Genomic DNA, 115,343 nt, shown 5'->3' with positions numbered 1-115,343 from the left:
GATTTTTGAGAATACCGCAACAGCTTTTTCATTAAAAACGGATTCCGAATTGGAGCGGGCCTATTTTTTGTTTAAGATGATCGCTAATGAACCTCTGGTAAAAATGGGTACGTTAATGACCAATTTTGCCATAAAGGCCCGATTGCCGGTAGAAGGATTGATAAGGGCTACGGTCTTTGATCATTTTTGTGGAGGGGTAAATGAAAGAGATTGTTTGCCGGTAGTAGATCGTATGTGGGAAAAAGGAGTGTGTTCCGTATTGGATTATTCGGTCGAGGGAAAAGATGAAGAAGATCCTTTTGACAATGCCACCGATATTATTTTAAAAATCCTGGATTTTGTAAAGGAAAAAGATGCGATACCGTTTGCCGTGTTTAAACCCACAGGTTTTGGGCGATTAGCCCTTTACCAGAAAATAGGCGAAGGAAAAAAACTTTCAGAAAAGGAGCAGGTGGAGTGGCAAAGGGTAGTGGCCCGTTTTGATAGGGTATGCAAAAAAGCACATGATTTGGACGTTTCCTTATTGATCGATGGCGAAGAGAGTTGGATGCAGGATGCCGCGGACAATTTGGTAGAGGATATGATGCAAAAATACAACACAAAGAAAGCGATAGTGTTCAATACGTTACAGATGTATCGTTGGGATAGGTTGCCCTATCTCAAGAAGCTTCACGAACGTGCCGTGAATAATGGTTTTAAAATTGGTATAAAGGTGGTGCGGGGTGCTTATATGGAAAAGGAAAATGAGCGAGCGAAAGCGTTGGGGTATCCAACACCTATCTGCAAATCCAAGGCAGCCACAGATATTAATTTTGATGCGGCCGTAGCGTATATGATAGAACATTTGGACGTGATATCCCTGTTTTCAGGCACCCATAACGAGGAGAGTTGCTATAAATTGATGGAATTGATGGATCAAAAAGGAATGGAAAAAAACAACGCGAATATTTGGTTTGGACAATTATACGGGATGAGCGATCATATTTCTTTCAATTTGGCGGCCAACGGTTATAACGTTGCCAAATATTTACCTTTTGGCCCTGTTCGGGACGTTATGCCTTACCTCATTAGAAGGGCCGAGGAAAACACATCGGTCGCCGGACAAACAAGCAGGGAACTTGGGTTGTTGAAGGAAGAAAGGATACGACGAAAAATGTAACGGTTTAAACATGGGAACCGTTTATTGTTGAACGGAATAAGTTACTTTTTCCAGAATGGCTTTTTCAGGGCAGTTTTTAACCTGTACCACTGCCTCTTTGTTTTGTAAAGTTCCCGTTATGATATACGTTTTACAGGGCCTGGATTTCGTATCGCTTTTGCTGAAATCAACATCGCCCTTCGTTAAAAAAAGTTTGATATCCACTGTGTCCAAAGTCTTGTTGGTCAATAATCCTTGAACATCCTCGGCATAGAAAAATGGTTTGGAACGAATATCCTTTAAGGTACGGCAATTGGGTAGATAACAAAAAGAGACACCGGTTTCATCCGATTTCTTTTTCAAAAAAAAAGCCAGGAAAACGATCCCTATGGATAATCCGAACAAATAAAAACCCAATCGTTTTAAAAAGGCCATGTACACCGGTTTTTCACAAAGTGCAAAATTAGAACTTTAATACTTAATGGGAAAGTTGCGATCGGATAACTTGATTTTTAAAAAATAAGAAAATTGATATCGCTGTATTGCATATCGAACCATTCCCCAATGGACTTATTGGTTAGCACGCCATGGTACATATAGAGTCCGTTTCTCAGCCCCTTATCAAAACGGAGCGAATTTTCCAATCCGCCATCCTCACCGATTTTTAGCAGATAGGGTGTAAAAATATTACTGATGGAAATGGATGATGTTTTTGGATATCTGGATGGGATGTTCGGCACCCCGTAGTGGACGACCCCGTATTTTTCTATGGTGGGGTTATTGTGGTCCGTAATTTCACTGGTTTCAAAACAACCGCCGGTATCTATGCTCACATCAATGATTACCGCTCCTTTTTTCATATGTTCCACCATGGTACTGGTCACTACCACCGGAGACCGGTCCTTGCCCCGGGTAGCCCCTATGGCGGCATCACATCTTTTTAGGGCCTTGAGCAGGTTTTTGGGCTGTATGGTAGAGGTATAGACCGTTTGTTTTAAGTTAGTCTGGATATTCCGCAGTTTGGTAATGGAGTTATCGAACACTTTAACATTGGCACCTAATCCAATGGCCGATCTGGCCGCAAATTCCCCTACCGTACCTGCACCTATAATTACGACCTCGACCGGGGGTACACCACTAATGTTTCCGAACATCAACCCATTTCCCTTATTACTGGCGGCCATAAGTTCCGCTGCGACCAATACGGAAGAAATTCCCGCTATTTCACTCAATGAGCGTACAGCAGGGTATTTTCCGTCCTCGTCCCTAATATATTCAAAGGCGATGGCGGTAATCCGTTTTTTGGCCAACTCCTCAAAATAACCCTTACCCTTTGTCTTTATCTGCAAGGCCGAAATAACCGTAGTCTGTGGATTGATCATGGAAATTTCGGAAAGGGTGGGCGGCTCTACTTTTAAGAGCAAGGGGCATGAAAATACTTTTTTAGTGTCTTTAGTGATCTCTCCCCCCGCATGGGTATAATCCATATCGGAAAAATGGGCACCTTCACCTGCACCGGATTCTATAAGTACGCGATGGCCGTTGGCGGTTATGGCATTTACGGCATCTGGAGTAAGGCAGATACGTTTTTCCTGATATTGGTTTTCTTTGGGCAGACCAATAAAAAGCTCCCCTTTTTGTTTTAGGACTTCCAGGGTCTCTTCCTGGGGGAGTAATTGTTGCTTGCTAAAGGGAGAAGACGGTTGATCCATAGTTGGTTGTATAGACCAGATTATACGGTCTTCCCAAATGTACAATTTTTAACTAAAATGATCAAGTTTAGACCGGTGGGAAGAAAAAGGGAAATTAAAACTTAAAGTGCAACCAATCTTGTAAACGATGTTGCAATTGCTTTAAACTGCTTTCTATATTGCCCGTGGAGAGCCTTCTGTTGATTTCCTCCGAGAGCGTTTCTGTTCGTATGGTATCCTCTTTATTTAAATCGGCATCGGCATCTTTGTTCTTATCCTCAGGAACGGTGTTTTGTTCCAGTTTTTCTTTAAGTTCCGATAATTCGGCATCCATGGCCTCTATATCTATACCATGAACATGCTTGTCATATAACTTTACCCGTATAAAATAGACTAAAGGAATTACAACCATACATACAGGCAGTAACCAAAGAATATTTTCAGTATCTACATACTTATCATCCGAATAAACTACTTCGAATAGCTGAAAAGCATACATTGTAATTGGAATCAGAATAGCGTGGTACCACCAATGTTTACATGTGAAAAACCATATGAATAATAGATATAATGGAATGATTTTACCTAATAAAAACCATATATAGGTACTCACATCTACAAAACCATTGCTATCCATGATAAATCCCAAGAATTCAAAATCTTCCTCGGTATTTCTTGGGAAATATTCATGCGCCTTGAAAATAAAGGGGGAAATAACAATAAAAAAAACCATAAAAGAATCGATAACTATTCTCTTTTTGGCCTTTCTACTTTTTTCAATTTTCAAATCGCTCATCAATGTTATTTTACCTGTATAACATTATGGTAACGAAAAAAAGGGCAATTTATTGATTGCCCTTTTATTTTTTTGATAATTTTAATTTATTACCTATCTCCTTCCTGGAATCCTAATCTTGGTTTTATCGACTCCTAATTGCTGACTATCTTGATCAATAGTAATTACAGGAGCGACAGTTGCAAGAAGAAAAATTCCTAAAGCAATAGAAGCTAAAAATGTTCTTTTGTTTTTCATTTTCAATAGGGGTTTTAGTTAAAAATTATTTATCTCAAAACAAACGTAAGAAATAATCTACAGACAAAGCACATTTAAACGTTAAAATTATGCACTTTATCGTAAAAAAAATACATTTCATCGATTTCTTGGTATTTCATCGAAAAAATACAATAAAATATCGGTACAAACGATATGCTTAAAAATTAACAGGAAAAGGCTTTAAAATGAAATTCTTCGTGTTTGGGCATCTATAATTTCCAATTGGAGAAAAGTTGTATTTGCGGGAAGTAAATTGGGGATTTTTTCGGGCCATTCCATAAAAACCCATACATCGGAATTTAAATAATCTTCCAGGCCCATATCCAGGGCCTCCATTTCATCGTTCAATCTGTAAAAGTCAAAATGATAGGCCAAAAGTTCCCCCTTTTGGGAAACATATTCGTTTACAATACCAAAAGTGGGACTATTGGCTTCTTCCGCACCCCCTAAATTTTTTACCAGGGATTTTATCAGGGTAGTTTTACCGGCACCCATAGGTCCTTTAAAGACCAAAATTTTAGTATTTGTATTTTCAATGATTTTTTTGGCAATTTGATTTATTTCTTTGTGTATGTAGATTATTTTCGGCATTTTGTTTAAATTACAAAATTATCAATTACCTAATTATATGAAAGAGTTTTTGTCACGAATATTTTGGCAAGATTTTGTTTTGTCCATTTTAATCCTGCTTTCCCCCTTGCTATTTTATTTATATCTCTTTTTTGATGAAAACCTCAGTTATTTTTTTATTTTAAATTATAAGCACTATCATGGCTTTATTGACAATCAAATTTTTGCATGGTATTTTTTAATTAAACTTTTAGGTATAGTCCTATGTTCTTTTTGGTTTTTTAATTTTCCAAGAAAAATCAAATATTTTGTTTTAATACCAATATTTTTCTGGACAAACAGTTTGATACTGGTGTTATTTGAAAATAGCGATTTAAAAAATTTATATTCTATATTTTCAGCTGTACTGACAATTTTAATTCTTTTGTCAATAAATGCATACAAAGTAAAGAAAGGTATGTCCATACCGCCAAAATCCCTGAATTTCTATAACAATAGAAGTATTTTATTTAAATCTATAGATTCTAAAATATTCAACAATAAAGTTTTGAGTAAAGATTTGAGGCATCTAATTCATCTTAAGGATTATATAGATTCATTATTGGATGAAGATAAAAAAGCAAATTCTACTATTTTATTTCCTAAATGGCTCGATTTTATGACTGTAATTGGATTATTAATATTCCCATTTTTATATTTTGGTCATTCTTTAATTCCTGACAATCTCTTAAAAACATCCATTTTGGGAATTGTTTTAAAACCTTTTGGTTTTTATGATATCGATGATTTTATTTGGTTTTTATCACAAAAGATATGTCTACTAATCCCAACGATTTTATGGTTTTTAAATTCAATACAATGGTGGAGATACGCAATTTTTTCACCAATAATAATTTTTTCCTTCCAGATTTGGGAAATTTTTCAGAGTAATGATTTTGTAGATGAAGTTTCTTTAAGCAGTTCCATTCCTTTTATATCAATAATATTAATTGTTCTTTTGATAATTTCAAAATTAAGATTTAAAAAAATTAGAATTTTGAGCTTATATCAACAAATATGTTCACAGATTGAGAAGTTGATTGTCCAAGAAACCAAAAATTCAAATTTTAACCTTGGCAAGGTTAAGGTTTTAGGGAATAAAACAAATTTACAAAGCTTAATAAATTATAAAAATGAAGTTGAAATGAAAATCGCTGAATTAGAACAATATAATTAATTTCAATATAAATAAAACAACAATCAAAAAGTTTATTTATAAGGAAATAAACACCTAATATTTCAATGGGAGTATGGGTTGATCAGCTAATCTCTTTTTGTTTTTTTTCTATTTCGGCAGTAACTTCTTTGAGCAAACGCTTTAATTCCTGTTCCTGGCGTTCTCTGATTTTTTTTTCAATTAACTGCTCTATCTCCGACTGTTTTGACTTTGGCAACGAATCATAATCCAGAATCAACTCTTTCCCATCTTTTTTTAACATACTGCCCACACCGGTAATAAGCCATTCTACATTTAGTTCGGGATAGACCTTAAGGATATTTTCAATGACATCACTACCTACAGAAGCATTGTTCTTTTTCATTCGTAGGGTATAGCCATTTGCGGCTCCTATGGAAATATCAAATTGCCGGGCACTTACGCCGGCATATTTAACAAATTGTATTATACGGTCAATAGTCTTTAGCATAATTAAATAAATCCTTGGCCAATAGTATAAATCTCTATTGTATAAAGGTACAACTTCGCGCATTAATAAAAAAAATCCTGTTTCTTCTCTTTTTATTAACGAGTAATTATAGAGTGACCCAAGTGATAAGGTCATTCGTTATTCATATTTAAAAGGACATTCAACCTTTCTATTGTATATCGTTCAGATAGTTTTACATTATTAAAAAATGTAGTGGGGGTTATGGTTATCATTGTTTTTTCTGACCAGATATAATTATTTTCTAAAATACTCAGGACCAGTTCATTTGTTTCCAAAACATATTTTTTAATAAATGAATTGTGATTACGGGTCTCGTACCATTCTTTCAATATTTCCTTAAAATTATTTTTGCTAGTAATAAATTGATTGATCAATAAACAGGAAGCAAAAAACTTAGCATCGTCTTTTACATAAGGGTTGCCGACAAAACGAATAATTACAGTGGCAAAATCAGGGTGTTCATCAAGCAATTTTAGAATAAATTTATATTCCCTTCCGCAGGCTGGGCAAAAGGGATTCATGGCTACTACTAGTTTATTGGGCGCATTGGGGTTTCCCAATAGAATATCATTGGATCGTATATCCATTTCAAAAAATGTTCCTTTCAGCTGTAAGAACTGAAATACCTCCAGGTTGTTTGTTATGCGCAGATAAGAATAAAGCAATCCTTTATAATTGGACGAGCGGATCAATATTCTTTTTAGAAATAACCAAATTACCGCAGGTGTCAAAAGGCATAGGACAAAGATCAGAAGACCATCACCTCTATATGGCAGAGTATCATTATTACGAACAAAAGCGATCATTCCTAAAATAGCCTCCGCCCAAAGAGCAAAAATAATGGCGAGACAAAGACTGCACCATTTTTTTATTTTAAATGCCTGGTAAACCAACGAGAATATCGTGTAAGGCAATCCCATTAAGCTAAGTAGGCCCAGACATACTAAAATGGTACGCGCTATTTCTCCGGATAATGGAACAACAAATGATAAAGCCAAAAATGTTCCCATAAAGTATAAAAACCCTAAGTCTGTCATGGACAGCCAATCAAATATTTTAGCGGCGGGAGAATTAAGTACATCATTGCAATTTATCTTTTTACCGGTCTTACAAAAACGGTACTCCGTATCCTTATTAATTTCCTTCGTCACAAGAAGTATGGATACTACCAGCCCCAATACTTTTAACAATAACAATAAAGATAAAATTCCCGGGCCTGCACAATAACCGAGTATTGCCATTACTGGAACAAATGCAGTTATCAAGATTGGGGCCCTTGACCAAAGCAATCTCTCACGGTGCTTCTTTTTTTTATAATTTTTCTCTTCAATTTTTGCGTTTGTATCAACTAAGACTACAAGGGGACTCCACAATTTTTTAAAATTGATCATGGAATTTTCCCGATAGCCATTTGATGGATGAAAATAATGTATGGTACTATCGGTTACGGAGGTTACCAAAACAATCTCTTCAGAATTTGTATGTGCCAAAAAAGGAGTATCCAACTGTTTTAATTGTTCTGCCGTAATTTTTACGGCCTTGTTATCAATACCCAAATCGGATAAGGTATTGGTAATTGAAAACATGGAAGGATAGGAAGGGTGCTGTAACAATTTATCATCTATAGTACTGTAAGTAATTTTCCAGTTCATTACTTTAACCAGTTCAAATAATACGATGGATATGGGTTCTTTCTTTGATTTGAACATAACTAGGATAGTTGGCTTTGAACAAGTTTATAATAATGCCCTTCTTTTGCCAACAGAGCATGGTGTGTACCCTCTTCAACAATTACTCCCTTGTGCAACACTATTATTTTATTGGCATACTTAACGGTACTTAGGCGATGGGCTATAACAACTACGGTCTTATTTTTGGTGGCGGAAGTAAGATTTTTGATAATGGCCGATTCATTTTCTGCATCCAGGGCGTTGGTAGCTTCATCAAAAAAGATGAAAGAAGGGTTCTTGTATAATGCCCTTGCGATCAATAAACGCTGCTTTTGCCCCTGACTTAGCCCCGTTCCTTCACTACCTATTTTTGTTTCGTATTGTAGTGGCAATGATTCGATCCAATCTTTAATATTGGCCGTTTGTACCGAATGGAGCAGTCGTTCTATATTTATACGATCATAGGTCTTTAAGGAAATATTGTTCGCAATGGTATCGCCGAATATATAATTGTCCTGCATGACAACGCCACATTGCTCTCGCCAATGGTAATCCGAAATAAACTTTAGATTTATATCGCCGATCAATAAGGCACCATTAGTTGGAGTGTATAATTTTAGAAGTAGCTTTAATAATGTAGTCTTGCCACTACCGCTAGATCCTACAATGGCCGTAGTTTTATTATGGGGAATATCCAGATTTACATTGTTCAGTACTTTAGGGGAATGTGGTCCCTCATATTGAAATGAAACATTTTGTAACCTTATCCCACTTTTTTGAGGAATAGCAGTATGGACAGCACTTTTGTCCCGTTCTTTATTGACTACTTCGCTTAGGCGCTCAAGACTGATTTTAGCATCCTGATAAGAATGTGTGAGCCCTAAAAATGAAGCTAAAGGCGCCTGTATTTGACCCATTATGAATTGTACGGACATCATCATGCCCAAGGTCATATTTCCGTCTATAACGGAAGTGGCAACAATGATACTGATCACTATGCCGGCCACAGTGTTTATAATGGTGGCACCTGATGATTGAAATTGCCCCCAGAGTAGAACTTTTTTACTTAATTTATAGCTTTTTGACTGTACACGTTCCCATTCCCATCTTTTTTCCTTTTCAATATTATTGAGGATAATTTCCCGTGAACCATAAAAAAGCTGTAAAATTTTATTTTCGCTATCGGCGGCAATTTTAAAGCCTTCATGGTCAAACTCCCTTCTTTTGGGTAGAAACAATAAGATCCAACCGATATAAAGACTGTTCCCCAATAAAAAGATCAATAATAACTTATAGTTATAGTAGGCCAATATAGAAGTATAGATAATAAAATTGAATATGGACACGATGACCGAAAACAATGACTGGTTCAAAAAACTTTCGATTCTGGAATTATCCCCTATACGTTTTGTAATATCACCTACGGTCTTAAGTTCAAAAAAGGTAAAGGGCATGGTCATAAGTTTGGCCACGTAACCGATGACAAACGAAAGACTGATACGAATGCTCAAATGCAGGGAAATCCATGATTGTATGAATGAAATAACAGTGGAACCAATGGTCAGCATCAACTGCGCTATCAATACCAAATAGATAAAATTGATATTTCTGCCCAAAATGCCGATATCGACTACTGATTGGGTTATAAAAGGGGTCAATAGGCTCACTAAACTCGAAAAAATAATGGCAAAGCATATCTGGACCAATAGATTTTTATGTGGTAAAAAATATTTGAAAAAATGACCAAAGGTGGCTTTTTCCTCTTCTTCCTGGTCATAGAACTTGGGGGTAGGTTCTAAAAGAAGGGCAATACCTTCCGAACCATTATCGCCCCAATACTTTTTAAGATCGGAATGGAGCAGTTTTAAGCTTCCCTTATCGGGGTCGGCTATATAAGCATATTTCCCATCCGTTTTATAGAGTACTATAAAATGGATTCCTTCCCATGGTAAAATACAAGGTAACGGAACTTTCTTTATTAGTGTTTCCATATCTACCCGTGTTCCCAAGGATTTAAGGCCTATGGTCTCCGCAGCATGACTAATTCCCATTAAAGAGACCCCTTCCCGGGTTATGTAGCTCAGTTCACGTAACCTGTCCAAGGTAATTTCCTTTCCATAATGTTTGGCCACCATGCGCAAACAGGTAGGACCACAGTCCATTTTATCAAATTGTTTGTATAATTTAAACTTTGGCATGCAAGAAGCTGGTTGTTAATTCTTGAACAGATTTTCAAATTGATAAAAGATGCGCTGTATAACCGTTTGGTCTTTGGTAATTATATCCGCCTGTGCAGTAAGCATTTGTTTGAAAACGATTTTATTTTCATAATTGGTCATAAGCCCCTTGGGCAGTTCAATAATGATACTATATAGATTTTCGACAGGTATTTCGGAAATACGGATGACCTTACCTTCTATGGTACCGTATTCGTGATAGGGGTAGGCATCCAGTTTTAAAATCACCTTATTTCCATTTTTTACTTTTCCGGCATTTTCTACGGGAAACATGCCTACGGCCTGTAATTTTTGCTTTTGAAAAGGTAGAATCGTCAAAATACGTTCTCCCGCAGTTAAGAAATCTCCCTCATTGATTTCGTTAAAAAAAGAGAGTTTACCATTGATTTGGGCGATAATCAAATATTGGGATTCCCAGAGTTTCAATTGACTTTTCAATTCGTTCAACGCTTTTTGATAGTTACTCTTCAATTGCTGTTCGTATTCCGTTTTTTGAAGTTTTAATTCCATTACCTCACGCTCCAGATTGGCAATGGACATACGTTCTGCATTCAGACTTTTATGGTCATTGGCAAAGCTCATTTCCTTTTGCAGCAGGTTTTGTTTTATTTGCTCGAATTCGGAAGTGGAAATCACCCCTTTATCAAAAAGGGTTTGATAACGTTCAAACTCCCTGTGTTTGGAATCAAAATCCTTTGCACTGCTGTTAAGGTATTTTTTGGAATAGCGAAGTCCCTTGGTATTTCCCGATAAAATACCATTTAGGCTATTGAACCGTTTTTCAAAAGGTTGTTCCAAGTTGTAGTTTTTAATGTTTAAGACGGCTAGCGCATAACTATTATATACAGCTTGAAGGTTCCCAAGACTATCCAGCCAAACACTACCGGAATGCATAAGGCTATCGGGAGCCTTATTGGCCAGGCTTTTGTTTAATTGCAGTACTTGATGGTAAGATGTCGTACTTTCCAAAAGTAAAATAGGTTCGCCTTTATAGACGGTATCATTTTCGGAAACAAGGAATTTTTGAAGAACGGGAGCATTTACTTTAGCAATAACATCAACAGGAGGTCTTGGTGTTGTGATATTTACTTTACCGATAATAAAATCGGGATATTTGACCAACCAGGCTGCCAGCAAAAACAAGAACAAGAAAAATAACAGGGCACCGATGCCATATCGGATAAGCCAATTGGGCTTTTTATCTATAATTTCATTAATATGCGGGCTAGGATCGGTAAACCTGGTTTCCAAGAAATAATATATTTAGTTTTTTTGGCAATATATGAATATTTTCTATTTATAAAGATTATTTTCTATATTCGTGATTATTAACCTTTAATTTTTTAATTATGAATACACAAAAACTAAGTTTACATGAATTTGAAGCAGTTGGCAAGATTGAACTGTTGAAAACGAAAGGAGGTTTGGCAGATGGTGCACCAATTCCCTTGCCTAAAAAATACAACAATAGGGGTGCTAGTGGAAGTGGAGGAATTGATAATTGCCCAAGATGTGATTCACGAAGATGTAATGGGTCAAGCCATTCTAACACAAATGTTCAAAGCGGCACATATGCTGCAACAGGTTCTGGAATATTTTCGGCGGGTACGGGAGGCAATCCACTTGCCGCCATAGGAGCATTTGTAGTTGGTTCACTGAGCGATTTTTTCTTAGATAATCAAATAGGGGACTATTATGGTAATTATTCTACTCAGGGAACCGGATCTAAAGTGGATATATGGGCTGATGCATATGGTTATAATACAAATCCAAATACATTTGGTGGCATGCATAATAATGCATGTGGTGGCAGAAATTGATCTTTATGATATTTTTACCCTTAGCTTGTGCGCTTTTATATAGGGCGCATAAGCTTTATTAAGTAAAAGATTTATGGAAATTAGATTAATAGCAAAACAATATGCCAAATCCTTATTTATTTATGGAATAATGGCAGGATTTACGATTGTATTTTGGAATTACACAGGTAGCGGGAAAATAAGTTTGGAGGAAAAAGTGTTTATAGTACTTGCCATTTGGCTAACATCTTCCATATCATCGGTTTATATACAAATTGAATCTCTTAAAAGAATCAAGAATTCCAAGTTATTGACGAAAGAAGATTTTAAGATGTGCCAAACAAAATTGTTGAAGAAAAGTATTCCCATAGAGAACGCACTTCAAGTATTGAGGTCAAACAAAGTTACCGAAAAATGGAATTTTAAAATTATAGATTCAGAAATATATGGTAAATCAAAAATGTGGATAGGTTTGTGTGGAGAGAACTTAAAAATTGGATTTTTTGTAAATCAAATAACCATTCAAAGCAGGCCGGTTTTAAGAACGACTATCTTTGATAATGGAAAAAATTTAAGAAACGTTAAAGCGATAAAAAAAATTCTTGCAAATATTTCAATTGAAGATTAATTGTTTTGAATTCATCTTGACTTTTTCAAATCCGCTGATTCCTAACCTAGATATAGTTCTGTATGAAAACCTATCTAGGCTCCAAAACTACAAAAGGAATGATCATTTCTTCCAAGGATACGCCGCCATGTTGATAAGTGTTCCGATAGTAGCTCACATAATGGTTATAATTATTGGGGTAGGCAAAGAACAGGTCGTTCTTGGCAAAAATATAGGAACTGCTCATATTGATACTGGGCAGGTGAACGCTTTTGGGATCTTTGGCCGCCAAAACATCATTATCCTCATAAGTAAGGCTCCTTCCTGTTTTATACCGTAGGTTTAGACTGGTATCGCGATCACCGATGACCTTAGAGGGCGATTTTACATTAATGGTACCATGATCGGTGGTAATAATGAGTTTCATGTCCAAAGATTGTGCCTGTTGGATTATTTCCAATAAAGGAGAGTTTTTAAACCAGCTTTGTGTTAAAGATCTGTAGGCCTTGTCATTGGATGCCAATTCCTTGATTACTTCCATCTCCGTTTTGGAATGGGAAAGCATATCCACAAAATTATAAACGATTGCGGTAAGGTCATTGTCCTTTTGCGATTTGAAATTTTGCGAAAGCTGTTTCCCCTGTTTCAGGCTACTGATTTTATGGTATTGCCACGTAATATCCAACCCCAATCGTTGTATCTGTTCCCCCAGGAATTTATCCTCAAAAAGGTTCTTACCCCCCTCGTCCGTATCGTTTTTCCACCAGTCCGGATATTTTTTTTCCATATCCAAAGGGGTCAGGCCGGAAAATATGGCGTTACGTGCATATTGGGTGGCCGTTGGCAAAATGCTATAATAAGATCGTTCTTTGCGCTTATGATAAAAAGAACCGACAATATCCTCAAAAGCGTACCATTGATCATAACGTAAATTGTCCACCACGATCAACAATGTTTTTTTGTTTTTTATTTCAGGTGCGATCCATTCCTTGAACAGCGTATGGGACATTACCGGGGCATCATAATCCGTAAACCATGCGGGATAATTCTTGTCCACAAACTTTCCAAACTGCTGATTGGCCTCTGTTTTTTGCGATTCCAATATTTCGAACATACCATTATCCTCGATTTCTTCCAATTGAAGCTCCCAATAGATCAATTTTTTATAGAGCTCGCTCCAGGCTTCATACGAATTGACCATGGAAAGATCCATGGCGATCTTTCGAAATTCCTGTTGGTAATTACTCGTAGTCTTTTCAGAAATGAGTCTGGAATGGTCCAGATTCTTTTTAAGGGATAGTAAAATCTGGTTGGGGTTAACGGGTTTTATCAGGTAATCCGCTATTTTGGAACCAATGGCTTCCTCCATGATAAACTCCTCTTCACTTTTCGTGATCATGACCACAGGCAACGACGCATCCAAAAGTTTGATTTCGTTCAAGGTCTCCAATCCCGAGATACCCGGCATGTTTTCATCCAAAAAAACAATGTTAACCTGTATATTGGCCAGTTCATCCAGGGCTTCCTGACCACTTTGACAGGTAATGACCTCATAATTTTTTCCCTCCAGAAATAAAATGTGCGGTTTTAGCAGATCTATCTCATCATCTACCCATAATATCCTGATTTTATTCATATTGCCGAAACATTATTTGAGGTGTATTTAAAATAAGCTATAGGACCTATGCAAGCCCTGCCACTTTTTGAAAAAGGTCTTGTTACATTTGCATAACTTTGAATCATTATTCTTAAAATTCCATTTTGCCTTGGCCACTTCCAACAAACTAAAAATATTCAATGATCCAATTTACGGATTTATTAGAATCCCCAACACGCAGATTTTTGATCTTATAGGCCATCCTTATTTTCAGCGGTTAAGAAGAATCTCGCAAATGGGGCTCTCCTATCTGGTCTATCCGGGTGCACACCACACCAGGTTTCACCATGCCCTGGGGAGTATGTTTTTAATGCAAAAAACTATACAAGTGCTTAACTTTAAGGGGGTTGGGTTGAAGAAAGAGGAAGAAGACGGTTTGTTGGCCGCCATACTTTTACATGATATTGGCCATGGGCCGTTCTCCCATGCTATGGAACATAGCATTGTCAACGGTATAGACCACGAATACATTTCTTTGAAATTTATGGAAGAACTCAACCGAATTTTTAACGGAAGTTTAACCGTTGCCCTGGCTATTTTTTCTGGAAAACACCCGAAGAAATTTCTAAATCAACTTGTTTCCAGCCAATTGGATATGGATCGGCTCGATTATCTTAAAAGAGATAGTTTTTACACGGGTGTGGCAGAGGGAAACACCAATGCCGAAAGGCTTATTACCATGCTCAATGTAGTGGACGGAAATTTGGTGGTGGAAGAAAAGGGAATCTATTCCGTTGAAAAATTCTTATTGGCCAGACGCTTTATGTATTGGCAGGTCTATTTGCATAAGACCGGGGTAGTGGCGGAGCAATTATTGATAAACATCCTTAAAAGGGCCCGTTTCCTGATCGGTCAAAAGATCCATGTAATGGCCAGTCCGTCTTTGCTGTACTTTTTGGAAAACAATATCCGAAAAGAGGGTTTTGATAAAAGCACATTGGACATTTTCTCCAAATTGGATGATATAGATGTAATGTCCGCTATTAAGGCGTGGCAAGATCACAAGGATTTTGTCCTTTCCAAACTGTGCGAAATGATCATTGACAGGAAATTGTTGCATATCAAAATTAAAAAAGGCCCCGTTTCGGCCACAAAGATTTCGGAGAAGATAGATATGGTGCGGCACAATTATAATATCGATAAAGAGGAAGCGGCATACTTTGTCTTTAACGGTCAAATAGAGAACAAGGCCTATAACCAAGAATCCCAAAATATCAATATCCTTAAAAAGAACGGAAAGATCGTTGATGTGGCAAAGCTTACGGACCATCTTAATTTAAGTGCACTCTCCAAAACGGTCACCAAACATTATATCTGTTACCCAAAAGAAGCTGTTTAACTATTTTTCTTACTTTTGTGCCCATGGTATTTACAGCAGGTCAGATTGCAGGTATTTTAGAAGGTGAAGTACAGGGAAATCCCGAGATAGCCGTTCATAAACTTGCGAAAATAGAGGAGGGGGAAAAGGGTTCTTTGACCTTTCTTGCCAATCCCAAATACACGTCGTTCATATACAAGACCAAGGCTTCGATTACGATCGTCAATAAGGATTTTGTGCCCGAACAGGATTTAACGACCACATTGATAAAGGTAGAAGATGCCTATAAGTCTTTTTCCCAATTATTGGAGTATTACAATCAGGTAAAAAACAATAAAACGGGAATAGAAGAACCGGTCTTTAAATCCGGTTCCGCCAAATACGGAGAAGGCCTATATTTAGGTGCATTTTCCTATTTAGGGAACGATGTAAAGATCGGTAACAACGTAAAAATTTACCCCAACGTTTATATTGGGGACAATGTGGACATTGGAAATAACGTAACCATTTTTTCGGGTGCCAAAATATACTCGGAGAGTAGTATCGGAAATAACTGTACGATCCATAGCGGTGTAATTATCGGTGCGGACGGGTTTGGTTTTACGCCAAATGAAAAAGGGGAATTCAGTAAAGTACCGCAGACGGGAAACGTGATCATAGAAGATAATGTGGATGTAGGTGCCGGTACGACCATAGATCGGGCAACCTTGGGGTCTACCATACTTAGGAAAGGGGTGAAGTTGGACAATCAAATACAAATCGCCCATAACGTGGAAATAGGAGAACATACCGCAATAGCTGCGCAAACGGGGATTGCAGGTTCCACAAAAATCGGGAAGCACTGTATGATCGGAGGGCAAGTAGGGATCGTGGGCCATATAACCATTGGGGATTATGTGAAGATCCAGGCGCAATCCGGTATCGGAAGAAATGTAAAGGACAATGAAGTATTACAGGGTTCCCCTGCACTCAACTATGGCGATTATAACAAATCCTATGTCCATTTTAAGAATTTGCCAAAAATAATCAGTAGAATCGATAGCTTGGAAAATAAAGATCGATGATGAAGACAACAGAAAAACAACGCACCATTGCCAAAGAGGTTTCCCTGACCGGCGTGGGACTGCATACCGGGGAAAATGTAACCATTAAATTTTTACCGGCACCGGAAAACCATGGCTACGCATTCAAAAGAGTAGATTTGGAAGGCGGGCCGATCATAGAAGCTGATGCCAATTATGTAGTGAACACACAGCGGGGTACAAATTTGGAAAAGCGTGGTGTAAAAATACATACCTCGGAACACGTATTGGCGGCTTTGGTAGGTCTGGAGATAGACAATGCCCTGATCGAACTGGATTCACCCGAACCACCCATTATGGACGGCTCCTCAAAATTTTTCGTAGAGGCTTTGGAGAAAGCGGGAATCGTGGAACAGGAAGCCCATAGGGAGGTTTACGTGATAAAGGATGTTATTTCCTATAAGGACGAAGATACAGGTAGTGAAATTACCGTTATTCCATCCGAAGAGTACCAAGTAACTACTATGGTGGATTTCGGGACCAAAGTATTGGGGACCCAAAATGCCACACTGGAACATCTTTCCGATTTTAAGATGGAAATTGCGGACGCACGTACATTTAGCTTCCTGCATGAATTGGAGATGCTATTGGAAAACGGACTTATAAAAGGAGGGGACCTTAACAATGCCATAGTCTATGTGGATAAGGAAATATCCGAGGCCACCATGAAAAAACTGGAAAAAGCCTTTAACAAGGAAAAGCTGTCCGTTAAGCCAAACGGTATTTTGGACAATCTAACCCTACACCAGCCCAATGAGGCGGCACGACATAAATTACTGGATGTAATCGGGGATTTGGCCTTGGCCCGCGTAAGAATAAAGGGAAAAGTAATTGCCACAAAACCGGGACATTTTGTAAATACCCAATTTGCAAAAAAACTCGCTAAGATCGTTAAGCTGGAAAAAAGGAACAATGTTCCAAAATATGATTTGCACCAGGCCCCTTTAATGGATGTTACCCAGATTATGAACATGCTCCCCCATAGACCCCCATTTTTATTGGTCGATAAAATATTGGAGCTGTCGGATTCCCACGTGGTCGGGGTGAAGAATGTAACCATGAACGAGCCTTTTTTTGTAGGTCATTTTCCCGGAGCCCCGGTAATGCCAGGTGTTCTGCAGGTAGAAGCTATGGCTCAGACAGGAGGGATATTGGTGCTGAGTACGGTTCCCGATCCGGAAAATTATTTGACCTTCTTCATGAAAATGGATAACGTGAAGTTCAAGAGGCAAGTCCTTCCCGGGGATACCTTAATTTTTAAATGCGATTTAATTTCTCCCATCAGAAGAGGAATCTGCCATATGCAGGCATATGCCTATGCAAATGACAAATTGGTATCGGAAGCCGAATTAATGGCTCAAATTGTTAAAACAAAACCAGAAAAATAGTATGAACCAACCTCTTGCCTATGTTCATCCGGGAGCTAAAATCGCAAAGAATGTCGTAATAGAGCCCTTTACTACTATACATAATAACGTTACCATTGGCGATGGCACTTGGATAGGTTCCAATGTCACCATTATGGAAGGTGCCAGAATAGGGAAAAATTGCAATATTTTTCCGGGAGCCGTTATTTCCGCCCCGCCCCAAGATTTAAAATATGAGGGTGAAGAAACCACGGTGGTTATAGGGAACAATACTACGATCCGGGAATGTGCTACAATCCATAAAGGAACCTCGGACAGAATGAAAACGGTTATCGGTAAGAATTGCCTGATCATGGCATATTGCCATGTGGCGCATGATTGTCTGGTGGGAAACAATTGTATTTTTTCCAATAACTCTACACTGGCAGGGCACGTAACCATTGGTGATAATGTTATTCTTGCAGGTCTGGTCGCCGTACATCAGTTTGTATCCATAGGCCAACATGCCTTTGTAACTGGAGGTTCTTTGGTACGAAAAGACGTACCCCCGTTTGTAAAAGCCGCCAGGGAACCGCTTTCCTACGTAGGTATCAATTCGGTAGGTTTAAGGAGAAGGGGGTTTATTTCCGAAAAAATAAGGGAAATACAAAACATCTATCGTATTCTGTATCAGAAAAATTATAACAATACCCAGGCGGTACAGATCATAGAGGCCGAAATGGAGGCCACCCCGGAACGTGATGAAATCCTTCAGTTTATAAGGGATTCACAACGAGGGATCATGAAAGGGTATTTTAGCACAAATTAACGGAGCTGTTCCAAACGTCGTCCGTAATCCTTAATTTCGCTTTAAAATCATAAAAAAACAACTGATCAACAATGGCATCTACATCAGACATTAGAAAAGGTTTATGTATTCGTTATAACAACGATATTTATAAGATTATCGAGTTCTTACATGTTAAACCCGGCAAAGGCCCCGCTTTCGTGAGGACCAAATTAAAAAGTGTCTCTACAGGTAAAGTATTGGACAATACGTTTTCTGCGGGCCATAAAATTGAGGATGTAAGGGTTGAAACCCGCTCGTATCAATACTTATATGCAGAAGGGGAGACCTATCATTTTATGAATACCGATGATTACAATCAAATTACCTTAGAGGAAAACACCCTGGATGCCCCGGGTCTGTTAAAAGAAGGCGAAGTGGTCAAGATTATGTTCAATACAGAGGACAGCCTACCACTTTCGGTAGATATGCCCGCCAGTGTCATTTTAGAAGTGACCTATACCGAACCCGGTGTAAAAGGCAATACGGCGACCAATGCCACCAAACCTGCGAAAGTGGAGACCGGAGCGGAGATAAACGTACCTTTGTTCATTAACGAGGGTGATAAGGTTAAGATAGATACCGCCAGTGGCTCGTATATGGAACGTGTAAAAGAATAGCAACAATTTTACCGGTTTGACCGGATCTGTAATATTTTTGAAATCAGTGTCCGGAAAAATTAAAGACGTATAAATTCACACACTTTTAAATCACTAAACTTCTTTCTTGAAATTCCCAACTACATTTACGCTACGGCAGATTTCGGATATCATTAAGACCGATTATGTGGGCGATCCAAATTTTCCGGTATTGGGAATGAATGAAATCCATGTTGTGAAGGAAGGGGATATCGTTTTTGTGGACCATCCTAAATACTACGGGAAGGCATTAGATTCCAAGGCGACCATCATACTCATCAATAAAAAAGTAGACTGCCCCAAAGGCAAGGCTTTATTGATTTCCGATGACCCGTTTCGGGATTTTAATATCCTCAGTGATTATTTTAGGCCATTTAAACCTTCGGATGCCACGATATCGCCTTCGGCCAAAATAGGTGAAGGTACCATTATACAGCCCAATGTATTTATTGGAAATAATGTGGTCATAGGAGATAATTGTATCATACATGCCAACGTCTCCATTTATGACAATTGTATTTTGGGTGATGGGGTAACGATCCATTCCGGAACGGTTTTGGGAGCGGATGCTTTTTATTATAAGAACAGACCGGAGGGTTTTGATAAGTTGTTGTCGGGTGGCCGGGTGGTTCTTGGAAATAATGTGGATATAGGTGCGTTGTGTACTATTGATAGGGGGGTTACGGGCGATACCACCATTGGGGAAGGCAGTAAATTGGACAATCAGGTACAGGTAGGCCATGATACCGTAATCGGAAAAAAATGTTTGATCGCCTCCCAAACAGGCATTGCAGGTTGTGTGGTCATAGAGGATGAGGTTACCCTTTGGGGCCAGGTAGGTATTATTAGTGGTATAACCATAGGGAAGAAGGCCGTTGTCTTAGCACAATCCGGTATTGGAAAATCATTGGAAGGCGGCAAGAGTTATTTGGGCAGTCCGGCGGAAGAGGCCAGGATAAAAATACGCCAAATGGCCTACTTAAAGGAAATCCCGTCCATTCTGAAAAAAAACGGGAATAAATAAGAAGCGTAATGCTTTAGAATTCCTTCCCAAACGTATATTTTTGTGCGATAAAATTAAAAACGAATAGTAAAATGAGCGTTTTAGTAAATAAGGATTCCAAAATTATAGTTCAGGGTTTCACAGGAAGTGAAGGTACTTTTCATGCCGAACAGATGATCGAATATGGTACCAATATCGTAGGTGGTGTTACACCCGGTAAAGGAGGTCAGGAACATTTGGGAAAACCTGTTTTTAATACGGTCGCCGAAGCTGTTGAAAAAGCAGGTGCGGATACGACGATTATTTTTGTTCCGCCCGCATTTGCCGCAGATGCCATTATGGAAGCTGCTAACGCCGGGATAAAAGTCATTATTACGATTACCGAAGGTATTCCCGTAGCGGATATGGTAAAAGCTTCCGATTATATAAAAGGAAAGGATTGTAGGTTGGTCGGTCCCAATTGCCCAGGAGTCATCACGCCCGGAGAGGCAAAAGTGGGTATTATGCCCGGCTTTGTTTTCAAAGAAGGGAATGTGGGCATCGTGTCCAAATCGGGAACATTGACCTATGAAGCTGCCGATCAAGTAGTTCGCCAAGGTCTAGGTATTACCACAGCTATTGGTATCGGGGGAGACCCGATTATTGGCACGACCACAAAAGAAGCAGTCGAGCTATTGATCAATGATCCCGAAACGGAATGTGTAGTAATGATCGGGGAAATCGGAGGTCAATTAGAGGCGGATGCCGCCCAATGGTACAAAGAAAGTGGTAGCAAAAAACCTATAGTAGGTTTTATTGCCGGTGAGACCGCACCGGCGGGTAGGACCATGGGGCATGCCGGAGCTATTGTGGGAGGTAGCGATGATACCGCTCAGGCCAAGAAAAGAATTATGAGGGAATGTGGGATCAATGTGGTGGATTCCCCTGCGGAGATAGGTTTAAAAGTAAGGGAAGTAATGGCCTAAAGACTGTTAAATAGCTATTGAATCCCGTTTGTCCTGAATATATTTAAGGATTCATCGGGATTTTTTTTCACCAATATCTTAAACAAGACTTATATTTGATACCCCAACCAATTGAAAGATATATGAAATTATTAGAAGGAAAAAACGTAATTATCACGGGAGCAAGCCGAGGAATAGGAACAGGTATTGCACGCATATTTGCGGATCATGGGGCAAACATTGCTTTCACCTATAGTTCAAGTGAAGTGCCGGCCTTGGCCTTGGAAAAAGAATTGGAGGACAAAGGCATAAAAGCAAAGGCCTATAAAAGTAATGCGGCAAGTTTTGAAGAGGCGGAATTGTTGGTGAAGAACGTTTTGAACGATTTTGACGGTGTAATCGACGTATTGATAAATAATGCGGGCATTACCAAGGACAATTTATTGATGCGTATGTCCGAGGCCGATTTTGATGCGGTTATCGATATCAATTTGAAATCCGTTTTCAATATGACCAAGGCCGTTCAAAGAACTTTGTTAAAACAACGGAAAGGTTCCATTATAAATATGAGCAGTGTAGTAGGGGTCAAAGGAAATGCCGGACAAGCCAACTATGCGGCCTCAAAAGCAGGAATGATAGGCTTTACAAAGTCCGTGGCATTGGAATTGGGATCGCGGAATATTAGGTGCAATGCCATTGCGCCCGGATTTATCGAAACGGAAATGACGGATAAATTGGATGAAAAAACAGTTCAGGGCTGGAGAGATGCTATTCCGTTAAAACGTGGTGGCACAACGGAAGATATTGCCAATGCCTGTTTGTATCTGGCTTCCGACCTTTCTACCTACGTTACGGGGCATGTCCTTAATGTAAATGGAGGCATGCATACGTAATTACGGATATTACGTTAAATTCATCCTATCCGGAGATTGGATCAAAAGGTAATATCGACCCACAGTTTTAATGATATTTCCAAAAACGATTTTGGCGATAATTCCGAGCGCATAACTTAAAAAGGGAGACTATTTTTGATGGGGATTAAAACAATTTCACTCATTATTTTGGCGGCGGTAATAGCCCTTTTTATTGTTCTTCTACAATATCATTTTAAAGTTCAAAACAGGTCACGACAAAATCTTATCCTGTCCTTTCTTCGGTTTTTAGGAATTTTTGGAGTTTTACTATTGATCGTAAATCCAAAATTCAAAAAGACCATATATACCATTGAAAAAACCAATTTAGCCGTATTGGTGGATAATTCGTCTTCCATGGGGGAAAACGGGGAACGGGTACAGGAGGTACTATCCACATTAACGGCCAACGGGGAAATTAAAAATAGATTTAATATAGATACGTACCGATTTGGGGACGAGTTGGTTCCTTTGGATAGTCTTTCGTTTACGGAAAAGCAGACCAACATTGATAAGTCCATTCGGATATTGGAAAATATTTATTCCAAAGAAAATACGGCCGTTATATTGTTATCGGACGGGAATCAGACTATTGGAAGGGATTATTCTTTTACCGTTCCCAGAAACAACCTTACCGTTTATCCAATTACGGTGGGCGATACCACGGTTTATGAAGATTTAAATATAGGCCCTGTCAATACCAATACATATGCATTTTTAAGAAATAAATTTCCTTTGGAAACTTTTGTAACCTATCAGGGCAACGGTTCCGTTTCGGCAAATGTTTCAATACACGTAAACGGCAAATCGGTATATACGCGATCCATTAAACTGTCCGAAGCACACAACCTCCAAAACATCCATACCACAATTGAGGCAAATTCGGTCGGGTTTAAAAATATAGAAGTAACCGTAACGGAATTACCTACGGAAAAGAACACGTTTAATAATGCCAGGAAAACCGTTGTTGAAGTTATCGATGAAAAAACCAAAATTGGCCTGATTTCAACTATGGTCCATCCGGATTTGGGTGCCTTAAAAAAATCGATAGAAAGCAATGAGCAGCGAGTCGTAAAAATTCTAAAGCCCAATGCAGGTCGGCGAGAATTGGAGGATATCGATTTGTTTATCATATACCAGCCCATAGTTTCCTTTAAAAATATTTTTGATTATTTGAAAAAAGCACGATCCGACTATTTTTTGATTACCGGTATAAATACCGATTTCGGGTTCCTTAATAGTGTTCAATCGGATTTTAATATAGAAGATGGTTATCCCCAGCAAGAGGTTATCGGATCGCTTTATAATGGATTTACCAAATTTGATATTTCCGATTTTGATCTGATCGATTTTCCTCCCCTTGCCAGCAATGCCGGCCCCATAACCTTTAATTTGAAAAACGATCCCCTGTTGGGTACGGAAATCAAGGGACTGGACATAAATACACCCTTACTCACCATTTTTGCCGATGATGCTGTGAGAAAGGCATTGTTATTGGGTGAAGATATCTGGAAATGGAGAATACAATCCTATAGGAATAATGGGGATTTTTCGAATTTTGATGCATGGATGGGGAAACTCGTTCGCTATTTGGGCAGTAGCAAGAGTAAGAACAGATTAAAGGTTAATTACAGCAGGAATTATGCGGGGAGCAATGAGGCTATAATAACGGCCACTTATTTTGACGAGACCTATATTTTTGACCCCAATGCCCGGATATCCATTTCGGTAAAGGAAAATGATGAGGGTAAAACCATCAATTTGCCCATGGTATTGAAAAATGGTTTTTTTGAAGTTGACCTGACCCATTTACTTCCGGGAAACTACTCCTTTACGGTTGCTATTGAAAATAAAGATCATTCGGAATCGGGGCGTTTTACCATTTCGGATTTTGATATGGAACAACAATTCGTTTCCAGTGATTTTGAAAGAATGGAGCAACTGGCGGGCAACACCTCGGGCAAACATTATTTCATGCCACAATTTAAAAATTTATTAGACGAACTTGTTTCCAATAATGCCTATATCCCAACGCAAAAAGGCACTGAAAATATCGTATCTTTAATCGATTTTAAAATCCTATTGGCCATAATTGCAATTGCTTTTGCAATGGAATGGTTCATTAGAAAATATAACGGATTAATATAAAAACAGCGTACCATGGATAAATTACCTAAGATTGCATTACCGGCAATTTTCATTTTTATTTTACTTGTTATTTTAATTTCTAAATCGGCGGTTACCATAGGTTCCGGTGAAGCGGGGGTACTGTACAGGACCTTTGGAGGTGGTGTTGTTACAGATGAACCACCCTTAGGTGAGGGGTTTCATATTGTGGCACCGTGGAACAAGGTCTATATATATGAGGTAAGGCAGCAGGAGGTTTTTGAGAAGATGAACGTGCTATCCAGCAATGGTCTGGATATTAAATTGGATGCTTCTGCCTGGTTTCAACCAAAATATGCCGAACTCGGAAAGTTGCATCAAGAAAAAGGGGAGGATTATGTACAACGGGTGTTATTGCCTACCATTCGTTCTGCGGCGCGATCCGTAGTAGGAAGGTATACGCCGGAGCAGCTATATTCCAGTAAAAGAGATGCTATACAGGCCGAAATTTTTGAAGAAACAAAGAAAATTGTAGATGACGAATATATTCAACTCAATGAAATTTTAGTGAGGGACGTAACACTGCCACCCACTATCAAAGATGCGATCGAACGGAAATTGAAACAAGAACAGGAATCCCTAGAATATGAGTTCCGATTGATAACCGCAGAAAAAGAAGCCGAAAGACAGCGGATCCAGGCACAGGGAAAGGCCGATGCAAATAAAATTTTAAGTGCATCATTAACGGATAAGATCCTTCAGGATAAAGGTATAGACGCTACCTTAAAAATGTCCGAATCACCAAATTCAAAAGTTATAGTAATCGGGGGTGGGGATGCCGGACTTCCCTTGATTTTAGGAAATAACTAAAAAAACCAATTTGTGATTTTTCAAACATATCCTTTTATAGCAGAAAATTAAATTTTACTTTTGTTTCATAATGAAAAACAACAATACACATCATCATTTTTATACTTGCTCTCAAGCGAGGTAAAGATGTATTGTAGTATTACAAGATATTTAAAACCCGTTTGAGCAATCAAACGGGTTTTGTTTTTAATCCTTTTTGATCGTTCGGACATAAAAAACAAAAAATGACAAAAATTAGAATTGCCATTCAGAAATCGGGGCGTTTAAACCAGGATTCCCTTCAAATGTTAAAAGATTGCGGAGTTTCCATAGATAATGGAAAAGACCAGTTAAAAGCATCGTCAAGGAATTTTCCTATGGAGGTCTTTTACTTGAGAAATGGAGATATACCCCAGTATTTAAAGGATGGCGTAGTGGACATTGCCATTATTGGGGAAAATGTACTCATAGAAAAGGGAGGAGATATAACCATAGCCGAAAAACTAGGGTTTTCTAAGTGCAAAGTTTCGCTGGCCGTTCCAAAATCTACGGCATATAACTCTGTAAAGGACTTTGAAGGAAAGCGTATTGCCACCTCCTATCCGAATACGGTTCAAAAATATCTGAGTGAAAAAGGAGTAACGGCCGATCTGCACATTATCAATGGTTCCGTTGAAATTGCCCCGAATATTGGATTGGCGGATGCTATTTGTGATATTGTTTCCAGTGGAAGTACCTTGTTTAAAAATAATTTGGAGGAAGTAGAGGTGATGTTAAAAAGCGAGGCGGTATTGGCCGTATCACCAAAAATTACGCAAGAACGAAAAGACTTGCTTCAAAAGTTACAGTTTAGGATTCAGTCCGTATTAAGGGCCAGGCAATCAAAATACGTGCTTCTGAACGCCCCTAATACTAATTTGGATGAAATTTTGACCTTGTTGCCGGGAATGCGCAGTCCAACGGTACTGCCATTGGCCGAAGAGGGGTGGAGTTCTGTACATACCGTTATAAACAAGGATAAATTCTGGGAGGTAATAGACGAATTAAAACAGGCCGGTGCCGAAGGTATTCTGGTTTGCCCAATAGAAAAAATGGTATTGTAAGTCTGAAATGCGAAATTGAAAAGAAATCCTCCCTTGGGAATCTCGACGACCATTAAGATTATAAGTGTTTTTCAAAAATGGTTTAATTAAAGATAGGTAATGCAAAAAATAGATAATCCAGATAGAAAAGATTGGAAGGACGTTTTAAAGCGACCCACCCAGACGGTATCCGATATTGAAGCTACCGTCAATACCATTTTTGAGGAAGTAAAGGTAAATGGAGACCTTGCATTAAAAAAGTACACCCAAAAGTTCGATGGTATTAATTTGGAAGATTTTTTAGTCACTGCTTCGGAAATAGAAGAGGCAAATACTTTGGTTTCAGAAGAACTTAAAAGTGCCATTCAATTGGCAAAATCAAATATTGAAACCTTTCATAGTGCTCAAAAAACGGATAGGGTAACGGTAGAGACTTCAAAAGGAGTGCAATGTTGGCAGGAAAAAAGACCGATCCAAAAAATAGGGTTGTATATTCCTGGTGGTACGGCACCTTTATTTTCTACGATATTGATGTTGGCGGTTCCGGCCGCCATTGCCGGTTGTAAGGAAATTGTGCTGTGTTCCCCACCGGATAGCGAAGGGAGAATAAACCCCGCCATTCTTTATACGGCCAATTTATGTGGCGTTACCCGAATTTTCAAAGTAGGAGGGATACAGGCCATTGCCGGGATGACTTTTGGTACGGAGCGTATTCCACAGGTATATAAGATTTTCGGCCCTGGAAACCAGTTTGTAACCGTAGCCAAACAAATTGCCACAAAGCACGGCGTAGCTATTGACATGCCCGCCGGACCAAGTGAATTATTGGTAGTTGCGGACGATACGGCCAATACCGCCTTTGTAGCTTCGGATTTATTGAGTCAGGCAGAACATGGTACGGACAGTCAGGTGATTTTGGTCTCTACCTCCAGGCAGCTGATCCATGCCGTGGAAAAAGAGGTGGAGGTTCAGCTTAATGCATTGCCCAGAAAAGACATTGCTGAAAAAGCTATGGCAAACAGCAAACTAATAAGGGTAAAAGATGATGTAATGGCCATTGACCTGATCAATGCATACGGTCCGGAACACTATATTGTCTGTGTGGAAAATGAAGATTTCTACATTGAGAATATCTGCAATGCGGGTTCTGTCTTTATTGGGAACTATACCCCCGAAAGTGCCGGGGACTATGCCTCGGGAACCAATCACACTTTGCCTACAAATGGGTACGCCAAACAATACAGTGGTGTTAACCTGGACAGTTTTATGAAGAGTATGACCTTTCAGAAATTGTCCAAAGAAGGAATAATGAATATAGGCAATGCCATTGAGGTCATGGCGGAAGCCGAAGGTTTACAGGCCCATAAAAATGCCGTAACACTGCGGTTAAATAGTTTGGAATGAATTTTAACTTACAAAATATTATTCGGGAAAATGTAAAGGAACTACGCCCATATTCATCGGCGCGGGACGAGTACGTATCCGATGGTTCTCAAATGGTGTTTTTGGATGCTAATGAAAATCCGTTCGAGAATGGTGTAAACCGTTACCCAGATCCGCAACAGCGCAGTTTAAAATCGGTGTTGGCCCAACAAAGAGGAATAAGCCAGGAGCAGCTATTACTGGGAAACGGGAGCGATGAAGTTTTGGACCTGCTTTTTCGGGCATTTTGCGAACCGGCAACCGATAACATCATTACATTACCGCCAACCTATGGTATGTATCAGGTGCTGTCCGGCATAAACACGATTAAAAATAAGGAGGTCTTATTAACGCCCGATTTTGAACCGGATGTTGGGCAAATTCTTGAAATAGCGGATAAAAACAGTAAAATACTCTTCCTGTGTTCGCCCAATAACCCTACCGGAAATAGCTTTTCTCCGGATAGGATAACCCGGCTATTGGAGAATTTTAATGGATTGGTGGTAATTGACGAGGCCTATACAGATTTTTCAAAAGACAAAAGCTGGGTTTCAAAATTATCGTCCTATCCAAATCTTATTGTTACGCAAACCTTGTCCAAAGCCTATGGTATGGCAGGTATTCGTTTGGGAATTTGTATGGCTTCGGCAGAAATTATTTCGGTATTGAACAAAATAAAACCTCCATACAATGTAAATGAGTTAACACAACAAAAGGCATTGGAGCGTGTATTGGACGTAGAAAATGTACAACTGGAGGTAGCACGGATACTTACTGAACGCAAATTATTGGAAAAAGCGTTAAAGGAAATTCCCTTTATAAAGGTCATTTACAAATCGGATGCCAATTTTATTTTAGTTAAAGTGGACGATGCCGATGTAAGATACGATCAGTTGTTGGAAAAGGGAGTGGTAATCCGAAATAGGACGACCCAACCACTTTGTGGCAACACCTTGCGTTTTACGGTGGGAACACCGAAAGAGAATAAAATATTGATCAATGCTTTAAGTGAATTATAGAATGAGCAATAAGATAAACCTATCAAATCAGGACTTTTCCCCATCGAAAAAATTAGAGGACCTTAAAAAAGTGTTGTTTATAGATCGGGACGGAACCCTTATAAAGGAAACGATCGATGAACAAATAGATGCTTTTGAAAAAATGATTTTCTACCCAAAGGCCTTTACATTTTTAGGGAAAATTGCCAAAGAACTGGATTATGAACTGGTAATGATCACCAACCAGGATGGCCTGGGCACGGATAGTTTTCCCGAGGATACATTTTGGCCTGTCCATAATTTTATCTTGAAATCTTTTGAGAACGAGGGTGTTGTTTTTGACAAGGTCTTTCTAGACCGCACTTTCCCGCATGAAAATGCCGATACACGTAAACCCGGCACAGGTTTGTTAACGGCCTATTTTTCCGATGAATATGATTTAGGGAATTCCTTTGTGATCGGAGATCGCCTTACGGATATCGAGCTGGCCAAAAACTTGGGTGCCAAGGGTATTTTTATCAATGACGATACAAACCTGGGTACCGGGGAAATCACGGTTAAACGATCATCTTTGGATCCGGTTATCGCATTGGAAAGCAATGATTGGGAAAAAATCTACGAGTTCCTGAAATTAAAGGACAGGTCTGCCGAAATCCACAGAAAAACAAACGAAACGGATATCCGCATCATGTTGAACCTGGATGGCACCGGTAAGAGTAATATCCACACAGGATTGGCTTTTTTTGACCATATGCTGGACCAATTGGCCCGCCACGGCCAAATGGACCTGGAAATTAAGGTAGATGGGGATCTAGAAGTAGACGAACACCACACCATAGAAGATACGGCCATTGCCTTAGGTGAGATTTTTTACAAAACCCTGGGGAATAAGCTAGGGATAGAACGTTATGGTTTCTGCTTGCCCATGGATGATTGTCTGGCACAAGTGGCCATAGATTTTGGAGGTCGGAACTGGTTGGTCTGGGATGCCGATTTCCAGCGTGAAAAAGTAGGGGATATGCCCACGGAAATGTTTCTTCACTTTTTTAAATCGTTTAGTGATGGTGCAAAAGCGAATCTAAATATTAAAGCGGAAGGAACCAATGAGCATCATAAGATCGAGGCCATTTTCAAAGCTTTTGCCAAATCCATTAAAGTGGCCGTAAAACGGGATGTGGAAAAGATGGTGCTGCCGAGTACAAAGGGCGTATTATAAATCCTATTTTAACCCTGCCAGAGGGAAAGGAAAATAATAAATGAAATGATAGATCAAGATAAAACCAATATCGGTATGCGTAAGAACCCTCCCATTTCTGGAGAGCTAAAGGGGGCCGATGTTGTTATTATAGATTACGGTGCAGGAAATATCCAAAGCATTAAATTTGCGATCCAACGCTTGGGATATCGGGCAGAATTAAGTCATAATGTTGCAGAGATCCTTTCTGCCGATAAAGTTATTTTTCCCGGTGTTGGCGAGGCAAGCAGTGCCATGAAAAAACTAAGGGAAAGTGGGTTGGATAAGGTAATCCCTACCTTAAAACAGCCTGTTTTGGGCATTTGTTTGGGCATGCAGCTTATGTGCAATGCAACGGAAGAGGGGAATACCAAAGGTCTCGGTATTTTTGATGTGGACGTGGTCCGGTTTTCCAATGCCGTTAAAGTGCCCCAAATAGGGTGGAACAAAATCGAAAACTTAAGATCCGATTTGTTTCAAAATCTTTCCGAAGGTTATATCTATTTGGTTCACAGTTATTATGCACCCAGGTGTAACAATACTATTGCGACCTGTACCTATGGTATGGAATACAGTGCCGCATTGCAAAAAGACAATTTTTATGGTACGCAATTCCATCCCGAAAAGAGCAGCACTGTGGGTGAACGGATATTAAAAAACTTTTTGAATTTATAAATACGAAATATCCGATTTTACATTTCTAAACTTTGAACATGAGAATAATCCCGGCAATAGATATTATAGAAGGTAAATGTGTACGGCTTTCCAAGGGAGATTACGACACCAAAAAAATATATAACGAGAACCCATTGGAGGTTGCCATGGAATTTCAGGACCATGGTATTCAATATTTACATTTGGTGGATTTGGACGGTGCCAAATCCAAGCACATCGTAAATCATAAAGTATTGGAACAAATCGCTTCCAGGACCAATTTAAAAATCGATTTTGGTGGGGGTTTGAAGACCGATGAGGATTTGCGTATTGCTTTTGAAAGCGGAGCCGAACAAATTACGGGAGGCAGTATTGCGGTAAAGGACAGGAATATCTTTAAAGGGTGGATCAAAACCTACGGTACGGATAAGATTATCCTGGGTGCGGATGCCCTGGAGGAAAAAGTAGCGATTTCCGGTTGGCAGGAGGAGTCCAAGGAAGAATTGATCCCGTTTATACAGGATTATCAACAGCATGGAATCCAATATGTAATCTGTACGGATATTAGTAAAGATGGTATGTTACAGGGACCTTCCTTTGATTTGTATAAAAAAATAATAGCCAATGCGGATCCATCATTAAAACTAATTGCCTCTGGCGGAATTTCAACTTTTGACGAGCTTCCCAAATTGAAGGAGATAGGCTGTGAAGGAACTATTATCGGAAAGGCCATTTATGAAAATAAAATCAGCTTAAAACAATTGGAAAATTATATGTTATCCCAATGAATTTAGAGACAGGATTAGTTGAAGAATTTGTTTCAAACACAATCTATAGGTTAGATGAGAATACCCGAATGATTTCAATTTCCCTTGAAAATTTAACGGATGAGGATATATGGAAACGACCCAATGAATCATCCAATAGTATGGGCAATTTAATACTTCATTTATGTGGTAACATAACACAATATGTGATTTCCTCTTTGGGCGAAACAGAAGATACAAGAGAACGGGAAATTGAATTCAATACCCGGTTCGGATTTACAAAGGCAGATTTGCTTGAGAAACTGGTCCATACCGTTGAAAAAGCAAAATTGACCATTAAAAGGACATCAAAGGAACAGTGGTTAAAAAAAAGAATGGTACAGGGGTTCCATTTTTCGGGAATTGGTGTAGCCTTGCATGCCGTGGAGCATTATTCCTATCATACAGGTCAGATCGCATTCTGGACGAAACAATTAAAAAATAAGGATTTGGAATTTTATAAAGGAATGGACCTGAATATTAAAAACGAATGAAAACACACAAAATAAACAATGAAACCTTGGGTTTCATATCCCTGATCTTATACGTGAGAATATGTTAGCAAAAAGAATAATACCCTGTTTGGACATTAAGGATGGCCGTACCGTTAAAGGCGTGAATTTTGTGGATTTACGGGATGCCGGAGACCCTGTGGAATTAGCGGAAATCTATAGCAGGGAAGGAGCGGACGAACTGGTTTTTTTAGATATCTCGGCAACCGAGCAGAAACGTAAGACCTTGGCGGATCTGGTATACCGGGTTGCGGAAAAAGTAAATATTCCCTTTACCGTAGGAGGGGGGATCTCTTCTGTTGAGGATGTGGATATCCTGCTCAAGAACGGGGCGGATAAGGTATCCATAAATTCTTCAGCTGTTAAAAATCCACAATTGATCAATGACCTGGTGGCCAAATTTGGTTCACAATGTATTGTTGTAGCTATAGATGCCAAACAAGTACATGGAGAATGGATCGTTCATTTGGTAGGGGGCAAGGTACCTACGGAGCGAAAACTGTTTGAATGGGCCAAAGAAGTCGAGGAAAGGGGCGCAGGGGAAATTCTGTTTACCTCAATGGACCATGATGGTACAAAGGAAGGTTTTGCCAATAAAGCGTTGGCCAAACTTTCAACCGATTTGAATATTCCCATAATAGCTTCGGGAGGTGCCGGAAACATGCAACATTTTGAGGATACCTTTGCCAATGGAAAGTCCGATGCAGCCCTGGCGGCAAGTGTTTTCCATTTTAAGGAAATAGAGATCAAGGATTTAAAACATAAATTAAAGACGAATGGAATACCGGTGCGATTATAAGCTATTGCTTCGCCAAGCGGGTGTCCGATCTAAATGAAATGGTGTTTAAAATTTTTAATATGGGAACGAGGTAGTTGCACAAGTTCTCAATTTTATAATTATCGTATTAACAACTAATTGCTAAAATTTAAAGGTGTGAAAATAGATTTTAATAAAAATAAGGACGGATTGATACCGGCGGTAATCCAGGACGCTACCACTAAAAATGTCCTGATGTTGGGATATATGAACCGGGAGGCTTTGGAAAAAACACAAGAAACCCAAAAAGTCACCTTTTACAGCCGAAGTAAAGAACGTTTGTGGACCAAAGGGGAGGAGAGCGGGAACTTCCTGAATCTTGTTGCTATCAAAAACGATTGTGATAACGACACACTTTTAATTTCCGTAAACCCTGTTGGACCCACTTGCCATACCGGGAGCGATACTTGCTGGAACGATGAGAACACTTCCAATTTTGGATTCCTGTCACAATTGGAATCGGTTATTGAACAGCGTAGAACGGCCGCGGATAGCAACACCTCTTATATTGCGTCCCTTTTTGAAAAAGGCATTAATAAAATTGCCCAAAAAGTAGGGGAAGAGGCCGTGGAAACGGTTATTGAGGCCAAAGATGATAATGATGGGCTTTTCTTGGACGAGAGTGCCGATCTGCTGTTCCATTACCTCATATTGCTTCAGGCCAAAGGATTTACCTTAAAGGATATTGAGGCAGTTTTAAGGGAACGGCACAAATAATTACAGGCTGATCAACCGGGAATCACCGGATAGTTTTTCTTTTAATACCCTCGCATTGCCTCTATAACTTAAGGAGCTGTCACCTGTTGCCCTTATTTTGATGGATTCCGTTACGGTCAAAAAAGCATCGCTATCCCCTCTTAGGTCAATGTCCAAATTTTCAACGGATAAATCAAAATCCCTAAAGTCGCTGTCCCCGTGCACATCCGCAATAACATTTGTTGCGGTACCATAAACAACCATATCGGAATCCCCCCTTAATTCAACATCCAGATTGTCCACTTCCAATGGGCCTTCAAAATCGGAATCCCCGAAAAGGGCTATCCTGGCATTTCTGGCAATTAAAACATCGTCAAGTACAATATTCACATCACCTGCCGCTCTAAAATCTGCAATTGTAGCCGTGGTGATATAAATATTCATTATTGCATTTCCACGGACATTAATATTATTTTCAAGTTTGATAACAAGCCTGTCCCCATCTTTTTTGACGACTATTTTTTCCTGTAGGTCGGCATTTGCCTCTACAAGAATGGATTCTTCGGTCTCCGAAAAATTGACCACAACATTAAAATCATCAAAGACCTTTAATGAGTTATACCCGGATAAGTTGTATTCCACAGTGGTCACTTCCCCGGACACCCGTATGGTTTCCTTTTCACATGAGGTAAAGATTACCGAAAGTAAAAATATAAATATGACTGATTTCGTTTTCATTTTGATCGTTTTTTTGATTGAACTATATTGTTTTATAGAATTAGTTTATAGGAACCCATTGAAAACTTATAGGATGCCATTCTTCTTCATGGCCACCTGTATAAGAGGAAAAGCAGTTTTCTTTTTTAAGGAACACTTGATCGTCCTTTTTGAAGACATAATTTGTTTTTATAAAATTGTGATGCATGATCAATGGTTTTGGTCGATTTCCGTTCTTAAATGTTCTTTTTATATCGATTCTTGCCCATATTGAAAATACCGACTTTGATACCCAGACCTCCTGAAAACCCGTCAATATGTCTTAAATCGCTCGGAGGGGTCAAATCAATTTTACTGGAGAATCGGTATTTTATCCCTGCTTCCAATTGCAGGTACCGCGATATATTAAAAAGCAGACTCGCCCCGGGCTCTACTACAAAAATGACATCCAGTTCATCTTCGGTTATGTATTCATCGTCAAAATCATGATCGACAAAACCCACCGCTCCGGCACCAACAAGTAACGGAAAAGACAGGTTTATCCTGGATTTACTGAAAAATATAGGTTCCATATGCAATCCGCCATAAACCCCTATCAGATCTTCGGTCAAAAACGAGGATCTATTAAAGACATCCTGTTGCGAATACAGGAATTTACCGGCAAAGCCCACCTCAAACTGCCTATTGGCCACATAAGCTATCTTAAGTCCTCCTATGTAGGTATTCTTACCGTTGATTTCACCAAATTCAGTGGTCAGCCCCAGATATACACCATGGACTACATTATTGCGGTCATTGAATTCAACATAATTTTCATTGTCCATTGCCTTATCCTGCTGGGCATGAACAAAAGAAATGGTCATAAGCAGGGATAAAAATGAGTTTGTGATCGGATTTTTCATTTGATAGTTGTTTTGATTGATATATTAATAGACAACCTGTTTGTGAAATGGTTGCACAGTATCCTCGATTTTTTGAGTTTTGTTCTTTAATAGAGCTCTTTTAAAAGAATCACTCCTTTTTTACCGGTAATGGATACCTTTCCGGTGCTGTTATTTCCATATACGGCCGTGATTTCCCTGATTCTTTTTCCCTCGTTGATCATATTGCTCTCAACATTTTTAAAAGATTTGGGGAGCCTTACCAGACCTTGTTCCAAAGTGGCCTTTAATCTGAGCGGTATATTTGCAATATTCAAACTTACTTTTGAGGATTCTTGTTGAATTGCAATGTCCGTATTAGGATCAAGTATTTTGGATACCCTGAAATCCGTGACCTTCATGGAAAGATCGATGTCTTTTTTTAATCGATTCAATTCCATGGTGCTAAACTTCAGCGTACCATATAGGGTTCCTACCTCTTCGAGGATTACTTCGTCTTTGTTGGAATATATTTCCAGAGATGCAGCACTATTTATGGTCACATAACTGCCGTTACTGTTTATTCTTAAATTTTTTGAGTCTACCATGTTCAGGCTTCCGTTTTTTAAACGAACAGTGCCGTAATCTATGGATTGTCCTCTAAGTTTTCCATAATTGACATCAATATCCGCCCTGCTCAGGTCTTTGTTGATCCAAATATCCCCATGTTCGACATTGGCCCGTAATCTTCCTTCCCAATCCTCTATAATTACATCACCGAACTTATTGGTTATCTTTAATTGGGCCCGTATCGGCATATAAACCGTATAATCTATCTCCACATTATTTCTATCGGGATCAAAGGGATTCGCTTTGTTGAAATATTTGGTGAAGAAATTATCGTTCTTTTCAGCTATTTTAAACGCGATGTCCACAAAATTATCGGAACCGGTTATTTTTGGATCGATTCTCTTTATTAGGTCCTCCGCATTGGCCTTTTTTTTATGGGTTACGCTAATAGCTATAGAAATTGATATCTCCTCTTTATCCCAACCGTATATGTTGATGTCTCCATATTTATTTTCTAAGTGTAGTTCTCCTGAATCTGTCATCGGGTAGCTTTCCGTTAGCTGCTTGAACACTTTTTCCTGCGCCACGATCATGTGCCCTAAAAAAATCGCTATAACGGGTAACAGCAGTTTTTTACAATATGTATCCATAATCATCATTTTGTATTTTAGAATCATTGATTTGTTTCAATAAATTCTCTATGAGTTCTATTCGTTTTTTATAATTGGCTATAATGGCCTCCAGTATAATTTCATTATCCAGGTTGTTGTGCATTTCCAGTCGCAATTGTCCATATTCATGATCCAACTCGTCCATGAAGGATAAAAAATCCGTTTTATCCGCTTCTGTAAGCTCCAAATGGTTCTCCACCAATTTTACCTGATAGGAGATCAAGTTCCTGTAGTGCATATCTATGTCCAATAATTCTTTGGAAGCATATTGAGTTCCTCGGTCTATATTGGCATTAAAAAAAGATAACCCTATTATGCCGGCAATGCCAAGAATGAGTATAATACTGGCCGCTATTTTTAATATGGGCGATTTCCATAACGGAATTACCTTGAAACGTTCATCCTTTAACTTTGAAGTGATCTGGAGCCACATTTTTTTCCGATTCGCTTTGTGTTCATCGAACAGGCCACTGTTTTCCCTAATATGCTTTTCAAAATTGTCCATTACAATGTTTTTATAATTCCGACGAGTTTTTTCTTTGCCCGGTGATATTGAGACTTTGATGTTGACGGGGAGATGTCCAATATCTCTCCAATTTCATTATGGTCATAACCCTCTATCAAATAGAGATTGATAATTTGTTTATAGCCGTGCGGTAATTTGTCGATGCCGGCTTTCACATTTTTAATGGCAACGGCTTCTACCTTCTCGTTTACCTCTTCTTTTAGCTGAAATTCATGGGTGTCCATAGGAACAACAGGTATTCGTTTAGCCTTGAGGTGATTGATGCTTTTATTAATAACGATACGTTTTAACCAGGCTCCGAACGTACTTTCATATTTGAATGCGGACAGGTTTTTAAACGCATCCACAAAACTGTCCTGCACAATGTCTTCCGCATCCTCCTTATTGCCCAACATGCGTATACCAACGTTGTACATGGCATCTACATAGAGTGTGTACAACCGGTATTGCGAGTTTCTGTGGCCGGTTTTGCACTTTTCCACAAGTGTTTTATGCGTAAAACGAATATCGGTTTTCAATGGATCCAGGTTGTTTAACCACCTTAACTATTTCAATGCTACTCTAAAGACAAAAGCATATTGCAAAGGTTGCACCAATGGGGAGTTTTTTGCGAAAATAAGTAAACAGATCAGAAAAGTTATTACTTGGTGAGCGATCCAAGAATAAAGGAATCGGGTATGATCCGTGCCTGTTCCGTATAAACCATGATGCCTAAACGAACACTATGTATTCTGACCATAATAGCAATTATATATGGTTTGTTTTTGAACATTATGATCCTTTAAGTTTTCTTAAAAAGGAAGGGTGGTTCTCTTAAATGTCTTATTTTTATAATATGGCTATGCAAATAAGAAAAGGATTTCGTTTTGTCCCTTACGAAGCCCCCGAACAAACTCCTTTTGAACGGCTTTTTGAAATTTTTCAGGAACTCATTACCCATACATCAGGTGATTTTGACGAGGCCATAGATTGGTTGCGGGAATTGGATGTGGAATATGAGCTTACGGACGAGAATTACACCATAGACGATTTTATAGAAGAGTTAAAGGCCAAAGGATATATACGTGAAGAATTTGAAGACGGTGGCGGAGAAATGGACAAAGAGGGTGATGAAGGGGGTAGTTCCGGGAATGGGACTATTTCCATAACGGCGAAAATGGAACGCATTATTCGCCAGCGTGCATTAGATCAAATTTTCGGTAAGCTCAAACGAAGTGGGGCAGGAAATCATAAGACAGGTAAGTCCGGGCAGGGGGACGAGCATACGGGCGATTTTAGGGAGTATCGGTACGGTGATGGTCTGGAACATATTTCCATGACGGAGAGCCTTAAAAATGCACAGGTGAACCATGGTATCGGCAATTTTTCGCTGAGCGAGGAGGATTTGGTGGTAGAGGATACCCAATATAAGGCCCAAATGAGTACCGTTCTCATGATCGATATCAGCCATAGCATGATCCTATATGGTGAAGATAGGATAACACCTGCCAAAAAAGTGGCCATGGCATTATCCGAATTGATCACTACCAGATATCCTAAGGACACCTTGGACATTTTAGTATTTGGGAACGATGCCTGGCCTATATCCATTAAAGAACTGCCTTATCTAAAAGTAGGCCCTTATCATACCAACACCGTCGCAGGATTGCAATTGGCCATGGATATGCTTCGTAGAAAACGTAATACCAACAAACAAATTTTTATGATTACCGACGGAAAACCGAGCTGTTTACGGCTTCCGGACGGTACTTATTATAAAAATAGCGTTGGTCTGGACGACCATATTGTGGAAAAATGTTACAATATGGCCCGGCAGGCCAGAAAACTCCATATTCCGATCACCACCTTTATGATCGCACAAGACCCCTATTTAATGCAGTTTATAAGGTACTTTACGGAAGCCAATAAAGGGAAGGCATTTTTTACCGGGCTCAAGGGACTGGGCGAAATGATATTTGAGGATTATGAATCTAATCGAAGAAAAAAGTTAAAGTAAAATACGAAGTTGAAATCTAATTGAACGAATACAATAACAGACTAGGTAAGGTGTTAGAACCAAGAAGAAAAACAATTCAGCTAAATAGCATGTCCCTTTCCTTTTGAATCCATAAAAAAATATGAAATTAAACCATAAAGAAATAACTACGCTCGGTGAACTTAAAAAATCGGGATATCAGACCAAAAGTATCCGGGATGAACTGCGCAATAACCTCAGGGAAAAAATAAAGCGGGGAGAGGAGACCTTTGGAGGTGTCTGGGGGTATGAAAATTCCGTGATTCCAGAATTGGAACGGGCCATTCTTTCCAGGCATAATATTAATCTATTGGGACTGCGGGGCCAGGCGAAAACAAGACTGGCGAGATTGATGGTGGACCTGTTGGACGAGTGGATACCCATTGTTGAAGGTTCGGAAATCAATGATGATCCCTTGCACCCCATATCTCGTTTTGCCCGGGAATCGATAGCGGAAAAAGGGGATAAAACCCCGATAAACTGGTTGCACAGGAGCGAACGTTTTTATGAAAAGTTAGCTACGCCAGATGTTACCGTTGCAGACTTAATAGGAGATGTAGACCCTATTAAAGCGGCCAATTTAAAGCTTTCTTATGCCGATGACCGCGTCATCCATTTTGGAATGATTCCCAGGGCCAATCGCTGTATTTTCGTAATCAATGAACTGCCGGACCTACAGGCCCGGATCCAGGTTTCGCTTTTCAATATTTTGGAGGAGGGCGATATTCAGATTCGCGGCTTTAAGTTACGTCTGCCCTTGGATATCCAATTTGTATTTACCGCGAACCCCGAAGATTATACCAACAGGGGAAGTATTGTAACCCCGCTAAAAGATCGGATCGGGTCTCAAATATTGACTCATTATCCCGAAAATATAGAAACGGCCCGAAAAATAACGGAGCAGGAATCCAATCTGGACACGAGGCAATCCAATACCGTGTACGTACCGGATATGGCCAAAAGTCTATTGGAGCAAATTAGTTTTGAAGCGCGCAATAGCGAGTATGTAGATGCTAAAAGTGGTGTAAGCGCAAGAACCAGCATCACGGCTTTTGAAAACCTGTTGAGTACGGCCGAACGTCGTGCCCTGTTGGTAGGTGCCGATAAAACAATGGTGCGTTTAAGTGATTTCCTTGGTGTAATACCTGCCATAACCGGAAAGATAGAATTGGTGTATGAAGGAGAGCAGGAGGGAGCGGATGGTGTTGCCGCCATTTTGATAGATAATGCCGTTAAAACCTTGTTTTCCACATATTTCCCAAAAATAAATAAGCTGGAACGAAAGAATGAGGAAACCCCTTATGACGGGTTGTTACAATGGTTTTTTCAGGGAGAGGGTTTTGAACTTTTGGACGATTTTACCGAAGAGGAATACAAACGGACCTTGAATAATGTACCCGAATTAAATGAACTTATAAAGAAATACCAACCGGATTTCCCCAAGGAAGACAGTTATTTTCTTAAAGAACTTTTACTTTGGGGGCTGGTGGCATATAAAAAATTGAGTAAAAACAGGTTTAGCGAAGGATATCGGCTCAAAGACCTTTATGGGGGATATATTAGCGGATTGTAATCATAGGATCGTTATTAGGCTCTGGAAATTCCAGCGGGCCTCTATGAAACAAAATTATCCTTCCCTCGACTGCTTAATAGGCTTCCTCATGGCAACGATTTTTTTCCGTTACCCTATATTTGATAGGCGGGTAAGTTAAAAGTAAAGGAGCTTCCTTCCCTAGGTTTGCTTAAAACGGTAATCGTGGTATCGTGCAAATCCATGATTTTTTTTACGATGGCCAATCCCAGGCCATAACCCTGTTGTTTTTTGGCACTTTTGTCCACTTGTTTATAGCGGTCAAAAATAAAAGGTTGTTCATTTACTGGGATTCCCGTACCGGTATCCGTAATGTTAATTACTATATTTTTACCTTTTTTAAGTAAACCGAGCGTAACCTTTCCATTAGGTTCTGTGTACTTAATGGCATTTTCGATTAAATTTTGTAAGGCCCTTTCAACTAAGCTCACATCGGCAAAGACCATACAGTTTTCCTCAGGATTGTCTAGTTGAAGGTCTATTTTCTTATGATCAGCCAAGACCTTGAATTTGGCAATAAGGTCGTGGGACAGCTCTGTAATGGAAAAGGGTTCTTTTATAGGGGTTACCTGTTCTGCTTCTAATTTTGAATAATCGAATAACTGATTGATCAAGTTGGATAGCTTATCGATATTATCGTGCGTTATTTGCAGATATTCCTGTTTTTGTTCTTCGGTAAGTGAATCTCGTTTGATCTGAAGTGTTTCTACATATCCCTTTAAAATGGCCAATGGTGTTCTTAAATCGTGGGATACATTGGCAATAAGCTCACGGCGAAGTGTATCTACGGATTTCATTTTATCCATATTCCCGACAATCGTATCGGCCATATCATTGAATGAATGGGCAAAAACTTCAATGTCCGACTCATTGGGATTTTCGATCCGCACATCCAAATCCCCCTCTTGAAACCTTCTTACCGTATTTATGATCAACCTGAGGTTTTTAGTTAGGAACCAAATGCTCAACATCCCAATAATAGCGGCAAACAACATGGTTAAAAGTGTCGTACCAATGCCCAGCTTGGTAAAATACTGCCCCAATAAATTATCACTGATAAGTTCAAATTCCTTACCGGCCAATATAATATAGATAAATCCTTCTTTCCCGTTTATATTGAAAGGAGCGGCCGAGAATATTTTTTTCTCACCAGGGTTCAAAGGGTCGTCCCCGGTAATATATTCGGTTCCTTTGGATCTGATAAATGAATTTATGGGTTCCAGATCCACGCGTCTAGCAGGTTCATTTTCTTTTTGTTCCAATACTACGGAATATTGAATCTCTCCAATATTGTTCAGCAAATAGACTTCGATACTCCGGTTAACCGCCATCATATCGTGCATTAAATCACCAAAAAGTTCCTTATTAACACTATCATCTTCCAAAAAGGGGGAAGTGTTCTGAAACTTTTCCTGTATAACGTGTTCGGCAACTTTGGCATTTACCTGCTGGGTTATGGCCTGATTATGCTTATTGGTCAGATATCCCGTAATAAAAATATAGGATGCACCCATTAAAATTACAAGAAGTACAAAGGCGGCCCATAGTTTTTTAACCAATCTTGGGGTCAGGGTTTTTTCTTTGATGCTCATCTTGTTTTGTCTTCATTAAATTTATAACCTACGCCCCAAGTCGTTAAGATATAACTTGGATTGGCCATGTCCGATTCTATTTTGGCCCTCAATCTATTAATGTGGGAATTAACGGTATGCTCATAACCTTCAAAATTATAGCCCCAAATCATGTTCAACAGTTCGGTTCGTGTATAGTTTCTTCCGGGATTGGAAGCCATTAGTACCAATAACTCAAATTCCTTGGGGGACAATTCCACTTTTTTATCTTCCAACAATACTTTTCTTTTATCAATATCTATCTGGAGCCCCTCGGCAGAAATTGCCGAAGAATCTTTTTCCTCTAAAGTCTTGGACGAAGTCCTGCGCATAACCGCTTTTATTCGTGCCAATAGTTCTCGAATGCTAAAGGGCTTGGTTATGTAATCGTCCGCTCCTATTTCCAGGCCCAGGACCCTATCTATTTCTTCGGATTTTGCGGTAAGCATAATTACGGGGGTATTCTTTTCGGACCGTAATCTTTTACATATTTCAACACCGTCTAAAGTGGGGAGTGTTAGATCCAAAAGAATCAGGTCATAGTCATTCTCCAAGGCTAGTTTAAGCCCTAGGGCACCATCCAATGCTTTGACCGGTCTATAACTTAAATCGGTCAAATGTATTTCCAGAAGTTTTAGAATTTCCGGATCGTCCTCAATAATTAGAATTTCTTTCATAATGGAATAAAACAAAGCACGTTAAAAAGTATCACATAAAGATCACGATAACAATAGGTTGAACATGAAATATGAATGTAATGAATACCTAATAAAGGTCAACGTTTTATAGACTTCCTTACAAAATTTAAAGTTGTGCCAATCTTAATCTTAAGTTAGAAGTAGTATTATATGATGATCGCTCCAAAAATAATTCTGGATTTAAGTAAGAAGGGATACTAATTCCAATTGTCCACATGTTGGTTCATATCATCGAACAGATAGGTGCCTACTATTTGTTTTCTAAAACTAAATGCCAGTAAGGTCAAGCCCAGTAGGAAAATGTGCAATATCATAATAAGGATTCCGAAAGGCAGGAAGGTTTGTGGCAAAAGGTAATCCTCATAATCCCCGTAAGACAGTAACATAAGCGCTACATCTACTAATTTGTATAAATAGACCAATAATATAATATAAAGGGAATACTCAAGATTTCTCATGGGAGGGTCACTCAATTCACCTTCTTTTATTTTGAACCACATAGCATACAAGAAAACAAAATGAACTACAGATAACAATGGAAAAATATAGTTGTCTATTCTTAAAAAGTAGAATTTGTTGGTATAAAGGCCGTAAAAACTAAAAACATCCAATACGATCAGTACAGTTATGGATATGATCAGTGTTCGTTTCCACGGAAAGATTCTTTTGATAAAATTCATTATAAATAGGCTTCTTGGTAGTCTTGGGGAACTACAATATAAATGAGTTCGATAAAGAACGATAACAAAACACCTTTTATTTTAAAAAAATCGATGAACAACATTTTATGTTGGTCAATCTCTTTGATCCGATGTGAAAATATAATAAATAAGTGATGAAAGATATTGGCCGAAGAAGGGGGCAATTGTCCCTTCTTCGGTCAGTACAATTAAAATAATGGAGATTACGAAAGCCAATTTTTAGCAGTGGCTTTCCTTGAAAAGAAAACAAGGAATAAGCTGATCAGTATTACAAAAATAGGCATGGCCATCCTGTCGGAACCTAAGACTTCAAAGGTATTGCTCAAAAAGAACATGTAAGTGTTATGGCCCAATACCCCGATCAATGAAACAATAAATAAGGGGGTAGCCCATTTTTTTCTTAACAACAGTGCAATACATCCTAAGGCACCGGCCCATACGGCAATTGCAAAAGCACCGGTTGCCCAGGCCGGTTGCGACTCGTACAACAGCCGTTCCGCCTGATCCATCTTTTCGAGGCTTTCGATACTCATATAGGCTTGTTGCAAATAGGCCATTACACCGGCCATATTCCAAAGAAGTGCCAAAGCACTAACGATCCAAAACCAGATCGGTGGTTTGTTAAGTGAATTTGTCATAGTTAAATGGTTTAAGTTATTTTGCAGATCAATGTACAAAAAAGAAATGATCGATCATCCCGAAAGGACAATAACTTACTTGTTATCAACAGAATGGCCCTGCATATAATATTAAAAAGATGGAACGCAAGCGTTTTTATTACTTGATTAGATTACAGTTTTTAGGGTTTAGGTATAGCGGTTGGCAAAAACAACCAGGGCAGCGCACTATAGAAGGAATGTTGCAAAAAACTTTAAAGTTTGTGTTGCCCGACAAGAAATTCAAAATATTGGCCTCCGGAAGAACGGATGCAAAAGTATCCGCCTTAAATGCGGTGTTTGAATTGTTTTTAGATGACGAACCCCTAACGGATCCTATAGAGTTCCTAAAAACATTCAATACGAATTTACCTCCTGATATTAGGGCTTTGGAAATAAAAACTACGACAAAGGATTTTAATGTTATTCAAGATAGCAAGATCAAGGAATATATATATCTTTTTTCCTTTGGGGAAAAGAATCATCCTTTTTCCGCACCCTTTCTAACCCATAGTATTGCGGATTTGGATCTGGACAGTATGCTCACGGCCGCAAAATTTTATGAAGGGGAACATGATTTTTCCAGTTACACGGCAAGGATCAAACCAAACACCAAGATACTAAGGGGTATTGAAAAATGTGAAATCGTGGAAAACACACTACTTACTGCCAATTTCTTTCCGGAAAAAAGCTACGCACTGATTGTTCGGGGCGAAGGTTTTATGCGCTATCAAATACGGATGATCATGGGGGCACTTTTTCAATTGGGCAAAGGAGAGCTTTCTATGGACGATATTAAAAAATCACTCCAACCCAATACGGATATTGTACTTACCTCCGTTGCCCCGGCTTCGGGTCTCATCCTTAACCGGGTACATTTTAAATAAATCTTTAGAAGCGGGTGTTTTGTTTACGGGATAATTTTTCAATCGAACAAATCCGAGGATAAATAACGATCTCCGCGGTCACAAACCACGGACACGATGACGCCTTTGTCCAGTTCGTTTGCCAACCGGAGCGCCACTGTTGCCGCACCCCCACTGCTCATTCCGGCAAAAATGCCTTCTTTCTTTGCCAACCTCCTGGCCATAGTGGAAGCTTCCTTTTCGCTAACTTCCATAATACGATCCACTTTACTGGCATCGAATATTTTAGGTAAATAGGCTCGGGGCCATTTTCGTATGCCGGGAATCCTGGAGTTGTCCGTAGGCTGTACACCAACAATTTGTACGTTCGTATCCTTTTCTTTTAGATAGGTAGAGGTTCCCATTATAGTGCCCGTGGTTCCCATGGAGGAAACAAAATGAGTGATGGTACCTTTCGTATCCTTCCAAATTTCGGGTCCCGTGGTATGGTAATGTGCCTTCCAATTGTCGGCATTGGCAAACTGGTTCAACATAATGCATCCGTCGTTCAGCACTTTATTCTCGGCATAGTCCCTTGCCCCTTCAATGCCCACACCGGAAGGGGTAAGCGTAACTTTGGCCCCATAGGCCCGCATGGTCTGTACACGTTCTTTCGTAGAATTTTCGGGCATTACCAGTTCTATGTCCAAGCCATAAATACCAGCTATCATGGCCAATGCGATACCCGTATTGCCACTTGTAGCCTCTATCAGCTTGTCCGTTGTTTTTATGCTTCCCTTGTCCAGACCGCTCTTTATCATATTAAGGGCCGCCCGATCTTTGACGCTTCCGCCGGGATTGTGCCCTTCCATTTTGAACAATACACTCACATTGGGGTTTGTATTCAATACACGGGAGGCTATAAGTGGGGTATTCCCGATCAATTCCAAAATGGATCTAGACATTTGGCGCGGTTTTAATTTTAATTTCAGGGGAATGAAAAACGGTGGAATGTGGAGGCACGGAAGAAGTTAACCATGCATTACCACCAATAACGCTGTGGGCACCAATAACCGTTTCACCACCTAAAATAGTGGCATTGGCATAAATGGTAACATTGTCCTCAATAGTAGGGTGCCTTTTGGTCCGCTGTAAATCCTTGGCTACGTAAAGACCGCCCAAAGTAACCCCCTGGTATATTTTCACGTCATTTTTTATAATGGCGGTCTCCCCTATAACGATACCCGTACCGTGATCTATATGGAACGCCCGGCCGATTTTAGCACCGGGGTTGATATCCACGCCTGTCTGTCTGTGTGCGTACTCGGTCATCAATCTTGGAACCAAGGGAAAACCAGCATCGTACAACTCATGGGCAAGCCTGTAAATGGCGATAGCATAAAAACCGGGATACGCCATGTACACTTCCTCGATGGATAAGGATGCGGGATCGCAATTTACGGTCGCTTCGGCATCCAGATTTAAACGTTCCAATACCTCGGGAAGCTTTTCCACATAATTCTCCCAAACTTTTTTGCAGGGTCTTTCACTTTCCCAACAGGCCAAACCGACTAAAACATCAAATTGGTTCTCCAATTTTTTTAGGTTGTCGGAAACCGGGGTTTCCATATCAAAAAGTGTATAAAAAAGTACGTTGGTGAAATTCTCTACCTGCTCCTTTAAGCGGAACCTAAGATTGGGCTGCTTTTTGTGCTGGTTGATTTTATCTATTATTGATCGGTGATCCATTACAATTGATTAGATTTCCAAAATTAACCAATAAATCCTATAGACTTTTAGACAAATGGTTAACTTTAGCTTAAAATAACAACTGTTAGGCTATATGATACACCCTATTATCACCAAAGAGGTATTTCAATTTTTAAACCAACTCAAAGAAAATAATAACCGCGAATGGTTCACGGAGAACAAAAAACAATTTAAGGTCCATGAAGGGGAGGTAAAAGTTTTTTTTAACGGATTATTGGAAGTTCTGAAAACCCATGATGAAATCGAAAAGCTAAAAGTATTCAGAATTTATAGGGATGTCCGATTTTCAAAAGATAAAACACCTTATAAATATAATTTTTCGGCTTCGTTTTCCAGAGCGGGAAACCATAGAAGGGGCGGGTATTATTTGCATATACAGCCCGAAGGTAGTTTTATTGCGACCGGATTCTGGAACCCGAACAAGGAAGACCTGTTCCGAATACGGAAAGAATGGGAGCAGGATGCGGATGAACTAAAGGAAATTATGACACAGAAGGACTTGAAATCTGTTTGGGGCACTATGATAGGGGATGAGGTCAAGACCGCTCCCAAAGGCTTTGACAAAACACACAAGAACATTGATCTGATCCGAAAAAAGCAATTTATTTTTGTACGGAATTTTTCGGATAAGGAAGTTTTGGACGAAAGCTTTATAATGGAGGTAAACAGGTCTTTTAAGGTAATCAGGCCTTATTTTGATCTAATGAGCAATATCCTTACCACAAATTTGAACGGAGAGTCCTTACTGGACTAATGCCATTCTTTCAAAATATTGAAGTTGATCTTGGATTCTTTTAATAACAAGGTTCATCATTCTTTTGTTCAATGCGGAGGAATTTTGAATATACCGTTCATATTCTTCAACGGTAAATTGCCCAATGATCATGCCTTTGAGCGCATTCCTGAATTTAATATCCTTCTGTATGGCGTTGGTAATATACTCCGATCGTTTTTCCAAAGTCAATTCATAAAAAGCATTTTTGGCCTTAACGATATAGTTTTGGAAAGAGGCCAATAAAAGATCGTTTTGCAATTTAATGATCGGGCGGAGGGTCTTATTCTGAAAATGCTCCTCCATACTCATATTGGGCACTATTCTGGCAGACGGAATTTCGGGACGAATCTGGAGCAACTGCTGGGACCTATCGTTCATTATACAAGGTTTGTATAAAGGTAATGAATATGCACATTGCCCTTTTTTAAGCCATAATTAGTTTTTAACGGGTTATGAACAGTGGTTTTAGACGGTTAAATAATTTTTTATAGCGACCCCAGCTTGTATGAAGACTAGGTATAGAACTCGTTCAAACTTTTTCAAAGGGCCAAAAAATGGTCCTTTTGTTCCTTGACCTTGTCATTTTTTCCTTTCGTAGCGGATATCATGATTTTTTAGTGGCGCTCCATTTTGCGGATGAAAACTTTTGCGCAAATCCGCGTCCAAGGTCTTATCAAACCCAAATTGTATAAGAATGATGTTCTTGCCGCGATGTTCAGATGGTTCAAAAGAATATTTTAAAAAATCCATACAGGTATTTTGTATAACATTTCTAATAGTTTTGCCTAACCTGTTATACAAAATACCTGTATGACTCATTTTATATAATCTCTTATACTATAAGGGATAGCGAATAATTCTTATTTTTGGAAAAACGGACATAAATACAGAGTTATTTATGTGTTGGCAATAATTTAAAAATCAAGTTCTGAAAGAGCACTTATACCATATAGAAACTGAAGACAACGAAAAAATCGCACTCTGGAAGTTAAGCCCTAAAACTAATTCTGAAAGGCATATTTTTTTAACTCACGGAACTTTCTCAAACCGAAAAATATGCTCTGGAATTGCCTCTCATTTGACCGAACAAGGCTTTACCTGTTGGTTAATGGAATGGCGAAATCACGGAGAAAGTTCTAAAAGCAAAAAGAAATTTGATTTTGAAACCATTGCAAAATATGACACCAAATCAACATTTGAATTTCTTTTCAATGACCAAAATATTGAAAATATAGATTGTTTAGCTCATAGTGGTGGCGGAATTGCTCTAACTATGCTTTTAATTAAAGACAAAAGCTATCACTCAAGAATTAACAGTATTACATTATTTGGAGTGCAAGCTTTCGGAGCAGGAACTGAATTTAATAATCGAATGAAAATTTTAGCGAGTAAATATTTGACAGCTTTGTTAGGAGTTGTTCCTGCTAAAACTGCTGGTTCAACTGAACACAGCGAAAGTTATTACACGATGAAACAATGGTTTGATTGGAATTTAAAACATAATTTCATTGGAGAAAACGGATTTGACTATTTGAGTAAAATGAATGAAATAAAAATTCCGATTTTATCAATATGCGCAAGTGGAGATAATTTTATTGCACCAAAAACTGGTTGCGAAAAATATCTAAATGCATTTGAAAATTCGCAAAACCATTTGATTTATCTATCAGAAGAAAATGGAAATCTTGAAAATTATAATCATAGTAGAATATTAAAATCACAAAATTCAAGAAAAGAAATCTGGCCAATTGTGACTGAATGGATTAATAAAAAAACTATTGCCAACAATGTATAACCGCAATTACGGCGGATTCGACTACGTCCGAATCCACTCGGAATTGCTAACGTCTGTGTCAAACCAAAAATTAACACATATTAACCCGTAACTGACGGTTATACGAGACCGTTGCCCACAATTAAAGAGCAACTTTCGCTTAATGAACTTTCATAAAAAACAAATTAGAAAATGGATAATAGTATTGGCGTTGGAATTCTTGTAGGATTAACTTTTGCTTCCACAGTTTTTATATTAAAGTCTGATTATTTTACAAAGCCTCAAAAAATGGTTTTAGGAATATTATTTGTTTTTCCACCAGCACAATGGGTTTTGGCTATTATTTTAGGGATTTGGAATAAAAACAACAACATTTCGATTGGATTTAATATTGACAAAACTAAAAACAGCATCAAAGACCTTGAAAATTTCAAAAAACAAGGAATTTTAACAGAAGAAGAATTTGAGTTAAAAACTAACCAACTTATAGCAAAAAAGCAAAACGAGTTTTTTGAAAAATCAGACGAATATAAGTCCTTAAAGAAATTAAGAAATGAAAACATATTGACTGAACAAGAATTTCGAGAAAAAGCGGAATTACTAAAAACAAAAATATTAACTGAAGTAGAAGAATCGGACTCAAAAGAACCAGAGGAATTGACAAAAATACCAACTCAAAAAAAGGAGTTTAAAATTGCAACTGGTCGAATTGACAAAACTGAATTTAGAAAGAAATTTATTTATTTAGTGATTTTATTCGTTATTAGCATTGCCATTTCATTTTTGCCATATTTCGACTTATTATTGCTATTATCTTGGACATTGACAATATTTTTATTTGGTTATTCAATTTACTTAATAAAACCTGCCGCAAGACGGTTGCAGGATATAGAAATCAACAGTTTATGGAGTTTACTGTTTATTTACCCACTATTCGGTTTGATTTTCGGAATTTACTTGAGTTTAAAAGATGGAAAAAACATAGAAAAAGGTATTGAATAAAATAATAATTTAAAAAATAACTGTGGGCAACAATGGCTATAATTCATTGCGGTTGAATTCCTAATCGGAATTCACCGCAATTTTGTTATCTTTTGGCTACGGCGGAAAGAATCCTGCGGATTTTTCCGCAACGAAATCATAGCCGAGACCGTTGTACGCAAGCTAAAAACAAGTGAGAAATTTTTTAATCTTAACGATAATAGCAACTATAGCAATTTCTTCCTGTGGTCAAGAAAACAAGTCATCAAATGACAGAATCACTACTGAAATCGGAACACTAGAATCGTTAGAGACCAACGAAGAGCAAAGGTCTCAAGATGAAAATCATAGAAAATTCTTAGATGATGAGTACAGATATAATGATACTAATGGTAAAAGAATAACTATACAAAATAGCTTACCAAAAGGTGGACTAGAATATAATGGCCCAAACGGAGAAAAATATGTTTATGCTGTTTTTTGGACTCGGATAATTAATGAAACCAATAACCCTTTTGAATTATCAATTGAGATTCCATCTTCCGGATTCGCACATGGATTAACTTTTGATAACTATTTTAAAGTTTTTGTTTCAAAAAAAGAAATGAACATTGATAAATTATCATTACTAAATTATGGTTTGGGAAGTCTAAATGATATTCTGGATAATAATCTTCAAAAACCTTCTTCATTGCAAAAAACAATAATGCCAAATAACACAGACTCTTTTTATGTCATAACTCTATTCAACAAAGGATTAGGAGGAACTGTACGTGCAGGTTTGAATGTAAAGGACGGTAAACTTTTTTATAAATTAAACAATACAGTAATTCCCGCAGGACAGGTCAATATCAAAAATTTACAACTAGAAAATAAGTAAAAAGCCAGCGTACAACAAAACCTATAAACAATACGGGTTTCGGGTTTAATCGCAGGGTTTGCGTATTTTTATAAAGTCCGCAAAATCTTTAGGATTTTGCTTTTTAGCGGGACAAAGAAAAAAAGAAAACCAAAAGATTTTGCTATGTGCTTGGCGGAAATCAAACGCTAGTTTGCCCCCGTACTGTTCATAGCCGAAACCGTTATACGCTATAATGACCAAACTGAAATGAAAAACAAAATACTCTTACTAACAACCACTCTTTTATTATTATCTGGAGCTGTTTTTTCGCAAGAAAAATTTATTGAGGTAATGGTTAAAGACACCATTACTTTAAAACCAATATCCTATGAATTTGAGGTTTCAAGTGGACTTAAATTTAGATACGATTATGAAAACCCAAACTCAGAAAGTGAGTTTTCGGGAAAACTCAGAAAAGAAGAGGACAGAATAACTGACAACCTAAAAAAATGGGGATACGAATTTAGGCTAAGTGGTAATCCAGAGGCTAGTTTTACAATGGACCCAACGGACAAAAGAAACTTCATTGTCAAAATCAAAGATTCAATTCAAAAAGAGGAATTTAAAAACCGGATGAAAACGGAGGGAATAAACTTCTACATGTCGAACATAAAGTATGAGGATAGGGAATCGAAAACTGAGGAAATCTATAAAAGGTTGTTAAGAAAGGCCAGAGAAAGGGCTGAACTAATTGCTGAATTGAGTGGAAAAAAAGTTGGGGATATAATTGAGATTTCGGAATCAAAATCTGAGTTCAGTATAATTTCTAGTTTTATTGAAAATTTTGCTTACTCTAGGTCATATGGAGGTTCTTCCACATCTTTTAAGTTTAATGCTGGAGTCTTGGAAAAGAGCATACTTGTAAAATACGAGGCGGAATAAATAAATTACAGCGTACAACACGGTGTATAATTAATTGCGGTCGGATTTCCCAAAATGGAAATCCTTGCAATTAACTATCTTCGGTAGAGGCGGACATTTTCCGTTGGAAAAGTCCGCAACTAATCATACACAAGACCGTTAGCAAAAATATTAAATGACCCGCGAAAGGTAATATTCACTATTAATCCATAATAAATATACGAACTTGTTACTATGGCAATTGCGGTTCTTAAATTGGAATGATTCTTGTTTCAATCATTTTATGAGAGAATTTATAGCATTGTTTATCATCTTTTTTGGTTTATTAAGTTTTGGTCAGGAAAATCAAATTTCTAAATCTAATCGAGAAAATTTTAAAAATGATCAAGCATTCGATTCCACTTTCCAAAATAGAATCAATGAAGAGGATTTAATAGGAGTTTGGTATACAACAGCAATAGCCCATTCTAAATATAGATCAAATCCCTACCCTAGATTTAAAGACAGATATTCTTTTAAAAAAGACTTTTCCATTGTATTTGTTAAGAATAAGAAAATAACTTCTGGTACTTGGAGTCTTTCGGCTAATAATATACTTACCATTACAACTATCTCCGGTAAAATAGTTTATCAAATAAGAGCTTTTAAGAATGGGACATTGACACTATCCTCTTCCAACAATTATATTACACTCAAGAAAAATTAATAATTAAAATATTATCTTGCTTTTCCTAGTTGTAAACACCCCTACTTTACCTAAATATTGTAAGCAATAAAACTGAACGGAGTAGAATGTAAAATGAAACTGCCAAAGTTAATGCAGTCGGAATTGTAAAACTGTTCGCAAACGGAATTGAATCGCCTAAAACGCAATCTTGGTGGAAAATACTTTTGCTAACAAAACCTATAAACAATAAGGGTTTCGGGCTTAATCGAAAGGCTTGTGCATATTTATAAGTCGCAAAATCTTTGGGATTTTGCTTTGGACAGAAAAAAGAAAAACAAAACAATAAGCTTTAGCTACGTCGGCAGATGGAAACGAAAAGTTCCCTTGCCTCCGCACTACGCTTAGCCCAACCGTTACCATGCATTTGAGAAAAAACTCATGGAATTGAATAACAAAAGAAAATTATGACTGTAATACCCAAACTCTCATCATCATTAGGACAAAAAGGAAATGATGCAAATATTGCTTTAGCTAAGGAGATTGCAGAAATTGAAAATAAAAATGCAATTAAGGAACTTGTTGAGAATCTGAAAAACATGGATAAAAAAATTCAAGCTGATTGTATAAAAACCCTTTATGAAACTGCCTATATAAAACCTAACCTGATTTCGGATTACTATGCAGAATTTTTGGAGTTGTTATCTAGTAAAAACAATAGATTAGTTTGGGGAGGAATGATAGCTCTGGGAACAATTTCGGATATAAAAAGCAAGGAGATATTTGAATCAATAGAACTGATTTCTAGCACTGTAAATAAAGGCTCTGTAATAACGGTTGATGCAGGAGTTGAAATATATACAAAGCTCAATAAATATTCGGAGTTTCAAGACAAAGTTGAGAACTTGTCGACTGACCAACTGTGGAAATGTCCAGTTAAACAATTGCCTAAATACATGGAAAAATCAACCATATCGATAAACGAGAAAAACAAAGAAATTTATCAAAAAATAATAAATGAGCGAATGTCAGAATGTGAAAAGGAGTCGCAAATAAAACGACTTGATAAGGTATCGAAACTGATAGAAAAAATATAAAAACGCATGGTAACAATGTATAACCGCAATTACGGCGTCCTCGATAGCTATCGGGACGACTACGTCCGAATCCACACGGAATTGCTAAAGGTCAGTGCTAAACCGAAAATAAAGGCATATTAACCCGTAACTGACGGTTATACGAGACCGTTAGGCTTTATTTGAAAGAAGAATATGACTATACCGAAATTTCTTTTTCATTATTATGAATTTGATAATGGACCATTTCGAAATATAACTGAATATGGACTTGAAGAGGCGGAAAGTGTCCAAAGTCAAATATCAGAAGGATTTAATAGCAAAAGACCAAAAAACTATATTGATTTAAGGTTTTCTCTTGAAAACAGAATTAAAGAACAATTTATCTTAAAAGGTGGAAAGCCGAATAGAAATGACCCTTTCTATTTTACTTTAGGAGAATGTAATTGGGCAAAATCTTGGTATGTAAATCCTGGTGTGATAAAAATACCTCTAACTGATTTCAAACCTGACCAAATTAGTTTTACATATCCTGACAGTATGATTTCATTTCAATTTTATGACGAACCAAAACTTGCAACATATCGAAAGAATTGTAACGGACAAGTTTTCTTATTGAGTGAAATAAACAATCTGATTGGTGAGTATGGACTGCCAACTGAGGAAAAATCACAAACACAGGAAAGTTCAAAGTATGATAAATATGTAGAAGCCCAAGTGTGGGATGATGAAATAATAAATGAATATAAAAACAAAGCTTAACAATGTATTACCGCAATTACGGCGTCCTCGATAGCTATCGGGACGACTACGTCCGAATCCACACGGAATTGCTAAAGTCAGTTCTAAACTGAAAAACAGTAGCTTAAAACCCACAACTGACGGTTATACGAGACCGTTGTGCAATATGCTGAACAAATCTAGACTGGAACGCAGTAGAAAATGATAAAACCTGTAAAAAATTGGAATAAATCTAAAACGGAATTTGACGCTGAAATAACCGTCGTAGGACTGATTCAAAAATATATTGACACATATTCACTTAAAAAAATCGATTCGGAACATTTTGATATTTTGTTCAAACTTGCATTTCTGTGTTTGTTAGGACATGCAAGTGAAGTAAAAAACTTTCGAAAACAATTCGGACTAAAAAAGGGCCTCATTAGGACTTTGATGAAGAGAACGTGGTAATCACATTGCACAACAATGCCTAAAATTCATTGCTTGCGGATTTCCTAAACGGAAATCACGCGCAAAAAGCTATCTTTAGGTTCGGCTGGATTGTCCTTCGGACAAATCACAGCAACGAACCTTAGCCCAACCGTTGTAACACATTTAAAAAAACCATTGCGAATGATTGAAAAGTACCGAAATCGATTAAAAGAAATAATTGAAATGTCATTTCGGACATTGGAAATGAAACTTGCAAATGGCGGAATAATTTCAAAAAATGAAGCCTCTTTCCAACTTGAGTTAGGATACATTTTAAAAGTCTTTGGACAGCTTTATGAATTTCATCCGAACGAGAAATTTAATCTCGAAATGGAAAATTATGTAAAGTTAAAATCGACAAGTATTAAGAGTAACAGTAAAAATGCGAGAGTAGATATTTTAATGACTTTTGGAACTGAAAAGGAGTTTGCGACTGGAGCAATTGAATTAAAGTTCTTCAAAAAGAAAAACCACAGAGAACCAAATAATAGATATGACATTTTCAAAGACATTTCGAATTTAGAAGCGTATAAAGAAAATGGAATTGACTTGAATTATCTTTTTATTTCGACAGACCATAATCATTATGTAAATCAATCGAAATATTCAGCAGACACTAAAGATTTTGACATCCGAAAAGGTTCGAAATATAAATCAGGTCAAGTTTTGGAATATCGGACAGCTAAACCATATGGACCACCAATCACATTGAAAGGAAATTATGAGTTTGATTGGAGCGAACCAACTGACAACATCTACTTTACCAAAATAGAAATTTAAAAGTAACTGAATGAAAAAAAACGTGTTACAACAATGTAAAACCGCAATTACGGCGTCCTCGATAGCTATCGGGACGACTACGTCCGAATCCACTCGGAATTGCTAAGGCTTGCGACCCAACCGAAAAACCAATAACTTCAGTCCCATAACTGCGGTTATACGAGACCGTTATCTTCAATAGCTCAAAAAAAATATTCTAGCGGAACTAAACCGAAACCGGAAAGATTTGGGAGTCAAATTTTTAGTATTACAAAGTGTTAAGGAACAGAATTCTGAGCAAGTTTTCGTAGATGGACTTTACTCAAACGGAACTATAGCTAATGGACTTTTAGCTTGTTTGGAGAATACATCACTTTGGCATAAATCGACTCGGGTCTTCTTTATCTAAATCGTTTTCATCATTTTTGTCCGTTGATTCTGTATCTTCTTGGTTTAATTCATCAGTTAATTCATCTTCAATAATTGGAACTTGTTTGGATATTTCTACAGGTAAAGATTCGTCATTTATTAACATCGGGCTAAGGTGTTCATACTTTTTAAAAATAATTCCCATAAAAATTATTGTTGCAGCTTCTACAATTGAATAAATGAATTGATTATCTATAATTTGAAAATTTGTTAATAACCCGACAATTCCCAAAATCGCAACAGTTAAACCAATCGTCAAAAATAAATGCTCATTATTCGTCTTAATTTTTCGCAATTTATTTCCTAAAAAAATAAGAACTAATCCTAATGCAAGCGACAGACCTATTAACAGCACAAAATTCATTAACATTTTAAAGATGGAGCCGAATATTGAAGACGGTTCAACTATTAACTCTGCTGCTTCTCTGAATAACATTGTTACCATTGAAAATATGATATAAAGTTGCAAAATACCAATAGCTATAAACAATCTGACTGTCCAAGTTAATAGTTTGTCAGCACTATTATTTTTTAAATGTGTATTCAGGAGCTTTTTTAAGATGTAGAACATATAAGTAATAACAGCTAAGGAAGCGAAACCAATTGTTGAGGAGATTAAATCGGTTTCCACAAAAAATGAATTTATATTGACTGCCATTGCCAAATTATAAATCATCAGAACAGTTCCGGCGGAGAATGCAACAATTTTTGCGGTTTCCAAATTTTTCATACTATTAAAATATTTTATTTTTAACGAAATCAACTGTTCATTATTGTTATTATTAGTGTTTTCTTTTCAGAACAATATCGACTAAAAAAGTTAAGAAACGAGCCTGACACGGTGGAGAAAAAACGGAGACGAAAAGGGACGTGCTTACTCTAACGTATCGCTACATAAGATAACAAAGAACTGAGTTAAAAAACAAGTTCTTTTAAGTTGATCCGGACACATAGTTTTCATCATAGGGCATCCCTGATTTTGCAATGGCAAATGCTTGTTTTAAAAGTTTGTTGGACACAGCGATCAATGCCAGTTTTTTGCTCTTCCCCTTTGCTGTTATCCGTTCATATATTTCCCTACAGGCCTTGTTATGTCTACAGGCCGAAAAGGCACACAGGAACAATAGGTTCCTAAGTTTTCTGTTCCCGACCTTACTTATCCCGCTCCTTCCCCTTACACTGCTTCCGGAACATCTTATTGTTGGCGCGATACCCGCATAATCGCACAGTTGGCCTGCATTATCGAACTTGGTAAAGCCATCGGTCGGAACAATCAACAAAGCAACGGTCTTATCGCCCAGTCCCGGTATGCTCTTTAAATTGGTCAATTGCTCTTGCCGGGTCTCTTTGACCGAGCAGGGCAATCGCTCATTGAGCGAACACAACTCTCGGTCCAAAACCTTTAACGTGCGTTTCAATGAACGGTAGGCCGCTTTTGAAGGTATGCCCAGTACTTTCTCACCGTGGAGCTTGTTCTTTATTTGGGTGCGCTGCTTTAAATAAATATCCATTAAGGCCAGTAATTGTAGACTCTCGGCCTGTTAAAGCTCCTTTGCCATCATAAAGCGGAACTTCATTGACACAGGCATAATCCCGTATGGCCCTGGCATCGCTCTTACCGGTCTTTACCTTGGACAGTTTCATTTGCCTGAACCGCTTTACCGACAAAGGGTTTACAACGGAAACCTTGATACCTGAACCATAAAGGAACTGTGCCAATAAATAATGATAATACCCTATAGCTTCCATGACCACCAGACCTTCTTCGCCCAACAACTTAAGGTATTGCTTAAAACCTTTGGGTGCATTAACAAACTGATGGTGGTCACCATTAGGGCCCATCACATCAAATACATCCTTGCTGATATCCACTCCATGGATTTTGCTATCTTTATTCATATCGAAACGTTTTGGAAAGGACGCTCCATCTAAGCTTCAACAACTTGAAATCGAGATCAAAGGTCTCACGGAACCGAACGAATTCTTGGATGGAAAAGAGAGGGGGCCATCAATGTTGACGGAATCATTACTTCCTATGGCTATATTGACCTTATCCCTCTCTTTTGTTCTTTCGGATTAGTACATCAATTTAAAGAGATTCAAACTTAAGATGGCTATAATTCATTGTGGCCTTGAGCCTCGCCAAAGTAAAAGTATAAATCAACGATTGATTTCTAAGCGGAATAATCCTGACTTGCCAGCGCGCCCGCTGCTTCGCAGATGCCGTCACAACGAAATCATACACTAGACGTTAGGCTTTATTTGAAAGAAAAATGATAGCATTTCTTCAAAGGTATTTAAAGATAAAATTTTTATAGTAAGGATTCCTTACTATATTTGTATCGCAATAATGCATCAATTTTAAAATAATTAAAAAATGAGTAAATCAATTTTCTATCACGCAGGTTGTCCAGTTTGTGTAAGTGCGGAACACGACATTATTAATTTAGTAGGTGTTGATAATGTTGAAGTCGTAAACATTGGCGAAGACCGGAAGAGAGTTTCAGAAGCGGAAAAAGCGGGAGTAAAGTCTGTCCCGGCTTTAGTTACACCAAATGGAAATACATTACATATCAACTTTGGTGCTTCAATGGCAGATCTAAAAGGTTAATTTTTAAAATACATAGTTAGGAATCCTAATGTAAAAGAATTCCTGACTTCTTAAAACAAAGACAATGAAATCAATACTATTATTACTTTCGGCAACAATGCTTTTAAGCACTACCAAATCTTGTGCTCAAGAAAGCGAATATAAAAATGACAACTTCAAGATTAATGAAGTTAGCGTAGCACACGAACCTAATTTGGGCATTACTATTTGGGAAATATCCGTAGATGGAACAGCAGGAAAAACAACACCTATAAAAGTTGGTCAACTTGATGGCGCACCAGTTTTGGGATATGTTTTCCCAACAAGCTTAAAACCTACTGATGTTGGCTTTAGTCAAACAGACGGAATTGTTGCACTTGCTCTAACATCGCACCCCGATTTTGATGATACCCCACTTTGGGATGAGAATAATGACCAAATATTTGATAACGATGGAATTATTTGGCACCCACATTGGGTAATACTTCACGAAGATAAAAGAGTTGATGGAGGACTTTCCGTTAAACAATTTAAGAAAGCTGATGATACGGTTGTTTTACCACCAACAAATCCAGGAATGCCAATGTACATGGATTCGCCAGGCTATCCCGTCACAACTAAAAACAACACTATAAGGGTAGTCGTGCCAGATTATCGCATGAATAATAGAACGGACTTTAGTTATGACGGTGTAACTGCTTTTATGAAAGTAAACACAAGTAATGAAAATTTACCTATGCTAGGAGTTTATGAAGTTTTTAGTGTGGCAAGCGGAGATTTGTCGTTACCATATAAAATAAAAAAATAAAAGTTATGAAAGTTTCAGTTTGGGATACCTATGTGAAAAAAGCAGATGGAAAGGTTATGCATTTCGACATTCTAGTTCCCAGTAGTTTAAACAATGAACAATCTGTATTTAATTTTGGTAATGATTACCTTAAAAACAAATCACTTAAAACCAATCAATTAACATCGAATGAATGTCATCTTTGTCACGTTGAACAGGCAACGGAAGAAATGATTTTATCGATTGAGAAAAAAGGCTATTTTATTATTGAAATGGAAAATTGCGGTTAATTTAATTAGGATTACTAACTTTGCTTGTCGAACCAATTTTGACAGGCTTTTTTATGAAGGAAAGTACATTTGACCCAACACAGCAACAAAAAGATGTTTCGAGTAAAATCGTTGCAGGATTGGAACGTGTTTCAGAAGTATTTAAAATCTTGTTGTGGGAAAAAGCTAAATTGGTTGGATTAAGTCCGATCCAGATTCAGATACTTATTTTCATAGCTTACCATAAACGGAACTTGTGTAACGTCAGTCACCTTGCAAAAGAGTTTAATGTGACCAAACCGACTGTAAGTGATGCCGTTCGGATCTTGGATAAGAAAAATCTAATAATTAAAAAGTTTTCATCATCTGATAATCGCAGTTATTCAATCGCATTATCCGATTTGGGAAATGAAATCGTTTTTCAAACGAATGATTTCTCAAATCCGTTAAAAAAACAGATCAACAGCTTTTCACAATCCGAATTAAATAGCTTATTTGATACTTTAAGTCAATTGATTTACAAATTAAATTACAATGGAATTTTAAGTGTTCAAAGAACTTGTTATGGATGTAAGTTCTATAAAAAAAATGGAAATGTTGATTATTGTAATTTACTTCAAAAAAACTTATCCAGGCAAGAAATTCGATTGGACTGTCCAGAATATGAAGAAAAAGCCAGTGGCCAACAAAATGGTGTATAACTAATTGCGGGCGGACATTTTCCGTTGGAAAAGTCAGTACTAATTACACACTGTAACCTCCAAAAAACGAACTGAAATTAGAAGTGACTTCCTCCTGTTATACCGGACAGTTCGGACTTCTCCAAAGGAATGGTGGAATCAGAAGTTTCGATTCTTGTGTCAGGGATTTTTTTAGATTAATTCGACATCTTTTTTTGAATATTATCCTTAGATTTAAGCTATGAAATTTGGTAGTGTAGACAACCCTCAATTAATAGATTTTACTATACCTCTCAATCATCCCGATACTGAAATCTTGTTGAGAAAACAACAGAATGACAACCCGGTTCAGGTTTATGTAGGATGTGCCAAATGGAACAGACAGGATTTAAAGAACTTTTATCCAAGAGGCACTAAGGTTCAACTTTATAATGGTAAAAAATGTAGTTATTTGAAAACAATTTCGTTGAATTACCATGCTAGCAATATATGTACGAAAGTCAGTTGACCATGCCAATCAGAAATCATTAAGAGAACAAGAACTACTAGGCATTGAACTTGCCGAAAGATTAGAAACGGAATTCAATATATACAATGAGGGAATTGTTTCTGGTGCGGATATTTCCGCAGATAGACCAATGTACAAAAAACTCATATCTGATATAGTGGATGGTAAACTAACAGGAGTATTTATTTGGGAAACTTCAAGAGCTGCCAGAAACACCAAAAGTTGGTTGAAACTGGCCGATTACCTAAAGGACAACAATGTAATACTATATGATAACGGTAGTCCTATAGATTTATCTGACCCCCAACAATATATGTTCTATACCCAGAAGGCCGCTTTTGATGAATTTTATAGTAAGGTAACTTCTCAAAAAATAAAGACAGTACTCAAACGGAACGCTGAAAACGGATTGGTACAGGGTAAACCACCTATTAGGATACAGAAAAGGGGAGGATGGTAAAATAGAGATTGACCCAGAACAGGCCAAGCTTATCAAAAGGATATATGAATCCTCCTTAAAAGGAAAAGGAAGCAAGGTTATTGCCAATGAACTTTCTGAAGAAGGAGTTCCCACGCAAAGGAACAAGCAGTTTTGGGCTGGGAATACAATACTGGACATCATCAAAAATCCATATTATAAAGGTGTCAGAACCCAATCAGGCGTGGAGTACAAAGTACCTGCGATATTCGATGAGGCCTACTGGCAAAAGGTAAATGACAACATAAAGAATAACCGAATATTTTCTGGAACCAAAGTTGTGCATAAGTACCTTTTGAACAAAGGACTTGTTTGCTGTGGTGTGTGTGGTAAAAACTATTATGGACGAAAACAGAGGAATAGCAAATATGCCTACTATTTATGTGCTAGTAGAAAAAGTAGATTGGAGGATTGCCATAACAGGGCTTTGAATTTAGAAGTTTTTGAAAGATTTGTTTGGGACAACTTTTTTAGAAATGGAGAAATGTATCAACGGGTTACGGAGGCATTTAAACATGGGGGAAGCGAAAAAAGACTGGCCGAAACCAATACTGAAATCCAGAAGAACGAAAAGGAAATAAATGCAATCAAAAGAAAGATATCCAATAACTACCAAAACTTCATAGAAGAAATCGTGGACAAGGAAAACTATTTACGGGCAAAAAATAGTTTAGAGGCCAAGCTTCAGCATGAAATGGAAGTACAAGAAGCTTTGAAGAAAGAACAGATTTTGTTACAGAACGAAGAAAGATTCTTGTCAGAGATAAGAAAGGATATCCCAATGCCAGAATCATGGAAGCCTAAGAATGGAAACAATCCCTATTTTGAAGATTGGATGCAAAGGACTTGGGACAAAACCTTAAAAGGTGGCCTCAATCTTGCTAACAAAGGTATTATTGATGATGAAATGCCCCTCTCCGAAAAGAAGCAACTAATACAGAAATATATCCAAAAACTAAATGTAACCTTCCACCATGCCCAAAAGTACTTTTTGATAGAAGTGCAATTCAATATACCGATTCCAAACGAAACCTATATGCTCAATAATAATCAGGATTTGGCAGCGAATTTGGACAATAAATTAATTTTTCCAACAAAGGAATTGATTGATTACAGTCCACATCCAAGTGGACAGAATACGCTGAAAAGATACAAGGTATTTAAAAAGAAGCTTGAAAAAGAGGTAGGGGAGTTTGAATATACCCTGAAGGACATTTTGGGATAGTATTTATCTTTTAGTCGATTCATTTGACAGCTCCCTTGTTGATTCGGTAGCCAAATGATTCAACAATCTTTACTTTGGATTGATTTTGTTTGGCCTATTCTAACAATATTGGAATAAGGGCGCACTTGATTTTAGAAATACAATACTTTGATTCAATGATTACATGGGTTGGCGGGGGTTTACTGGTAATCAAAAAGGTGTAGACATAATGGTATATATAAGAGTTGTATTGAAATCTGTACAAATATCAGAAGACACACGCCTATACAATACAATTTGGCTTTATCCCTTAAAAGGAGTGGACATAATATATGAGTGAAATTTAGGGTAAATAAGGAAAGGGCTGTGCGGGTCCTATTACTTTACTTATGGGCTATTGCGGTAATTTAAAATCAATTTAAACAGTACTGTAAAGGATGGGAATTTTAACATTTAGCCAAAAAATATTTAACACAAGAAACGTCAAATTAACACTATTTGGCAACAGGGTAAAAAACTCGCATAAACCCTAAAAACATTGATGGTAACAAATATTTTAATATACTTGATTGACATTGTCAACAGCTATATATTTGTAATAAATTAATGTAGAAAAAACCCCACCGTTAGGCAGGGCTAAAGATTGTAATCTTTATTATTTAGCGATTTCAAAGTTACAAATTCTTTCCCATAAAGCCATAGGTGTACCAACACAAACCGTATGGCTGACCTTTACAAGCAGGTATCAGTACCTATTGACCTATACAATGCCGTTACCGAACTTGGACTATCCAAGATACAGACCAATAAGGCGTTTCGTTTCCTTGACTTGTTGATTACCGACAGTCAAAGAAGGTTCGGACTGCCCTATTGTTACGTATCGTTCAGCTATGGCCTGTTCCTCACCGTTTTCAATAGCAAGTACCAAAACTTTCTAAAGCCACTTTTACATTCTGGGATTGTTAAGTGCGATGAGGTTTTTAGCTCCGACGGACAGAAGCCCCATTACTACAAGGTGCACAAGGATTTATCTGTTGGAGAGGGGCAGGTAACGGTACAGGTCAAATACAAGGGCCTTGAATACAACAATGATACGGAGGTGGTACAAAATGCCCTATCCTTTATTAAAAGTCTATATATCCCTTATGGTGAGCTTAAACAAGCTTTGTTACAAAAGCTTTATGATGTCATCCACACGAATTACAAGGCAAACCATGCAATCAAAGAAAGTGCTGTTAGGGTCTTCGATGGTAAAAAGCACTACTATATCAATACCCAGAAAGCGATTGCCAAAGCGACCAAGTTAGGGGTCACGCTATTTGAAGATGATGGTAGGTACTTCATCATGGACAAGGGCGAGTACCTGAAAATCAAGACCGCCAATATCAAGAGAAGTTATGTCGCCTCTATCGAAAACCTACGGGATGGTAACTATTATGCTTCAAGAAACCACACCAATAACAGGTTAGACCATAACCTTACCAACATGGCTACGGTTCTTAGGTATGTCATTGCCGAAGCCAACAACCTGGTACAGGTCGATGCCGTGAACAGCCAGTACGCAATCCTTGCCAATCAAATGAAGAAAGAAGGTATAAAGGGACAATTTATCGAAGATGCCATTGGCGGACGGTTATACGAAAATGTTGTTGAAGGTCTGAACTTACCCGACAGGAATACAGGTAAAAATGGGTTGATGAAGGTTGTATTTGCCCCTATCTATACCCCCAACACCCTGAAATCTGGATTGGAAAAGATGTACCCCGAACTTATCAGGTATTCAGACAAGATAAAGCAGATGAAGGGGTATAACCAACTCGCCGTGATGCTCCAGCAGCATGAATCCGCCCTATATGTGGACAGTATTTCAGCAGAGTTACAGAAAATGGGCATTAGCTGCACAACGATACATGACAGTATCCTTTGTCGTGAAAATGACAGACAGTTTGTACAGGATTTCATTAAGCAGAAAATGAAGGAACAGGACTTCGAGTGCCAATTAAAAGCAAGCTGATGAACAGCACTAGGGAACTGTTCACTTTTATAAGGATATTAATGAAAAAGCAGATGGAGATGATGAGAGGAACGAAATCGTTTACGATGAAATCAACTGCTTTATACGGAGACACCCAGAAAAAAGAGCATTTATTGAAAACTATATGAAAAAAACAATCAAATGAAAGAACTGAATCAAACTTACCAAAAAGGTACAAAGACCTACACCCAAATCCACTCCTCCGTCCAAGCATACATTTATGAGGTAACGGATTCAGAGACCGACCATATCTATTATGAGGTATTTGAAAAAAGGTACAATAGGCGTTTTGATTGTATCAGCTATCCGACAGACAAGGCCTTTGGTAAATGGGCTTGGTGCATTTCAAGGGGAAAAGACCAAAAATTGGCCCTTGAAGCTGCAATAAACAGATTCAAGTTATTAAGTGGACGGAAAGAAGCGGCCTAGCATCCTTTTTGAGATTGCAATGGAAGATTTCAGCCATTTTCTATTTGATTCGGTCTAATCTCATTCCAAAAGTTTAAAAAGTATCTCATAACGTTTTTTGCATCAGTTGTTAAATTTTACCTGATTAGTATAAAAAATTGATTTACAGTTACTTCCTAAACAATGCATTTTATCAAAACTTTAATAGTTCTGAGTTTGCAAAATTTTGCTAGTTATTAATAAAATATTTTTCCTACTTTCAGTGAAAAATAAATCAAATGAGAAAAGTGTTGCTTACCATAGTACTTGCAGTTAGTTTTTTTTGCCATTCACAGAATCAATATCCAGAAAGTCAATCTCCAAACAATATGGCTTCAGGTGTATATTATCAAGTAGGCCCTGGGTCAAATAATGCGTTGGGGTGGACTTATAATTATGGAACCAAACTATCTGTAATAGGCGATTCAAGTTCTAGGACTTTTGAGATAACCACTTCAGGTTATCCGTATGGTTATTTGAAACTGAGACAATGGGATGCAAACAATAATGTATGGACAGGTTGGAGAGATATTTTGACCGCAAATCAAAATGGTTACGTTGGGGTTGGAATAGCAAATCCTTCTTCAAATTTCGAAGTTTATAAATATGATGGTTCTTCACATGCTAGAATTTATACAAACCAGCATAGCGGTACCGCAAAACTGGAAATAGCAGGAGGAGTAGCAAGTTTTGGAGCTTCCTATTCTGGGTGGAGTTTATATCATTCTAATAATCATACCGCTAAAGACTTGTATTTTAGATATGGCCAGTCTGGTGACCCCAACTTCGTTTTCACGAATGAAGGAACAATGGGGATAGGCACGACTTCTCCAGACTCCAAACTAGCAGTAAACGGAAACATCCACACCCAGGAAGTAAAAGTTGATATGCAAGGCTGGCCAGATTATGTATTTGAAAAAGAGTACCATCTCCCAACTTTAAAAGAAGTCGAAGCCCATATAGAAGAAAAAGGACATTTGCAAAACATCCCAAGTGCCAAGGAAGTGGAGGAAAATGGAATCAAACTGGGTGAGATGAACTCCAAACTGCTCCAAAAAATTGAAGAGCTTATGCTCTATACCATTCAACAGCAAAAGGAGATTGAAGAGTTGAAAACTGAAATCTCTGAATTAAAGGAAACAAAAGAGTAAGTTTTAATATGCGTTTAATAGCTCTTTTTCTGGCCTTATCATTTTGTCAGGCACAAGATTCAAACCTGCTAATGCAACAGTTGTTAGGTAGTTGGAACATTTGCTCGGATTCTCAAATTGACAATCCTCCTACATTTCTGAATTGTACATACACTATCAATTTCGACAAATCTGGAAAATTTGAAATCATTGAGCTGAACAAGGGGAATCTAGTTGCAAAAGGATTATCAGAATTAACGTACTACTCTGAAGTAAATAAAAAAAAGTTGTATAGGCTAAATCTGAACAAGGATGGAAATAAGGGATTGGATTTAGAGAATTTTCCCAGTACCAGTGTAATACTTTTTTCGGCTAATAGAATAATTTTTTTAACCGATGATGGCAAAGATTTGGCATCGCCTTACTTTTTAAAAAAAAACAGATGACAAATAAATACTTCTACCTTCTTTTTTTATGCATCATACCATCTTTGTTGACAGCCCAAAAATTTTGTGGCTTTGATGAATATCATGAAGCTGTAACTGAAAGATATGGTAGTACAATAGATAGCTTTGAATCTCAGTTTAGGAACTTTTCTAAATCAAATAAGGCAATTGCGGGGAAAACCACATACAATACGGTGACCATTCCAGTAGTATTCCACGTGGTTCATAATGGAGAACCTATCGGGCAAGGGGCTAACGTATCTGGAGGAAAGATATATGAACAATTGGCAATTCTAAACAATAACTTTAATGCGGTTGCATCGGGAAGTAAAGTAGGTTTTGGTTCCCCTACAAACCCTAAGTTTCAGTTTTGTTTGGCCAAGACAGATCCGTTTGGACAATCCTCGACTGGTATTACACGCACCTATGGAAGTGATTTCTATACAATCAATACCATTGACCCAAGAGATGAGGATAGATTAATAAAATCGATTAATTGGAACCCACAGATATATCTGAATGTCTACATAACAGACCTTAGACCAGTTGGTGATTCCAGCAATTTATATGCTATTGCTGGGTATTCTAGTTTTCCCGTTGTACCAGACATTTTGCAAGGCACAACCACAACACAGCAAAACATCTTGAGACAGCTTATCGATGGCATTGTACTTAATCATAGATATGTTGGAGCTCAGGCAGGTAGACCATCTGATACGGATGGCCATGTCTTAGCTCATGAGGTTGGACATTGGCTTGGATTATTCCATGTTTTTAATACATCGGAATGTGATTTGTCATCTATCAATATTCCAGATTGTACAAAATATGGAGACAAGGTGTGTGACACCCCTATTTTGGAAGAAGCATCCTTGGGAAACACCCTTTTTCCAGATGAAGAAGTTTTAGATTGTTTAGGAGACCTAGCATCAGCAGAGAACTTCATGGATTATAATACTTCATTGGATTTTTTTACGGAAGAACAGGTTGACATAATGCATCAAAAAGCATCCTTTTATAGAAGCTTGATTTACAATCAGACTTATTTGAATGCTGACTGTACCGTAAATATTGGCGGAACTGGAGGTTCTGGAGGTTCTGGAGGATTTGGCGAGTCTGGTAGTTGCAATGGGGCAGGTTCTGATAGTTACGCTTTCAAAATTAAAAGCGATGTTGAGGATAGTGGTTTTGGGAAAGTTTTGAGTTTGGACTATGACGAGCTTGTCATCTCGAATCCAATAGCGCAAAAGTTAAATTTCTTCAACATAGATGGCTGTTCAATTTCATCAAATGGCGAGCTGGAAATGCCGAATATCGCAATTGAAAATGTTCTACTTAAAGATGGTTTTCTTTTTGTTTCAACGAATGTTTCGATATTTATTTTCGAGAAAAATCAAAATCAAACTTGGACTCAAATTCAACAAATTTCTGGGGATAACAAGTTTGGAATAAACATGGCTTACAGGGATAATACATTGGTAATTACCAGTGAAAGATACTTGTATATATATGAGTATAACGGATTTAATTTTTCTCATATCGATGATTTCTATGTGGTAAGCACGCAAGATTACATAGATATCAATGCGCTTCAATTTAACGGTGAAATCATTGCAGTTGAAAGTGGAGACAATAGACTGTCAAGACAGGTATATTTTTATGCCAAGAATACATCTGGAAATTTTGAAGCGGTCAACTCTAATTTAACAATAATTGCAGAAACGATTGTTTTGACAGAGGCTCCTGAAAACTTGTTGTATACATATAGATGGACGCTTGCTAATAGCAATAATCAACATGTAACAACTTATGACCTTAATTCACTTGCTCAGGGAGGAAGCAATATTGTCAAACTAAACGAGGTTCTTGATTTTAATCTTTTCGATGGAAATAGTAATTGGAACGACCCTTTGTCGTTCCATGTATATAATGAATATTTATTGATGTTGAGCAATACAGGAACATCCTTTCATAAAAGGGAAACCCCAAATTATGATTTGGTAACTGTATATGATGGTAATAATAACTCATATCTACAACCTAACCCCCATGCAGCAGCTACCAGTCTCTCTAAAAGTTCCGATTTGAGCGGAAACTTATTGGTCGTCGGCAACTCGTATTGTGGAGAGGTTTATATATATGCATTAAGCAATTTCTTAAACTATTCGAATTCCGATTTATCACTATGTTCTCATCCGACTACGGATTATTTGGAAGGGAAATCAATTTCGGTTGGGGGTAATTCCTGCAACGTTGACATTGATGAGAGATTGGATTTAAAAGCAAAAGAGACGATAACAATTGGGCCAAACACCCATATTAAGAATGGTGCCATTTTTTCCGCTAAAACATCCTCTGAACCTAATTGTAATTTAAGTGGGGGGCTGTTGATTGATACAGGGTCTTCTTCAAAAGCAGACAGTGGCTATGATGAACCTTTTATACATAACCCGATACAAATTAGGGTGAAAACTGAAACTCGGAAGAAAGATGACGATATCTATCTTAAAGGTCTTACAATTCATCCAAATCCAACAAGAGGCATCCTCAAAATTATATCATCGAAGGATAATCTGGTACTTTCTGCAACGATTTACGGATTGAATAATACCCGACTGCTTAGTTATGAGAATAAGGAAAGATTATCTTCTTCCGAACTGGATTTATCGACTTTCCCTGTTGGAATTTTCATCCTCAACTTAACAATGGAAGATGGTAGTATTGTTAGCAAGAAAGTGATAAAGGAATAAGAATGTATATGGTCTTTATTTTAGGTAATTACATGTTCTGGGTTTGATTGGGAGTTTTTACGATTGTATTTAAATTCTATCATTTTCGTTTCAAACTTATATTAAAGACCACATTCACCTGCTGGTATTATTGTTTGACAGCCTATTTGGATTCTGAGGTATGCAATACGTGATTTAAGCCACTTTCTCATTTATCTAGTGTCAATGAATGGAATTTTCAAGAAAGTTCGTATTTTGATTTATTGCATCAATTCTATGTTTTTAAGAAGTAATTGCCGATTTGACCTTTTGAACCGTACCCAAACTTACCCCACATAGTTTTGCCGTATTCCGTAAAGATTGCTTTTTGAGGGTCTTTACCACTTTTGGGTACTTTGCCAAAAAATCTTCCTTGGATTCCACGGAGCCACGCACACGACCTTTATAATTTCCCTTAACCTTTGCAATGGCAATACCCTCCCTTTGTCGTTCCAACATGGTTTCCCGTTCCATTTCGGATATGTTGGCCAGTACCGATACTATCAGCTTAAAAGCTTGGTTCGGTTTCCCGTTCACCAAAGATTCAATATCAAGATTATCAACCTTTACGATTACTTTTTTCTGTTCAAAGTGTTTTAGGGTATTGAGTATGTCCAACAGGTTGCGCCCAAGTCTATCAATGGATTTTACGGAGATATAATCTATTTGTTCGTCGGACAGTAGTTCGTTTCCCTTTTCCCGCTCTGCAAACGGAATTGTACCGCTACAAACATCAACAAACAATCTTTCATCTGGATTTTGGACTACTAATTGTCGTTCCAATTTTTGGTCTGGGGTACTTACCCTAACGTATCTTGCTTTCATTTAAACTGCTTTATATAAAGATACGAAATGTATCAATTTTAGAAGGGGCTCCAATAGTACATCTTAACGACTATATGTACGTCCAATCGAATAGTCAGAACTGCACCACGGATAGGCCACGGCCTAAAAACATAACACCTAAATTTTAATTAAGAATTTTGTGCGGTTAATTGTGTGAGGAAGCAGAATGAATAAATTGGATTTGAATTTTCTCTGAATACCAAACCCTAAATTATAAAAAACCATATTTTTAAGGGTAGGGGTAGGAAAAAAGATTAAGTCTCAAAAAAGGTATTGCGGTACAGTCCAAACACACACGGGAACTCATTTAATTTTAGAAATCCCATTTGACCTACAAAATAGTATACGTGCGTATTGGGATTAAAAACTCTTTAAAGCCATTTTTGGTCCATTTTTACCGTTTTGGGCAAATCGGGGGTTATAAGGCAATTTTGACCACTTTTCATGTTATTTTCCAATTTTGGCAAAACCTACAAAATACCTACCCTTAGTAAATAAAATATTTGATAGAATTTGGGTCATAATTTTCTTAATATCAATACTTTGAATCATAAAAATTTTAATGGTAGAAAAAGTGATATTTGACAACATCTCATGTTTTACAGGATGTAAAAAAGGATGAAATTGGGGGTTTGGAGGGGGATGTTCACACATTCGCTCTTTTTTTGTTATAATTCAGTCTTTTTTATTGGATTGACTCAATTAATCCAACTGGAAATTCCATGATACTTCAACAATCTTTCAGATGGACAATTTTCAATACAGATTCCGCTACTATTGATAACAAAATCATGATTCCCTCCAATAGAAACCTTTGCTTTTCCTTTTTTAAAAGGTTTGGCCGTAACAAAAACCTGTTTAAATACCAATTCTCCTCTTGAATTGGCGTAACCCTTCATTAAATCTTGATTTTGCACTGTCAAATAACCTTCCCCATAACCCAGAATATTGTAATAATTGGCAAATTGCTTTATTTGCTTACCATTTGTATTGAAAATGAAATTGTTGGACGTTTTAAACAGGAACTTATCCTTTCTTTCGTTTGGATTCAACAATTGCACATATCGCTTAAAACCTTTCTGCTGGTTTAAAAATGATTTGGGGTTGTTTAGGTCACGAACAAAATACCTGTTTTCTACTTCCAAGTCCCCGACAACAATTCTGTTGTTGAACACTACTATTCCTTGGCTATAAGAATAAATTTCATCTTGCTTGTCAAGCACTAGGGTTCCGTTTAAATCAAAGATTGCTTTGGATTTTCCCATAGCGACCAAAAAGTACTTTGAATCATATACTTCTAAAATCCCATCTGTGACCATTGGCACAATTTCATGGCCGTTGACATCAAATACTCCACAGGATTTCCTATTCTTGGAGTAGGTCGAGCAAGCTTGAATAAAATTCTCGTCTAGTATTACTATATTTTCGTATTTGGTATCGAGAATTGAATTGCCATTAACATCTACAACACCTTTAAGGTTGCTATCCTTGATAATTTGCAGGCCATACTTATAATCAATCTGCTTTTGTTCTTTACAGGCCATTAAAGCAATCATGACGAAAAGAATAATTACTAACTTTTTCAAAACACTTTTATCTAATGCTCGCCAAACCCCTAATGCGAAATTGAAAAACAAAGAAGGCATGGGATTTATACTCAAATTCAATAGTGGGGGCTCTGGTAAGCCCAACAGTATAAATAAGAGAAACCCACGCCTATGGCGTGAGCATCAACTCTCTTACCCTGTACTGTTTTTTGAAATTTACCAGATTTCCACTAACAGAATAAAAAGCAATGCTTCTTTTTGATATGTCTGATAGCTAAATTAACTATTAGAATTGAGAACATCTCAAATCGATTCATTAATGTTGAATATCAATTGATTTGTATCATCACTAGTTATGGCTGGTTTTCATACCTTTATTCTAAAAGTTTTAACCAACATTAGTATTGACTTATGAAGTTTGGAAAGGTTGAAAATCCTGAATTGATTGATTTTACATTACCTGAAGACCATCCTGATACGGAAATTGTATTAAATAATACCAAGTCCAATAAACCTCTCCAAGTTTACGTCGGGTGTGCAAAATGGAACAAAAAAGACCTTAAAAATTTCTATCCGAAAAATTTACCAACATATAGGGGAACTAAAGATGAACTGGCCTATTATTCCACACAGTTCAACTGCATAGAGCTGAACGCTACGTTTTACCGTATCTTTTCTGTTGAAACCTATCAAAAATGGTATGAAAAGACCCCGGCCAATTTTAAGTTTTTCCCAAAAATAATACAAAATGTAAGCCACTTGAGAAGATTAAACGATCAGGCTTACCCCATTTTAGAGGAATACCTGAACGTTACGGCACATCTTAAAGAAAAGTTGGGTACGGTGTTTTTGCAAATGCATAATAACTTTAGTCCCAAAGATTGGGACCGGGTGGTGAACTTTGTCCAAAAATGGCCCAAAGAATTTAGGTTGTCCATGGAGTTTAGACATACAGATTGGTTCAATGATAAAAAGGTAGCCCAGGAACTTTATCACCTTTTGGAAGAAAACGGAATTGCGAATACCCTGGTGGATACCGCCGGGCGCAGGGATATTATGCATATGCGGTTGACCAATGACGAGGCGTTTATACGATACGTGGGGGCCAACCATGAGAGCGATTATTCCCGATTGGACGATTGGGTGGTAAGACTAATAAAATGGAAAGCACAAGGACTTAAAAAAGTCAACTTTTTTGTGCATCAGAATATGGAGTTGGAATCCCCTTTATTATCGGCCTATTTTATTAAAAAGTTAAATGAAAAGCTCAATTGTAGCTTGACCGTTCCGAAAACATTGACACCACCAAACATGTTATTTTAAATACAACATACAGTTAGTTGATTTTTAATTGGTTAACATGTTTTGTCTAAACTTTTAAATAAAGTGAATTCAACTATTGGAGGTTGCGGCACCCATCTTGCCCGGCCGTGGTGCGTTACTAACGAATAATCTCCTCGGCGGGGGATTATTTCGATCATTTCCATTTTTAATAAACCCGGGTATCATACAATAATTGTGTAAAATTATGATACCCGTAAAGTTACTGATGTTTATATCTTTAGAAGTGTCCATTACCATCGTAATTTAAAGTATGGATATGGTTTTCTAGGGCAACTTCTTTCATATTTTCCAGCTTATTTCACTAGTACAAATAAACTTACTGTATTGGATATCTTGTTGAATAACGGGATATATCATAAACCCCATACCTACAAATAGAGACCGTTCACAACAAAAAAGGAAGGCTAGAAAACATTTAATTGCCGAAAGAACAGGAATGTGGGAATTTTAAATTTATTGGAGAATAATGTAAAAACCATAAAAACGGAATTTTAACCTATGCCCATTTCGAAAACCAAAGACCTACTTGATCAATTGTTTCAATTGGAATCGTCATTGAACAAGTTTTCCTATGAGGAATTAAATACAAAGGAAGCCGTGGCCTTGAAACGTTCTTTCGATAATTTTAAGAACGATTTGGAAAATCGAATTTTTCAACCTGAAGACAGTAGCCTCCCCGAAGATACAAGCCTTCATACCAAAGAAAGGGAAAACACTGGGGAACGCTTTATGGACAATGAATTTATTGCCCATGTGAGTCATGAAATACGAACGCCGTTGAATGGCATTATTGGTTTTGCCAACCTTCTTAAGGAAGAAAAGCTGGATAAAAGCCAATTAAAGAAGGTAGATGCCATACGATCCGCTTCATTCACTTTAATGGAAATCATTAATGAGATATTGGAATATTCCAAACTTACCTCAGGTATGGAAAATTTCAACTCCGTAGATTTCAACTTTCATGGATTGATCAAAGATGTGATGTTCTTATGTAAGACCTTGATAGTTGATAAGAATATAGACCTTAAGGTACACCTTGACCCCAAAATCCCAAAAATACTGTGTGGTGACCCATCCAAACTTTCCCAAGTCCTACTCAACCTTTTGGGAAATGCGATAAAATTTGTTGAAAAAGGTCACGTAAAACTTGCTGTTGAGATCAAGGAACAAGAGAAAAACAGCTATGTTTTACGGTTTTCTGTCGAAGACACGGGAATAGGTATTCCCAAAGCGGAGCTCAACAACGTTTTTGAACGCTATAGACAGGTGGAACGCACCACTTCTTTAAAATATGGTGGCACAGGATTGGGACTTAGCATTGTCAAGGAAATTATTGAAAAACAAAAAGGTGAAATTACCGTAAAAAGCAAGGAAGGAATCGGCACCACTTTTGAATTCTTGATTCCATATGTAAAAGGAACATCGCAGCATATCCCCAAAAAAGACCTGAACAAATGTAATATACAAAAGGGCAGGCAATTATTGGAAGGTACGGGCATATTGGTTTTTGAGGATAATGTGCTTAACCAACATTTAATTAGCGAACAATTGAATAAATGGGGGTGCAGGGTCTATGTTACGGACAATGGGAAAAAAGGCATTGACATGTTAAAAACACTTGATATTGATCTTGTATTGATGGATTTGAAAATGCCGGGAATGAGCGGGTTTGAAGTTTCGAGGAAAATCCGATCCATTCGGGACAAAAGTATCGGCCAAATCCCAATAATTGCCTTAAGTGCGGATTTTAGCTCGCAAGATCAAAAACAATGTATTTCTTCTGGAATAAACGATTTTATACTAAAGCCCTATACTTTGGACGAGCTGTTGCTCAAAGTACTCAAGACCAAAAAAGAAAAAAGATTGCCCAAGGGCAGTGCACACTTATTACGGCAAAAGACAATTGCACCCATACAGGAAGAAACCATAGACTTGGATGCCGTTTTAAAAGATTGTTTTGGAAAAGTAGATATGTTGACCGAACTGATCAGGCTCTTTAAACAAAATGTACTGGAATTTGTTGGGAGGACAAAAGTACATCTGGCAAATAACGATTTGAAGGAAATTTCATTGGCCGCCCATAAATTAAAGGCCGGTCTCACTATGATGAAAGCAGGGCACTTACGTAATATTATTGTTCAGATCGAAGAAAAATGCAAACAGAACGAACGTCAAGAAGTAACCGATTTATTTGAGCTGTTTCTAAAGGAATATCCCAAAAACGAAGCAGCCATAGACAGTGCCTTGATTAAATTAAAAAAAGAATAAATGTCAAAAAAGCGAATATTACTGGCCGATGATGATGAGCTTTTGGCTTCATTGTTGAACTTTAGATTGAAAAAAGGAGGATACGAAGTCCATTATTCCGCCAATGGAAAAGAAGTAAAGGAATACCTATCGCATTCCATGCCGGATATCATCATCTCCGATATTATGATGCCTTATTTTTCGGGAATTGAATTGATAGATCACGTGAGGAACCATCTTTCTTCCCAGACACCGATTATCATAATATCCTCTGCCGGAAACGAAGAAAACGTGTTGAGTGCTTTTGAAATGGGTGCCAATGATTTTATATCCAAACCCGTAAGTCCGTCGGAACTGCTGGTACGGGTAGCTAGAGAAATTAACAAAACCTGAGCCAGTTTGTCCTTAAGTCCCCCGACATACATACTGACTACCTTAATAAGTGCACCAAATATCCATACGGATTTACTTTGGGGCCTTACCTATCTTTTTATCGGATTGGTAGTGGTCTATTTTGGTTCGGTTTTTTTCTTAAGAAATAAGATTTCACGGGATGGGGAAAAGATAAAGGAGAAGAAAAAAGAACTTTCGCCCATAATCAGCGAATTCTTGTTCTATGATGAAAGTGGAAACAAGAAAGAAAAGATAAATTATATCGATTTAAAGATTCAAATACGGGAATTGATAAAGAACAGATTTGATCGAAAAGTCTTGACGGATATTCTTATGGACCTGCGCAAAGATGTCTCCGGGCAGACCCGCAAAGAGGTTTTTCGTATCTATCAAGATTTAGAACTGCATAAAGATGCCTATGAAAAATTAAAAAGCTGGCGATGGGAAGTGGTCTCAAAAGGACTTTTCGAACTGACCCAAATGGACGTTAAGGACTCCTTTAGGTTAATTACCCGGTTTATAAACGATAAACGCCCTACCATTCGTAAACAGGCAGAAATAGCCGTTGTTATGTTAAAAGAAGAGGGGATTACCTACTTTCTGGACCATACCCGATTTAAAATTTCGGAATGGCAACAATTGAAACTTTTGGATGTAGTAAGAAACAAGGAAAACTTTTTACCTCCTCCGTTTCGGTTGTGGTTGACCTCCAAGAACAACCATGTAGTGCTTTTTTCACTTCGCCTGATAAAATATTACAATCAAAATGATTCTAGAGCATCGCTCATAGAACTGGTAAAACATAGGAACGACCATATAAAAAAGGAAGCAATGGTCTGTTTAAGGGATTTTAATATAAAAGAATCCGTACAGACCTTAAAAATGGTCTTTCCAAAATGTGGCACGGATGTTAAAATGTACATTCTGGATGCCCTTGCCCAATTGGGAAGTGAGGCGGATATGGACTTCCTGAAGTGTGTAGAACAAAAAGAACCTGTATTTACGGTACGGAACAAAGCCATTAGTGCTATGAATACTATATGTCCGGAAGTTGTTCTACCAACCCAGGATATTGATCCGTTGGAGACCGTTATAAACAATGAAAAATTACGGGAGGAGAGTAAAGAGGAACAGTCAATAATTATAGAAAATCCGGCCGAAGCACCTCCGATCATAAATAAAAAAAATACAACAGAGCCAGAAGGTGAAGAAACTATAGCGTTTGATATTAATAATTTGGAAGTGTTTAGCGAAGAATTAAATCCCGATCCCGAAAAAAAACCTGAAGAGGATAAAAACCCTGAAATATGTCCGGAAGAACTTTCCTTTCTTCCCGTGGTAACGGAAATTGTTGAGGAACCGTCACTTCCTGAACTCAAGGAAATAAAAGAACCTCATAAAAAAGTCGATAAAGAGGAGTCCTCCTCAATATTGGATTATGGCTTTTTACCCATAGTCGTAGCAGAAGGGGAATCCCGTAATTCCATAAATGAACCCGTTAAAGAATTGAATGTTATCTATGATGAAGTATTGGATGTTTTATCATTACCGGTGCATGGAGAAGAGGTAAAAGGGGAAAATCAAGAAATTAAAACGGAAGCATCCGAAATTTCTGCAACGAACGACCCGGAACCAATGTTTTCCGATCAAATCCCCATTACATCATTGCTCAACATAGAAATAGACCATGAGGTGATAATACCATACGATGAATCGGAACAAATAGATTGGTCCATGGCCTTTGAAAAGGAAATAGAGGAACATACCGATATCCTTGCAGATCTATCCCTTACTACAAATGATCTTACCATCGATTTCCCAATTGCGGATAACTTTATAAATGAAGAATCATTTATACCGGAACCATTGTTTTACGAAGATGCCATTCTGGAAAAAATGGTTCAATTGGAAAATATCGAGGAACTGGGAGATTGCAGGGAAATACCTTATTTAAAGGCACTTTTGGTAAGTGAAAAATCAGAAGTGATTAGGGTCAGGATCGGGGATCTTATCCAAAAATTTTCCAACAACAATTCAATTCCCCATTTCAAGGTTGATCCATTGCATTCATCGAATAGCGTTTTCAATGAACTCATTGAAAAAAGTGATTTGGAAGCCAAATTGATTCTCATCCATGAAATAGCCGAGGTAGGGGACGAAAAAGAACTTCCCTTATTGCGATCTTTAGCAGAGGATAAAGAAAAGCTAGTAAGCAAGCAAGCGAGAATAGCTTTGAAAACATTGAAAAAAAGAATACTCCTAGATGAGGAGGAAAAACGATCAAATCCAGATAGAAAGGAAAACGACCCCATAATTTCCAATGTTCTGGATGCCAAAGAAGATTTGTTCGATCTTAATTTTGTTCCTGAAAAGGGAATGGGCCAAAGCCACACTTCCGGAACGAGAACTTCCATGATGACCATGGGAAATACCTTATTTGACCACTTATGTTCCATGTCTTCCAAATTTTATAACAAGATCAATGGATAGCGGTATTTTTGATATCATATTAGAATACATAAACATTGTTTTTTTGATGTTTACGGTCGTGCTATTTACCATGTTCACGGCCATGGGTTATCTATCCACCAGAAATTCTATCCATTACAGAAACAAAAATAGCTTTGGGGACATGTCCAAACTTATGGCTTCTCCCTTGGCTCCGAGCATTACTATTATTGCCCCTGCCTATAATGAAGGTCTGACTATTGTAGAGAACATCCGGTCGTTAATGTCCTTGCGTTATGTGAATTATGAAGTAATGGTCGTAAACGATGGCAGTAAGGACGATACGTTACAAAAAATGATAGAAGCCTATGACCTGGTTAAAGTAGAACAGGAAATTGATCCCAATTGGAAATCCAAGCCCATACGCGGAATTTATAAATCGCCCCATAAGGCTTTTTCAAAGTTAACGGTAATAGATAAGGAAAATGGAGGGAAGTCCGATGCCCTGAACACAGGTATGGCTCTATCTACCAACCAATATGTAGGCTGCATAGATGTGGATTGTCTCTTATTGCCAGATGCCCTTTTGCATGTGGTAAAATCTTTTTATCAACGTTCCGAAAAAAGGGTCATAGCCGTTGGAGGGGTCATCCGTGTAGCAAATTCCTGTATCATCCAGGGCGGGCAACTGGAAGAAATACGATTGCCGACGAATTGGTTGGCACGGTTTCAATTATTGGAATATACACGTTCTTTTATTTTGGGAAGAATGGCCTGGGGAAGAATAGATAGTTTATTGATCATCTCCGGAGCCTTTGGATTCTTTGATAGGGAAATTGCATTGGCCGTTGATGGTTATGATACCAATACAGTAGGGGAGGATATGGAAATCGTCTTTAAGATGAGACGTTATATGCATGAAAGAAAACTGCCTTATACCGTGGAATATATTCCCGATCCCCTTTGTTGGACCGAGGTGCCCGAGGACACCAAGATTCTCGTGAACCAGAGGGATCGCTGGGCCCGGGGAAATTTGGAAACCTTGTTCAAGCATAAGGACATGTTCTTTAATCCTAAATTCGGGCGATTGGGCATGCTAAGTTACCCCTATTGGTTCTTTTATGAATGGTTGGCACCCCTATTGGAGTTTTTTGGTTTTTTCACCATCATTCTTTTTTACTGGTTGGGCATTCTCAATTGGGACTTTTTTATAGCGATTACGGCCACGGTCTATGTTTTTTCCATTATGTTTTCTTTTTATGCCATTCTGTGGGATGTGTATTCGTACAATGAATATAAAAAGACCAAGGACATCCTTATTTTGATGTTATGTGCCATTATAGAACCCCTGACCTTTCATCCTATCGTGGTATGGTCTGCCGTTAGGGGCAATTATAAAAAACTGTTCAAGATAAAATCCGGTTGGGGGTCACAGGTAAGAAAAGGATTTGCCAAAGCAAGTTAAGATGCATGTTGTTCACAACATATCAAAAAATCAACAGGAAAAGACCTTAAAGGACTTTATTCCCTTGGCGGTTACTTTTTTTATCGGCCTTGTTTTATTGTCCGTTTATCAGAACATTGCACTATATGTTGCGGGAGTATTGGACAGTGTTATCAATAAAAGTTTTTTCATTTTATTGGTCCATCAATTAGGTTTTGCCTCGGTATGCGCCCTTTTCACGGCTTTTCTTTTTAATTTTTTGGAAGCCCGAAAACCAAAATTGGGATATCATACCGCAAAAGGTATGTTCATGGTCCTATTAATCGCAGAAGGAGTTTTAATGACCTACTATGTTCAGAATTATGAGACTTTAGGGGCCAATTTGTTCGGGCTGGTCAAATCTGCCGGGATAAGGTTTTCATTTTTTCAGGCCTTGGGTGTTTCGACTATTACGTTGTGTATATGTCATTATACAAGTAGGTACGTTTCCTCTTTTTATACTATAATCAGCAGGATGTATCCTATTACCCTAATCTTGTTCAGTATGTTTTTGGCTACACTGTATTCCGAGAAGAAACAAGTGAACGAAAGCAAGACACAACACCTGTTGGAGCGGATCGCTAAAAATGTGTTTCAGTCCGATGTTTATGAGGACGATGAAGAATTTCCATTAGTAACATCTTACGACCAACCGACAGAACTCCACAAATACCTCGAATTAACAGAGCGCCTTCCAGATATAAAAATTATTATTGTAAATGGTCTGGGAAGCGATTTTATGGGAAATCAAAAACCGTACGGCCTGTTCATGCCCCATTTGGATCAATTAAAAAATGAATCCCTTTATTGGAGTAACTTTTTAAGCAATACCGGGGAAAGTCATGCAGCCTTGCCTACTGTTATAGGATCCTTGCCTTTTGGCCAGAACGGTTTTACAAATTTGGAAAACTTCAACTATAGAAATACCCTGTTCAGCATATTAAAACATAATGGGTACAGTACTACATTCGGTTTTGGAGGCAATACAGGGCTTTACGCTATAGACAGGTTCCTTAAAGAGGAGAAAGTAACGACTATTTTAGATAAAACCGCTTTTGGCAGTGCATATGAACAACAAGAAGAAGATGCGGCCGGAATTTCATTGGGATATCCGGACAAAGCATTGTTCAAGCGTTATAATGCGGAAAACTTATCCGCTAATACACCCCGTTTGGATGTTCTTTGCACGTTGAGCACCGGTGAACCCTATCTCATTCCCCAAACGGACAACTATGTTCAAAAGGTTAAAAAGCAAATGGAAGATTCTGGATTACCGGAAAAAACAAAGAGGATCATTGCCAAAAATGAAAAACTCTTTGCCAGTTTTATATATGCTGATGAGGCTTTGGGAGAATTTATGGTTTCGGAAAAAAAGAAGAAAGGGTATGGGAATACGATCTATATCATCACAGGAAGCCATTACACTTCGGGTCTGCCACAAGAAAACCCACTGGCCAGATATAGGGTGCCGTTATTGATCCACAGCCCCTTATTGAAAACCAATAAAGAAATTACCATAATGGCCTCCCATGCGGATATAACACCTTCTTTACTGTCTGTTTTGCAGAGAACCTATAATTTAAAGATACCCGATGAAGTGGCTTGGATGGGGGGCGATCTGTTCCGCGGAAAAAATATCGTATCAAAGAAAAAAATCCCACTATTAAGAGGTTCACATAATATAAGGGATTATATAAGGGGGGATTATTTTTTATCGGACGGGGATGTATTTGTGCTGGATAAAAACCTCAAGCTACAAGAAGCCGTTAATGAAAAGGAAATTAACACGATCAAGAAAGATTTCAGGTTCTTTAAATCCGTAAACAAGTACGTTACGGAAAACAACAAAATTATTCCGGAACGTATCTCATTGGTAGCCAATACTAAAAAAGAGTTCAATAAGGAGGAGATGATCTGGATTCAAAGCGTTTTTAACGGGAAAGATTTTGATAAGGCCTATAAAACGGCCAAAAATCTAGCGATAAACAAAGAATGGGAACGAGCCTTATTGCTGTGCGATTACATTTTAAGTGAAATACCCAGACATGCCGATGCCGAAATACTTATGGGAAGGTTGTATGCGTGGCAGGAACAATATGAGATGTCCATTACCGTTTTAAAAAAGGTCATATACAAATACCCCAAATATGATGATGGTTATTGCGCTATAATGGATACTTATTTCTGGTCCGGGCAAAATGGAAAAGTCTATGAAATAGAAAAATTAGTACGATCACATAAAGTTAAAAGTATGATGTTATCCGAAAAAATCCAGAGATCCATTCAACTGGTGCAACAGGAAAAACTTAAGGAAACATCTCAAAAAATAAAAAATGCTACCGTTCAAATTTTAGAAAGCATGCAACAATGAAAAGAATCGTATTTCTACTTACAATAATACATTTTCTTGGCATTTATACAATAATGGCCCAGGACGCTACCTATTCGGGAAATCCCGATGCATCGTTCCTTACGGCGCGGGAATTGGCATTCTCCGGCCAAAGGGATATGGCACGGGATACATTAAAAAGTATTCTCACCAAATATCCGGATTACATAGATGTTAGATGCCTTATGGCCAAAACCTACAGTTGGGACAATGATCATGATGAGGCAAGATTGCAGTTTAACCGTATTACAAGTAGGGAAAAGAAAAATAAAGAGGTTTGGGTAGCGGCCATAAAAAATGAACAATATGCTAAAAACTACACCATTGCCCTGGGGCTGACCAACAAGGCCCTGTTGTATCTAGAAGATGACGGAGAGTTGCTTGGGCTACATGCGCAAATACTAAAACAGATCGAAGCGCAGCAGTTACTACAAAATATACTTAAAGAAACAAAAAAAGAGGATAAAAGCGATCAATCCATTACACTTTACACCCAGGGAGAATTTTTTGATGAAGGCTTGGATGCCATGTATTATGGAGCGTTGGAATACAAAAAAAAGACGAAATGGGGTGTCTTGATCCCCAGGCTCAATTTCAACAGACGCTTTAATAACGATGGTATCCAAGCTGAGATGGATGCTTACCCCAGATTTTCAAAAACCCTAAGCGGTTATTTCAATTACGGGTTTTCCGGCTCCAAAATCTTTCCAAGGCACAGAATAGGAGGGGAGGTCTTGAAAGAATTGCCCAAAGCCTTGGAAGTTTCCCTCGGATTTAGACATTTATCTTTTGAAAATGACAATGCCACCATCCTTACCGGAACTTTTGGACTATACCGGGGAAACTACTACGCAGTTCTAAGACCTTACGTAGTACCGGATGCTAGGGAAGGCGTAGGTGTTTCGGGAAATCTGCTGATAAGAAAATACCTGAGGGACGGCAATAATTTCATGGGGCTGAATTTGGTCTATGGTTTTGATACGGAATTGAATCAATTTATTGTAGATGGCGCATTGCTCGCAGAGACATTGTTATATCTGGAATCCCAAAAACTGCGATTTGAATATCAATTCAGTAATTCCAAAAGCAACAATATCTACAAAACCAATTTAGGGGTCAACCGTCAAGAGTTGGCATTTAGTTCGGGGAAATTCTTTTGGTCCGTTACCGCGGGCATAGCCTATGAGCTAAAGTTTTAAGCCCGTTTCCATATAAAATGGGGATATATTGAAACCGACTGAGAGTTGACCCAGAGGAATTCTGTTCGTTTTAAAGACCTATTATTGACTTAGGTGCTTATCAAACTTAGGCTTCCGTAATTCTGTAATCTTTATGGCAATGCATTATATATAGGTCCGGTCATCTTACGTTGTGTTTATCTTTTTATTCCGGCAAAATACCCGGCTTTACCTATATTATGGCCTATGTTGACAACAACAATACTGTGCTTCACCACAATTAATTGCCTAAAAAATACGTTATATCTATTTTTAGGACATGAACATGAGTACCCAAATCTAAAATAACCATTTAATCCCAACAAATGCTCTACGATACCTACGGTGAGGAATATTTGATATTCCTACAAGAATTAAACGAAATTTTAAGTATTAATGAATTGGTGGAATTGGACTATATGTAAGTTCACGACCTTTTCTCTACAACCCCCAAAAACCTACGATTATGGCTTTACAGCATCAGGATAACAATTCCTATCAGAATTTCATTCAGGATTTAAACGATATTCTTGTTGATTACGATATCAGCAAATTAAACTATTCTTAGTGTTAGTGTGTTAATAAGTAAAAACGCCCGTCTTAAAAAAACGGGCGTTTTGTTTTAATGGGTTGTTATTCTCAGCCCAAATACGTTTTCAATAATTTACTTCTCGAATTATGGCGTAGTTTGCGAATTGCCTTTTCCCGTATTTGTCGAACACGTTCTCTGGTCAGATCAAAGGTTTGACCTATTTCTGCCAAGGTCATTGATTGATGGTCGCCAATACCATAATACAACTTTACAACGTCCGCTTCCCGAGGGGACAGGGTTTCCAAAGCTCTATTGATTTCCGTATTAAGTGACTGATGCAAAAGCTTGTTATCCGGTTTGGGCGATTCCCCGGAACGCAACACATCGTATAAATTGGAATCCTCCCCTTCACGTAAGGGGGCATCCATGGATACATGTCTCCCGGAATTTTTCAAGGATTGTTTTACCTCTGTCACCGTCATTTCCAATTCCTTGGCAATTTCCTCTGCGGAAGGAGGTCGTTCGTGGGTCTGTTCCAAATAAGAGAAAGTCCTTTTTATCTTGTTAATAGAACCAATTTTGTTCAGCGGAAGCCTTACGACCCTGGATTGTTCGGCCAAGGCTTGCAAAATGGACTGTCTGATCCACCACACGGCATAGGAGATAAATTTAAACCCCCGGGTTTCATCAAAACGTTTGGCCGCTTTAACAAGGCCCAGATTGCCCTCATTGATCAAATCGGGCAGTTTTAATCCTTGATTCTGGTATTGTTTGGCCACGGAGACTACAAAACGCAGATTGGCCGTGGTCAGTTTCTCGAGGGCTACCTGATCCCCCTGCTTTATTTTTTGTGCTAATTCTACTTCTTCATTTGCAGTTATTAAATCGATTTTACTGATATCCTGCAAGTACTTATCCAATGATTTCGATTCCCGATTGGTGACCTGCTTGATAATCTTTAGTTGCCTCATGTATGTGAATGGATTTTAGGATTCGTACAAGTCTTCATTATAACTTTTTTTTATGTCTTTTCCAAAGGGTAAAAGACTTACTTATACATATTTTATGAGCTTTTAAGAAAAGTTTAGCGTATTTCCATCGTTCATTGCGTAAAGCGTATTTTTGATATTGAACTCATCTTGACTTTTTGTGTTTGACCGAAAATGAGGGGAAATTTGACCACATGAAGCACTTTTTGAAAATTATAGCATCGCTACAAGTGAAAAAAGTAATGAAATATGGGTGAATTTCAGTCATTTTTTAGGAAATAGAAAAAGTCAAGATGAGTTCATTACAAATCGATTATGAGCAAAAGGGCGCTAAAGGGTTATCTGAAAAAATTATCAAAGGAAGATCTGGAAGAACAGGTCGTAGATCTATATCATCGTTTTCAGGTAGTGAAGACCTATTATGATTTTGTCTTTAATCCTAAAGAAGAAAAACTGGTGCAGGAAGCGAAAGCCAAAATTTCCAATGAATACTTTCCGTTAAAACGCAAAAAGCCAAAAGCCAGGCGATCAGTGGCTCAAAAATATGTGAAGCATTTTAAGACCTTGGGCATGGATCCGTTTTTGATCGCGGATGTCATGTGTTTTAATTTGGAAATTGCACAGACTTTCTCCGCAGAACGAAATGTACCCGACGCCTTCTATAAAAGCATGCTCAATTCCTTTACGGAAATGGTACGACACGTCATACAAAACGGGATTTCACCGGATTTTAAGGCACGTATCACAAAGATTCATCAAACCATTGAAGAACAACAATGGCTTTATGAAGATGAATTTTATAAGGTTATGGACCTGTTGGATTAAAGACCTCTCTATAATCGGAAATCATCATATTTACGAATACGTGTCATTATAGATATGCTGAATTCCTTGGCCTTTTCAGACTACATGGGGAGTCGTTTGAGAAACGATAAAATAATCCAGAAAATATCCACACAATTAAAACCGTTGAGAGAAAAAAGGGCTTGCCAAGAAGATGATTACAACGATACACTATATCCAAAAGATTCAAAACAGCTGAACGACCATATTAACCAAAATCGTATTTTAGGCGGACACTAATGATCTAAAATATATTTTTATACAATATTTGTAGGTAGCATTTCATATGATAATTATATTTAGTCTTTGAGAATAATACTGAGATTCTAAGCAATAATAAGGTGTTTGTTTTCTTATCGATATCTATTTCTGATGAAAATTGATGTATTACAAACTTTAACAATCTACCGTATATATGCATGCGTATTTATTTCCTGGTCAGGGCACTCAATTTCCCGGTATGGGAAAAGAGCTGTTTGAAAGATTTAAATTGGCCCAAGAATATTTTAAAAGAGGTAATGATATTTTAGGGTTTTCAATTACAGATGTAATGTTTGAAGGATCTGCTGAAAATTTGAAACAAACAAAGTTTTCTCAACCTGCAATTTTTTTACATTCATTTATTCTTGTAAAAACCCTTGGTAATGATTTTAAACCTGATATGGTCGCCGGGCATTCTTTGGGTGAAATATCGGCTTTGGCCGCTATTGGTTCTTTAGATTTTGAGTCGGCCTTAAAACTTATATCCAAACGTGCTTCTGCTATGCAAAAAGTCTGCGAAACAGAAAACACGGGTATGGCCGTTGTGATTGGCTTATATGATGTCATCGTTAAAGACATCTGTAGTCATATAGACGGAGTTGTTGTGCCTGCCAATTATAATGCGTTACATCAAGTTGTTATTTCAGGTGAAAAGAAAGCTCTCAAGGAAGCTTGCGATAAATTAAGGCCAGGTGCCAAGGGAGTTGTAAATTTACCTGTAAGTGGTGCATTTCATTCTCCCTTTATGGAGCCGATAGTTGAAGAATTCAGCGCAGCAATAGAGGAAACGGAATTCAAAAAGCCGATTTGCCCTATTTATCAAAATATTGCAGGTCGCCCGAGTAGTAATATAGACTTGATCAAGAAAAATTTGATCGATCAATTGACGCATCCCGTAATGTGGAGGCATACCATTTTACACATGATAGAGGATGGAGCTACTGAATTTACGGAAATTGGCCCTGGAAATTTCTTAAGGGGGCCTGTTCGTCAAATCAATAAAAATATGAATACCTACGGAATATTGTAAACGACAAAAACACTTTTCAAATTCCTTTTACCAATAAGGAATTTCTTGAAACCAACTATCCTAGGGGCAGAGCCATAAAGGTATTTCACCTCCGATAGTTATCGGGATTATTTTAATCCAAAAGGTTAAAAACCAAAACTCTGCTATTTAGGTTCCCGTTCTACCGGGAATGACAATTTCAACGGAAACCCGGAGGCAAAGCCTTTAGGATTTCTCTTTGATTAAAATACATATCGGGACAGTCTTTATGGATTTTGTATCGATTTCAAAATTTATATTTCCATGTAGCTTAAAAATCCCCTAATTTTATAAGGTTTTTGTGTTTTCAACCTAATTAAAAATGATATTCACTTTTTGAAACCGATAAAAGACATCTCGGAAAAGGTCCTATATGATTATCAGGAAGAGGACTTGAATACTATTTTCAAGTACTTGGAGGCCCATCCGGATAATTCTAACCTGCTTTATCAATTACCTACAGGAGGGGGAAAAACGGTGGTTTTCTCGGAAATAGCCAAACGCTACATCCAAAAGACACGGAAAAAGGTAGTTGTACTTACCCATCGGATAGAATTGAGTTTACAGACTTCAAAAATGTTACATGGTTTTGGGGTCAACAACAAAATAATCAACAGCGAGGTAAAGGAGCTTCAAGATCAGAATGAGTTTATGTGTTTTGTGGCCATGGTAGAAACCTTGAACAATAGGCTGCAAGAGGAAAAAGTAGAGATAAAGAACATTGGTCTGGTCATCATAGATGAAGCCCATTATAATTCTTTCCGAAAACTTTTCAAGTATTTTGAAGAAGCTACTATTTTGGGCGTAACGGCCACTCCGTTAAGTTCCAATATCAAACTTCCCATGAAGGATAACTATAAAAAGCTGATTATAGGGGAGTCCATAAATTCTTTAATACAAAAGAAGTTTTTGGCCAAGGCCAATATGTATAATTATGATGTAAGCCTGCAAAGCCTAAAACTGGGCATTAACGGGGATTATACCGTAAAATCTTCAGATGAGCTCTATAGCAATCACAGCATGCTGGGGAAATTGGTGTCCGCCTACAATGATATTGCAAAAGGCACCAAAACATTGATTTTCAATAACGGGATCAATACATCCCGATACGTTTATGAAACCTTTAAAAAAGCGGGATATAATATTCGCCATTTAGACAATAAGAATACGGCTTCGGAACGAAAGGAAATCTTGCATTGGTTTTCCGAAACCCCAGATGCCATATTGACTTCCGTTAGCATTCTAACTACGGGATTTGATGAACCTTCAGTAGAGACCATCATCCTGAACAGGGCCACACGATCGCTTACCCTTTATTTTCAGATGATCGGGCGTGGTTCTCGATATTTACCTCATAAAGAAGAGTTTACGGTAGTGGATATGGGAAACAATATTGCACGATTTGGTTTGTGGAACGCTCCCATAGATTGGCAGGAAATCTTTCATTTTCCCGATTTTTTCTTGGAAAACATCAAGAACGATGAGGAGATAGAGCGGGAATTCGTGTATGAAATGCCCAAAGAATTGCGTGCACAGTTTGCTAAATCCCAATGCATAGAATTCAACATTAAGGAAGAATATAAAAAGGTCTTCGCCCAAGGACAGAAATCCAAACTCGTGTTGGAAAAAAGTATAGAACAACACGCCAAAATCTGCGTAGAAAATGCCGAAGATGTGTTTGATGCCCGTATTCTGGCCAAACAGTTAAAAGAGGAAATTGCCTATAGGGTGCGACAATATTCTTATTGTATTATGAACAATACCAAAAACTACAAGGAATGGTTGGAGGAAGATTATGAACGAAAATTACGTTCCAAAATTTCTCAAAAATTTGCCACTAAAATGTAATTTTCGGATTGGTGTGAACAGTACCCCATAAATAGCGACAAAATTAAATGTCCCAAAAAAAATTGCTTGTCATCGGATTAACATGGCCGGAACCAAACTCCACGGCGGCGGGCCATCGGATGATGCAATTGTTAGAGGCTTTTATGGAAGCCGGTTATCATATTACCTTTTCTTCCGCAGCTTTGGAGACGGAATTTTCGGTAGACCTGACCCTTTTGGGAATTCAAAAACAAACCATACAATTGAATAGTTCCACTTTTGATGTTTTTATCACCGATCTGCATCCTGATGTGGTTTTGTTCGACCGTTTCCTGACCGAGGAGCAATTTGGATGGCGTATAGCGCAATATGTGCCAAATGCGTTACGAATTTTGGATACCGAGGATTTACATTCCCTACGTTATGTTCGGGAGCATGCTTTTAAAAATGGGGTATCCTTTACCCCGGAAACCTGGTTACGGAATGATAGGACCAAAAGGGAAATGGCCAGTATCTACCGAAGCGATCTATCCCTCATTATTTCGAGCTTTGAGATGGAATTGTTGCAAAGCGAAATTAAAATAGATAAAAGCCTTCTATTCCATTTGCCTTTTATGGTAGGGGAACTCCCGGCAATTCCAGATTGGTCTACTTATGGGGAAAGAGATGATTTTATCTTTATCGGCGGGGGAAAACACGCCCCCAATGTAGATGCCATAAAATACTTAAAAACTGAGATTTGGCCTTTGATCAGAAAGCAACTGCCCAGGACAAACCTATATATTTATGGGGCTTATTTGCCACAACAAATTGTGGAATTGCACGGACCGGCTGAAGGGTTTTACATTAAGGGCAGAATCAAAGACCTAAAAACAGTGATGCAAAAGGCAAGGGTTTGCCTTGCCCCATTGCGTTACGGAGCGGGAATTAAAGGAAAATTGTTACAAGCCATGCAATTTGGCACACCCAGTGTTACCACGACTATTGGAGCAGAAGGAATGCACGACCGTTTATCCTGGAACGGAAGTATTGTAGATGACCCTAAAGAATTTGCACAAGCGGCGGTACAGCTCTATTCGGATAAAACGTCTTGGGAAATGGCCCAAAAGGCCGGTGTCCCCTTAATAAATACCATATATTCCAAAATCCGGTTAAAAAAGGGGTTGCTGAACCGAATAAATCAGCTCCAAAATAACCTTCAAGAACATCGTATCCAAAACTTTACTGGAAGTATGCTACAGCACCAAACACTTCTTAGCACAAAATATATGGGGAAATGGATTGCCGAGAAAAATAAGAAGGGATAGTTTTCATTGACCTAAACATAGTGTTTTAATCAAAAAGAATCCCTTGGAGATGGCCTTAAGGATAATTGATTTCAAAAACCTTTACTAAATTATACCTGTCTTAATAACGTTCAAAATACCATTAAAAAACATAAAAATCTCCCTTGTTAAAAAGGGAGATCGTAGGTAAATAGATCGGTATAGCGTATTACTCGATAATTGTCATTTCGTTTAATGTAAATTCTTCAACGGCACCGTCCGTGGCCGCCATATAATCGGCCAAATGTGTATTGCCCATATGCTTTTGCCATAAGTCACGGCTTTCCCAATTTTCATAAAACAAAAACAGGTTTTCATTTTCATTGTCCTGATGCAGGTCATAGTTTATGCAACCTTCCTCAGCTCTTGTAATCGCTATTAATTTTAAAAGTTCGTTTTTCACTAATTCCCTTTTTTCGGTTTTTGCCAAAATCCTGGCAACAATTGTCAATTGTTTATTTTCCATGGTATTTACATTAATTTATTGAGGTTTCTTGTTTTGAAATGAGATAAAATAGTTTTCCTTATTTTGATGGTAAAATTCGTCTATTGCAAGCTTTGCGCAAAAAAATCGATTATAATTAAAAGAAAAAAATGTTGTGATCCTTGAGCTATAGTATCTGGTTGGACAAATTTGGAAAGGTACTGTCCGAACCCCTATCTTTATCCTTTAATTTTAGCGTTCCAATTATGAAATCACCCAACTGGCAGACCGCCATAGCGTTTGAAGACATTACCTATAAAAAATACAATGGCGTGGCCCGTATTGCCTTTAACAGGCCAAATGTACGCAATGCGTTCAGACCTAAAACCACCTCTGAACTTTATAAGGCTTTTTATGATGCACAGGAAGACACTTCCATTGGAGTGGTACTTCTTTCCGCCGAAGGCCCATCTACCAAAGATGGCGTTTATTCCTTTTGCAGTGGCGGCGATCAAAAAGCCCGCGGGCATCAAGGTTATGTAGGCGAGGATGGTATGCACCGCTTGAATATTCTGGAAGTACAACGGCTTATTCGCTTTATGCCTAAGGTGGTTATTGCCGTGGTACCGGGTTGGGCGGTAGGAGGGGGGCATAGCCTGCATGTAGTATGCGATATGACCCTGGCCAGTAAAGAACATGCCATCTTTAAACAGACCGATGCCGATGTTACCAGCTTTGATGGAGGATACGGCTCGGCCTACCTCGCTAAAATGGTAGGGCAGAAAAAGGCCCGTGAAATCTTTTTTCTAGGCAGAAATTACTCGGCACAAGAAGCCTATGAAATGGGTATGGTAAATGCCGTGATTCCCCATGATGAACTGGAAGCTACCGCATATCAATGGGCACAGGAAGTATTGGCCAAATCACCTACATCCATTAAAATGCTGAAATTTGCCATGAACCTTACCGATGATGGCATGGTAGGGCAGCAAGTGTTTGCAGGAGAAGCTACCCGACTAGCTTATATGACGGACGAAGCCAAAGAGGGACGCAATGCATTTTTAGAAAAACGCAAACCTGACTTCGGGAAGAATAATTGGATACCATAATCCGGTCGGTTTAATTATCCTGAATGTTCCCATATTGGAACCACGTGTCGAGTTTGTTAAGTTGTCATTTTTGTTACAAACTAAAAAGAGCCCTGTTTTGAGAAACAGGACTCTTTTACGAGAACACTATATGAAAATGAAAAAATTAACTATCGATTTTTATTATATAATAAATGTAACATGAAGCCTTGGAAAAACATAACTATTGTTGTCATATGGCCCTTTCTTGTTGTAAAAGCCCATCACAGTGTAGTATGTTAAGAAGAATCCCTTTAATTTAAGGGGTTAATAAAGGTCCGATTCTGGTACTAAGGTAAAAATAGATACATTTGAACGTGTTTGTTCTCCATCAGATCGCATACACCGTTGGATCAAATCGTTCAATAATGGCCTCATGAAAAATTTCCCACTTCTGATTATCTTAATATCGCTATGCATTGCATGTAAGAACGCGAAGGTCATCATAGATGATCCCATAAATTTTAATGATCAGCGAAAAAACTTAACGTTGGCATATCTAAAAAACCGATATGGCATAGAAAAGGACGATCCCACAATCGATCCAAGGATGATCGTACTACATTGGACCGTCATTCCCACGTATAAAAAATCATTTGAAGCCTTTGACAATCCTACTTTGCCGGATTGGCGACCGGATATAAAAAATATAAGCGGGCTCAATGTCTCTTCCCAGTTTATGGTGGACCAGAACGGTACTATTTACCGCTTATTACCGGAAACCATCATGGCAAGGCATGTAATCGGTTTAAACCATTGCGCAATAGGCATAGAAAATGTGGGTGGCACCAAAAACCTGCCATTGACCAAAGCACAGTTAAAATCCAATATCTGGTTGGTACGATATTTAAAGGAAAAATATGAAATTAACTACCTTATAGGTCATTACGAGTACACGCTTTTTGAAAATCATCCGCTATGGCTGGAGAAAGATGATGGTTATAGGACCAAGAAAACAGATCCGGGAACAGATTTTATGAAACGGGTAAGAAAGGCGGTCAAAGATTTAAATTTTAAAGCATTACCCAAAAATTAAATGTCGTTGTGGTTTCCTTAGAGTGACACGCAGATGATGTTAAAGCAAAATATAGAAATATCGGATAAAATTAATTTCAACCTATGAAATATTACCTACTGATTCTCATTCTTATTAATTCCCTTTTTTCAATTGCCCAAGAGAAAGAGATAACGGCACAACTGTTTAATAGCTATGAAACATATAAAGAGACTACGCTCCATAAAAGAAGGATAAAGCATGTAGACATACAACCGTTGATAGTCGGGTTGAGCTCCAAAGTAGGATTTACGGTATCTAAAGTAGGAAAGTCCATAGAGAGCCGGGATTTATCGCTCATAAGCATTGGACAGGGGCCTGTCAACGTATTTCTATGGTCTCAAATGCATGGTGATGAACCTACCGCTACGCAGGCTATTTTTGATATTCTTAATTTTCTGGGCAGTCCGGACTTTCAAACCGAAAAAACGGAATTATTGTCCCAAGTGACCTTACATTTTCTGCCCATGCTCAACCCGGACGGTGCAGAGCGTTTTCAAAGAAGGAACGTGTTGGGTGTGGACATTAACAGGGATGCCCTGCGGTTACAATCCCCGGAATCCAAAACCTTAAAGCGGGTCAGGGACAGTCTAAAAGCGGATTTTGGTTTTAACCTGCACGACCAGAGCAGGTATTATAATGCGGAACGGACTAAAAAACCGGCAACCATTTCGTATTTGGCACCGGCCTACAACTATGAAAAGGAGATTAATACCATTAGGGGAAATGCCATGAGGATTATCGTTTTCATGAACAATATCATCCAAAAATATGCCCCGGGACAGGTAGGGCGGTATAATGACGATTTTGAACCCAGGGCCTTTGGGGATAATATCCAAAAATGGGGTACAAGTACTATTTTGATCGAATCTGGCGGATACCTAAAGGATACGGAAAAACAGGAAATCAGAAAACTGAATTATGTTTCCATTCTCTCCGCTATATACACCATAGCCCATGAAAACTATAAAGAAATCCTGCTTTTGGATTATGAAAAGATTCCCGAAAATGACAGAAAGCTGTTTGACCTAAAAATAACGGAAGCCACATACGAACTCTTGGGCAAGACCTATAAAATTGATATCGGTATAAATCAGCTTGAGGTAGATTATAAGGACCATCAAAAATTCTGGTACAGCAGTCGTATTATAGATCAGGGAGATCTTTCCACATATTATGGTTACGAAACATTGGAAATGAAGGGATTCAACATAAAACCTGCAAAAATATATCCTGAGAACATGATGTCCATAAAAGATGTGAAGTCCGTGGATTTTAGGGCTATTTTAAAATCGGGCTATGGCTATATACGGGTTGAAAACCTACCTATGGAAATTATAAATTCACCATTTCCCGTACATCTTATAGGTAAAGATCATAAAGTGCCGGAATTTCATATAGAACCGGGTATAAATCCGACCTTCTTTTTAGAAAAAGATGGGCAATTACATTATGCCGTAATCAACGGTTTTCCAATGGATCTAAATCAATCGGATATTTCCATCCCTAATGCTATGATCTATAGATAACACCATATCAATATCCAAACTGTATGGTCATGTTGGGGCCATGTTTTAACAGCACGACCAACATTGCCAGCAATATGGATACGATTGCGGAGAATAAAAGCAGTACAATGCTCTTATATACTTTGGAAAAAGGCCCTATAGCGCTATTTTGAATAATTTCGTTGAGTACATCCATGATTTCTTTTTTTAATGTCAAATAGCATCTAGTTCTTAGGATGTGTTGCAATCGGTATTCATTGGGGTCGTTATCTATAAAACAACAACCGGGCCAAAAACCCTACTTTAGGGATAAGTTGTTGGGTAATCCCAATAAAAAAAGGGAAGCTCAGGCTTCCCTTTTTTTATATTATATTTCTCCGGTTTTTAGAGGCTTGCCGTATCCAAAAGTGCAAAAAACTTATCCAAATTAGGAAGGATAACAATTTTGGTTCTTCTGTTCTTGGCCATATTCTCCTTAGAATCGTTTTCCACCAAAGGCAGGTAACTACTTCTACCGGCCGCTATAAGCTGGGTGGGGTCTACATCATACTTTTGCTGTAATTCACGAACAATTGACGTGGCTCTCTTTACACTCAGGTCCCAGTTATCTGAAACCATTGGGGTGCTAATTGTCCTGGAATCCGTATGGCCTTCTACCATAACCTCCATACTGGGTTCTGATCGAATGACCTCGGCCAATTTATTTAAAACCCTATCGGCCTTATTACTTATTCTATAACTTGCCGTATTAAACAATAATTCATCGGAAATATTGATCATGACTACGGTTTTATCAATGCTTACCTCCACATCTTCGTCATCTTCGGAAATAGATTGTTTTAATTTATAGGAAACGGCCAAGTTCATAGAATCCTGTAAGGTCTTGGCCTCTGCCAATTTAGCTGCATCAACTTTTTTCAAAGTCCTGCGCATATTGGCTTTAGTATTGTTGCTCATTACTGTAATATCGTCCACGGTAGTGTATTGACTATCGTTTATTTCTTTCAACGAATTAATTTTGGAGTTGTACTCCGCAACTCTAGCCTCTATCTTGGCCATCTTACTTTCCAATTCTTCTTTTTCTACCTGGGTTTTGGTCAGGGCACTTTGTGTTTTTGACAAATTGTTTTCCAAGGCTACGTATTTCTTCTTAGAAACACAGGAGGTTAAAAGTGCCAAAGAAAGAATTCCAATTATTGATAATTTTTTCATCGTGATTATTCTTTAAAGTTAATATTAGTGTTATTGCCTTTATTTACGGCCGAAATTGATAAACGGATGTTTCTGACATTTCGGCATACTAATATTGAACAGGATAAAATCTCCATAAGAATATGATATTCAGCTATTTGTTTTTTGAAGAAAAGGAATAAAAAAAGGAGCGTTTAAACGCTCCTTTTCAATAGCTTTTATAAAAAAATCCTATTCGCAGCCGCCTGTGAATCCTTTCGCACTGAATTTTGTTTGTACGGCTCCCTGTCTGGAACCGGAGTTCACCGCTATGGCCAAATTATTATCACCACTTCCGTCTCTTTTTGGACTGCAATATTCAAAAAGATAAAAACTGTTGGCACGTTCGGAAATTTTATCGGAGATATTCCGGAACCTTTGTTCCAATTCTTCCTTGTTCTGTGCAAAAACGCTAAATGTTTTCCCTATTTCCTCTAAGACCTGAGTATCTATCTCACTCCCCAATCCAATGCTAAAGAAGGAAATATTGGCATTGGCATCCTTTACTTTTTTCAACGCTTCTTCTTCCGTAAAACGTGATGCCTGATCAGTACCATCGGTAAATATGACCACGGATGCCGCACCGATATTTCCGCCAGAAGTACTTTCTTTTACCAGATCTGAAGCGACATCGGTAGATTTGATGACCGCACCATATAAATCGGTAGAAGGGTCTGCACTAATATCGTTCGTAATACCATTAATGGCTGAGATCAATTCCTCTTTGGAAGGGGTCAGTTGGTGCAATAGATGTAATTCATTTTCACCATCGAACCAATAAATCGCCATTTGAAAAGATTCCTGATTTGTTTCAGGCATTACATTGTCCACAAAACTAGTGGATGCTACCTTGAGTTCCTCCAAACTACTATCCAGAACGCTGTTGCTTAGGTCCAGTACCAATAACGTATTATTGGTGAAGATTTGGGAATTGGGAGATATGCGTGCCTGTGATTCCGAAGTAGAAATGGTATTAAAGCAATCATCGTTCCTTCCCTGTTCATAAATGGTAAATTGATCTGCCGTTAATCCGGGAACGGGATTTCCGTCGGTATCCGATACTTTAAAGAAAACAGATACTTTTCCGGGCAAGGTGGTGAACTGTTCTTGAATGGAAAGGACCAACTCCCCTTCTTCCAGCCCCAGACAACTATCAACGGGCTTTCCTTTCCCTAGGCCGTCGCCAAGATTCAAATCAAAATTTACGTCATCATCCGCATTCCCACAGGAAACGAATAAAGAGAGGATAAAAAGGGTGCCATAGATTTTCAGGCAATGTTTCATGATCATACGTTTTTGGATTCAACAAGCAGAACGGACAAACCTCCTCTTAAGTATTGGTATCGAAAAAAAATATGTTAAACATTGTTAAAGAAACCATGTTCCCCCTAAAAAGCAGGCTGAAATAGGTATTTTCAATTAAAATAAACTTCTACCGATCAAAATAGAAGTAGAGCGATGACACACGAATTAAAGCGAATTTTCCATGCATATTCCACCAATAAAAAGTTAGGGCTACAATCCGTTTTGGCTTCTGTGGTGGCATTGGACGGCTCTTCTTATAGGAGGCCGGGAGTATGTATGTTGATCAGGGAAGACGGTAAAATGACCGGGGCCGTAAGTGGCGGTTGTGTGGAAAAAGAAGTGATAAGGCAAGCTAAAAGTGTTTTTAGTTCAAAGAAGCCGAAAATGATGCTATACGATGGTAGATACCGATTGGGGTGTGAAGGTATCCTTTATATTTTAATAGAACCCTTTGATCCAAATGAAGAGTTGCTTTTGGCGTTTGATAAGGTAATTTCCAATAGGTCCATTTTTTCTATTCGTTCCTGTTATAAAAAGGAATATGGTGAATTTAATGGTCTGGGGTCCCAATTTTTATTGAACGGAACGCGTTTTGGGCTTTATTCCGATCCAAAAAATATCGGGGGATTGGAAATTTTTCAACAAGAACTTAAGCCCTGTTTAAAATTGGTTGTTATTGGCGGAGAGCATGATGCCGTGCAACTTTCCAAACTGGCCTTGGGGATGGGATGGGAGGTCACGGTCTGTACGGTGCCTCAGGAAGAAAAGAACATTGAGGACTTTCCAGGTATCCATGAGTTGTGGAATATGGATCCCTCGGATTTCCCTTCGGCCAAAATTGATGATCAAACCGCAATAATTTTAATGACCCATAGTTATGTAAAGGATTTGAAATACCTTCTTGCACTTAAGGATACGAACCCTAGCTATTTTGGACTTTTGGGCCCCTCAAGAAGGCGTGAAAAGCTGTTTGATGAGTTTATGAATTTATATCCCGATACGGATTTTGACTTTTTTGAACATATTCATGGTCCGGCGGGTTTGAACATTGGAGCTGAGGCCCCCGAAGAAATTGCCATAGCCATACTTGCCGAAATATTGACCGTCATTAGAAATCAAGAACCCATGCAGTTAAAATATAAACAACAGGGTATTCATAATTGACAATGGAAAAAAACATAGCTATTTTAATTATGGCCGCCGGACGATCCAGTCGGATGCAAGGCATAAAACAATTATTGCCATGGAGAGATTCCAATCTCTTATTACATGCCATAGCCACTGCTAAAACCAGTAACGCTACCGGTGTTTATATTGTTTTGGGAGCCAATGCGGAAAAGATCGCCCAAAGATGTAAACTGGAAAAATTTGGGGTTCAGACCATAAAAAACATCGAATGGAAAAATGGATTGGGAAGCAGCATCGCTTTAGGAACCGATCATATAACCCAACAATCCGTTATATATGATGGTATTTTGGTCATGTTGGCAGACCAGCCTTTATTGACCAGTAACTATTACGATCAAATGATCGCTAAGTTTCGATCGGGGAAATTTAAAATTATAGCTACAAAATATAACGATAGGGCAGGGGTTCCGGCCATTTTTCATAGTTCCCTTTTTCCGCAATTGAAAAATTTGTCCGGTGATACGGGAGCAAAGGGTATACTGAGACAACATTATGATGTTATGCACAGTATAGATGCTGGGGATATGAACCAGGATATAGATACCAAAGAAACATATAGTAAACTTTATAAAAAGTACAATTGAATATCTTATGAATTACAAGGTCATCCCAAAAACACACTGCTTGTTCTTTTCTGCTATTGTTTTATGGTCGAACGCTATTTTGGCCCAAGAAATGAGTTTTGAGGAATACAATCCAAAATCAACATTGGTCGTTCCCGGTAAAGAAGTCAAACGGGCAAAATTCCCTTTTGTTGATGTGCATAGCCATCAAAGAGACATGTCCGTCTCCAGGCTCAATACCCTTGTAAAGGATATGGATGCCCTTAATGAAGCCGTAATGGTCAATCTTAGTGGTGGTTCCGGTGCCGCTCTAAGGACCAAACTGGAAAACATTAAAAAAAGTCATGCCAATCGTTTTGTTGTTTTTGCCAATGTGGATTTCAACGGGGTCGGCAAAACCGATTGGGGAGAAAAAGCGGCCACCCAATTGGAACAGGATATAAAAAATGGGGCCAAAGGGTTAAAAATTTATAAAAGCCTTGGCCTCCACTATAAAGATAGTAACGGTAAGAGATTGGCTATAGATGATCCGAGATTGGATATTATTTGGAAAAAATGTGCCGAAATGGGCATACCCGTATTGATCCATGCCGCGGATCCCAAATCATTTTGGGATGACATGGACAGTACTAATGAACGTTGGTTGGAACTTAAAACGCACCCCAGAAGAAAACGCTCGGCCACTGATCCGGCCCCGTGGGAACAAATTATCCAGGAACAACATAGGATGTTCAAAAAACATCCCAATACAAAATTTATAAATGCCCATATGGGTTGGTATGCCAACAATTTGGGACAATTAGGAAAACTATTGGATGAAATACCCAATATGAACGTGGGGATTGCCGCGGTAATCGCCGAACTGGGAAGACAGCCGCAAAATGCAAGAGCGTTCTTTATTAAATATCAGGATAGGGTGCTTTTTGGAAAGGATAATTGGAAACCTAGGGAGTTTCCTACCTATTTCAGGGTATTGGAAAGTAATGATGAGTATTTTCCCTATTATAAAAAATATCATGCCTTTTGGGCCATGTATGGCCTAAACCTTCCGGACGAAGTCCTGAAAAAATTATATTATAAAAATGCGATCAAGCTTATTCCAGGTCTGGATAAGCGTCTTTTTGAACAATGATCAGGGTTACTCTTCGATTTTTTGGATGCTGGAAACCCTCACAATATTTTCCACGTCCTGAAAAATTCCACAGGATATTTGCTTCTTGATCAATGAAGGCGTTTTACGCTTTTTGGTAAGCATCTCTATTTCCTTGTTTAAAAACTGCATGTTATTTTTGTTTAAACAACGATTGAAAACTTTATTTGTTATCCAGTATTCGTATATCTTTTAAACTAAATCATTGTAGATCAAACCCATTAATCCCTATTCCATTAATTTCTTCCGAATATAGTTTAGAATAAGCATCCAATTCATTTTGAGTAGGAGTGAGGCTGTAGGAACGTTATCGTCTTCAATGGCCGAAATAATGGCATCATGCTGATTATCGGACTTGTTATAAAAAGAATCGTCGGACATAAAGGCCCGTTCATAAAAAAATACCCGAGTCCTTAAGTCGTTCAATATTTGAAGCGTCAATATATTATTATAGCCCATGGTCAAAAGTCTATGAAATTCCAAATCCGCTCTAATACGGGCAAGTGCGTTCGGAGCATTTTCAAAAACGTCCTGTTGTTCTTTAAGTACCCTAATCGCCCTTTCATCAAACTCTGAATTTTCAATCGCCATGACCTCCAAACTGGCCACAAGACCATATAGATCCTCGGCCTCCTTAACGTCCAACTCAGAAATTATAAAACCCCTATTGGGTATCGCCTTAATGATATGGGCCTGTTGCAGTTGTGTCAAAGCCTCCCGAATAGGTGTAACGCTTACCTTTAGCTCCCGGGATAACGCAGCTAGATTAATGGTTTTGCCAATTTGTAATTCCCCATTGACCATTTGTTGCAATAAATATTCCCGAACCTGATCTCTTAAATTTATTTTGGATAACATTTTTTAAAGATACTATATCGTATATGATTTAACGTAAAATCCAATAGTTCTTGTATCAAATTTTAAGTAATAATGCTATATAATTGTCATATCACACTAAATGGCCCTATTTCACGTTCATATGCCTACACCCACAAACAATAACATATGAATACTATAATGCTTAAATTAAAAAGGCTAGGAATGGTGGCGATCGTTCCCATGATCACTTTTAGTTGTAGTGATGATCAGGAATTATCCCAGAATGAAATTCTAACGCAAACCGAAGTCAGGACCATTTTGGAAACGGACGATGTGTCCGGTGTAGCGGATACCGTCCTGTCCGAACTTTATATGGGAAATACCGCTTCTGGTAAATCCACAAAAAGTAATGATTGCTATACGGCCGAATATTCGGATACCGGTTACACGGTTACTTTTAACAATTGTGTCCTTAATGGTACCGAAGATGTAAACGGAACATTGACCGTAACATATAACATTGAAAATGAATCGGCATCTTTTACCGCAACATTCGTTGATTTTTATGTTGGGACCATTAAAATAAATGACACACGAACGTATAGTGTAAGTGGAAATTCAGATGAAAATTCCATTTCCTTTTCGGTCGTTAGTGATATGGTATTTATTATGGAAGACGAATCCACAATATCCGAAAACGGAACAAAAACCTTTGGGGTGGCCGTTGGCGATAGTTTGGAGTCCATTACTTTTTCAATAGACGGTAACTGGACTTTGATCATTGGTGCCGACACCTATAAGATTAATGTAACCGATACTTTGGAAGGCAACCTTGGTTGTGCCTACCTTACTACGGGAAGTATGACCGTTGATAAAAATGGATTGAACGTAATTGTGGATTTTGGAGATGGTACTTGTGATACCGTAGGCACACTTACTTATCCCAATGGTGTTGAGGAAGAGATTTCCCTTAAAGATTGAAAAAAACCAGTTAAAGTCCCACATTAAAAAAAAGGATATGACCTATAATCATATCCTTTTTTTGCTAATTCAAATACAATAGCCCTTATGATGTTCGTTTTTTGATTGATGATGATCGATGAATTTTAAACGAGTTCCGGATTAATGGGTGTGGTTCCGTACCTCTGCCCATTGTACCCTTTTACTGTTCCTAAAATTGGAAAAGAAAGAATGTCTTCTGGATTCCGTGGGTGTCTGTCTGATAAAAGTTCTCATGATATTCGTTTTTTTATTGATTAATGAATTTTTATACGTTGTTTATATCTAAGAGACGATGGAGTGATGATTTTGTTACAGTACTATGCAATATAAGGTACTATTTTTAACACTATTTAAGAATTATTTTTTTTAATTCATTTATAATCAATTATTTATATAAAGGATTGTTTTTTAAATTTTTAATATCAAGCAGCTAGAAAGGCTATTGGAAGATTTTTCAATAAAGGGTACAAGGAACTCCACACTTTTTTCAAATGTATGTGTGCAGGGAAGGTCAATACCTGTTCACCTTCCTTTTCATCGAAAACGTTCCTCCCAACAGCACATCTGAAACAGCCATTTTATGAAATCAATCCCATTTCATTTGTTATTCAAAATATCAATATAATCTGATACAAAAACAAAAACATCCTTAAAGGTGTGTGGTTCGGGCATTTCGTATCCGTTTATAAAAAAGGCAGGAGTCTGCGAAACAAACATATTTTGACTCCATTGAATTGACTTTTTGATAAGTTCATCCACCTCTGACCTAAAGTTCATCGAATGATCGTATTTGCGTTGCCATTGATCAATATCAGGATCCGTGAACCAATCTGTAATTATATTTTTTACGATTGGATTATCTTGATTATGACCATTTTTCCAGACTAGCTCTTCGTAGACGTTCAATATTTTAGAAATGACCACATACTCTTTTTTTGTCACATCAAAACTTTCCATGGTGAACCGAATCCGCACTCCAATATCTTCGGGATGTTTGTCCAAAATCTTGTGCAACTCATGGTGTGCTTTAGCGCAAGAAGGACAATAAGGATTACTGACAATTAGAAATTGTAATACTCCATTGGGATTACCATAGTAGATTTCTTTTTCCCAAAGGGAATCGTCCACTTTTTTGTGCAGTGGCAAAAGTGCATCGAACCATTTGGGATCCTCTCGCCATTTCCTTATCCGTATACTTTGGTGGATAGATAGGTTCGCTATGGCCAACAACGGTTTTACGGGTAACCAGAACGATGCCAACAATATGCCTGTACCAAAGACCAAAAAGTGTTTCGGCGATAGGTTGGAAATCATGTCGGGCAAAACCGATGGAACATCAAAATGAATAATCAGATTGATCATTTGCAACCACAATATGAAAATTGTGGCCAAGCATAGTTTGCACCATGAACCTAGGTGCCATTGGTAAAAAATTGAGACCAGGGTAAAAACGACCGCCAATGATTGTATGGTTAAAAGCAACGATAATTTTTCAACAGTCCCATGACCTCCCGCTAGAAAAGGATACAGGATCATACTTCCAAAAAAAATGGCGGCCACATCTCCTAGCCCGATACCACCACCAAAATGTCCTAGTTTGGAACCTAGCACTTTTTTACATCCAGATTCCCCGACTTTACAGAACATATCTGAAATATCGGTTGTCGTACCCATGCTGTAGGCTATAATTGCCCCGCAAATAAAAAGCCCGACAACAGACAATAGAAAATGAAGGAACAGGGCAAGTTCAAATTGCAGAACCTGCTGAAGAACAAAGACAATGGACAATATAGAGACGGTTGCCCATAAAACTAGCTTTTCAAGTTTTTCCTTTTTGAAGTAACGATCGTGCTCTTCATGGATTATCTTTCCATTTTCGTCCAACAGTAAAACAATGCCCGTCCATTTTTTATAAAACCCTTCTTTAGACGTCATATCACGTTTGTTTTTGATTACCCGAAAATCTTGCCCGTCCTCGGGAGTGAACATATGGGCCAAAAAAGGAAAATCCAGTGCTGTCCATTGTTCTTTGTTTTCTAGTTGTATGGCCTGGTTTTCAATTCTAAAATCGTCCAAGGTATCTGTAATGCTTTTGAGCGAAGGATAATTTAAATGTGATTCAAGTCGTTCCTTGAGATAACGCTTACTGACTTTAATTCCTGAAAATTTTAAAAAATTATGGATGGTATTGTAAAGTTCCATGGATTATAATTGATTTAAAAAATGAAGAAAGATAAATAAGTATTGCAAAATACATATATATATTATTTATTGTAAGAATTTATTTAATAAACTAAAATTGAATGATCTTTTAGAATGGAGGGCTAAAACCATAAAACCCTTTGGGCATTAAGGCAGGTCGGTTTTCTCCCGAATACCATTGGATGCCATGGGTATTGAGTTACCTTTTATTGGATTTAAACTGGAATTGGGATATATCCAATACCCTATTGGTTGATAAGTTATACAATACCTATAGTAACCCTAAGTTACAATTTGGTAGATTTCGGTATTTGGGAAATAGACCATGAAGGTCTGGACGGGATTATACTCAAGCAACTTAAGGACACCAAGCCGTCTTGTAATTATTGATAGATTTGACAAAGTTTTTTGATGAAGAATTATTCACTTAAAATTCAGAATATCAACGACTTATTTTCGATATCCTCAAGCGTATGGCATTTTCTAATATGATTTTCATTATATGAGCGGATTACTTGTAATGTAAATAACAAAATGATTTCATCTTGTTAAATAATCTTATTAATATTGTAGGATTATACGTAAAATTTTTAATTTACTATAAATCAGAGTATTGTTTACATTTTCAAAGAGTTCCTGATCTTGTTAAACTATAAGCGTATTCAGATATGTCGCCAATTTGAACTATTGATAATCTTGGAAGAAACCAATCATAATTACAAAAATGCCTAAAGTTTCTTTGGGTTCAAAACGATATTCTTTCGCGAAGAATGGACATAAGCCTTGGGTGTCCATAAATGTCCAAGGATAATTTAATATCACATAATATATTTAACAATGAAAAAATTTAATCTAGGACGAGAATTGTCTAAAAACGAACAAAAAAATGTAACAGGAGGAGCAACAGTTCTTTGTTTTCGCGGTGCAAATTTTCCATGGGGTGGTGAATGGACTCAAACCGAAATTGAAAGCTGTAGTGGGGGTGCCGGACAAGCTTATTGCCAGTCAATTGGCGCCAATATCTTTGCAGGTTGTAATTAGTGTCAAATCTTTTAAAGATATGATACAGCTTAGCTATAATGGTTGCATTTAATAGACAAATTAAATGAAGCTTGTCTAAGCAAGGATCCCAAAATTATTTTTTGGGATCCTTCTCGTAACAGAACATACAGTTTTCAGTCAAAGAATTTTTCTAGGCTATATAATATAAAAAAGTACATTATCCATTCAAGGTCGAACAGAAAATGGGTTGTAAGGCAAGAAACATCAATAATTTATCCTTGGCTTGCCCTATTTCGTTTTTCTTTCTAAAAAGAATATGATTTACGAATTTTGGCCAATCACTTAAAATCTTTTTTTTGAAAAAAAACTTTCCATTTTACAAGCAACCTGATTCCAAAGACTGTGGCCCTACTTGTTTACGAATTATCGCCAAACACTATGGAAAATTAATCTCACTAAAAGAAATTCGAGAACTTTCCGAAACCACTAGAGAGGGAAGTAACCTTTTGAAATTAAGCGAAGCGGCTGAAGCCGTCGGGTTTAAATCTTTGGGTTTTAAAACAAATTATGACAAACTGAAAGAGGCACCTTTGCCCATTATCGTGCATTGGAACAAGAACCATTTTGTTGTCGTATACAAAATAAAGAACGATGTTGTATATATATCGGATCCGGCCCACGGACTCATCAGTTATACCAAAGCAGAGTTTATACAGAGATGGATAGGGAATAATGCCGATGAACAGACCAAGGAAGGCATTGCACTCCTATTGGAGATTACCCCAAAGTTCAAACAACAAAAATGGGAGAATACGGATAAAAAATCATTTCTTTTTTTATATCAATATCTTTTCAAGTATAAAGGATTGGTACTCCAATTGTGTATCGGTCTTTTGGTGGGCAGTCTGTTACAGCTTATTTTTCCCTTTCTTACACAAAGTATCGTGGATGTCGGCATACAGAACCAAGACATTAATTTTATATATCTGATCTTGTTGGCACAAATCATGTTATTTGTTGGCCGTACCAGTGTAGAAGTATTCAGGGCTTGGATATTGCTGCATTTGAGTACCCGTATCAATATCTCTTTGGTCTCTGATTTTTTCATTAAACTCATGAATCTGCCCATATCATTTTTTGACACCCGTATGACCGGGGATATTATGCAACGGATCAATGATCATAGTAGAATAGAGACCTTGCTTACCGGAAGTACGTTGAGTACCCTTTTTTCATTGACCAACCTTGTTGTATTTGGGGCTGTATTGATTTATTATAACCTTTCCATCTTTTTTATATTCGCTATTGGAAGTATCGTCTATGTCATTTGGATACTGTTCTTTCTCAAAAAGCGGAAAGATTTGGATCATAAGCGTTTTTCCCAATTGAGCCAAGAACAAAGCACGGTCATTGAACTCATTAGCGGAATGCAGGAAATCAAGATGCACAATGCCGAAAAGCAAAAAAGATGGGGGTGGGAATTTGTACAGGCCCGACTGTTCAAGGTCAATATGAAGAACCTCGCTTTGGAACAGACCCAAGAGGTAGGTTCCTCCTTTGTCAATGAAGCCAAGAACATATTTATCACCTTTACTTCTGCGGTTTTGGTCATTGAAGGTTCCCTTACTTTGGGTATGATGCTGTCCATCCAATATATTATTGGTCAATTAAATACACCCATTATACAATTGGTGGGATTCATCCGAACGGCACAAGACGCCAAGATCAGTATGGAACGTTTGGGAGAAATACATGATAAAGAAGATGAAGAGGATGTGGAAAAACAGTATGTATCCAACATCAAATTTGACAAAGATATTGTCATAAAAGATTTGTCATACAGATATATCGGCAATGATGAAAATGTGATCAAGGGCCTTAATTTACATATTCCTGCGAATCGGACCACGGCCATAGTTGGTGCCAGTGGAAGTGGCAAGACCACTTTGATGAAATTACTGCTCAAGTTCTATGAGCCTAATAAAGGAAGTATTATGTACGGAGAGCATCATTTGAACACGATTTCACATAAAATTTGGAGGGGCAATTGTGGGGTTGTGATGCAAGAAGGCTATGTGTTCAATGATACAATAGCCCATAATATTGCGATAGGTGAAGATACCATAGATCAAGAACGGCTCATAACAGCATCAAGAATGGCCAATATCTATGATTTTATCCAATCACTTCCTTTGGGATACAATACCAAAATTGGGAACGAGGGAATAGGTATGAGCACAGGCCAAAAGCAACGTCTGTACATTGCCAGGGCCATATACAAACAACCCAAACTATTGTTCTTTGATGAGGCCACCTCGGCATTGGATGCCAAGAACGAACGCACCATTATGGAAAATCTGAACGCCCTGTTCGAAGGGAAAACGGCCATTATCATTGCACACAGGTTAAGTACCGTCAAAAATGCAGATCAGATTTTGGTGATGGACGAAGGAATCATAAAAGAAAATGGCACTCACAAAGAATTGTTGCAAATAAAGGGAATCTATTACAGTTTGGTGAAGAACCAATTGGAACTTGAAAAATTAAAGGATACTGTCAATGCCTGAGAACAATAATACAAATCGACTCAATCTACGATCGGAAGAGGTACAGGAAATTCTCACCAATCCCCCTGCATGGATCGTTCGTTGGGGTATTACTCTAATTTTTGCATTCACCTGTATTTTGTTGACACTCTCTTTTATCATCAAATATCCTGATTTTGTAGGTGCAAAAGTATTGGTGACTACCAAAAGTCCCACTGAAAAGGTAGTGGCGCGATATTCTGGCCGTTTACAATATTTGGACATAGTTAACCGGGATACGGTGCATTTGCGACAACAGTTGGCCATTATCGAAAATACGGCCGACTTTAATGATGTATATTTTTTGAAAAGCATTATGGATTCTTTGGCCTTTACTACAGAAAATCTTGTATTTCCTATCGAGAGAACTTCCGATTTGTCATTGGGTGATATAGAACCAGCTTACATTAATTTTGAAAAGAGCTATGTGGACTATTTCTTGCTTAAGGATTTAGACCCCTATTCTAACCAGCTCAGGGGGAACGAACGTTCATTGGATGAGATCAAACTTCGCTTAGTAAATCAAATCAAACAAAAAGAACTGTTGGAAAAGGAATTTGGATTGAAGCAATCCGATTTCAATAGGCATAAACAACTATACGAAAAGGGGGTGATCTCGCAGCAAGAATTTGAGAACAAAGAAGGAGAACTATTACAAATACAAAAGAACATAGGCACCATGGCCATTTCCATTTCGCAAATGCGCGAGGCCATCTCATCTGCCGACCAAGCCCTAAGAAGCACACGAATTAATGAACATGAGGACAATACACGGTTTTTGAAAAACTTGTCCCAAACATACAATACACTTAAAAAGGCAATACGGGATTGGGAGCATACCTATGTTCTTTCCTCATCCATTGAGGGTGTGGCCAGTTTTCAAGAGGTTTGGGGGCTTAACCAATATGTTTCTTCCGGAGATATAGTCTTTTCCATTTTGCCGTTGGACACCTCCGATTTAATGGGCAAATTGACCATTTCTTCCCAAAATGCCGGCAAGGTAACCATAGGTCAAAAGGTATTGGTAAAACTGGATAATTATCCCTATCAACAATATGGTATGCTGATAGGAGAAGTGCTCAATATTTCAATCTCACCCGATGTCCAGGGAAACTATGTCGTCTATATAGATCTTCCCAAAGGGACCATTACCTCTTACGGTCAAAAGCTGGATTTCGAACAAGAACTTTTGGGCAATGCAGAAATTATTACCGAGGATCTTAGTATAGCACAACGAATGTTCTACAAATTCAAGGATATTTTTAAATATTAATTTTTTGACCAAAAGGGCTAGTAACTCTTACCGTTATATTCATTGCACTTTTCTTCTTTTTCTTGTTGTTTGGATACAGCTTGCCCATCTGCTCATCCAAATCAACGGTTTGCATACGATCATCGATGGGATACTAGATAAAAAGGGTAGGAGAGGCCCTGAAATTTATACAGATATGACCGAATCGTTTTTTAAGAACCGAATCGCAATTTGAAAGATCAAAACCAACCGCTATAATATAAAGATCATAATGTTTTCAAATATTCCAATAAGGCCGTTCTTTCATTATCCGTTAGCACATCGCCAAAGGTATGTCCACCATTACCATAGCCTTTCAAGGTAGTATTGTACGTATTTTTATCCGCTTGTCCCGTTTCTACGGTATAGTTCCATCCCAATTTGGTCCGATCATAGTCCGTATTATCAAAAGTCCTTTTCCAATATTTTGGTCGTTCGCTACTTTTAAGGACATCCGCAACAGTAGGAACGGAACCGTTATGAAAATAAGGTGCCGTAGCCCAAATACCGTCCAATGGGGGCGCAATGTACCCGCCTTCGGGCATAAGTTCCAAAGGGTTGTCAAAGGTGCCGAACCAGCCATTATTGAACCAATCCAGAAAATAACTGTTTAATCCCGAAGGGGTATTATAGTGATCGGAAAGTTCGGCATCTGTTCCTATACTTTCCAGGGCCACTAAAAAATTAGGATAGGTACCATCACTCCCTCCATACGTTCCATGACATTCCGTACAGGTATTTTCAAAAAGGACTTTTCCCTCTTGGGCAAGGGTTTCATTTATTTCATAGGGATATTCCGGTGCTTCCAGACCGTAGATATATGCCAAAACATCTTCCATATGGGCATCGACCTCTTCGGCCTTATCCGAATCCTGTAAAGTCAATAAACTGGATCCTATAAACGATTTGCAAAAGTCCATTCGCCCCATGGCCGTATAGAACATGGCATTTTTCTTTTTTAAAAGCCACCAGGCCGGTACATCGGCCGGTATAACCTCATCGGACAACTCAATGAGCGGTTCGTCCTGCCATTCCAAAGTGTTCTTATCCCGATGTGAAATCAAAACCTCCGTAATTTTATTGGCCGGATTGACTCCTCTGCTCAAGGTCATGGTTTTTGGGCCTATGGCGGTAATACTCTTTGCAAATTGTACATAAGCTTCCGCTTCCGGACTATCGGAACCATAAATAGAATTAATGGCAGCGGTCAATAAAGGAACATTGTCCGCCCTATTGTTCGTATAATCCCCATCATGTTGGCCCAATCCGATAATATATTCATTATTTATGCTCGCCGAATGACAGTTTAAGCAATTGGGAGCAACTATCCGAACTCCATTCGGAGCGGTAATGGCCGTATTATCATAAGAAATTATGGCATTGTCCCCCGTTCTGTCCAAAAGGTTCGAATTATCCTGCCCATTGCCAAATACCCATGCATCATAAGGTACCCCGGAGCTCATATAGTCCCCATTAAAAAGATACTCCTTTCCGGAAGTTGCATCGCCGGAACGTTGTATAGATCCCGGTATTTTGGTGACCTTGATAATTACTGGATCCGGTTCTTCAATAACTTCGGGCTTGTCCATGTCCAAAATCTCTTCCCTTACATCATTGCTAGAACAGGAAATAATGATCATGGATGCGACCAGCGAAAAACAAATAGAGCCAACTTTCATTTCATCTTTGAAAAACATAACATATAAAAGTAGGCAAAGTAAAAGAAAGCCTTTATTCTATAAGATAGAACGCTATTATGATCGATTAATGACCCATTATCTGTTCGTTGATAAAATCCTGCCTCAAAATTAAAATACATCCGTTATCTTTGTATTAGTTTAAAGAAGGGGATTTTTTGTTATGCTTCTTATAACCATTGTTTTTTCATGATATGATCATAATGGTTTGAATTGATGATTTTTGTATTTTCTTTTCTTCTAAACGTTCACTTTAAAACCCATTAAAATACGAATGGCGAGATCACAACAGACCTTTAATAAGACCGAGAAAGAAAAAAAACGCCTCAAAAAAAGAGAGGAAAAACAAAAAAAGAAGGACGCTAGAAAGGCTGCCGCCAAGGAGAATGGTCCCACGGGAATCCAATTTGCTTATGTAGACCATAATGGCCATTTGGTAGATACACCACCGGACCCGGATATGAAAGTGGAAATAGAAGCGGAAGATATTGTATTGGGAATTCCTAAAAAGGAAGAAGGGGAAGTAGAGGAGTTTGATCCAATAAGAAATGGTAAGGTTTCCTTTTTTGATACTTCCAAGGGGTTTGGATTTATTTTAGATACCGAAAACCAGGAAAAATATTTTGTTCATGTAAGCGGCCTTATCGATGAAATTGCGGAAAATGACAAGGTTTCCTTTGAACTGGAAAAAGGCATGAAAGGGATGAACGCGGTAAGGGTGAAAAAAATATAAGCTTAGGTTGCCCTGGATATGTTGTTAGAGGTCAAATTATCCCAGAGATATACTTTGTGAAAATACTATCCGAGTTTTGGACTATTCTATTTTTAAATCGATTTTCCGAACGATACCCGGGGCCATATGGTTCAAATAAATATTCCCTACCCGCACACGTATTAATCTAAGGGTTGGAAATCCTACGGCAGCGGTCATTTTTCTAACCTGTCTGAATTTCCCTTCGGTCAATATAATTTTTACCCAGGTAGAATTTCTATGTGTATCTATACGCAAGCGGCTATCGGGTTCCGGAAGTATTGGAATAGTACCTAAACGGAAAGCCCGACAAGGTTTGGTCACATATCTTTTTCCGAATACTCCTATCTCCACACCGTTTTTGATCCGTGTAATGGCTTCACTGGTAACCTCGCCGTCCAATTGTGCCCAATATTCTTTTTCAATACCTGAGGTATTGATATGGTTACATAATTTGCCATCTGTTGTCATCAATAACAAACCTTCCGATTTTTCATCCAAACGGCCTATGGGCATTGTTCCCGAGGGAAAATCATGCAATTCGCTCAAAAATCTTTTTTTGCGCAACTGACGTTCTTCCCCTGAACTCAATTGGCTCAGCATACCAAAAGGTTTGTACAATTTAAAATGGGAATGTGCCATTTTTTAAAATCTAGTGAACCAATACGGTTTCATTGGTCGGAAAGTTACTCTTTTTATCCAATTCATTCTGTAGAACTTAATGAAGGCCGTACCTTTGCCAGCTTTGAAAAAAGATATCATGACAGAGACCGTTTTTGAACTTCAGGACAAAAAGACCGATAAGGAATTATACGACTACCAACAGGGGGCCATCCAAAATATTTTTGAAAAATTCGATAATGAACGAGAGGATTATCACCTGTTGTATCAGTTACCTACCGGGGGAGGTAAAACGGTCATCTTTTCGGAAATCGTCCGGCAATATTTAAAAAACCATAACAAAAAGGTGCTTGTTATGACGCATCGTATAGAACTGTGCAACCAAACTTCCAAGATGTTGACAAGTTTTGGCGTGGTGAACAAAGTGGTCGATAGCAAGGCCAATTTGGACGATCAGGAACAATATAGTTGTTTCGTGGCCATGGTAGAGACACTGAACAATAGACTTAATGACGATAAACTCGACATTTCGGATGTTGGTCTCGTTATTGTGGATGAGGCTCATTATAACTCATTTACCAAATTGTTCAAGTTCTTCGAAAAGTCGTTCATCCTCGGTGTAACGGCAACGCCCTTAAGCTCCAATAAGGATTTACCGATGAAAGATAATTATGATGAGCTTATTCCCGGGGAATCCATTGAAAACTTAATACAGAACGAGTTTCTGGCCCGGGTAGATTATCATCATTATGATATGGGGCTTACCTCATTGGAAATAGGTTCCAACGGGGACTATACCGTTAAGTCCTCTACGGACCTATATACTAGCCCGGCCATGCTCAATAAGTTATTGGAGGCTTATAAAAAACATGCGCAGGAGAAAAAGACCCTGATTTTCAATAATGGTATCGAAACCTCGATCCAGGTATATCATACATTTAGGGCGGCGGGTCTGCCGATCATGCATTTAGACAATACCGCCACCAAAAAACAACGGCTGCAAATATTAAAGTGGTTTAAGGAAACGCCGAATGCCATTTTGACTTCCGTGAGTATTTTGACCACGGGTTTTGATGAGCCCACCATAGATACGATCATTCTCAATAGGGCGACAAAATCATTGACCCTGTATTACCAGATGATCGGCCGGGGTTCTAGGGTCTTGAACAATAAATCCAAATTTACGGTAGTGGATCTGGGCAATAATATCTACCGTTTTGGGCCATGGGGCGCCGATTTGGATTGGCAGTCCATTTTTAGGTCCCCTAATTTTTACATTGATCGTATTCAAGATGATGAAAGTATTGAAAGTACTTTTAGGCATGAACTGTCCGAAGAGGTCAAGTCCGAATTTTCAAAGTCCAATGAAACGTATTTTGATGTAAAGGAAACCTATGAAGAAGCTACGTTCAACGGTGAGTCCTCTAAAACCGTCTTGGAAAAATCCATTGCGCAACACGCCTATATCTGTATTGAAAATAGCGAAGATGTCTATGATGCCATTGCATTGGCAAAATTGCTGAAAGAGGATATTGACAATCGCATTCATATGTATGCCAAATGCATTAGTAAAAGCACACATAATTTTCTAAGTTGGTTAAAATTGGATTACCAAAAGAAGTTAAATGCCTATCTGCGTGAAAATTTTGATGAGGTCTTTGAAAAGATCCATGGGTATCCACCGGAGGATTGATAATACTCTTTTTTGGCATTTAAATTTCCTATGGGCTTGCCCATATCATTTTTCAAACTATAAAGGATCCCCTATCAATGATTCATGGTTTACCATACGGTCGTCGGTATTCGCATAAACTCGAAAAGGGGGGATAGAAGGAACTGAACTCGTTTAAACTTTTTGGATTATAGCGAACCCACCTACCGGCCGGGCATGAATCTGGGGTTTTGCCCCTGCCGAAGGTATTTTTAAATTACATCTGTCTACTACTGTCAGGCAGGGAGCAAATGCTATAGGAGGAAATAGAAAACAGGAATATTATTGCCTAGAGCAGGGGGTAATGCCCAGAGTCTCGTTCAAAGTATTTCGTACAGCACCTTTTATTTTAATAAAAACTTAAAAAATTATTTGTAATCTTGGTAATCGGTTACATTCAGGTACAAATTCATTATTCACTTAAAATCGTCCAATGAAATTAAGGTCAATATTTCACTCATCCATTTTACTATTCGGGCTTTGTCTGTCCATGCTTTCCTGTAAGGACAACAAAGAAAATAGTACCGCTACTAAGATTGAATACCGGGAACGGGCATCGGTTTTACCCATAGAGCAACTTAAACTTCCGGAAGGGTTCAAGATAGAAGTCTATGCGGATAGTATTGATGGTGCACGTTCCATGGCCATGGGGGATGATGGTACGCTGTTCGTGGGTACCCGCAATGACAAAACGATCTATGCCATACAGGACCGGGATGGGGATTATAGGGCAGATCGGACTATTTTGTTGGATACAACTATGGAAGTCCCTAATGGAATTGCCTATAGAAACGGGGATCTTTATGTGGCGGAGGTAGATCGGCTACTTAAATATGCGGATATCGAATCCAATCTGGATAGTTTGCCCGTACCGGAGATTATCTATGATGATTATCCGGATAAATTTCACCATGGCTGGAAATATATTGCCTTTGGCCCGGATGGGAAGTTGTATGTGCCGGTGGGTGCTCCATGCAATATCTGTGATTCCACAGTGGTAGATGAGCGTTTTGCCAGTATCACCAGAATGGATCCCGATGGAAGCAATCGGGAAATCTATGCTAGGGGCGTTCGGAATACCGTTGGGTTTACCTGGCATCCTGAGACTCGGGAAATGTGGTTTACGGATAATGGGCGTGATATGCTGGGGGACGATATTCCGCCATGCGAACTCAACCGTATTACAGAGGCAGGACAGCATTTTGGCTATCCTTTCTGTCATGGCGGTACGGTAAAAGATCCCGAATTCGGGGACCAATACCCTTGTTCGGATTTTACGGCTCCCGCACAAACGTTAGGAGCACATGTAGCGCCCTTAGGGGTTCAATTTGCTACTGGGGCCATGTTTCCCAAAGCATATAGGGGACATGCCTTTATTGCGGAACACGGTTCTTGGAACCGTTCCAAAAAATCAGGTTATAGAATAACCTTGGTCAAATTGGAAAATAATAAGGCCATTGGCTATGAAACCTTTATAGAGGGTTGGTTGGATGATGAAACACAAGAAGCATTTGGCAGACCCGTGGATTTGTTGTTCTTAAAAGATGGATCCATGCTCATATCCGATGATTTTGGGGATGCTATCTACAGGGTTTCTTACAATGGCGTTTAAACGGGAAAATATATATCCTTGGGCACCTTAGATTGATCGCATATCAATTTTAAAAACTGTTTAGATGATGTGGTGCCGGCCTCATTTTGCACTACATTTTTATGATTTTTTTTTTGAAAGACTTCTTCTCAAAAAGCAATCGATTATTTATTTTCTATAAATACGCACTATTGTAAGAAAAAGTGTGTGAAATAACATAAAAACCTCAGTAATTCTAAGGTTTGTCTATAATAAACTTTAATAACCCGTTGTGCATTTTGATTGAGATATAAAAAGTTGTGCAAACTGCTCAATGGCAGTAAATTGTAATAACGACAAAACAATTAAGATGCACAACTTTGATGAAATTTACGAAAGAATACTGG

At 38.1% G+C, this 115,343-nt stretch carries 105 protein-coding genes and 1 pseudogene (1 of these 106 running past the window's edge); 69 read left to right on the top strand and 37 right to left on the bottom strand.

Annotated elements, in window-relative coordinates:
- Positions 1 to 1,159: the 3' portion of a proline dehydrogenase family protein gene (locus ACKWB9_RS05330; RefSeq protein ID WP_414001964.1), read on the top strand. Its footprint begins 8 nt before the window's first position; only the last 1,159 of its 1,167 coding nucleotides appear in the window; the start codon falls outside the window, past its left edge; the stop codon is at positions 1,157 to 1,159.
- 21 nt (positions 1,160 to 1,180) lie between these two features.
- On the opposite strand, the gene ACKWB9_RS05325 is transcribed toward ACKWB9_RS05330, so the two are convergent.
- The 5 genes from ACKWB9_RS05325 to tsaE form a co-directional block, all read right to left on the bottom strand.
- Positions 1,181 to 1,573: a DUF4258 domain-containing protein gene (locus tag ACKWB9_RS05325; protein ID WP_414001963.1), complete on the bottom strand. Its 393-nt coding sequence runs from the start codon at positions 1,571 to 1,573 to the stop codon at positions 1,181 to 1,183.
- A gap of 77 nt (positions 1,574 to 1,650) precedes the next feature.
- Complete coding sequence (locus ACKWB9_RS05320; protein WP_414001962.1) at positions 1,651 to 2,850, bottom strand: alanine dehydrogenase; 1,200 nt, start codon at positions 2,848 to 2,850, stop codon at positions 1,651 to 1,653.
- 94 nt (positions 2,851 to 2,944) lie between these two features.
- Positions 2,945 to 3,625 carry a hypothetical protein gene (locus ACKWB9_RS05315; RefSeq protein WP_414001961.1) on the bottom strand — a complete coding sequence of 227 codons (681 nt, stop codon included), beginning with the start codon at positions 3,623 to 3,625 and terminating at the stop codon, positions 2,945 to 2,947.
- Positions 3,626 to 3,718: 93 nt separating this feature from the next.
- Positions 3,719 to 3,862, bottom strand: a complete 144-nt coding sequence (locus ACKWB9_RS05310; protein ID WP_414001960.1) for a hypothetical protein — start codon at positions 3,860 to 3,862, stop codon at positions 3,719 to 3,721.
- 201 nt (positions 3,863 to 4,063) lie between these two features.
- Complete coding sequence (gene tsaE / locus ACKWB9_RS05305; protein ID WP_414001959.1) at positions 4,064 to 4,474, bottom strand: tRNA (adenosine(37)-N6)-threonylcarbamoyltransferase complex ATPase subunit type 1 TsaE; 411 nt, start codon at positions 4,472 to 4,474, stop codon at positions 4,064 to 4,066.
- 37 nt (positions 4,475 to 4,511) lie between these two features.
- Between tsaE and ACKWB9_RS05300 the strand changes: the two genes are divergently transcribed.
- Complete coding sequence (locus ACKWB9_RS05300) at positions 4,512 to 5,669, top strand: hypothetical protein (protein ID WP_414001958.1); 1,158 nt, start codon at positions 4,512 to 4,514, stop codon at positions 5,667 to 5,669.
- A gap of 82 nt (positions 5,670 to 5,751) precedes the next feature.
- Here ACKWB9_RS05300 and ACKWB9_RS05295 read toward each other — a convergent pair whose 3' ends face one another.
- The 4 genes from ACKWB9_RS05295 to ACKWB9_RS05280 form a co-directional block, all read right to left on the bottom strand.
- Positions 5,752 to 6,138, bottom strand: a complete 387-nt coding sequence (locus tag ACKWB9_RS05295) for a hypothetical protein (RefSeq protein ID WP_414001957.1) — start codon at positions 6,136 to 6,138, stop codon at positions 5,752 to 5,754.
- A 131-nt stretch (positions 6,139 to 6,269) separates the two neighbouring features.
- Positions 6,270 to 7,868, bottom strand: coding sequence for a vitamin K epoxide reductase family protein (locus ACKWB9_RS05290; protein WP_414001956.1), 1,599 nt, complete (start codon positions 7,866 to 7,868; stop codon positions 6,270 to 6,272).
- A 2-nt stretch (positions 7,869 to 7,870) separates the two neighbouring features.
- Positions 7,871 to 10,027 (bottom strand): peptidase domain-containing ABC transporter, encoded by a 2,157-nt coding sequence (locus ACKWB9_RS05285; protein ID WP_414001955.1) that lies wholly within the window; start codon positions 10,025 to 10,027, stop codon positions 7,871 to 7,873.
- A 15-nt stretch (positions 10,028 to 10,042) separates the two neighbouring features.
- The gene (locus ACKWB9_RS05280) at positions 10,043 to 11,317 is read right to left on the bottom strand and encodes an HlyD family secretion protein (protein WP_414001954.1); all 1,275 of its coding nucleotides are present in this window, start codon (positions 11,315 to 11,317) and stop codon (positions 10,043 to 10,045) included.
- Positions 11,318 to 11,415: 98 nt separating this feature from the next.
- Here ACKWB9_RS05280 and ACKWB9_RS05275 point away from each other — a divergent pair, with 98 nt between their 5' ends.
- Entirely contained in the window at positions 11,416 to 11,886 is a 471-nt protein-coding gene (locus ACKWB9_RS05275) for a hypothetical protein (RefSeq protein WP_414001953.1), read from the top strand.
- A gap of 73 nt (positions 11,887 to 11,959) precedes the next feature.
- Positions 11,960 to 12,493 (top strand): hypothetical protein, encoded by a 534-nt coding sequence (locus ACKWB9_RS05270; RefSeq protein ID WP_414001952.1) that lies wholly within the window; start codon positions 11,960 to 11,962, stop codon positions 12,491 to 12,493.
- 70 nt (positions 12,494 to 12,563) lie between these two features.
- On the opposite strand, the gene porX is transcribed toward ACKWB9_RS05270, so the two are convergent.
- Positions 12,564 to 14,108 carry a T9SS response regulator signal transducer PorX gene (porX, locus tag ACKWB9_RS05265; protein ID WP_414001951.1) on the bottom strand — a complete coding sequence of 515 codons (1,545 nt, stop codon included), beginning with the start codon at positions 14,106 to 14,108 and terminating at the stop codon, positions 12,564 to 12,566.
- Between the two features lie 130 nt (positions 14,109 to 14,238).
- Here porX and ACKWB9_RS05260 point away from each other — a divergent pair, with 130 nt between their 5' ends.
- From ACKWB9_RS05260 to hisIE, 19 genes are all read left to right on the top strand, one after another.
- A complete protein-coding gene (locus ACKWB9_RS05260) occupies positions 14,239 to 15,468 on the top strand; it encodes an HD domain-containing protein (protein WP_414002213.1) in 1,230 nt (409 codons plus the stop codon).
- Positions 15,469 to 15,491: 23 nt separating this feature from the next.
- Positions 15,492 to 16,511, top strand: coding sequence for a UDP-3-O-(3-hydroxymyristoyl)glucosamine N-acyltransferase (lpxD, locus tag ACKWB9_RS05255; RefSeq protein WP_414001950.1), 1,020 nt, complete (start codon positions 15,492 to 15,494; stop codon positions 16,509 to 16,511).
- On the top strand, positions 16,508 to 17,917 hold the full coding sequence (locus ACKWB9_RS05250) for a bifunctional UDP-3-O-[3-hydroxymyristoyl] N-acetylglucosamine deacetylase/3-hydroxyacyl-ACP dehydratase (RefSeq protein ID WP_414001949.1): 1,410 nt from the start codon (positions 16,508 to 16,510) through the stop codon (positions 17,915 to 17,917). Before lpxD ends, ACKWB9_RS05250 begins: the two co-directional genes overlap by 4 nt.
- 1 nt (position 17,918) lies before the next feature.
- Positions 17,919 to 18,704 (top strand): acyl-ACP--UDP-N-acetylglucosamine O-acyltransferase, encoded by a 786-nt coding sequence (lpxA, locus tag ACKWB9_RS05245; RefSeq protein ID WP_414001948.1) that lies wholly within the window; start codon positions 17,919 to 17,921, stop codon positions 18,702 to 18,704.
- A 71-nt stretch (positions 18,705 to 18,775) separates the two neighbouring features.
- Positions 18,776 to 19,342, top strand: a complete 567-nt coding sequence (gene efp / locus ACKWB9_RS05240; RefSeq protein WP_414001947.1) for an elongation factor P — start codon at positions 18,776 to 18,778, stop codon at positions 19,340 to 19,342.
- Between the two features lie 106 nt (positions 19,343 to 19,448).
- The gene (locus ACKWB9_RS05235; RefSeq protein ID WP_414001946.1) at positions 19,449 to 20,384 is read left to right on the top strand and encodes a UDP-3-O-(3-hydroxymyristoyl)glucosamine N-acyltransferase; all 936 of its coding nucleotides are present in this window, start codon (positions 19,449 to 19,451) and stop codon (positions 20,382 to 20,384) included.
- Positions 20,385 to 20,455: 71 nt separating this feature from the next.
- Positions 20,456 to 21,328, top strand: a complete 873-nt coding sequence (gene sucD / locus ACKWB9_RS05230; protein WP_414001945.1) for a succinate--CoA ligase subunit alpha — start codon at positions 20,456 to 20,458, stop codon at positions 21,326 to 21,328.
- 122 nt (positions 21,329 to 21,450) lie between these two features.
- Positions 21,451 to 22,200 (top strand): 3-oxoacyl-[acyl-carrier-protein] reductase, encoded by a 750-nt coding sequence (gene fabG, locus ACKWB9_RS05225; protein WP_414001944.1) that lies wholly within the window; start codon positions 21,451 to 21,453, stop codon positions 22,198 to 22,200.
- 138 nt (positions 22,201 to 22,338) lie between these two features.
- Positions 22,339 to 24,366 (top strand): vWA domain-containing protein, encoded by a 2,028-nt coding sequence (locus ACKWB9_RS05220; RefSeq protein ID WP_414001943.1) that lies wholly within the window; start codon positions 22,339 to 22,341, stop codon positions 24,364 to 24,366.
- Positions 24,367 to 24,378: 12 nt separating this feature from the next.
- Entirely contained in the window at positions 24,379 to 25,194 is an 816-nt protein-coding gene (locus ACKWB9_RS05215) for a prohibitin family protein (protein ID WP_414001942.1), read from the top strand.
- A 224-nt stretch (positions 25,195 to 25,418) separates the two neighbouring features.
- Entirely contained in the window at positions 25,419 to 26,276 is an 858-nt protein-coding gene (gene hisG, locus ACKWB9_RS05210; protein ID WP_414001941.1) for an ATP phosphoribosyltransferase, read from the top strand.
- Between the two features lie 99 nt (positions 26,277 to 26,375).
- Positions 26,376 to 27,659: a histidinol dehydrogenase gene (gene hisD, locus ACKWB9_RS05205; RefSeq protein WP_414001940.1), complete on the top strand. Its 1,284-nt coding sequence runs from the start codon at positions 26,376 to 26,378 to the stop codon at positions 27,657 to 27,659.
- The gene (gene hisC / locus ACKWB9_RS05200) at positions 27,656 to 28,696 is read left to right on the top strand and encodes a histidinol-phosphate transaminase (protein ID WP_414001939.1); all 1,041 of its coding nucleotides are present in this window, start codon (positions 27,656 to 27,658) and stop codon (positions 28,694 to 28,696) included. The genes hisD and hisC overlap by 4 nt, the downstream gene beginning before the upstream one ends.
- Position 28,697: 1 nt before the next feature.
- The gene (gene hisB, locus ACKWB9_RS05195; protein WP_414001938.1) at positions 28,698 to 29,891 is read left to right on the top strand and encodes a bifunctional histidinol-phosphatase/imidazoleglycerol-phosphate dehydratase HisB; all 1,194 of its coding nucleotides are present in this window, start codon (positions 28,698 to 28,700) and stop codon (positions 29,889 to 29,891) included.
- A gap of 75 nt (positions 29,892 to 29,966) precedes the next feature.
- Complete coding sequence (gene hisH / locus ACKWB9_RS05190; RefSeq protein WP_414002212.1) at positions 29,967 to 30,584, top strand: imidazole glycerol phosphate synthase subunit HisH; 618 nt, start codon at positions 29,967 to 29,969, stop codon at positions 30,582 to 30,584.
- A gap of 38 nt (positions 30,585 to 30,622) precedes the next feature.
- Positions 30,623 to 31,351 (top strand): 1-(5-phosphoribosyl)-5-[(5-phosphoribosylamino)methylideneamino]imidazole-4-carboxamide isomerase, encoded by a 729-nt coding sequence (gene hisA / locus ACKWB9_RS05185; protein WP_414001937.1) that lies wholly within the window; start codon positions 30,623 to 30,625, stop codon positions 31,349 to 31,351.
- Positions 31,348 to 31,863: a DinB family protein gene (locus tag ACKWB9_RS05180; protein ID WP_414001936.1), complete on the top strand. Its 516-nt coding sequence runs from the start codon at positions 31,348 to 31,350 to the stop codon at positions 31,861 to 31,863. Before hisA ends, ACKWB9_RS05180 begins: the two co-directional genes overlap by 4 nt.
- Before the next feature lie 61 nt (positions 31,864 to 31,924).
- A complete protein-coding gene (gene hisF / locus ACKWB9_RS05175) occupies positions 31,925 to 32,680 on the top strand; it encodes an imidazole glycerol phosphate synthase subunit HisF (protein WP_414001935.1) in 756 nt (251 codons plus the stop codon).
- A gap of 135 nt (positions 32,681 to 32,815) precedes the next feature.
- The gene (gene hisIE, locus ACKWB9_RS05170; RefSeq protein WP_414001934.1) at positions 32,816 to 33,415 is read left to right on the top strand and encodes a bifunctional phosphoribosyl-AMP cyclohydrolase/phosphoribosyl-ATP diphosphatase HisIE; all 600 of its coding nucleotides are present in this window, start codon (positions 32,816 to 32,818) and stop codon (positions 33,413 to 33,415) included.
- Here the strand turns inward: hisIE and ACKWB9_RS05165 are convergent, their stop codons facing one another.
- The 5 genes from ACKWB9_RS05165 to ACKWB9_RS05145 form a co-directional block, all read right to left on the bottom strand.
- Entirely contained in the window at positions 33,416 to 34,132 is a 717-nt protein-coding gene (locus ACKWB9_RS05165) for a head GIN domain-containing protein (protein ID WP_414001933.1), read from the bottom strand.
- A gap of 215 nt (positions 34,133 to 34,347) precedes the next feature.
- Positions 34,348 to 35,013: a hypothetical protein gene (locus tag ACKWB9_RS05160; RefSeq protein WP_414001932.1), complete on the bottom strand. Its 666-nt coding sequence runs from the start codon at positions 35,011 to 35,013 to the stop codon at positions 34,348 to 34,350.
- Positions 35,014 to 35,099: 86 nt separating this feature from the next.
- Positions 35,100 to 36,191: a hypothetical protein gene (locus ACKWB9_RS05155; protein WP_414001931.1), complete on the bottom strand. Its 1,092-nt coding sequence runs from the start codon at positions 36,189 to 36,191 to the stop codon at positions 35,100 to 35,102.
- Entirely contained in the window at positions 36,175 to 36,717 is a 543-nt protein-coding gene (locus ACKWB9_RS05150) for a hypothetical protein (protein WP_414001930.1), read from the bottom strand. The genes ACKWB9_RS05155 and ACKWB9_RS05150 overlap by 17 nt, the downstream gene beginning before the upstream one ends.
- On the bottom strand, positions 36,717 to 37,220 hold the full coding sequence (locus ACKWB9_RS05145) for an RNA polymerase sigma factor (RefSeq protein ID WP_414001929.1): 504 nt from the start codon (positions 37,218 to 37,220) through the stop codon (positions 36,717 to 36,719). Before ACKWB9_RS05145 ends, ACKWB9_RS05150 begins: the two co-directional genes overlap by 1 nt.
- Before the next feature lie 353 nt (positions 37,221 to 37,573).
- On the opposite strand from ACKWB9_RS05145, the gene ACKWB9_RS05140 reads away from it, so the two are divergent.
- Both ACKWB9_RS05140 and ACKWB9_RS05135 read left to right on the top strand, forming a co-directional pair.
- The gene (locus ACKWB9_RS05140; RefSeq protein WP_414001927.1) at positions 37,574 to 38,734 is read left to right on the top strand and encodes a vWA domain-containing protein; all 1,161 of its coding nucleotides are present in this window, start codon (positions 37,574 to 37,576) and stop codon (positions 38,732 to 38,734) included.
- Between the two features lie 121 nt (positions 38,735 to 38,855).
- On the top strand, positions 38,856 to 40,325 hold the full coding sequence (locus tag ACKWB9_RS05135) for a MoxR family ATPase (protein ID WP_414001926.1): 1,470 nt from the start codon (positions 38,856 to 38,858) through the stop codon (positions 40,323 to 40,325).
- A gap of 113 nt (positions 40,326 to 40,438) precedes the next feature.
- On the opposite strand, the gene ACKWB9_RS05130 is transcribed toward ACKWB9_RS05135, so the two are convergent.
- The 4 genes from ACKWB9_RS05130 to ACKWB9_RS05115 form a co-directional block, all read right to left on the bottom strand.
- Positions 40,439 to 41,935 carry a sensor histidine kinase gene (locus ACKWB9_RS05130; RefSeq protein WP_414001925.1) on the bottom strand — a complete coding sequence of 499 codons (1,497 nt, stop codon included), beginning with the start codon at positions 41,933 to 41,935 and terminating at the stop codon, positions 40,439 to 40,441.
- Entirely contained in the window at positions 41,932 to 42,630 is a 699-nt protein-coding gene (locus ACKWB9_RS05125; RefSeq protein WP_414001924.1) for a response regulator, read from the bottom strand. The genes ACKWB9_RS05130 and ACKWB9_RS05125 overlap by 4 nt, the downstream gene beginning before the upstream one ends.
- A gap of 218 nt (positions 42,631 to 42,848) precedes the next feature.
- Entirely contained in the window at positions 42,849 to 43,331 is a 483-nt protein-coding gene (locus ACKWB9_RS05120) for a hypothetical protein (RefSeq protein ID WP_414001923.1), read from the bottom strand.
- A 224-nt stretch (positions 43,332 to 43,555) separates the two neighbouring features.
- Positions 43,556 to 43,990, bottom strand: a complete 435-nt coding sequence (locus ACKWB9_RS05115; RefSeq protein ID WP_414001922.1) for a hypothetical protein — start codon at positions 43,988 to 43,990, stop codon at positions 43,556 to 43,558.
- Between the two features lie 119 nt (positions 43,991 to 44,109).
- On the opposite strand from ACKWB9_RS05115, the gene ACKWB9_RS05110 reads away from it, so the two are divergent.
- Positions 44,110 to 44,895, top strand: coding sequence for a tRNA pseudouridine synthase A (locus ACKWB9_RS05110; RefSeq protein ID WP_414001921.1), 786 nt, complete (start codon positions 44,110 to 44,112; stop codon positions 44,893 to 44,895).
- Positions 44,896 to 44,933: 38 nt separating this feature from the next.
- On the opposite strand, the gene cysM is transcribed toward ACKWB9_RS05110, so the two are convergent.
- Both cysM and epsC read right to left on the bottom strand, forming a co-directional pair.
- Positions 44,934 to 45,818 carry a cysteine synthase CysM gene (cysM, locus tag ACKWB9_RS05105; RefSeq protein WP_414001920.1) on the bottom strand — a complete coding sequence of 295 codons (885 nt, stop codon included), beginning with the start codon at positions 45,816 to 45,818 and terminating at the stop codon, positions 44,934 to 44,936.
- Positions 45,811 to 46,602: a serine O-acetyltransferase EpsC gene (epsC, locus tag ACKWB9_RS05100; protein WP_414001919.1), complete on the bottom strand. Its 792-nt coding sequence runs from the start codon at positions 46,600 to 46,602 to the stop codon at positions 45,811 to 45,813. Before epsC ends, cysM begins: the two co-directional genes overlap by 8 nt.
- 94 nt (positions 46,603 to 46,696) lie before the next feature.
- On the opposite strand from epsC, the gene ACKWB9_RS05095 reads away from it, so the two are divergent.
- On the top strand, positions 46,697 to 47,377 hold the full coding sequence (locus tag ACKWB9_RS05095; RefSeq protein WP_414001917.1) for a DUF2461 domain-containing protein: 681 nt from the start codon (positions 46,697 to 46,699) through the stop codon (positions 47,375 to 47,377).
- On the opposite strand, the gene ACKWB9_RS05090 is transcribed toward ACKWB9_RS05095, so the two are convergent.
- Together ACKWB9_RS05090 and ACKWB9_RS05085 are read right to left on the bottom strand one after the other, a co-directional pair.
- A complete protein-coding gene (locus ACKWB9_RS05090; protein WP_414001916.1) occupies positions 47,366 to 47,776 on the bottom strand; it encodes a glyoxalase in 411 nt (136 codons plus the stop codon). The two genes, ACKWB9_RS05095 and ACKWB9_RS05090, sit on opposite strands and share 12 nt — an antisense overlap.
- A 201-nt stretch (positions 47,777 to 47,977) precedes the next feature.
- Positions 47,978 to 48,148 carry a hypothetical protein gene (locus tag ACKWB9_RS05085; protein WP_414001915.1) on the bottom strand — a complete coding sequence of 57 codons (171 nt, stop codon included), beginning with the start codon at positions 48,146 to 48,148 and terminating at the stop codon, positions 47,978 to 47,980.
- A gap of 178 nt (positions 48,149 to 48,326) precedes the next feature.
- Between ACKWB9_RS05085 and ACKWB9_RS05080 the strand changes: the two genes are divergently transcribed.
- The 8 genes from ACKWB9_RS05080 (at position 48,327) to ACKWB9_RS05045 (ending at position 55,647) form a co-directional block, all read left to right on the top strand.
- On the top strand, positions 48,327 to 49,193 hold the full coding sequence (locus ACKWB9_RS05080; RefSeq protein ID WP_414002211.1) for an alpha/beta fold hydrolase: 867 nt from the start codon (positions 48,327 to 48,329) through the stop codon (positions 49,191 to 49,193).
- A 171-nt stretch (positions 49,194 to 49,364) separates the two neighbouring features.
- The gene (locus tag ACKWB9_RS05075; RefSeq protein ID WP_414001914.1) at positions 49,365 to 50,174 is read left to right on the top strand and encodes a DUF805 domain-containing protein; all 810 of its coding nucleotides are present in this window, start codon (positions 49,365 to 49,367) and stop codon (positions 50,172 to 50,174) included.
- 172 nt (positions 50,175 to 50,346) lie between these two features.
- Positions 50,347 to 51,033, top strand: a complete 687-nt coding sequence (locus tag ACKWB9_RS05070) for a hypothetical protein (protein ID WP_414001913.1) — start codon at positions 50,347 to 50,349, stop codon at positions 51,031 to 51,033.
- 228 nt (positions 51,034 to 51,261) lie between these two features.
- Positions 51,262 to 51,936 carry an SIMPL domain-containing protein gene (locus tag ACKWB9_RS05065; protein WP_414001912.1) on the top strand — a complete coding sequence of 225 codons (675 nt, stop codon included), beginning with the start codon at positions 51,262 to 51,264 and terminating at the stop codon, positions 51,934 to 51,936.
- Between the two features lie 262 nt (positions 51,937 to 52,198).
- On the top strand, positions 52,199 to 52,621 hold the full coding sequence (locus ACKWB9_RS05060) for a lipocalin family protein (protein ID WP_414001911.1): 423 nt from the start codon (positions 52,199 to 52,201) through the stop codon (positions 52,619 to 52,621).
- A gap of 425 nt (positions 52,622 to 53,046) precedes the next feature.
- A complete protein-coding gene (locus tag ACKWB9_RS05055) occupies positions 53,047 to 53,676 on the top strand; it encodes a hypothetical protein (RefSeq protein WP_414001910.1) in 630 nt (209 codons plus the stop codon).
- Between the two features lie 174 nt (positions 53,677 to 53,850).
- On the top strand, positions 53,851 to 54,417 hold the full coding sequence (locus ACKWB9_RS05050; RefSeq protein ID WP_414001909.1) for a hypothetical protein: 567 nt from the start codon (positions 53,851 to 53,853) through the stop codon (positions 54,415 to 54,417).
- 591 nt (positions 54,418 to 55,008) lie between these two features.
- The gene (locus tag ACKWB9_RS05045) at positions 55,009 to 55,647 is read left to right on the top strand and encodes a hypothetical protein (protein WP_414001908.1); all 639 of its coding nucleotides are present in this window, start codon (positions 55,009 to 55,011) and stop codon (positions 55,645 to 55,647) included.
- Between the two features lie 349 nt (positions 55,648 to 55,996).
- Here ACKWB9_RS05045 and ACKWB9_RS05040 read toward each other — a convergent pair whose 3' ends face one another.
- Together ACKWB9_RS05040 and ACKWB9_RS05035 are read right to left on the bottom strand one after the other, a co-directional pair.
- On the bottom strand, positions 55,997 to 56,785 hold the full coding sequence (locus tag ACKWB9_RS05040; protein ID WP_414001907.1) for a hypothetical protein: 789 nt from the start codon (positions 56,783 to 56,785) through the stop codon (positions 55,997 to 55,999).
- 202 nt (positions 56,786 to 56,987) lie between these two features.
- Positions 56,988 to 57,954 (bottom strand): annotated as a pseudogene (locus ACKWB9_RS05035) (IS110 family RNA-guided transposase).
- A gap of 478 nt (positions 57,955 to 58,432) precedes the next feature.
- Here ACKWB9_RS05035 and ACKWB9_RS05030 point away from each other — a divergent pair.
- The 10 genes from ACKWB9_RS05030 (at position 58,433) to ACKWB9_RS04985 (ending at position 69,379) form a co-directional block, all read left to right on the top strand.
- A complete protein-coding gene (locus tag ACKWB9_RS05030; RefSeq protein ID WP_414001906.1) occupies positions 58,433 to 58,666 on the top strand; it encodes a thioredoxin domain-containing protein in 234 nt (77 codons plus the stop codon).
- 64 nt (positions 58,667 to 58,730) lie between these two features.
- The gene (locus tag ACKWB9_RS05025; RefSeq protein WP_414001905.1) at positions 58,731 to 59,453 is read left to right on the top strand and encodes a hypothetical protein; all 723 of its coding nucleotides are present in this window, start codon (positions 58,731 to 58,733) and stop codon (positions 59,451 to 59,453) included.
- A gap of 5 nt (positions 59,454 to 59,458) precedes the next feature.
- Positions 59,459 to 59,722, top strand: coding sequence for a DUF2024 family protein (locus ACKWB9_RS05020; RefSeq protein WP_414001904.1), 264 nt, complete (start codon positions 59,459 to 59,461; stop codon positions 59,720 to 59,722).
- A 53-nt stretch (positions 59,723 to 59,775) separates the two neighbouring features.
- Entirely contained in the window at positions 59,776 to 60,402 is a 627-nt protein-coding gene (locus ACKWB9_RS05015; protein WP_414001903.1) for a MarR family winged helix-turn-helix transcriptional regulator, read from the top strand.
- Between the two features lie 455 nt (positions 60,403 to 60,857).
- Positions 60,858 to 61,349 (top strand): recombinase family protein, encoded by a 492-nt coding sequence (locus ACKWB9_RS05010; protein WP_414001902.1) that lies wholly within the window; start codon positions 60,858 to 60,860, stop codon positions 61,347 to 61,349.
- Entirely contained in the window at positions 61,288 to 62,592 is a 1,305-nt protein-coding gene (locus tag ACKWB9_RS05005; protein ID WP_414002210.1) for a recombinase family protein, read from the top strand. Before ACKWB9_RS05010 ends, ACKWB9_RS05005 begins: the two co-directional genes overlap by 62 nt.
- A gap of 700 nt (positions 62,593 to 63,292) precedes the next feature.
- On the top strand, positions 63,293 to 64,585 hold the full coding sequence (locus ACKWB9_RS05000; RefSeq protein WP_414001901.1) for a hypothetical protein: 1,293 nt from the start codon (positions 63,293 to 63,295) through the stop codon (positions 64,583 to 64,585).
- A 162-nt stretch (positions 64,586 to 64,747) separates the two neighbouring features.
- Positions 64,748 to 65,035 (top strand): hypothetical protein, encoded by a 288-nt coding sequence (locus tag ACKWB9_RS04995; RefSeq protein WP_414001900.1) that lies wholly within the window; start codon positions 64,748 to 64,750, stop codon positions 65,033 to 65,035.
- Positions 65,036 to 65,292: 257 nt separating this feature from the next.
- Positions 65,293 to 66,204: a hypothetical protein gene (locus tag ACKWB9_RS04990; protein ID WP_414001899.1), complete on the top strand. Its 912-nt coding sequence runs from the start codon at positions 65,293 to 65,295 to the stop codon at positions 66,202 to 66,204.
- Positions 66,205 to 66,625: 421 nt separating this feature from the next.
- Complete coding sequence (locus tag ACKWB9_RS04985; RefSeq protein WP_414001898.1) at positions 66,626 to 69,379, top strand: zinc-dependent metalloprotease; 2,754 nt, start codon at positions 66,626 to 66,628, stop codon at positions 69,377 to 69,379.
- A gap of 261 nt (positions 69,380 to 69,640) precedes the next feature.
- Here the strand turns inward: ACKWB9_RS04985 and ACKWB9_RS04980 are convergent, their stop codons facing one another.
- Both ACKWB9_RS04980 and ACKWB9_RS04975 read right to left on the bottom strand, forming a co-directional pair.
- Positions 69,641 to 70,222 carry a recombinase family protein gene (locus tag ACKWB9_RS04980; protein WP_414001897.1) on the bottom strand — a complete coding sequence of 194 codons (582 nt, stop codon included), beginning with the start codon at positions 70,220 to 70,222 and terminating at the stop codon, positions 69,641 to 69,643.
- A gap of 719 nt (positions 70,223 to 70,941) precedes the next feature.
- Positions 70,942 to 71,829 carry a WG repeat-containing protein gene (locus tag ACKWB9_RS04975; RefSeq protein WP_414001896.1) on the bottom strand — a complete coding sequence of 296 codons (888 nt, stop codon included), beginning with the start codon at positions 71,827 to 71,829 and terminating at the stop codon, positions 70,942 to 70,944.
- 372 nt (positions 71,830 to 72,201) lie between these two features.
- Between ACKWB9_RS04975 and ACKWB9_RS04970 the strand changes: the two genes are divergently transcribed.
- From ACKWB9_RS04970 to ACKWB9_RS04940, 7 genes are all read left to right on the top strand, one after another.
- Complete coding sequence (locus tag ACKWB9_RS04970) at positions 72,202 to 73,113, top strand: DUF72 domain-containing protein (RefSeq protein ID WP_414001895.1); 912 nt, start codon at positions 72,202 to 72,204, stop codon at positions 73,111 to 73,113.
- Between the two features lie 519 nt (positions 73,114 to 73,632).
- Positions 73,633 to 75,402 carry an ATP-binding protein gene (locus tag ACKWB9_RS04965; RefSeq protein WP_414001894.1) on the top strand — a complete coding sequence of 590 codons (1,770 nt, stop codon included), beginning with the start codon at positions 73,633 to 73,635 and terminating at the stop codon, positions 75,400 to 75,402.
- Entirely contained in the window at positions 75,403 to 75,774 is a 372-nt protein-coding gene (locus ACKWB9_RS04960) for a response regulator transcription factor (RefSeq protein WP_414001893.1), read from the top strand.
- Positions 75,775 to 75,780: 6 nt separating this feature from the next.
- Positions 75,781 to 78,264, top strand: a complete 2,484-nt coding sequence (locus ACKWB9_RS04955) for a hypothetical protein (RefSeq protein ID WP_414001892.1) — start codon at positions 75,781 to 75,783, stop codon at positions 78,262 to 78,264.
- Positions 78,257 to 79,687, top strand: coding sequence for a glycosyltransferase family 2 protein (locus tag ACKWB9_RS04950; protein WP_414001891.1), 1,431 nt, complete (start codon positions 78,257 to 78,259; stop codon positions 79,685 to 79,687). The genes ACKWB9_RS04955 and ACKWB9_RS04950 overlap by 8 nt, the downstream gene beginning before the upstream one ends.
- 1 nt (position 79,688) lies before the next feature.
- Positions 79,689 to 82,076: a sulfatase-like hydrolase/transferase gene (locus ACKWB9_RS04945; protein ID WP_414001890.1), complete on the top strand. Its 2,388-nt coding sequence runs from the start codon at positions 79,689 to 79,691 to the stop codon at positions 82,074 to 82,076.
- Positions 82,073 to 83,293, top strand: coding sequence for a YaiO family outer membrane beta-barrel protein (locus ACKWB9_RS04940; RefSeq protein WP_414001889.1), 1,221 nt, complete (start codon positions 82,073 to 82,075; stop codon positions 83,291 to 83,293). The genes ACKWB9_RS04945 and ACKWB9_RS04940 overlap by 4 nt, the downstream gene beginning before the upstream one ends.
- A gap of 657 nt (positions 83,294 to 83,950) precedes the next feature.
- On the opposite strand, the gene ACKWB9_RS04935 is transcribed toward ACKWB9_RS04940, so the two are convergent.
- The gene (locus ACKWB9_RS04935) at positions 83,951 to 84,814 is read right to left on the bottom strand and encodes a sigma-70 family RNA polymerase sigma factor (RefSeq protein WP_414001888.1); all 864 of its coding nucleotides are present in this window, start codon (positions 84,812 to 84,814) and stop codon (positions 83,951 to 83,953) included.
- Positions 84,815 to 85,147: 333 nt separating this feature from the next.
- Here ACKWB9_RS04935 and ACKWB9_RS04930 point away from each other — a divergent pair, with 333 nt between their 5' ends.
- From ACKWB9_RS04930 to ACKWB9_RS04915, 4 genes are all read left to right on the top strand, one after another.
- Positions 85,148 to 85,657: a DUF6155 family protein gene (locus tag ACKWB9_RS04930; protein ID WP_414001887.1), complete on the top strand. Its 510-nt coding sequence runs from the start codon at positions 85,148 to 85,150 to the stop codon at positions 85,655 to 85,657.
- A gap of 433 nt (positions 85,658 to 86,090) precedes the next feature.
- Positions 86,091 to 86,966: an ACP S-malonyltransferase gene (gene fabD, locus ACKWB9_RS04925; RefSeq protein ID WP_414001886.1), complete on the top strand. Its 876-nt coding sequence runs from the start codon at positions 86,091 to 86,093 to the stop codon at positions 86,964 to 86,966.
- A gap of 354 nt (positions 86,967 to 87,320) precedes the next feature.
- On the top strand, positions 87,321 to 88,832 hold the full coding sequence (locus tag ACKWB9_RS04920; protein ID WP_414001885.1) for a DEAD/DEAH box helicase: 1,512 nt from the start codon (positions 87,321 to 87,323) through the stop codon (positions 88,830 to 88,832).
- 47 nt (positions 88,833 to 88,879) lie between these two features.
- The gene (locus ACKWB9_RS04915) at positions 88,880 to 90,118 is read left to right on the top strand and encodes a glycosyltransferase (protein ID WP_414001884.1); all 1,239 of its coding nucleotides are present in this window, start codon (positions 88,880 to 88,882) and stop codon (positions 90,116 to 90,118) included.
- A gap of 187 nt (positions 90,119 to 90,305) precedes the next feature.
- Here the strand turns inward: ACKWB9_RS04915 and ACKWB9_RS04910 are convergent, their stop codons facing one another.
- Positions 90,306 to 90,602, bottom strand: coding sequence for a putative quinol monooxygenase (locus ACKWB9_RS04910; protein ID WP_414001882.1), 297 nt, complete (start codon positions 90,600 to 90,602; stop codon positions 90,306 to 90,308).
- A 224-nt stretch (positions 90,603 to 90,826) separates the two neighbouring features.
- On the opposite strand from ACKWB9_RS04910, the gene ACKWB9_RS04905 reads away from it, so the two are divergent.
- The 3 genes from ACKWB9_RS04905 to ACKWB9_RS04895 all read left to right on the top strand — a co-directional run bounded on the left by ACKWB9_RS04905 (position 90,827) and on the right by ACKWB9_RS04895 (position 94,270).
- Positions 90,827 to 91,669, top strand: a complete 843-nt coding sequence (locus tag ACKWB9_RS04905) for a 1,4-dihydroxy-2-naphthoyl-CoA synthase (protein ID WP_414002209.1) — start codon at positions 90,827 to 90,829, stop codon at positions 91,667 to 91,669.
- 394 nt (positions 91,670 to 92,063) lie between these two features.
- Positions 92,064 to 92,723: an N-acetylmuramoyl-L-alanine amidase gene (locus ACKWB9_RS04900; RefSeq protein ID WP_414001881.1), complete on the top strand. Its 660-nt coding sequence runs from the start codon at positions 92,064 to 92,066 to the stop codon at positions 92,721 to 92,723.
- Positions 92,724 to 92,806: 83 nt separating this feature from the next.
- Positions 92,807 to 94,270, top strand: a complete 1,464-nt coding sequence (locus tag ACKWB9_RS04895) for a M14 family metallopeptidase (protein ID WP_414001880.1) — start codon at positions 92,807 to 92,809, stop codon at positions 94,268 to 94,270.
- A gap of 7 nt (positions 94,271 to 94,277) precedes the next feature.
- Here ACKWB9_RS04895 and ACKWB9_RS04890 read toward each other — a convergent pair whose 3' ends face one another.
- From ACKWB9_RS04890 to ACKWB9_RS04880, 3 genes are all read right to left on the bottom strand, one after another.
- Positions 94,278 to 94,445 carry a hypothetical protein gene (locus ACKWB9_RS04890; RefSeq protein WP_414001879.1) on the bottom strand — a complete coding sequence of 56 codons (168 nt, stop codon included), beginning with the start codon at positions 94,443 to 94,445 and terminating at the stop codon, positions 94,278 to 94,280.
- Between the two features lie 188 nt (positions 94,446 to 94,633).
- Complete coding sequence (locus tag ACKWB9_RS04885; protein WP_414001878.1) at positions 94,634 to 95,461, bottom strand: OmpA/MotB family protein; 828 nt, start codon at positions 95,459 to 95,461, stop codon at positions 94,634 to 94,636.
- A gap of 210 nt (positions 95,462 to 95,671) precedes the next feature.
- A complete protein-coding gene (locus tag ACKWB9_RS04880) occupies positions 95,672 to 96,763 on the bottom strand; it encodes a vWA domain-containing protein (RefSeq protein WP_414001877.1) in 1,092 nt (363 codons plus the stop codon).
- Positions 96,764 to 96,937: 174 nt separating this feature from the next.
- On the opposite strand from ACKWB9_RS04880, the gene ACKWB9_RS04875 reads away from it, so the two are divergent.
- The 3 genes from ACKWB9_RS04875 to ACKWB9_RS04865 are packed head-to-tail and all read left to right on the top strand — an operon-like array spanning position 96,938 to position 99,667.
- Entirely contained in the window at positions 96,938 to 97,948 is a 1,011-nt protein-coding gene (locus tag ACKWB9_RS04875) for an XdhC family protein (protein ID WP_414001876.1), read from the top strand.
- A 2-nt stretch (positions 97,949 to 97,950) separates the two neighbouring features.
- On the top strand, positions 97,951 to 98,556 hold the full coding sequence (locus ACKWB9_RS04870; RefSeq protein WP_414001875.1) for a nucleotidyltransferase family protein: 606 nt from the start codon (positions 97,951 to 97,953) through the stop codon (positions 98,554 to 98,556).
- A gap of 7 nt (positions 98,557 to 98,563) precedes the next feature.
- Complete coding sequence (locus ACKWB9_RS04865; protein WP_414001874.1) at positions 98,564 to 99,667, top strand: amidohydrolase family protein; 1,104 nt, start codon at positions 98,564 to 98,566, stop codon at positions 99,665 to 99,667.
- A 6-nt stretch (positions 99,668 to 99,673) separates the two neighbouring features.
- Here the strand turns inward: ACKWB9_RS04865 and ACKWB9_RS04860 are convergent, their stop codons facing one another.
- Positions 99,674 to 99,817, bottom strand: a complete 144-nt coding sequence (locus tag ACKWB9_RS04860) for a hypothetical protein (protein WP_414001873.1) — start codon at positions 99,815 to 99,817, stop codon at positions 99,674 to 99,676.
- Between the two features lie 96 nt (positions 99,818 to 99,913).
- Positions 99,914 to 100,543: a GntR family transcriptional regulator gene (locus ACKWB9_RS04855; protein ID WP_414001872.1), complete on the bottom strand. Its 630-nt coding sequence runs from the start codon at positions 100,541 to 100,543 to the stop codon at positions 99,914 to 99,916.
- 147 nt (positions 100,544 to 100,690) lie between these two features.
- On the opposite strand from ACKWB9_RS04855, the gene ACKWB9_RS04850 reads away from it, so the two are divergent.
- Positions 100,691 to 101,485, top strand: coding sequence for a hypothetical protein (locus ACKWB9_RS04850; protein WP_414001871.1), 795 nt, complete (start codon positions 100,691 to 100,693; stop codon positions 101,483 to 101,485).
- Between the two features lie 618 nt (positions 101,486 to 102,103).
- On the opposite strand, the gene ACKWB9_RS04845 is transcribed toward ACKWB9_RS04850, so the two are convergent.
- Positions 102,104 to 103,708 (bottom strand): thioredoxin domain-containing protein, encoded by a 1,605-nt coding sequence (locus tag ACKWB9_RS04845; protein ID WP_414001870.1) that lies wholly within the window; start codon positions 103,706 to 103,708, stop codon positions 102,104 to 102,106.
- An 837-nt stretch (positions 103,709 to 104,545) separates the two neighbouring features.
- On the opposite strand from ACKWB9_RS04845, the gene ACKWB9_RS04840 reads away from it, so the two are divergent.
- The 3 genes from ACKWB9_RS04840 to ACKWB9_RS04830 all read left to right on the top strand — a co-directional run bounded on the left by ACKWB9_RS04840 (position 104,546) and on the right by ACKWB9_RS04830 (position 108,568).
- Positions 104,546 to 104,749, top strand: coding sequence for a hypothetical protein (locus ACKWB9_RS04840; protein WP_414001869.1), 204 nt, complete (start codon positions 104,546 to 104,548; stop codon positions 104,747 to 104,749).
- A gap of 317 nt (positions 104,750 to 105,066) precedes the next feature.
- Positions 105,067 to 107,277 carry a peptidase domain-containing ABC transporter gene (locus ACKWB9_RS04835; protein WP_414001868.1) on the top strand — a complete coding sequence of 737 codons (2,211 nt, stop codon included), beginning with the start codon at positions 105,067 to 105,069 and terminating at the stop codon, positions 107,275 to 107,277.
- On the top strand, positions 107,270 to 108,568 hold the full coding sequence (locus tag ACKWB9_RS04830; protein WP_414001867.1) for an HlyD family secretion protein: 1,299 nt from the start codon (positions 107,270 to 107,272) through the stop codon (positions 108,566 to 108,568). The genes ACKWB9_RS04835 and ACKWB9_RS04830 overlap by 8 nt, the downstream gene beginning before the upstream one ends.
- Before the next feature lie 245 nt (positions 108,569 to 108,813).
- Here ACKWB9_RS04830 and ACKWB9_RS04825 read toward each other — a convergent pair whose 3' ends face one another.
- Positions 108,814 to 110,283 carry a c-type cytochrome gene (locus tag ACKWB9_RS04825; RefSeq protein WP_414001866.1) on the bottom strand — a complete coding sequence of 490 codons (1,470 nt, stop codon included), beginning with the start codon at positions 110,281 to 110,283 and terminating at the stop codon, positions 108,814 to 108,816.
- A 274-nt stretch (positions 110,284 to 110,557) separates the two neighbouring features.
- Between ACKWB9_RS04825 and ACKWB9_RS04820 the strand changes: the two genes are divergently transcribed.
- Positions 110,558 to 111,016: a cold-shock protein gene (locus ACKWB9_RS04820; RefSeq protein ID WP_414001865.1), complete on the top strand. Its 459-nt coding sequence runs from the start codon at positions 110,558 to 110,560 to the stop codon at positions 111,014 to 111,016.
- An 81-nt stretch (positions 111,017 to 111,097) separates the two neighbouring features.
- Here ACKWB9_RS04820 and ACKWB9_RS04815 read toward each other — a convergent pair whose 3' ends face one another.
- Positions 111,098 to 111,676 (bottom strand): pseudouridine synthase, encoded by a 579-nt coding sequence (locus ACKWB9_RS04815; protein ID WP_414001864.1) that lies wholly within the window; start codon positions 111,674 to 111,676, stop codon positions 111,098 to 111,100.
- 118 nt (positions 111,677 to 111,794) lie between these two features.
- Here ACKWB9_RS04815 and ACKWB9_RS04810 point away from each other — a divergent pair, with 118 nt between their 5' ends.
- A complete protein-coding gene (locus ACKWB9_RS04810) occupies positions 111,795 to 113,348 on the top strand; it encodes a DEAD/DEAH box helicase (protein ID WP_414001863.1) in 1,554 nt (517 codons plus the stop codon).
- A 451-nt stretch (positions 113,349 to 113,799) separates the two neighbouring features.
- Complete coding sequence (locus tag ACKWB9_RS04805) at positions 113,800 to 114,978, top strand: PQQ-dependent sugar dehydrogenase (protein WP_414001862.1); 1,179 nt, start codon at positions 113,800 to 113,802, stop codon at positions 114,976 to 114,978.
- Positions 114,979 to 115,343: the final 365 nt, after the last annotated feature.

This window comes from Maribacter spongiae, from assembly GCF_047345125.1.
Classification (GTDB): domain Bacteria; phylum Bacteroidota; class Bacteroidia; order Flavobacteriales; family Flavobacteriaceae; genus Maribacter.
Note: the sequence above shows the minus strand (reverse complement) of the source record. Positions and strands in the feature narration are given on the sequence as shown.

Coding starts and splice junctions, on each gene's coding strand:
- ACKWB9_RS05325 (WP_414001963.1), bottom strand. CDS start 1,573: ATGGCCTTTTTAAAACGATTGGGTTTTTATTTGTTCGGATTATCCATA.
- ACKWB9_RS05320 (WP_414001962.1), bottom strand. CDS start 2,850: ATGGATCAACCGTCTTCTCCCTTTAGCAAGCAACAATTACTCCCCCAG.
- ACKWB9_RS05315 (WP_414001961.1), bottom strand. CDS start 3,625: ATGAGCGATTTGAAAATTGAAAAAAGTAGAAAGGCCAAAAAGAGAATA.
- ACKWB9_RS05310 (WP_414001960.1), bottom strand. CDS start 3,862: ATGAAAAACAAAAGAACATTTTTAGCTTCTATTGCTTTAGGAATTTTT.
- tsaE (WP_414001959.1), bottom strand. CDS start 4,474: ATGCCGAAAATAATCTACATACACAAAGAAATAAATCAAATTGCCAAA.
- ACKWB9_RS05300 (WP_414001958.1), top strand. CDS start 4,512: ATGAAAGAGTTTTTGTCACGAATATTTTGGCAAGATTTTGTTTTGTCC.
- ACKWB9_RS05295 (WP_414001957.1), bottom strand. CDS start 6,138: ATGCTAAAGACTATTGACCGTATAATACAATTTGTTAAATATGCCGGC.
- ACKWB9_RS05290 (WP_414001956.1), bottom strand. CDS start 7,868: ATGTTCAAATCAAAGAAAGAACCCATATCCATCGTATTATTTGAACTG.
- ACKWB9_RS05285 (WP_414001955.1), bottom strand. CDS start 10,027: ATGCCAAAGTTTAAATTATACAAACAATTTGATAAAATGGACTGTGGT.
- ACKWB9_RS05275 (WP_414001953.1), top strand. CDS start 11,416: ATGAATACACAAAAACTAAGTTTACATGAATTTGAAGCAGTTGGCAAG.
- ACKWB9_RS05270 (WP_414001952.1), top strand. CDS start 11,960: ATGGAAATTAGATTAATAGCAAAACAATATGCCAAATCCTTATTTATT.
- porX (WP_414001951.1), bottom strand. CDS start 14,108: ATGAATAAAATCAGGATATTATGGGTAGATGATGAGATAGATCTGCTA.
- lpxD (WP_414001950.1), top strand. CDS start 15,492: ATGGTATTTACAGCAGGTCAGATTGCAGGTATTTTAGAAGGTGAAGTA.
- ACKWB9_RS05250 (WP_414001949.1), top strand. CDS start 16,508: ATGATGAAGACAACAGAAAAACAACGCACCATTGCCAAAGAGGTTTCC.
- lpxA (WP_414001948.1), top strand. CDS start 17,919: ATGAACCAACCTCTTGCCTATGTTCATCCGGGAGCTAAAATCGCAAAG.
- efp (WP_414001947.1), top strand. CDS start 18,776: ATGGCATCTACATCAGACATTAGAAAAGGTTTATGTATTCGTTATAAC.
- sucD (WP_414001945.1), top strand. CDS start 20,456: ATGAGCGTTTTAGTAAATAAGGATTCCAAAATTATAGTTCAGGGTTTC.
- fabG (WP_414001944.1), top strand. CDS start 21,451: ATGAAATTATTAGAAGGAAAAAACGTAATTATCACGGGAGCAAGCCGA.
- ACKWB9_RS05220 (WP_414001943.1), top strand. CDS start 22,339: ATGGGGATTAAAACAATTTCACTCATTATTTTGGCGGCGGTAATAGCC.
- ACKWB9_RS05215 (WP_414001942.1), top strand. CDS start 24,379: ATGGATAAATTACCTAAGATTGCATTACCGGCAATTTTCATTTTTATT.
- hisG (WP_414001941.1), top strand. CDS start 25,419: ATGACAAAAATTAGAATTGCCATTCAGAAATCGGGGCGTTTAAACCAG.
- hisD (WP_414001940.1), top strand. CDS start 26,376: ATGCAAAAAATAGATAATCCAGATAGAAAAGATTGGAAGGACGTTTTA.
- hisC (WP_414001939.1), top strand. CDS start 27,656: ATGAATTTTAACTTACAAAATATTATTCGGGAAAATGTAAAGGAACTA.
- hisB (WP_414001938.1), top strand. CDS start 28,698: ATGAGCAATAAGATAAACCTATCAAATCAGGACTTTTCCCCATCGAAA.
- hisH (WP_414002212.1), top strand. CDS start 29,967: ATGCGTAAGAACCCTCCCATTTCTGGAGAGCTAAAGGGGGCCGATGTT.
- hisA (WP_414001937.1), top strand. CDS start 30,623: ATGAGAATAATCCCGGCAATAGATATTATAGAAGGTAAATGTGTACGG.
- ACKWB9_RS05180 (WP_414001936.1), top strand. CDS start 31,348: ATGAATTTAGAGACAGGATTAGTTGAAGAATTTGTTTCAAACACAATC.
- hisF (WP_414001935.1), top strand. CDS start 31,925: ATGTTAGCAAAAAGAATAATACCCTGTTTGGACATTAAGGATGGCCGT.
- ACKWB9_RS05165 (WP_414001933.1), bottom strand. CDS start 34,132: ATGAAAACGAAATCAGTCATATTTATATTTTTACTTTCGGTAATCTTT.
- ACKWB9_RS05160 (WP_414001932.1), bottom strand. CDS start 35,013: ATGAAAAATCCGATCACAAACTCATTTTTATCCCTGCTTATGACCATT.
- ACKWB9_RS05155 (WP_414001931.1), bottom strand. CDS start 36,191: ATGGATACATATTGTAAAAAACTGCTGTTACCCGTTATAGCGATTTTT.
- ACKWB9_RS05150 (WP_414001930.1), bottom strand. CDS start 36,717: ATGGACAATTTTGAAAAGCATATTAGGGAAAACAGTGGCCTGTTCGAT.
- ACKWB9_RS05140 (WP_414001927.1), top strand. CDS start 37,574: ATGGCTATGCAAATAAGAAAAGGATTTCGTTTTGTCCCTTACGAAGCC.
- ACKWB9_RS05135 (WP_414001926.1), top strand. CDS start 38,856: ATGAAATTAAACCATAAAGAAATAACTACGCTCGGTGAACTTAAAAAA.
- ACKWB9_RS05130 (WP_414001925.1), bottom strand. CDS start 41,935: ATGAGCATCAAAGAAAAAACCCTGACCCCAAGATTGGTTAAAAAACTA.
- ACKWB9_RS05125 (WP_414001924.1), bottom strand. CDS start 42,630: ATGAAAGAAATTCTAATTATTGAGGACGATCCGGAAATTCTAAAACTT.
- ACKWB9_RS05120 (WP_414001923.1), bottom strand. CDS start 43,331: ATGAATTTTATCAAAAGAATCTTTCCGTGGAAACGAACACTGATCATA.
- ACKWB9_RS05115 (WP_414001922.1), bottom strand. CDS start 43,990: ATGACAAATTCACTTAACAAACCACCGATCTGGTTTTGGATCGTTAGT.
- ACKWB9_RS05110 (WP_414001921.1), top strand. CDS start 44,110: ATGGAACGCAAGCGTTTTTATTACTTGATTAGATTACAGTTTTTAGGG.
- cysM (WP_414001920.1), bottom strand. CDS start 45,818: ATGTCTAGATCCATTTTGGAATTGATCGGGAATACCCCACTTATAGCC.
- epsC (WP_414001919.1), bottom strand. CDS start 46,602: ATGGATCACCGATCAATAATAGATAAAATCAACCAGCACAAAAAGCAG.
- ACKWB9_RS05095 (WP_414001917.1), top strand. CDS start 46,697: ATGATACACCCTATTATCACCAAAGAGGTATTTCAATTTTTAAACCAA.
- ACKWB9_RS05090 (WP_414001916.1), bottom strand. CDS start 47,776: ATGAACGATAGGTCCCAGCAGTTGCTCCAGATTCGTCCCGAAATTCCG.
- ACKWB9_RS05085 (WP_414001915.1), bottom strand. CDS start 48,148: ATGGATTTTTTAAAATATTCTTTTGAACCATCTGAACATCGCGGCAAG.
- ACKWB9_RS05075 (WP_414001914.1), top strand. CDS start 49,365: ATGGATAATAGTATTGGCGTTGGAATTCTTGTAGGATTAACTTTTGCT.
- ACKWB9_RS05065 (WP_414001912.1), top strand. CDS start 51,262: ATGAAAAACAAAATACTCTTACTAACAACCACTCTTTTATTATTATCT.
- ACKWB9_RS05060 (WP_414001911.1), top strand. CDS start 52,199: ATGAGAGAATTTATAGCATTGTTTATCATCTTTTTTGGTTTATTAAGT.
- ACKWB9_RS05055 (WP_414001910.1), top strand. CDS start 53,047: ATGACTGTAATACCCAAACTCTCATCATCATTAGGACAAAAAGGAAAT.
- ACKWB9_RS05050 (WP_414001909.1), top strand. CDS start 53,851: ATGACTATACCGAAATTTCTTTTTCATTATTATGAATTTGATAATGGA.
- ACKWB9_RS05045 (WP_414001908.1), top strand. CDS start 55,009: ATGATTGAAAAGTACCGAAATCGATTAAAAGAAATAATTGAAATGTCA.
- ACKWB9_RS05040 (WP_414001907.1), bottom strand. CDS start 56,785: ATGAAAAATTTGGAAACCGCAAAAATTGTTGCATTCTCCGCCGGAACT.
- ACKWB9_RS05030 (WP_414001906.1), top strand. CDS start 58,433: ATGAGTAAATCAATTTTCTATCACGCAGGTTGTCCAGTTTGTGTAAGT.
- ACKWB9_RS05025 (WP_414001905.1), top strand. CDS start 58,731: ATGAAATCAATACTATTATTACTTTCGGCAACAATGCTTTTAAGCACT.
- ACKWB9_RS05020 (WP_414001904.1), top strand. CDS start 59,459: ATGAAAGTTTCAGTTTGGGATACCTATGTGAAAAAAGCAGATGGAAAG.
- ACKWB9_RS05015 (WP_414001903.1), top strand. CDS start 59,776: ATGAAGGAAAGTACATTTGACCCAACACAGCAACAAAAAGATGTTTCG.
- ACKWB9_RS05010 (WP_414001902.1), top strand. CDS start 60,858: ATGCTAGCAATATATGTACGAAAGTCAGTTGACCATGCCAATCAGAAA.
- ACKWB9_RS05000 (WP_414001901.1), top strand. CDS start 63,293: ATGGCTGACCTTTACAAGCAGGTATCAGTACCTATTGACCTATACAAT.
- ACKWB9_RS04995 (WP_414001900.1), top strand. CDS start 64,748: ATGAAAGAACTGAATCAAACTTACCAAAAAGGTACAAAGACCTACACC.
- ACKWB9_RS04990 (WP_414001899.1), top strand. CDS start 65,293: ATGAGAAAAGTGTTGCTTACCATAGTACTTGCAGTTAGTTTTTTTTGC.
- ACKWB9_RS04985 (WP_414001898.1), top strand. CDS start 66,626: ATGACAAATAAATACTTCTACCTTCTTTTTTTATGCATCATACCATCT.
- ACKWB9_RS04980 (WP_414001897.1), bottom strand. CDS start 70,222: ATGAAAGCAAGATACGTTAGGGTAAGTACCCCAGACCAAAAATTGGAA.
- ACKWB9_RS04970 (WP_414001895.1), top strand. CDS start 72,202: ATGAAGTTTGGAAAGGTTGAAAATCCTGAATTGATTGATTTTACATTA.
- ACKWB9_RS04965 (WP_414001894.1), top strand. CDS start 73,633: ATGCCCATTTCGAAAACCAAAGACCTACTTGATCAATTGTTTCAATTG.
- ACKWB9_RS04960 (WP_414001893.1), top strand. CDS start 75,403: ATGTCAAAAAAGCGAATATTACTGGCCGATGATGATGAGCTTTTGGCT.
- ACKWB9_RS04950 (WP_414001891.1), top strand. CDS start 78,257: ATGGATAGCGGTATTTTTGATATCATATTAGAATACATAAACATTGTT.
- ACKWB9_RS04945 (WP_414001890.1), top strand. CDS start 79,689: ATGCATGTTGTTCACAACATATCAAAAAATCAACAGGAAAAGACCTTA.
- ACKWB9_RS04940 (WP_414001889.1), top strand. CDS start 82,073: ATGAAAAGAATCGTATTTCTACTTACAATAATACATTTTCTTGGCATT.
- ACKWB9_RS04935 (WP_414001888.1), bottom strand. CDS start 84,814: ATGAGGCAACTAAAGATTATCAAGCAGGTCACCAATCGGGAATCGAAA.
- ACKWB9_RS04930 (WP_414001887.1), top strand. CDS start 85,148: ATGAGCAAAAGGGCGCTAAAGGGTTATCTGAAAAAATTATCAAAGGAA.
- fabD (WP_414001886.1), top strand. CDS start 86,091: ATGCATGCGTATTTATTTCCTGGTCAGGGCACTCAATTTCCCGGTATG.
- ACKWB9_RS04915 (WP_414001884.1), top strand. CDS start 88,880: ATGTCCCAAAAAAAATTGCTTGTCATCGGATTAACATGGCCGGAACCA.
- ACKWB9_RS04910 (WP_414001882.1), bottom strand. CDS start 90,602: ATGGAAAATAAACAATTGACAATTGTTGCCAGGATTTTGGCAAAAACC.
- ACKWB9_RS04905 (WP_414002209.1), top strand. CDS start 90,827: ATGAAATCACCCAACTGGCAGACCGCCATAGCGTTTGAAGACATTACC.
- ACKWB9_RS04900 (WP_414001881.1), top strand. CDS start 92,064: ATGAAAAATTTCCCACTTCTGATTATCTTAATATCGCTATGCATTGCA.
- ACKWB9_RS04895 (WP_414001880.1), top strand. CDS start 92,807: ATGAAATATTACCTACTGATTCTCATTCTTATTAATTCCCTTTTTTCA.
- ACKWB9_RS04890 (WP_414001879.1), bottom strand. CDS start 94,445: ATGGATGTACTCAACGAAATTATTCAAAATAGCGCTATAGGGCCTTTT.
- ACKWB9_RS04885 (WP_414001878.1), bottom strand. CDS start 95,461: ATGAAAAAATTATCAATAATTGGAATTCTTTCTTTGGCACTTTTAACC.
- ACKWB9_RS04880 (WP_414001877.1), bottom strand. CDS start 96,763: ATGAAACATTGCCTGAAAATCTATGGCACCCTTTTTATCCTCTCTTTA.
- ACKWB9_RS04875 (WP_414001876.1), top strand. CDS start 96,938: ATGACACACGAATTAAAGCGAATTTTCCATGCATATTCCACCAATAAA.
- ACKWB9_RS04870 (WP_414001875.1), top strand. CDS start 97,951: ATGGAAAAAAACATAGCTATTTTAATTATGGCCGCCGGACGATCCAGT.
- ACKWB9_RS04865 (WP_414001874.1), top strand. CDS start 98,564: ATGAATTACAAGGTCATCCCAAAAACACACTGCTTGTTCTTTTCTGCT.
- ACKWB9_RS04860 (WP_414001873.1), bottom strand. CDS start 99,817: ATGCAGTTTTTAAACAAGGAAATAGAGATGCTTACCAAAAAGCGTAAA.
- ACKWB9_RS04855 (WP_414001872.1), bottom strand. CDS start 100,543: ATGTTATCCAAAATAAATTTAAGAGATCAGGTTCGGGAATATTTATTG.
- ACKWB9_RS04850 (WP_414001871.1), top strand. CDS start 100,691: ATGAATACTATAATGCTTAAATTAAAAAGGCTAGGAATGGTGGCGATC.
- ACKWB9_RS04845 (WP_414001870.1), bottom strand. CDS start 103,708: ATGGAACTTTACAATACCATCCATAATTTTTTAAAATTTTCAGGAATT.
- ACKWB9_RS04840 (WP_414001869.1), top strand. CDS start 104,546: ATGAAAAAATTTAATCTAGGACGAGAATTGTCTAAAAACGAACAAAAA.
- ACKWB9_RS04830 (WP_414001867.1), top strand. CDS start 107,270: ATGCCTGAGAACAATAATACAAATCGACTCAATCTACGATCGGAAGAG.
- ACKWB9_RS04825 (WP_414001866.1), bottom strand. CDS start 110,283: ATGTTTTTCAAAGATGAAATGAAAGTTGGCTCTATTTGTTTTTCGCTG.
- ACKWB9_RS04820 (WP_414001865.1), top strand. CDS start 110,558: ATGGCGAGATCACAACAGACCTTTAATAAGACCGAGAAAGAAAAAAAA.
- ACKWB9_RS04815 (WP_414001864.1), bottom strand. CDS start 111,676: ATGGCACATTCCCATTTTAAATTGTACAAACCTTTTGGTATGCTGAGC.
- ACKWB9_RS04810 (WP_414001863.1), top strand. CDS start 111,795: ATGACAGAGACCGTTTTTGAACTTCAGGACAAAAAGACCGATAAGGAA.
- ACKWB9_RS04805 (WP_414001862.1), top strand. CDS start 113,800: ATGAAATTAAGGTCAATATTTCACTCATCCATTTTACTATTCGGGCTT.